The organism is Kitasatospora sp. NPDC053057 (assembly GCF_044546945.1).
Classification (GTDB): Bacteria; Actinomycetota; Actinomycetes; order Streptomycetales; family Streptomycetaceae; genus Kitasatospora.
In genome coordinates this window covers 109,692-220,878 of the sequence record NZ_JBITZP010000009.1, presented here as the reverse complement: position 1 = coordinate 220,878, position 111,187 = coordinate 109,692, and the positions used below count along the sequence as shown (strand labels likewise).

103 protein-coding genes and 1 pseudogene (2 of these 104 only partly in view) are annotated in these 111,187 nt (G+C 72.7%); 63 read left to right on the top strand and 41 right to left on the bottom strand.

The features are described from left to right. Nucleotides 1-1,353, bottom strand: partial view of an IS607 family element RNA-guided endonuclease TnpB gene (gene tnpB / locus ACIG5E_RS13320; RefSeq protein WP_396533519.1) — the 5' portion only. It extends 93 nt beyond the left edge of the window; the window shows 1,353 of its 1,446 coding nt (coding positions 1-1,353); it begins with the start codon at nucleotides 1,351-1,353; the stop codon falls past the left edge of the window. A gap of 303 nt (nucleotides 1,354-1,656) precedes the next feature. Here tnpB and ACIG5E_RS13315 point away from each other — a divergent pair, with 303 nt between their 5' ends. The 7 genes from ACIG5E_RS13315 (at nucleotide 1,657) to ACIG5E_RS13285 (ending at nucleotide 12,141) form a co-directional block, all read left to right on the top strand. After that, nucleotides 1,657-5,844, top strand: a complete 4,188-nt coding sequence (locus ACIG5E_RS13315) for a hypothetical protein (RefSeq protein ID WP_396533518.1) — start codon at nucleotides 1,657-1,659, stop codon at nucleotides 5,842-5,844. Nucleotides 5,845-5,980: 136 nt separating this feature from the next. After that, nucleotides 5,981-6,406 carry a hypothetical protein gene (locus tag ACIG5E_RS13310; protein ID WP_396533517.1) on the top strand — a complete coding sequence of 142 codons (426 nt, stop codon included), beginning with the start codon at nucleotides 5,981-5,983 and terminating at the stop codon, nucleotides 6,404-6,406. Further along, nucleotides 6,403-7,098, top strand: coding sequence for a nucleotide exchange factor GrpE (locus tag ACIG5E_RS13305; protein ID WP_396533516.1), 696 nt, complete (start codon nucleotides 6,403-6,405; stop codon nucleotides 7,096-7,098). The genes ACIG5E_RS13310 and ACIG5E_RS13305 overlap by 4 nt, the downstream gene beginning before the upstream one ends. A 41-nt stretch (nucleotides 7,099-7,139) precedes the next feature. Further along, complete coding sequence (locus ACIG5E_RS13300; RefSeq protein WP_396533515.1) at nucleotides 7,140-9,716, top strand: Hsp70 family protein; 2,577 nt, start codon at nucleotides 7,140-7,142, stop codon at nucleotides 9,714-9,716. After that, on the top strand, nucleotides 9,713-10,030 hold the full coding sequence (locus ACIG5E_RS13295) for a hypothetical protein (protein WP_396533514.1): 318 nt from the start codon (nucleotides 9,713-9,715) through the stop codon (nucleotides 10,028-10,030). The genes ACIG5E_RS13300 and ACIG5E_RS13295 overlap by 4 nt, the downstream gene beginning before the upstream one ends. Before the next feature lie 91 nt (nucleotides 10,031-10,121). Beyond that, nucleotides 10,122-10,361, top strand: a complete 240-nt coding sequence (locus ACIG5E_RS13290) for a chaplin (RefSeq protein ID WP_396533513.1) — start codon at nucleotides 10,122-10,124, stop codon at nucleotides 10,359-10,361. Between the two features lie 139 nt (nucleotides 10,362-10,500). Next, entirely contained in the window at nucleotides 10,501-12,141 is a 1,641-nt protein-coding gene (locus tag ACIG5E_RS13285; RefSeq protein WP_396533512.1) for an AMP-binding protein, read from the top strand. A 56-nt stretch (nucleotides 12,142-12,197) separates the two neighbouring features. Here the strand turns inward: ACIG5E_RS13285 and ACIG5E_RS13280 are convergent, their stop codons facing one another. From ACIG5E_RS13280 to ACIG5E_RS13270, 3 genes are all read right to left on the bottom strand, one after another. Then, nucleotides 12,198-12,602, bottom strand: a complete 405-nt coding sequence (locus ACIG5E_RS13280; protein ID WP_396533511.1) for a YccF domain-containing protein — start codon at nucleotides 12,600-12,602, stop codon at nucleotides 12,198-12,200. 179 nt (nucleotides 12,603-12,781) lie between these two features. Beyond that, nucleotides 12,782-13,390 carry a hypothetical protein gene (locus tag ACIG5E_RS13275; RefSeq protein ID WP_396533510.1) on the bottom strand — a complete coding sequence of 203 codons (609 nt, stop codon included), beginning with the start codon at nucleotides 13,388-13,390 and terminating at the stop codon, nucleotides 12,782-12,784. A 115-nt stretch (nucleotides 13,391-13,505) separates the two neighbouring features. Beyond that, entirely contained in the window at nucleotides 13,506-14,552 is a 1,047-nt protein-coding gene (locus tag ACIG5E_RS13270) for a YncE family protein (RefSeq protein ID WP_396533509.1), read from the bottom strand. 129 nt (nucleotides 14,553-14,681) lie between these two features. On the opposite strand from ACIG5E_RS13270, the gene ACIG5E_RS13265 reads away from it, so the two are divergent. Continuing rightward, nucleotides 14,682-15,569, top strand: a complete 888-nt coding sequence (locus tag ACIG5E_RS13265; RefSeq protein WP_396533508.1) for a LysR family transcriptional regulator — start codon at nucleotides 14,682-14,684, stop codon at nucleotides 15,567-15,569. A gap of 43 nt (nucleotides 15,570-15,612) precedes the next feature. Here ACIG5E_RS13265 and ACIG5E_RS13260 read toward each other — a convergent pair whose 3' ends face one another. Genes ACIG5E_RS13260 through ACIG5E_RS13250 form a run of 3 tightly spaced genes read right to left on the bottom strand, consistent with a single transcriptional unit; the run spans nucleotide 15,613 to nucleotide 18,238 of the window. After that, on the bottom strand, nucleotides 15,613-16,137 hold the full coding sequence (locus tag ACIG5E_RS13260) for a hypothetical protein (protein ID WP_396533507.1): 525 nt from the start codon (nucleotides 16,135-16,137) through the stop codon (nucleotides 15,613-15,615). 1 nt (nucleotide 16,138) lies between these two features. Then, entirely contained in the window at nucleotides 16,139-17,827 is a 1,689-nt protein-coding gene (locus tag ACIG5E_RS13255) for an alpha/beta hydrolase (protein ID WP_396533506.1), read from the bottom strand. 3 nt (nucleotides 17,828-17,830) lie between these two features. Next, complete coding sequence (locus ACIG5E_RS13250; protein ID WP_396533505.1) at nucleotides 17,831-18,238, bottom strand: hypothetical protein; 408 nt, start codon at nucleotides 18,236-18,238, stop codon at nucleotides 17,831-17,833. 330 nt (nucleotides 18,239-18,568) lie between these two features. Between ACIG5E_RS13250 and ACIG5E_RS13245 the strand changes: the two genes are divergently transcribed. The 4 genes from ACIG5E_RS13245 to ACIG5E_RS13230 all read left to right on the top strand — a co-directional run bounded on the left by ACIG5E_RS13245 (nucleotide 18,569) and on the right by ACIG5E_RS13230 (nucleotide 23,830). Next, entirely contained in the window at nucleotides 18,569-18,976 is a 408-nt protein-coding gene (locus tag ACIG5E_RS13245; RefSeq protein ID WP_396533504.1) for a DUF6153 family protein, read from the top strand. Between the two features lie 92 nt (nucleotides 18,977-19,068). Further along, a complete protein-coding gene (locus tag ACIG5E_RS13240; protein WP_396533503.1) occupies nucleotides 19,069-20,676 on the top strand; it encodes a multicopper oxidase family protein in 1,608 nt (535 codons plus the stop codon). A 317-nt stretch (nucleotides 20,677-20,993) separates the two neighbouring features. Continuing rightward, complete coding sequence (locus tag ACIG5E_RS13235; protein WP_396533502.1) at nucleotides 20,994-22,928, top strand: amino acid transporter; 1,935 nt, start codon at nucleotides 20,994-20,996, stop codon at nucleotides 22,926-22,928. A gap of 140 nt (nucleotides 22,929-23,068) precedes the next feature. Beyond that, a complete protein-coding gene (locus tag ACIG5E_RS13230; RefSeq protein ID WP_396533501.1) occupies nucleotides 23,069-23,830 on the top strand; it encodes a class I SAM-dependent methyltransferase in 762 nt (253 codons plus the stop codon). Nucleotides 23,831-23,945: 115 nt separating this feature from the next. Here ACIG5E_RS13230 and ACIG5E_RS13225 read toward each other — a convergent pair whose 3' ends face one another. Then, complete coding sequence (locus ACIG5E_RS13225; protein WP_396533500.1) at nucleotides 23,946-24,599, bottom strand: transglycosylase family protein; 654 nt, start codon at nucleotides 24,597-24,599, stop codon at nucleotides 23,946-23,948. A gap of 226 nt (nucleotides 24,600-24,825) precedes the next feature. Between ACIG5E_RS13225 and ACIG5E_RS13220 the strand changes: the two are divergent. Further along, nucleotides 24,826-25,074: pseudogene (locus tag ACIG5E_RS13220) on the top strand (5'-methylthioadenosine phosphorylase); the annotation flags it as partial. A 447-nt stretch (nucleotides 25,075-25,521) separates the two neighbouring features. Here the strand turns inward: ACIG5E_RS13220 and ACIG5E_RS13215 are convergent. Further along, on the bottom strand, nucleotides 25,522-27,174 hold the full coding sequence (locus ACIG5E_RS13215; protein WP_396533499.1) for an IS1182 family transposase: 1,653 nt from the start codon (nucleotides 27,172-27,174) through the stop codon (nucleotides 25,522-25,524). Next, the gene (locus tag ACIG5E_RS13210; protein ID WP_396533498.1) at nucleotides 27,149-27,655 is read right to left on the bottom strand and encodes a hypothetical protein; all 507 of its coding nucleotides are present in this window, start codon (nucleotides 27,653-27,655) and stop codon (nucleotides 27,149-27,151) included. The genes ACIG5E_RS13215 and ACIG5E_RS13210 overlap by 26 nt, the downstream gene beginning before the upstream one ends. 148 nt (nucleotides 27,656-27,803) lie before the next feature. On the opposite strand from ACIG5E_RS13210, the gene ACIG5E_RS13205 reads away from it, so the two are divergent. Beyond that, the gene (locus tag ACIG5E_RS13205) at nucleotides 27,804-28,655 is read left to right on the top strand and encodes a helix-turn-helix domain-containing protein (protein ID WP_396533497.1); all 852 of its coding nucleotides are present in this window, start codon (nucleotides 27,804-27,806) and stop codon (nucleotides 28,653-28,655) included. A gap of 11 nt (nucleotides 28,656-28,666) precedes the next feature. Further along, nucleotides 28,667-28,864: a DUF397 domain-containing protein gene (locus ACIG5E_RS13200; protein WP_396533496.1), complete on the top strand. Its 198-nt coding sequence runs from the start codon at nucleotides 28,667-28,669 to the stop codon at nucleotides 28,862-28,864. A gap of 109 nt (nucleotides 28,865-28,973) precedes the next feature. Here ACIG5E_RS13200 and ACIG5E_RS13195 read toward each other — a convergent pair whose 3' ends face one another. Then, the gene (locus ACIG5E_RS13195; protein WP_396533495.1) at nucleotides 28,974-29,366 is read right to left on the bottom strand and encodes a nuclear transport factor 2 family protein; all 393 of its coding nucleotides are present in this window, start codon (nucleotides 29,364-29,366) and stop codon (nucleotides 28,974-28,976) included. Between the two features lie 230 nt (nucleotides 29,367-29,596). After that, complete coding sequence (locus ACIG5E_RS13190; RefSeq protein ID WP_396533493.1) at nucleotides 29,597-30,766, bottom strand: MFS transporter; 1,170 nt, start codon at nucleotides 30,764-30,766, stop codon at nucleotides 29,597-29,599. Nucleotides 30,767-30,845: 79 nt separating this feature from the next. Here ACIG5E_RS13190 and ACIG5E_RS13185 point away from each other — a divergent pair, with 79 nt between their 5' ends. The 3 genes from ACIG5E_RS13185 (at nucleotide 30,846) to ACIG5E_RS13175 (ending at nucleotide 33,168) form a co-directional block, all read left to right on the top strand. Further along, nucleotides 30,846-31,757 carry a phosphorothioated DNA-binding restriction endonuclease gene (locus ACIG5E_RS13185; RefSeq protein ID WP_396533492.1) on the top strand — a complete coding sequence of 304 codons (912 nt, stop codon included), beginning with the start codon at nucleotides 30,846-30,848 and terminating at the stop codon, nucleotides 31,755-31,757. A 171-nt stretch (nucleotides 31,758-31,928) separates the two neighbouring features. Continuing rightward, on the top strand, nucleotides 31,929-32,564 hold the full coding sequence (locus ACIG5E_RS13180; RefSeq protein WP_396533491.1) for a ClpP family protease: 636 nt from the start codon (nucleotides 31,929-31,931) through the stop codon (nucleotides 32,562-32,564). Nucleotide 32,565: 1 nt separating this feature from the next. Continuing rightward, a complete protein-coding gene (locus ACIG5E_RS13175; protein WP_396533490.1) occupies nucleotides 32,566-33,168 on the top strand; it encodes a ClpP family protease in 603 nt (200 codons plus the stop codon). Nucleotides 33,169-33,220: 52 nt separating this feature from the next. On the opposite strand, the gene ACIG5E_RS13170 is transcribed toward ACIG5E_RS13175, so the two are convergent. Together ACIG5E_RS13170 and ACIG5E_RS13165 are read right to left on the bottom strand one after the other, a co-directional pair. Further along, nucleotides 33,221-33,652 carry a helix-turn-helix domain-containing protein gene (locus tag ACIG5E_RS13170; RefSeq protein WP_396533489.1) on the bottom strand — a complete coding sequence of 144 codons (432 nt, stop codon included), beginning with the start codon at nucleotides 33,650-33,652 and terminating at the stop codon, nucleotides 33,221-33,223. A gap of 70 nt (nucleotides 33,653-33,722) precedes the next feature. Then, complete coding sequence (locus ACIG5E_RS13165) at nucleotides 33,723-34,325, bottom strand: TetR/AcrR family transcriptional regulator (protein WP_396533487.1); 603 nt, start codon at nucleotides 34,323-34,325, stop codon at nucleotides 33,723-33,725. A gap of 56 nt (nucleotides 34,326-34,381) precedes the next feature. Between ACIG5E_RS13165 and ACIG5E_RS13160 the strand changes: the two genes are divergently transcribed. Together ACIG5E_RS13160 and ACIG5E_RS13155 are read left to right on the top strand one after the other, a co-directional pair. Next, nucleotides 34,382-35,299, top strand: a complete 918-nt coding sequence (locus ACIG5E_RS13160; protein ID WP_396533486.1) for an alpha/beta fold hydrolase — start codon at nucleotides 34,382-34,384, stop codon at nucleotides 35,297-35,299. Nucleotides 35,300-35,435: 136 nt separating this feature from the next. After that, nucleotides 35,436-37,502 (top strand): phosphocholine-specific phospholipase C, encoded by a 2,067-nt coding sequence (locus ACIG5E_RS13155; RefSeq protein ID WP_396533485.1) that lies wholly within the window; start codon nucleotides 35,436-35,438, stop codon nucleotides 37,500-37,502. 68 nt (nucleotides 37,503-37,570) lie between these two features. On the opposite strand, the gene ACIG5E_RS13150 is transcribed toward ACIG5E_RS13155, so the two are convergent. From ACIG5E_RS13150 to ACIG5E_RS13140, 3 genes are all read right to left on the bottom strand, one after another. After that, the gene (locus tag ACIG5E_RS13150; protein ID WP_396533484.1) at nucleotides 37,571-38,044 is read right to left on the bottom strand and encodes an SLATT domain-containing protein; all 474 of its coding nucleotides are present in this window, start codon (nucleotides 38,042-38,044) and stop codon (nucleotides 37,571-37,573) included. Between the two features lie 97 nt (nucleotides 38,045-38,141). Continuing rightward, the gene (locus ACIG5E_RS13145) at nucleotides 38,142-38,846 is read right to left on the bottom strand and encodes a sirohydrochlorin chelatase (protein ID WP_396533483.1); all 705 of its coding nucleotides are present in this window, start codon (nucleotides 38,844-38,846) and stop codon (nucleotides 38,142-38,144) included. Further along, nucleotides 38,846-39,970 (bottom strand): uroporphyrinogen-III synthase, encoded by a 1,125-nt coding sequence (locus tag ACIG5E_RS13140; protein WP_396533482.1) that lies wholly within the window; start codon nucleotides 39,968-39,970, stop codon nucleotides 38,846-38,848. Before ACIG5E_RS13140 ends, ACIG5E_RS13145 begins: the two co-directional genes overlap by 1 nt. A 192-nt stretch (nucleotides 39,971-40,162) precedes the next feature. Between ACIG5E_RS13140 and ACIG5E_RS13135 the strand changes: the two genes are divergently transcribed. The 7 genes from ACIG5E_RS13135 to ACIG5E_RS13105 all read left to right on the top strand — a co-directional run bounded on the left by ACIG5E_RS13135 (nucleotide 40,163) and on the right by ACIG5E_RS13105 (nucleotide 50,795). Continuing rightward, nucleotides 40,163-42,313, top strand: coding sequence for a molybdopterin oxidoreductase family protein (locus ACIG5E_RS13135; RefSeq protein WP_396533541.1), 2,151 nt, complete (start codon nucleotides 40,163-40,165; stop codon nucleotides 42,311-42,313). After that, nucleotides 42,310-43,539, top strand: coding sequence for an NAD(P)/FAD-dependent oxidoreductase (locus ACIG5E_RS13130; RefSeq protein ID WP_396533481.1), 1,230 nt, complete (start codon nucleotides 42,310-42,312; stop codon nucleotides 43,537-43,539). Before ACIG5E_RS13135 ends, ACIG5E_RS13130 begins: the two co-directional genes overlap by 4 nt. After that, nucleotides 43,536-46,145, top strand: coding sequence for a nitrite reductase large subunit NirB (gene nirB, locus ACIG5E_RS13125; RefSeq protein WP_396533480.1), 2,610 nt, complete (start codon nucleotides 43,536-43,538; stop codon nucleotides 46,143-46,145). Before ACIG5E_RS13130 ends, nirB begins: the two co-directional genes overlap by 4 nt. Next, complete coding sequence (nirD, locus tag ACIG5E_RS13120; RefSeq protein ID WP_396533478.1) at nucleotides 46,142-46,501, top strand: nitrite reductase small subunit NirD; 360 nt, start codon at nucleotides 46,142-46,144, stop codon at nucleotides 46,499-46,501. Before nirB ends, nirD begins: the two co-directional genes overlap by 4 nt. Then, a complete protein-coding gene (locus ACIG5E_RS13115; RefSeq protein ID WP_396533477.1) occupies nucleotides 46,498-47,829 on the top strand; it encodes a nitrate/nitrite transporter in 1,332 nt (443 codons plus the stop codon). The genes nirD and ACIG5E_RS13115 overlap by 4 nt, the downstream gene beginning before the upstream one ends. Before the next feature lie 132 nt (nucleotides 47,830-47,961). After that, nucleotides 47,962-48,549, top strand: a complete 588-nt coding sequence (locus ACIG5E_RS13110) for a hypothetical protein (protein ID WP_396533476.1) — start codon at nucleotides 47,962-47,964, stop codon at nucleotides 48,547-48,549. Between the two features lie 251 nt (nucleotides 48,550-48,800). Next, entirely contained in the window at nucleotides 48,801-50,795 is a 1,995-nt protein-coding gene (locus tag ACIG5E_RS13105; RefSeq protein ID WP_396533475.1) for a putative Ig domain-containing protein, read from the top strand. 71 nt (nucleotides 50,796-50,866) lie between these two features. On the opposite strand, the gene ACIG5E_RS13100 is transcribed toward ACIG5E_RS13105, so the two are convergent. Then, entirely contained in the window at nucleotides 50,867-51,340 is a 474-nt protein-coding gene (locus tag ACIG5E_RS13100; protein ID WP_396533474.1) for a hypothetical protein, read from the bottom strand. 405 nt (nucleotides 51,341-51,745) lie between these two features. Here ACIG5E_RS13100 and ACIG5E_RS13095 point away from each other — a divergent pair, with 405 nt between their 5' ends. From ACIG5E_RS13095 to ACIG5E_RS13085, 3 genes are read left to right on the top strand one after another with little or no spacing between them, the layout of a single operon-like run. Beyond that, nucleotides 51,746-52,585 carry an FAD binding domain-containing protein gene (locus tag ACIG5E_RS13095; RefSeq protein ID WP_396533473.1) on the top strand — a complete coding sequence of 280 codons (840 nt, stop codon included), beginning with the start codon at nucleotides 51,746-51,748 and terminating at the stop codon, nucleotides 52,583-52,585. Beyond that, entirely contained in the window at nucleotides 52,582-55,341 is a 2,760-nt protein-coding gene (locus tag ACIG5E_RS13090; protein ID WP_396533472.1) for a molybdopterin-dependent oxidoreductase, read from the top strand. The genes ACIG5E_RS13095 and ACIG5E_RS13090 overlap by 4 nt, the downstream gene beginning before the upstream one ends. Before the next feature lie 57 nt (nucleotides 55,342-55,398). Continuing rightward, nucleotides 55,399-56,586 (top strand): alpha/beta hydrolase, encoded by a 1,188-nt coding sequence (locus ACIG5E_RS13085; protein ID WP_396533471.1) that lies wholly within the window; start codon nucleotides 55,399-55,401, stop codon nucleotides 56,584-56,586. A gap of 7 nt (nucleotides 56,587-56,593) precedes the next feature. Here ACIG5E_RS13085 and ACIG5E_RS13080 read toward each other — a convergent pair whose 3' ends face one another. Together ACIG5E_RS13080 and kdpB are read right to left on the bottom strand one after the other, a co-directional pair. Next, nucleotides 56,594-57,091 carry a universal stress protein gene (locus ACIG5E_RS13080; RefSeq protein ID WP_396533470.1) on the bottom strand — a complete coding sequence of 166 codons (498 nt, stop codon included), beginning with the start codon at nucleotides 57,089-57,091 and terminating at the stop codon, nucleotides 56,594-56,596. Nucleotides 57,092-57,271: 180 nt separating this feature from the next. Beyond that, a complete protein-coding gene (gene kdpB, locus ACIG5E_RS13075; protein ID WP_396533469.1) occupies nucleotides 57,272-59,455 on the bottom strand; it encodes a potassium-transporting ATPase subunit KdpB in 2,184 nt (727 codons plus the stop codon). A 320-nt stretch (nucleotides 59,456-59,775) separates the two neighbouring features. Here kdpB and ACIG5E_RS13070 point away from each other — a divergent pair, with 320 nt between their 5' ends. Together ACIG5E_RS13070 and lysA are read left to right on the top strand one after the other, a co-directional pair. Then, on the top strand, nucleotides 59,776-59,943 hold the full coding sequence (locus ACIG5E_RS13070; RefSeq protein WP_396533468.1) for a hypothetical protein: 168 nt from the start codon (nucleotides 59,776-59,778) through the stop codon (nucleotides 59,941-59,943). Between the two features lie 17 nt (nucleotides 59,944-59,960). Further along, nucleotides 59,961-61,316: a diaminopimelate decarboxylase gene (lysA, locus tag ACIG5E_RS13065; protein ID WP_396533467.1), complete on the top strand. Its 1,356-nt coding sequence runs from the start codon at nucleotides 59,961-59,963 to the stop codon at nucleotides 61,314-61,316. Between the two features lie 51 nt (nucleotides 61,317-61,367). On the opposite strand, the gene ACIG5E_RS13060 is transcribed toward lysA, so the two are convergent. Both ACIG5E_RS13060 and ACIG5E_RS13055 read right to left on the bottom strand, forming a co-directional pair. After that, nucleotides 61,368-61,589, bottom strand: coding sequence for a DUF397 domain-containing protein (locus tag ACIG5E_RS13060; protein ID WP_396533466.1), 222 nt, complete (start codon nucleotides 61,587-61,589; stop codon nucleotides 61,368-61,370). Further along, the gene (locus ACIG5E_RS13055; RefSeq protein WP_396533540.1) at nucleotides 61,589-62,437 is read right to left on the bottom strand and encodes a helix-turn-helix domain-containing protein; all 849 of its coding nucleotides are present in this window, start codon (nucleotides 62,435-62,437) and stop codon (nucleotides 61,589-61,591) included. Before ACIG5E_RS13055 ends, ACIG5E_RS13060 begins: the two co-directional genes overlap by 1 nt. A 262-nt stretch (nucleotides 62,438-62,699) precedes the next feature. Between ACIG5E_RS13055 and ACIG5E_RS13050 the strand changes: the two genes are divergently transcribed. The 3 genes from ACIG5E_RS13050 to ACIG5E_RS13040 are packed head-to-tail and all read left to right on the top strand — an operon-like array spanning nucleotide 62,700 to nucleotide 63,603. Next, on the top strand, nucleotides 62,700-63,131 hold the full coding sequence (locus ACIG5E_RS13050) for an ATP-binding protein (protein WP_396533465.1): 432 nt from the start codon (nucleotides 62,700-62,702) through the stop codon (nucleotides 63,129-63,131). Next, nucleotides 63,128-63,409 (top strand): hypothetical protein, encoded by a 282-nt coding sequence (locus ACIG5E_RS13045; protein WP_396533464.1) that lies wholly within the window; start codon nucleotides 63,128-63,130, stop codon nucleotides 63,407-63,409. Before ACIG5E_RS13050 ends, ACIG5E_RS13045 begins: the two co-directional genes overlap by 4 nt. Continuing rightward, nucleotides 63,406-63,603 carry a hypothetical protein gene (locus ACIG5E_RS13040; RefSeq protein ID WP_396533463.1) on the top strand — a complete coding sequence of 66 codons (198 nt, stop codon included), beginning with the start codon at nucleotides 63,406-63,408 and terminating at the stop codon, nucleotides 63,601-63,603. Before ACIG5E_RS13045 ends, ACIG5E_RS13040 begins: the two co-directional genes overlap by 4 nt. Before the next feature lie 57 nt (nucleotides 63,604-63,660). Here the strand turns inward: ACIG5E_RS13040 and ACIG5E_RS13035 are convergent, their stop codons facing one another. After that, complete coding sequence (locus ACIG5E_RS13035) at nucleotides 63,661-63,999, bottom strand: hypothetical protein (protein WP_396533462.1); 339 nt, start codon at nucleotides 63,997-63,999, stop codon at nucleotides 63,661-63,663. A 98-nt stretch (nucleotides 64,000-64,097) separates the two neighbouring features. On the opposite strand from ACIG5E_RS13035, the gene ACIG5E_RS13030 reads away from it, so the two are divergent. Continuing rightward, nucleotides 64,098-64,733 carry a phytanoyl-CoA dioxygenase gene (locus tag ACIG5E_RS13030; protein WP_396533461.1) on the top strand — a complete coding sequence of 212 codons (636 nt, stop codon included), beginning with the start codon at nucleotides 64,098-64,100 and terminating at the stop codon, nucleotides 64,731-64,733. A gap of 16 nt (nucleotides 64,734-64,749) precedes the next feature. Here the strand turns inward: ACIG5E_RS13030 and ACIG5E_RS13025 are convergent, their stop codons facing one another. Continuing rightward, nucleotides 64,750-65,184 (bottom strand): hypothetical protein, encoded by a 435-nt coding sequence (locus tag ACIG5E_RS13025; RefSeq protein ID WP_396533460.1) that lies wholly within the window; start codon nucleotides 65,182-65,184, stop codon nucleotides 64,750-64,752. Between the two features lie 18 nt (nucleotides 65,185-65,202). Next, nucleotides 65,203-65,625 carry a winged helix-turn-helix transcriptional regulator gene (locus ACIG5E_RS13020; protein WP_396533459.1) on the bottom strand — a complete coding sequence of 141 codons (423 nt, stop codon included), beginning with the start codon at nucleotides 65,623-65,625 and terminating at the stop codon, nucleotides 65,203-65,205. A gap of 139 nt (nucleotides 65,626-65,764) precedes the next feature. On the opposite strand from ACIG5E_RS13020, the gene ACIG5E_RS13015 reads away from it, so the two are divergent. Beyond that, a complete protein-coding gene (locus ACIG5E_RS13015) occupies nucleotides 65,765-66,745 on the top strand; it encodes an NADP-dependent oxidoreductase (RefSeq protein WP_396533458.1) in 981 nt (326 codons plus the stop codon). Between the two features lie 107 nt (nucleotides 66,746-66,852). Here ACIG5E_RS13015 and ACIG5E_RS13010 read toward each other — a convergent pair whose 3' ends face one another. Then, a complete protein-coding gene (locus ACIG5E_RS13010; RefSeq protein ID WP_396533456.1) occupies nucleotides 66,853-68,352 on the bottom strand; it encodes a hypothetical protein in 1,500 nt (499 codons plus the stop codon). 208 nt (nucleotides 68,353-68,560) lie between these two features. Between ACIG5E_RS13010 and ACIG5E_RS13005 the strand changes: the two genes are divergently transcribed. Next, on the top strand, nucleotides 68,561-68,728 hold the full coding sequence (locus ACIG5E_RS13005) for a hypothetical protein (protein WP_396533455.1): 168 nt from the start codon (nucleotides 68,561-68,563) through the stop codon (nucleotides 68,726-68,728). Between the two features lie 383 nt (nucleotides 68,729-69,111). After that, complete coding sequence (locus tag ACIG5E_RS13000) at nucleotides 69,112-69,705, top strand: isochorismatase family protein (RefSeq protein WP_396533454.1); 594 nt, start codon at nucleotides 69,112-69,114, stop codon at nucleotides 69,703-69,705. Between the two features lie 61 nt (nucleotides 69,706-69,766). Here ACIG5E_RS13000 and ACIG5E_RS12995 read toward each other — a convergent pair whose 3' ends face one another. After that, a complete protein-coding gene (locus ACIG5E_RS12995; RefSeq protein ID WP_396533453.1) occupies nucleotides 69,767-70,390 on the bottom strand; it encodes a LysE family translocator in 624 nt (207 codons plus the stop codon). Between the two features lie 108 nt (nucleotides 70,391-70,498). Between ACIG5E_RS12995 and ACIG5E_RS12990 the strand changes: the two genes are divergently transcribed. The 6 genes from ACIG5E_RS12990 (at nucleotide 70,499) to ACIG5E_RS12965 (ending at nucleotide 77,612) form a co-directional block, all read left to right on the top strand. Further along, complete coding sequence (locus tag ACIG5E_RS12990) at nucleotides 70,499-71,449, top strand: LysR family transcriptional regulator (RefSeq protein WP_396533452.1); 951 nt, start codon at nucleotides 70,499-70,501, stop codon at nucleotides 71,447-71,449. A 245-nt stretch (nucleotides 71,450-71,694) separates the two neighbouring features. Next, on the top strand, nucleotides 71,695-73,038 hold the full coding sequence (locus tag ACIG5E_RS12985; RefSeq protein WP_396533451.1) for an extracellular solute-binding protein: 1,344 nt from the start codon (nucleotides 71,695-71,697) through the stop codon (nucleotides 73,036-73,038). Next, complete coding sequence (locus ACIG5E_RS12980; RefSeq protein ID WP_396533450.1) at nucleotides 73,035-73,970, top strand: carbohydrate ABC transporter permease; 936 nt, start codon at nucleotides 73,035-73,037, stop codon at nucleotides 73,968-73,970. The genes ACIG5E_RS12985 and ACIG5E_RS12980 overlap by 4 nt, the downstream gene beginning before the upstream one ends. Beyond that, a complete protein-coding gene (locus tag ACIG5E_RS12975) occupies nucleotides 73,967-74,794 on the top strand; it encodes a carbohydrate ABC transporter permease (protein WP_396533449.1) in 828 nt (275 codons plus the stop codon). The genes ACIG5E_RS12980 and ACIG5E_RS12975 overlap by 4 nt, the downstream gene beginning before the upstream one ends. A 5-nt stretch (nucleotides 74,795-74,799) precedes the next feature. After that, nucleotides 74,800-76,521, top strand: coding sequence for a glycoside hydrolase family 36 protein (locus ACIG5E_RS12970; protein ID WP_396533448.1), 1,722 nt, complete (start codon nucleotides 74,800-74,802; stop codon nucleotides 76,519-76,521). Nucleotides 76,522-76,565: 44 nt separating this feature from the next. After that, a complete protein-coding gene (locus ACIG5E_RS12965; RefSeq protein ID WP_396533447.1) occupies nucleotides 76,566-77,612 on the top strand; it encodes a LacI family DNA-binding transcriptional regulator in 1,047 nt (348 codons plus the stop codon). A gap of 54 nt (nucleotides 77,613-77,666) precedes the next feature. On the opposite strand, the gene ACIG5E_RS12960 is transcribed toward ACIG5E_RS12965, so the two are convergent. Continuing rightward, nucleotides 77,667-78,329: an NADPH-dependent F420 reductase gene (locus ACIG5E_RS12960; RefSeq protein WP_396533446.1), complete on the bottom strand. Its 663-nt coding sequence runs from the start codon at nucleotides 78,327-78,329 to the stop codon at nucleotides 77,667-77,669. A gap of 149 nt (nucleotides 78,330-78,478) precedes the next feature. Between ACIG5E_RS12960 and ACIG5E_RS12955 the strand changes: the two genes are divergently transcribed. The 4 genes from ACIG5E_RS12955 to ACIG5E_RS12940 all read left to right on the top strand — a co-directional run bounded on the left by ACIG5E_RS12955 (nucleotide 78,479) and on the right by ACIG5E_RS12940 (nucleotide 81,368). After that, nucleotides 78,479-79,297, top strand: a complete 819-nt coding sequence (locus tag ACIG5E_RS12955) for an SDR family NAD(P)-dependent oxidoreductase (protein WP_396533445.1) — start codon at nucleotides 78,479-78,481, stop codon at nucleotides 79,295-79,297. 73 nt (nucleotides 79,298-79,370) lie between these two features. After that, nucleotides 79,371-80,210: a helix-turn-helix domain-containing protein gene (locus ACIG5E_RS12950; RefSeq protein ID WP_396533444.1), complete on the top strand. Its 840-nt coding sequence runs from the start codon at nucleotides 79,371-79,373 to the stop codon at nucleotides 80,208-80,210. Nucleotides 80,211-80,415: 205 nt separating this feature from the next. Further along, nucleotides 80,416-81,114, top strand: a complete 699-nt coding sequence (locus ACIG5E_RS12945) for a hypothetical protein (RefSeq protein ID WP_396533443.1) — start codon at nucleotides 80,416-80,418, stop codon at nucleotides 81,112-81,114. Beyond that, the gene (locus tag ACIG5E_RS12940) at nucleotides 81,111-81,368 is read left to right on the top strand and encodes a hypothetical protein (protein ID WP_396533442.1); all 258 of its coding nucleotides are present in this window, start codon (nucleotides 81,111-81,113) and stop codon (nucleotides 81,366-81,368) included. Before ACIG5E_RS12945 ends, ACIG5E_RS12940 begins: the two co-directional genes overlap by 4 nt. Nucleotides 81,369-81,384: 16 nt before the next feature. On the opposite strand, the gene ACIG5E_RS12935 is transcribed toward ACIG5E_RS12940, so the two are convergent. Then, entirely contained in the window at nucleotides 81,385-82,005 is a 621-nt protein-coding gene (locus ACIG5E_RS12935; protein ID WP_396533441.1) for an L-threonylcarbamoyladenylate synthase, read from the bottom strand. Nucleotides 82,006-82,147: 142 nt separating this feature from the next. Between ACIG5E_RS12935 and ACIG5E_RS12930 the strand changes: the two genes are divergently transcribed. From ACIG5E_RS12930 to ACIG5E_RS12910, 5 genes are all read left to right on the top strand, one after another. After that, on the top strand, nucleotides 82,148-83,347 hold the full coding sequence (locus ACIG5E_RS12930; protein ID WP_396533539.1) for an RNA-guided endonuclease InsQ/TnpB family protein: 1,200 nt from the start codon (nucleotides 82,148-82,150) through the stop codon (nucleotides 83,345-83,347). A gap of 130 nt (nucleotides 83,348-83,477) precedes the next feature. Continuing rightward, nucleotides 83,478-84,779 (top strand): cytochrome P450, encoded by a 1,302-nt coding sequence (locus ACIG5E_RS12925; protein WP_396533440.1) that lies wholly within the window; start codon nucleotides 83,478-83,480, stop codon nucleotides 84,777-84,779. Between the two features lie 330 nt (nucleotides 84,780-85,109). Continuing rightward, nucleotides 85,110-85,793 (top strand): tRNA-dependent cyclodipeptide synthase, encoded by a 684-nt coding sequence (locus ACIG5E_RS12920; RefSeq protein ID WP_396533439.1) that lies wholly within the window; start codon nucleotides 85,110-85,112, stop codon nucleotides 85,791-85,793. Then, a complete protein-coding gene (locus ACIG5E_RS12915; RefSeq protein ID WP_396533438.1) occupies nucleotides 85,790-87,010 on the top strand; it encodes a cytochrome P450 in 1,221 nt (406 codons plus the stop codon). The genes ACIG5E_RS12920 and ACIG5E_RS12915 overlap by 4 nt, the downstream gene beginning before the upstream one ends. A 303-nt stretch (nucleotides 87,011-87,313) precedes the next feature. After that, complete coding sequence (locus ACIG5E_RS12910; RefSeq protein WP_396533437.1) at nucleotides 87,314-89,014, top strand: protein kinase; 1,701 nt, start codon at nucleotides 87,314-87,316, stop codon at nucleotides 89,012-89,014. A 22-nt stretch (nucleotides 89,015-89,036) separates the two neighbouring features. Here the strand turns inward: ACIG5E_RS12910 and ACIG5E_RS12905 are convergent, their stop codons facing one another. Then, entirely contained in the window at nucleotides 89,037-89,450 is a 414-nt protein-coding gene (locus ACIG5E_RS12905; RefSeq protein WP_396533436.1) for a Fur family transcriptional regulator, read from the bottom strand. Between the two features lie 211 nt (nucleotides 89,451-89,661). Here ACIG5E_RS12905 and katG point away from each other — a divergent pair, with 211 nt between their 5' ends. Continuing rightward, complete coding sequence (katG, locus tag ACIG5E_RS12900; protein WP_396533435.1) at nucleotides 89,662-91,878, top strand: catalase/peroxidase HPI; 2,217 nt, start codon at nucleotides 89,662-89,664, stop codon at nucleotides 91,876-91,878. Between the two features lie 55 nt (nucleotides 91,879-91,933). Here the strand turns inward: katG and ACIG5E_RS12895 are convergent, their stop codons facing one another. Together ACIG5E_RS12895 and ACIG5E_RS12890 are read right to left on the bottom strand one after the other, a co-directional pair. Further along, a complete protein-coding gene (locus tag ACIG5E_RS12895) occupies nucleotides 91,934-92,689 on the bottom strand; it encodes a response regulator (protein ID WP_396533434.1) in 756 nt (251 codons plus the stop codon). Beyond that, a complete protein-coding gene (locus ACIG5E_RS12890) occupies nucleotides 92,686-93,933 on the bottom strand; it encodes a sensor histidine kinase (protein WP_396533433.1) in 1,248 nt (415 codons plus the stop codon). The genes ACIG5E_RS12895 and ACIG5E_RS12890 overlap by 4 nt, the downstream gene beginning before the upstream one ends. A 207-nt stretch (nucleotides 93,934-94,140) precedes the next feature. Between ACIG5E_RS12890 and ACIG5E_RS12885 the strand changes: the two genes are divergently transcribed. From ACIG5E_RS12885 to ACIG5E_RS12875, 3 genes are all read left to right on the top strand, one after another. Next, the gene (locus ACIG5E_RS12885) at nucleotides 94,141-94,842 is read left to right on the top strand and encodes an ABC transporter ATP-binding protein (protein ID WP_396533431.1); all 702 of its coding nucleotides are present in this window, start codon (nucleotides 94,141-94,143) and stop codon (nucleotides 94,840-94,842) included. A gap of 73 nt (nucleotides 94,843-94,915) precedes the next feature. Further along, nucleotides 94,916-97,306 carry an FtsX-like permease family protein gene (locus ACIG5E_RS12880; protein WP_396533430.1) on the top strand — a complete coding sequence of 797 codons (2,391 nt, stop codon included), beginning with the start codon at nucleotides 94,916-94,918 and terminating at the stop codon, nucleotides 97,304-97,306. 73 nt (nucleotides 97,307-97,379) lie between these two features. After that, complete coding sequence (locus ACIG5E_RS12875; protein WP_396533429.1) at nucleotides 97,380-98,120, top strand: hypothetical protein; 741 nt, start codon at nucleotides 97,380-97,382, stop codon at nucleotides 98,118-98,120. Nucleotides 98,121-98,123: 3 nt separating this feature from the next. Here ACIG5E_RS12875 and ACIG5E_RS12870 read toward each other — a convergent pair whose 3' ends face one another. Continuing rightward, nucleotides 98,124-98,294 (bottom strand): hypothetical protein, encoded by a 171-nt coding sequence (locus ACIG5E_RS12870; protein WP_396533428.1) that lies wholly within the window; start codon nucleotides 98,292-98,294, stop codon nucleotides 98,124-98,126. Between the two features lie 347 nt (nucleotides 98,295-98,641). Here ACIG5E_RS12870 and ACIG5E_RS12865 point away from each other — a divergent pair, with 347 nt between their 5' ends. Beyond that, complete coding sequence (locus ACIG5E_RS12865; RefSeq protein ID WP_030279901.1) at nucleotides 98,642-98,821, top strand: hypothetical protein; 180 nt, start codon at nucleotides 98,642-98,644, stop codon at nucleotides 98,819-98,821. Nucleotides 98,822-99,001: 180 nt separating this feature from the next. Further along, a complete protein-coding gene (locus ACIG5E_RS12860) occupies nucleotides 99,002-102,223 on the top strand; it encodes a type 2 lanthipeptide synthetase LanM family protein (RefSeq protein WP_396533427.1) in 3,222 nt (1,073 codons plus the stop codon). A gap of 57 nt (nucleotides 102,224-102,280) precedes the next feature. Here ACIG5E_RS12860 and ACIG5E_RS12855 read toward each other — a convergent pair whose 3' ends face one another. From ACIG5E_RS12855 to ACIG5E_RS12845, 3 genes are all read right to left on the bottom strand, one after another. Next, nucleotides 102,281-103,270 carry a JmjC domain-containing protein gene (locus ACIG5E_RS12855; RefSeq protein WP_396533426.1) on the bottom strand — a complete coding sequence of 330 codons (990 nt, stop codon included), beginning with the start codon at nucleotides 103,268-103,270 and terminating at the stop codon, nucleotides 102,281-102,283. Nucleotides 103,271-103,352: 82 nt separating this feature from the next. Continuing rightward, entirely contained in the window at nucleotides 103,353-104,312 is a 960-nt protein-coding gene (locus ACIG5E_RS12850; protein ID WP_396533425.1) for a cytochrome P450, read from the bottom strand. A gap of 172 nt (nucleotides 104,313-104,484) precedes the next feature. Continuing rightward, nucleotides 104,485-104,664 carry a hypothetical protein gene (locus ACIG5E_RS12845; RefSeq protein WP_396533424.1) on the bottom strand — a complete coding sequence of 60 codons (180 nt, stop codon included), beginning with the start codon at nucleotides 104,662-104,664 and terminating at the stop codon, nucleotides 104,485-104,487. A gap of 194 nt (nucleotides 104,665-104,858) precedes the next feature. On the opposite strand from ACIG5E_RS12845, the gene ACIG5E_RS12840 reads away from it, so the two are divergent. After that, nucleotides 104,859-105,374 (top strand): DUF5990 family protein, encoded by a 516-nt coding sequence (locus ACIG5E_RS12840; protein WP_396533423.1) that lies wholly within the window; start codon nucleotides 104,859-104,861, stop codon nucleotides 105,372-105,374. Here ACIG5E_RS12840 and tsaD read toward each other — a convergent pair. Continuing rightward, entirely contained in the window at nucleotides 105,340-106,410 is a 1,071-nt protein-coding gene (gene tsaD, locus ACIG5E_RS12835; protein ID WP_396533422.1) for a tRNA (adenosine(37)-N6)-threonylcarbamoyltransferase complex transferase subunit TsaD, read from the bottom strand. The genes ACIG5E_RS12840 and tsaD overlap by 35 nt on opposite strands. Before the next feature lie 163 nt (nucleotides 106,411-106,573). Here tsaD and ACIG5E_RS12830 point away from each other — a divergent pair, with 163 nt between their 5' ends. Then, nucleotides 106,574-107,176 (top strand): superoxide dismutase, encoded by a 603-nt coding sequence (locus ACIG5E_RS12830; protein ID WP_396533421.1) that lies wholly within the window; start codon nucleotides 106,574-106,576, stop codon nucleotides 107,174-107,176. A gap of 277 nt (nucleotides 107,177-107,453) precedes the next feature. Beyond that, the gene (locus ACIG5E_RS12825) at nucleotides 107,454-108,503 is read left to right on the top strand and encodes a glycosyltransferase family 2 protein (RefSeq protein ID WP_396533420.1); all 1,050 of its coding nucleotides are present in this window, start codon (nucleotides 107,454-107,456) and stop codon (nucleotides 108,501-108,503) included. Between the two features lie 18 nt (nucleotides 108,504-108,521). Here ACIG5E_RS12825 and ACIG5E_RS12820 read toward each other — a convergent pair whose 3' ends face one another. The 4 genes from ACIG5E_RS12820 to ACIG5E_RS12805 form a co-directional block, all read right to left on the bottom strand. Next, the gene (locus tag ACIG5E_RS12820) at nucleotides 108,522-109,382 is read right to left on the bottom strand and encodes a biotin-dependent carboxyltransferase family protein (RefSeq protein ID WP_396533419.1); all 861 of its coding nucleotides are present in this window, start codon (nucleotides 109,380-109,382) and stop codon (nucleotides 108,522-108,524) included. Nucleotides 109,383-109,462: 80 nt separating this feature from the next. Then, nucleotides 109,463-110,086 carry an allophanate hydrolase subunit 1 gene (locus ACIG5E_RS12815; RefSeq protein WP_396533538.1) on the bottom strand — a complete coding sequence of 208 codons (624 nt, stop codon included), beginning with the start codon at nucleotides 110,084-110,086 and terminating at the stop codon, nucleotides 109,463-109,465. A gap of 73 nt (nucleotides 110,087-110,159) precedes the next feature. Next, entirely contained in the window at nucleotides 110,160-110,918 is a 759-nt protein-coding gene (locus ACIG5E_RS12810; protein ID WP_396533537.1) for a LamB/YcsF family protein, read from the bottom strand. A 98-nt stretch (nucleotides 110,919-111,016) separates the two neighbouring features. Then, nucleotides 111,017-111,187: the 3' end of a GntR family transcriptional regulator gene (locus ACIG5E_RS12805; RefSeq protein WP_396533418.1), read on the bottom strand. It continues 519 nt past the right edge of the window; only the last 171 of its 690 coding nucleotides appear in the window; its start codon lies off the right edge, out of view; the stop codon is at nucleotides 111,017-111,019.

Sequence of the window (111,187 nt, the reverse complement as noted above, 5' to 3'; positions counted from 1 at the left end):
CTTTCGGCTGTGGGTGGTGGCGCGGGTCTTCCGGTCGGCTCCACGCGGATTCGACGCTTGCGCGTCCGGGTCTCCGGCCACTCCGGTACCCGTGGTGCGGGCCGACGCGAGGTCGGCGAGGTTGCGGGCCGCATTCTCGTCCCGGTCGATGACCAGGTCGCAGGCGTCGCAGGTGAACACTCGAACGTGCAGCGGCAGCTTGGCTTTCACTGTCCTGCAGTTCGAGCAGGTCTTGGATGATGGATACCAGCGGTCCGCGACGATCACCGTGCCGCCAGCCCAGCGGGTCTTGTAGATGATCTGGCGGCGGATCTCCCCGAACCCGGCGTCCTGGATCCTTCGGGCCAGGCGGCGGTTCCTGAGCATTCCGGCTACGTTGAGGTCTTCGACCACGATCATGCCGTACTCGGTGGTGATGTCCGTGGTGAGCTTGTGCAGGGCGTCGGCGCGAAGATTCGCCACCCGGTGATGGACGCGGTTGCGTTCGGCGTTGGCGATCAGCCAGCGCTTGGACGGCTTCTGCCCCATGCGCCGGTCAGGGCCCTGGCGGCGCGAGACGCAGCGCGAGAGTCGCTTGAGCTTTTTGAGCGCGGTGTCGTAGTGCGCCGGGTTCGGCTCGTACCGGACTGCACCGGTGCTGTCGGCCATCACCGCCAGGCACTTCACACCCAGGTCCACGCCCACAGCAACATCGGGCCGCATCGCCGTCCGCTTGTTCTTCATGACCTCGACCTGGAAGGCGACGAACCAGCGGCCCCGCTCGTACCGCACGGTCGCCGACAGAATGCGAGCCGTGCCGTTGCCGATCCGCCGTTCAAGCTTGCGGGTGGACTCGTGGGTACGGATCGTCCCGAGCCGGGGAAGCGTCACGTGCCGCCGGTCCGCCACGACGCGGATGGCGCCGGTGGTGAACCGGCACGACAGTCGGGCCCTGTGCTTCGACTTTCGATGCGGCATCCCCACCAGCCTGCCCTTGCGGCGGCCACGCTTGGACTGCGCGTAGTTGTCGAACGCGGCGGCAGCGTTCGCCAGACCGGTCGAGTATGCCTCCTTCGAGTTCTCCTCCCACCAATCGGCGAACCGGGGATCGGTCTTCTTGACCTCGTTGAACACCTTCCGCAGAGCCGGCAACGACCACGGCCGCCACTCGGTCAGCTCGGCTTCGGGGATGTCGTAGGACTCCTCCGCCTTCCGCTGCCACCACGATGCCTCGACCCACGACACTGCCCAGTTGTACGCGGCGCGAGCCGCGCCGCAGTGAGATCGCAGCCGACCGTCCTGCTCGGCGTTCGGGTCCAGCGCGAAACGGTAGGCCTGGACCACGAAACCGGGACGCCCTTCGAACTTCCGCACGAAACCCCCAATCGAAGCCAGATCAGCAAGCGCCGGGACCATATCGGACAGTACTGACAAGCAGTCAAAATGTCTGAATCGCGGAGATTTTCCGAGAGAAGCAGCGGCGGTGCCCATCCTCATCGGCGCTTCCCGCCCCTGCTGATGCACTGCCCAGGATAGTCCGGGTTCCTGTTCGTCCGCCTGAGGGAGGGCCTATTCTGATGGGCACCCGAGCAACATCACGAAACAACGTCAACTCATGATCTTCCGAGGACTGTTGATCATGACGTGGGACGACTTCACAGCACAGGGGGACGGTGCATGCTGCAGCTTGCGGTGCTGCTGATCGTGGTGGCACTGGCCGGTGTGGCCGCAGTGGTGCTCGCCCGTAGGCGAACGACACTGGACGCGGCCGGAGTCGCCAAGGCCCTCGGCGCGGCCGCCGAGCAGCTCGCGGCCGGCAAGGCCCCGCAGGCCCGCCTCCGCTACGCCCGACTGGCCCGCCAACTGGCCGGCGGGCCCGAGGAATTGCGCACCCAGCGCGGCCTCGCCCTGCTCGGCCAGGCCGAGGCCACCATCCCCACCGGCGACCAGCAGGCCACCCTCGCCCTGCACCGCGAGGCCTTCCCGCTGCTCACCGACCCGGCCCGCCAACTGCCCCGGTGGAGTCTGCGCCGCCTCGCCGAGGAACGGATTCACGCCCCGGACGGCGACCTCGGACCGTTGCTCGCCCTCCTCCAGGCCACCGCCACCGGCGCCGAACCCGGCGAGGAGGCCGAGGCCGCCGCCCGCGCCCGGCAGTGGCTGCAGCAGTTGTGCCGCGACGGCAGCCCCGAGCAGCGCGACCACGCCACCGCCCGGGCCATGGCCGCCCTCCCCGGCCAGGACTGGCCGGTGCTCGCCCGCGCCGCCCTGCTGCGCGCCACCGACCGGACGGCCGAGGCCGAGCCGCTGCTCGCCGCGGCCGCCCCCGCCGGCAGCGGCGAACTCTGGTTCCGCTGGGGCGCCCAGCTGTTCACCCTGCACCGGGACGAACCCGCCGTCGCCGCCTTCGACGAGGCCCTGCGCCGCGGCCCCGGCGAGCCCTCCCCGTGGGGCCGCGGCCCGGCGCTGCGCGCCGACAGCCTGCTCTTCCGCGGCCTCGCCCGGCAGCGGCTCGGCGCCACCGACGCCGCCTGGGCCGACCTCGCCGCGGCGGCCGGGGAGAGCCCGAGCGACCCGCGCCCCCGCTACGCCCTCGGCCGGCTCGCCCTGCTGCTCGGCGCCGACGGCCAGGCGCGGGAGCAGTTCACCGCCGCGCTGACCGTCCAACCCTCCTTCGCCCCGGCCAGGTTCGGCCTCGCCCTGGTCCACGAACGGGCCCAGCGGCACGCCGAGGCCGCCGCCGACTACCGCACAGGCCTCGGCCAGGCCCCCGACTGGCGCCCCGCCCGGGTCCGGCTCGGCGCCGCCCTGACCGCCGCCGGGCAGGCCGCCGAGGCCGAACCGATCCTGCGTGCCGAGGCCGAGGACCAGCCGGACTCCCGCTGGAGCCGGATCGCCGCCTACCATCACGGCCTCGCCCTGGCCCGCACCGACGACCCGGCCGGCGCCCTCGCCCGCTGGGAGCCGCTGGACGACCCCGAACTGAACGACCGCCAGGCCCTCGCCCGCGACCGGCTCGCCCGCACCCTGCTGGCCACCGACCCGGCCGCCGCCCGCGAACTCTGGCAGCGGGCCGCCGCCGAACACCCCGCCGCCCCCGGCTACCGCCTCGCCCTGCGCGAGGCGGCCCTGCGCGAGGCCGCCCACCTGCTGATCACCGGCCGCGACCGCCCCGAGGCCCGCGAAGCGGCCGCCGCAGCGCTCGCCCTGGCCGACACCCTGCCCGGCGCGCTCACCCACCGGCAGTCCCGGCTGCGCGCAGCGCTCGCCCTCGCCGAGGGTTCCACCGACCACGTCGCCACCCTGCTCGACGCCTCCGCCGGACTCCGCGACCGCTACCACCTGGCCGCCGTCGCCCTGCTGGCGGGCCGTCCGGTCCAGACCATCGCCCTGCTCGGCCCGCTCGACCCCGACCCGGCCGGCGACCCGGCGCTCGCCCGGCTGCGCGCCCTGCTCGCCGAGCGGGCGGGCAACTGGGGTACCGCGCTGGACTGGTACCGGCACTTCCTGAGCGCCGGTACGGCGCCGGGTGGCGCGGGCGCCGCGCAGTCCCCGCAGTCCGGGCCGTCCGGGCAGTCCGGGCCGTCCGCGCAGCCTGGGCAGGCGCCGGAGGATGCCGCCGTCGCTCCCACCGGGGACTGCGCGGCCTGCGCCCGCCCCGCCACCGGCGCCTGCGGCGGCTGCGGCCGCGAGGCCTGCGCCGACCACCTGCACGCCCCCGCCGGGGCCGTCTCACCGCGCTGCATACGCTGCACCGGCCCCGCCCTGCGCGCCGTGCTGGACTGCGCCCGCCGGGCCGGCACCCCCGAGCAGGCCGAACCCGTCCTGGCGGCCTGGGCCGAGGCGTTCGGCGACAGCGCCGCCGCCGCGCCCGTACGGCTCGACCTCGCGCTGCTGCGCGCCGAACTCGGCCGCCTCGACGAAGCCCTGGCCGACCTGCCGGCGGAGGCCGGCGCCGCCCGGGCCGCCGTGCTGGTCCGCCGGGCCGGCGCCGCCCTCGCCGCCGAGCAGCCCGGCCGGGCGGCCGGCGACCTGCGCCAGGCGCTGACCCTCGCGCCCGGCCACCCGCAGGCCGCCGGGGCGCTGGTGCTGCTGGGCGAGCACGAGGCCCACCAGCACGCCGCCGAGGGCCGCCACCGCGAGGCCTACCAGGGCTACCGCGAGCTGCTGCTCAAGGACCCGGCCCACCCCCGGCTGCTGCACGCGCTCGGCTTGGCCGGCTACCGGTTCGCGGCCGCCGCCGAAGCGCCGGACGAGCAGGTCTGGGCCTGGACGGTCGGCTGCCTGGTCGCCGCCCTGCACCGCAAGGAGCTGTGGGCGGAGACCGCCCGGATCACCGGCCGCCCGGCCGAACCGCAGCGGATGGCCGCCGCCCGTACCGCGCTCTCCGACCGCCTCCGCGAGGACCTGCGCGCCCTCGACCGGGCCGCCGGGCGCAGCGGCGACGAGGTCACCGCCTGGACGCTGCGCCTGGGCATGGAGGCCCACGCCGCGGACGCCTTCGCCCAGGAGGACGTCCGGATCACCCTGCCCGGCCGCCCGGCGCGCCGCCTGGCCGTCGGCCCGGTGCTGGACGGGCTGCTGCGTACCGAGCCCGAAACCGCCGCCTGGGCCGAGGCCTTCGAGCAGGCCGTACGGGCCTGGCGGCGCCCGGCGGGCCCCGACGCGCCGGCGCTCACCCGGGCCCTCGCCCTCTTCGGTGCGCTCGGCCCGCAGCAGTACCTGCACCTCCAGGGCCGCCAGGCCGGCGCCGTGGCCGCGCTGGACACGGTGGCCGAGGGCGAGCGCGACGCGGCCTGGGAGGCGCTGCTCTGCGCGGCGCTGGTCAGCCAGGCCCGTGAGCACCACCGCAACCAGGACTGGCGCGAGGCGCTCGACTGCCTCACCCGGGCCCGGACCGTGCCCGCCGCCGTACTGCCGGCCGGCGCGGCCCGGATCGCGGCCGAGTCCGGCGTCCGCGCGGCCCGCGCCCTGCTGAAGAACACCGTGGACGACCAGGCGGGCGCGGCCGAGCTGCTGGAGAAGGCGTACGCGCTGGCCCCGGACGACCCCGAGGTGCGCGGCGACCTCGGCGCGACCTACGCCCAGTGGGCCCGGAAGATCAACAACGAGGAGAAGGACTACCCGCGCGCCCTCGACCTGCTCGCCAAGAGCCTCGAACTCGCCCCCGGCGACCCGACCGCCAAGCACTTCCTGCAGGCCGCCCTCGGCAACCGGGCCGGCCAGCTCAGCCGCGTCGACGCCTCCGACGAGGAGCTGACGGAGGCCGTCGGACTGTGGAAGCAGCTGATCGACCTCAGCGACGACCCGGAACACCGGCACGGCATGGCCTTCGTGCTGCGCCAGCTCGCCCGCTCCGCCGCCTTCGCCGACGACCGCGCCCGCGCCACCGGCAAGATGATGCAGGCGCTGCTCTGGGACCCGGAGTGGGAGGGCGACGCCGGGAGGGAGGCCGACCGCCGGATCTCGGTGATGCTCGCCAACCACGTCATCGACAACATGCGGGACGAACCGTTCACCGCCCAGACAGCCATGCTCCAGAAGGCCAAGTCCTACGACGACTCGACCGACATCCGCCGCCTGATGGTCAGCGTCTGGCGGGGCGAGGCGATCGGCTACTTCGAGAAGCGCAGCTACCCTGCCGCGGTCCGGCTGCTGCAGGAGGCGCTCGAACTGTCCGGCTCGCCGGAGGACACCGCCAAGCTGCACAGCGAACTCGCCGTCGTCCTCAGCTCCTACGCCGTATCCCAGGCCAACTCCGGCCGCCACTGGGAGGCTCGGGGGCTCGTCGACCTGGCCATCGAGCACAACCCGCGCGACCGGGAACTGCGCGCCCTCAAGGCGCGCATCGACAGGCTCCGCTGACCGGCAACCGTGCGGCGGTCGGCGTCGTCGAAGCAAGAGCGTGCGTGAGTTCCGAGTCATGAGTTCAGAACCGTGAGTCCAGTGCCCTGAGTCCCGAGCCCTGAGTCCCGAGCCGCGAGGAGAGAGACCGACCGCCATGCCACTGCACGAACCGTCGCCGTACGAGGTCCTGGGCATCCCGCTCACGGCCGGGGTGCGCGAGATCAACCTCTCGGTCGGGAAGGCGCTGAAGGCGGGCCGGTTCAGCCGCCAGCAGATCCAGGATGCAGCGGCGCTGCTGCGCAACCCGGACCGGCGCCTGGAGGTGGACCTGCAGCAGCCGCTGCCGCCCGAGCCGGTCGACCAGGCCGCCGACCTGCTGGCCCCCGCGCTCGCCGAACCGCTGCTGGTGATCGAACGCCCCGGGCTGCCCCCGGCCCCGGCACTGCTCGCCCTGCACTGGGCCGAGGCGGCCGCCGACTTCGCCGAGCCCGCCCCCGGCGGCGCCGACCCCGAACCGCCCGTCCCCGCCCGCTACGCGGCCGACCTGTCCGTGCTGCCGCAGATCGAGGTTCCGGAATGACCGACGCGCCGACCACATCCGTACTCGACGGCCATCGGCCGCTGGACGTTCCGCCGGGGGTCGAGTCCGTCGACCTGGAGGTCAAGTTCACCCAACTGCTCTTCCGGGCATCGTTGTTGGGGAACAAACTGACCGAGCAGAAGCAGCAGGCCCGAGCCGCGCAGCGGGAGCTGCTGGGCGTGCTGGTCGAGGTGGACGACGCGCTCGCCGCCCTCGGGCTGGACCGCGAGCTGGTCGCGCACGGTCGCGGCGCCGGGCTGGAGGCGACCCGTCGGCGGCTGCTCGGCCGGCTGGCCAAGGCAGGGGTGAAGCCGATGCGGCTGGAGGGGCTGGCGGCGGACCCGGCGCTGACCGAGATCGTCGGCACCGAGGTGCGGCCGGGGGTGGCGCCGGAGACGGTGGTGCAGACGGTGGTGACCGGGTTCTTCTGGGAGCAGGAGGTGCTGCGCCGGGCCCAAGTGGTCGTCGCCGCGCCGGAGTCGGTGCTCCCGCCGGTCGAGGACCCCAGGGTCGAGCTGATCGAGCCCCAGCAGCCCGAGCAGCCCGAGCAGGCGGAAGAGCCCGAGGAACCGGAAACCTCCGCGCCCGCGCCCGAGCCCGTCGAGGCCCCGGCCAGGCCGGTCCCGCCCAGGGTCCGCCGCCAGGCCAAGGCGCCGGGCCGGCCGGCCCGGCGGGCCAAGCGCAAGAAGTAGCCAGGACGTAGCAGGACCACGAGGGGCAAGAGGGGAACGACATGTACCGCACACTCGGCATCGACCTGGGCACCACCAACTCCGTGGTGGCCCACCTGCGCCGGGGCGAGCCGGAGATCATCTTCAACCGGCAGAACCAGGAGGCCACGCCGTCCGTGGTCGGCAGCGGCCGCAAGGGCGAGCTGCTGGTGGGCTCGACCGCGCGCAGCCGGACCGCCATCGACGGCGCCAACGTGATCCGCTCGGTCAAGCGCTTCATGGGCCGCAAGTTCAAGGACCCGCAGGTGCAGGCGGCCCTCAAGGAGGTCGACTACAAGGTCACCGCGGGCACCGACGGCGACGTCAACGTCTGGTTCAACGGCCGCTCCTACACCCCGATCGAGATCTCCGCGATCATCCTGCACCGGCTCAAGCAGGACGCCGAGCAGCGCCTCGGCGAGCCCTTCCACCGCGCCGTCATCACCGTCCCCGCGTACTTCGGCGAGCGGCAGGTCGCCGCCACCCAGGAGGCGGGCCGGATGGCCGGCCTGCACGTGCTGCGGATCATCAACGAGCCGACCGCCGCCGCGCTCGCGTACGGGCTCGCCAGCGAGGCCGGCGACGAGGGCCGCACCGTCCTGGTGTACGACCTCGGCGGCGGCACCTTCGACATCTCCATCCTGCTGCTGGTGCCCGGTTCAGTCTCGGTGCTCGGCATCGAGGGCGACAACCTGCTGGGCGGCGACGACTTCGACCGCGCGATCACCACCGCGCTGCTGGAGGACATCCGCGAGGAGTACGGCTCCGACTACCAGCCCGACCTGCGTGACCGCCCGAAGATCGCCTCCACCGCCGAGACGGTCAAGATCGAGCTCTCCAACCAGCAGTCCTCCGAGGTCATCCTGCCCGGCCTGGGCGCCGGACAGCTGGTGCTGGAGACGGAGTTCGAGCGGGCCCGCTTCGAGGAGCTGATCGAGGCCCAGATCGAGCGGACCATCGAGCTGACCCACAAGGCCATCATGCAGGCCAACCTGACCGTCGGGGACATCGACGAGGTGGTGCTGGTCGGCGGCTCGACCTCGATCCCGCTGGTCGAGCGCCGGCTCGGCGAGGTGTTCGGCACCCGCCGGATCAAGCGCGGCGTCAACCCGATGCAGTGCGTGGCGCTCGGCGCGGCCGTGCAGTCCGCACTGGTCGGCGAGGTGGAGTGCCCCGAGTGCCGGGCCCCCGGGGACCTGTCGGCCTCCAACTGCGCCAACTGCGCCACCTCCCTGCTCGGCGGCGACCGGGTCTCCTGCCCGACCTGCCACATCCCGGTGGACGCCGAGGCCTCGGCCTGCACCAAGTGCGGCCAGGACATGGCCGGTTCGGCCACGGCCGGGGCGGGGACGGCCATCCCGAAGCAGACCCAGGCCACCACCGTGGTGCGCGGCGACAACTGCCCGCGCTGCGGCACCCCGGCCGCCCCCGGCGTCACCGCCTGCGAACTGTGCGGCGAAGCGCTCAACTCGGCCGCCCCCGGCCACACCAAGGTGGCCTCCACCGCCGCCGAGGACGTCGGCCTGCGCTGCGCCTCCTGCTCCAGGGTCAACCCACCCGGCAGTGAAGTCTGCGCGGGCTGCGGGGAGTTGATGCAGGTCACCAACCCCTTCGACATCACCCCGAAGAACCTCGGCATCGAGCTCAACGACGGCCGACTGGCCGTCATCATCCCCAAGAACACGAGCTACCCGACCAGTTCGCCGGTCAGCCGGGAGTTCGTGGTCTCCGGCAGCGGCCGCCAGCGGCTGGAGATCGCGGTGTACGAGGGCGAGCACGAGATCGCCCAGCAGAACGAGCTGATCGGCCACCTCACCCTGCGCCTGCCGGAGGGCCTCGGCGGCCGCACCCCGGTCGAGGTCTCCTTCGGCCTCGACCGCGACCGCACCATCACCCTGTCGGTGCGGATCCAGGGCGGCGCCGAGAAGACCGTCAAGCTGGAGCGGGTCTCCCTCGACCCGGAGCTGAAGGTGCAGGTCGAGGAGCAGCAGCGGCAGGTCGAGTCCTTCACCGACCGCTGGGGCGGCGAGCTCACCGAGGCCGAGATGCGCGAGGCCCAGCGGCTGATGGACACCCTGGACGACCTGGCGGCCGGGCAGACCCGCGGCCAGTCGGTGGACGAGGCACTGGAACGGGCGCAGCGCCAGCTCAAGGCCCAGCGCTGGGTGCGCGGCTCGGAGGCGTACCTGAGCCTGTTCATCCACTACTGCGAAAAGCACCTGGACCCGAGCGACCTCGACCGGCTGCGCTCGGTGGCCGCCGAGCTGCGGCTGCGCCGGGAGGCGGCCGACTGGGAGGGCGCGATGCGCGCGGCCCAGAAGGCGGACGAGCTGTGCGACTCGCTCGGGCACACCTTCCGGATGCTCACCATGTGCAACGTCTACGTGAGCCAGAACATGATCTCGCCGGCCCTGTCCCAGCGGATCATGGCGGAGCTGCGCGGGCTGGACGACGCGGTGGAGGCGCCCAACATGGAGGCGGTCAACACCCACATGTCGAATCTGCTGGCCCTGTACGCGCAGGCGCAGCGGGAGCTCGGCAGCGAGCCGGCCGCCGAGTCGCTCGGTCCGGTCCGTCCGGAGGAGGCCGGTCCGCGATGACCACCGTGAGCCCCCTCGACGTGCAGTGCCCGCTGTGCCGGGTGCCGGCGGACCCGCAGACGCTCGGCTGCCCGTCCTGCCGGGAGGACCTGAGCGTGCTGTTCCGACTGCGTTACGCCGGTCGGATCGATTACAACCGGGCGTTGGACGCCCTGGCGGCCGGGGACGAGGTGCTCGCGCTCGGGCTGCTGCACCGCGCCGTGGCGGCCGAACCCGGATTGGAAGCGGCCCGGGAGCTGCTGGAATCAGTGAGCGTGGCCGGGGCCGCCGGGCCCGCACCGGGGGAGCGGGAGGGCGACACGCCCTCTGATTGACCAATTCGCACGCTCCCGGCCTGCGGTGAAGTTCGATCGGTGTGTGTGATGGTCACACGGATGTTTCGCCACCCTCACAAGGAGTGACGCAATGCGTATTCGCACCACCCTCGCCGCCACCGCGCTCGCCGCGGTGGCGGTCCTCGCGGGCGCCGGCACCGCCGCGGCCGGCGACGCGACCGCCAACGGCGTCGCCGCCAACTCGCCCGGTTTTCTCTCCGGCAACCTGATCCAGATTCCGATCAACACCGAGCTCAATGTCTGCGGCAACTCTTTCGGCGGAGGCGGGATCCTCAACCCGGCCTTCGGCAGCATCTGCATCAACGGGTGACCGTAGCGCTGGGGCCGTCCGTCGAACCCGACGGGCGGCCCCAGCGCCGTGTCCGTACCCCCGTTCGGGGGTGGCGGTGCGGGCCCGGGAACGGCGACCATGGTCCCCGTCCCGCACCTCCGCACCCAGGAGCCAGCCCGTGCCGACCACGCCGACCCCGCGCAGCTACGCCTCCGGCACCTCGGATGTCCCGCTGCTCGGCGACACCATCGGGGAGAACCTGGACCGCGCGGTGCGCGCCTTCTCCGACCGCGACGCCCTGGTCGACCGCCCCACCGCCCGCCGCTGGACGTACGCCCAACTCGCCGCCGACGTCGACGCGCTGGCCCTCGGCCTGCTGGAGCTCGGTCTCGCCAAGGGCGACCGGGTCGGCATCTGGGCCCCCAACTGCGCCGAGTGGACGCTCACCCAGTACGCCACCGCCAAGCTCGGCGCGATCCTGGTCACCGTCAACCCGGCCTACCGGGCGCACGAGTTGGAGTACGTGCTGAACCAGGCCGGGATCCGGCTGCTGGTCGCCGCGGAGGGCTTCAAGACCTCGGACTACGCCGGGATGATCGAGGAAGTCCGGCCGCGGTGTGCCGGGTTGGAGCGCGTGGTGCTGCTCGGCAGCCCCGCCTGGAACGGCCTGCTGGCGGCCGGCCGCAAGGCCGATCCCGCTCTCCTCGGCCTCCTCGCCGAGCGCCAGGGCGAGTTGGCGCCGGACGACCCGATCAACATCCAGTACACCTCGGGCACCACCGGCTTCCCCAAGGGCGCCACCCTCTCGCACCACAACATCCTCAACAACGGCTACTTCGTGGGGGAGTTGCTGAACTACACCGAGCAGGACCGGATCTGCATCCCGGTGCCCTTCTACCACTGCTTCGGCATGGTGATGGGCAACCTCGCCGCCACCTCCCACGGCGCCTGCATGGTCATCCCGGCCCCCTCCTTCGAACCCGGCGCCACCCTGGCCGCCGTCGCCGCCGAGCGCTGCACCTCGCTGTACGGCGTGCCGACCATGTTCATCGCCGAACTCGCCGACCCGGACTTCGCCCGCTACGACCTCGGCAGCCTGCGCACCGGCATCATGGCCGGCTCGCCCTGCCCGACCGAGGTGATGAAGGAGGTCATCGAGCGGATGGGCATGGCCGAGGTGTCGATCTGCTACGGCATGACCGAGACCTCGCCGGTCTCCACCCAGACCCGCACCGACGACCCGGTCGAGCGCCGGGTCTCCACGGTCGGCCGGGTCGGCCCGCACCTGGAGGTCAAGGTCGTCGACCCGGCCACCGGCCGCACCGTCCCGCGAGGCGAGCCCGGCGAGCTGTGCACCCGCGGCTACTCCGTCATGCTCGGCTACTGGGACGAGCCCGAGCGCACCGCCGAGGCCGTCGACACGGCGCGCTGGATGCACACCGGGGATCTCGCGGTGATGGACGCGGACGGCTACCTCGCCATAACCGGGCGGATCAAGGACATGGTGATCCGCGGCGGGGAGAACCTCTACCCGCGCGAGATCGAGGAGTTCCTCTACACCCACCCGGACGTCCTCGACGTGCAGGTGATCGGCGTCCCCGACCCGAAGTACGGGGAGGAGCTGATGGCCTGGATCCGGATGCGCGAGGGCACCGAACCGCTCACCGCCGAGGCCGTGCGCGCCTACTGCGAGGGCCGGCTCGCCCACTTCAAGGTGCCGCGCTACGTGCACGTGGTCGAGGAGTTCCCGATGACCGTCACCGGCAAGATCCGCAAGGTCGAGATGCGGGAGATGGCCGTACGGATCCTCAACGTCTGACCTGCGAAAACGCCGACGGCCCGCCCTCACCGGGGCGGGCCGTCGGCGTACCGCGGTCAGTACCGCGAGCCCCACTCCTGGTCGGTGGAGACGATCTCGCGGCCGAGCGGCATCAGGGAGATCGGGATCATCTTGAGGTTGGCCCAGCCGAACGGGATCCCGATGATCGACAGGAACAGCGGGATGCTGGTGAGCAGGTGCCCGAGGGCCAGCCACCACCCGGCGAAGACGAGCCAGATCACGTTGCCGACGCAGGACGCGGCCCCGGCGTCCCGGCGCTCGACGGTGGTCCGCCCGAACGGCCACAGTATGAATCCGGCGATCCGAAACGAGGCAATGCCAAACGGGATGGTAATTACGAGCAGGCAGCAGATAATTCCGGCGAGTACGTAGGCAAGAGCCATCCAAATGCCGCAGAAAACCAACCAGATGACATTGAGGATGAACTTCACTGCACTCATGCTTGGTACCTTCTCACGGCTGATGGCGGTGCCCTACGACCGTGCCATGCCCGCCGGTGAGCGTGTCTACGCCCTTAGGGGGTGTTCCTCAGGGACCGGTCCGGGTCGCCGGCTCAGATAGAGATGGAGGACCTCCCAGACGGCACCCGGAACGGCCGTCCACACGATCAAGGTCACCGTCAGTGGGCGTCGCGGCAGGTGCCGGACGGGGTGCAGAGGGAGATGGAGAGCGGCTTGCCGGTCGACGGGATCCGGTAGTGGTACGCGGCGAAGGTGACGAGGTCGCCGAGGCCGAGGTCGACGGTGAGGTGCCGGACGGGGCTGACGAGGTGGTCGGTGTCGCCGGAGACCTCGATGTCGTCCACCCGGCCGCGGTAGGCCGTGAAGGCGTAGGAGTCCACGCCCGCCGTGGTGTCCGCGGGCATGGGGGTGCGCGGGATGAGGTCCTTGACGGGGGTGAACCAGATGGTCGTGGGCGTCTCGCCCCGGTGGTTGATGACGGCGTAGCAGACGTCGAGGTTGTCCACCAGCCAGAACGCGATCGCCCGGTACCGGCCGTCGGTGTCGAGGACGGCCAGGGTCGGCAGGGTCGGTTCCGGGCACTGGGGTGGGGTGTTGAGCCCGGCGACGAGGTCCACGATCCACTGGGCGGACGGTGGGGCGGGTTCGGGGAGGAGGACCGGGTGGCGGAACGCGCCGGGGTCGAGGACCGGCTCGCACGCGGTGGCCGCTGTCAGCGCCGTCACCAGCACCACCGTCGAGCAGAACACACCGAAGCCGCGTCTCATCGTGCCTCCCCCGGAACGACGGGTGTGCCTCAGGATGCTCCAGGCCCCGGGCGGCGACAAGACTCCGGGCGTGGGCGGGACTCCGGGCGCGGCCCGCGCCCGGAGTCGGGTGGCGTCAGGCCGGGCGGGGGAGGTAGGCCAGGCCGTGGGCGCCCGGTTCGGCGAGCTTGGGGACGGTGAGACGGCTGACGGGGGTCAGGGTCCCGAGGTCGATGACGTCCACGGTGGAGGAGACGACGGAGGACACGTAGCCGAAGCGGCCGTCGGGGGAGGAGGTGATGGTCAGCGGGAACTGGCCCACCTCGACGGAGCCGAGCGGCCGGTGGGTGGCGGCGGAGAAGACGGACAGGCGGCCGGGGGCCTGGCGGCCGAGGGGGGAGTCGGCGCCGGGGGTGGCGCTGATCTCGCCGGCCAGCAGCCGTCCGGTCGAGGTCAGATGGACCGGGATGACGGCGGACCCGGTGGGGATGACCTCCACCACGGAGGCCGTCCGGGTGTCGATGACGTGGATGCCGGGCACGGCGTCGGGCTTGCCGGCGAAACCGAGGTAGGGCGCGGCCACGTACACCCGGCTGCCGTCCGGGGAGACGGCGAGGCCCTCGCTGCCGGGGACCTCCACCTTGGCGGTCAGCACACCGCGGCCGAGGTCCACCACGGAGACGAACGGCGCCTCCTTGTTGGTGGCGTAACCGGTGCGCCCGTCCGGGGAGATGGCGAACCAGTGCGGGCCCGGGGCGTCGGTGTCGATCCGGCCGAGCGGGCGGCGGGTCGTGGTGTCGATGACCACCACCCCGCCGGGGCGGTCCGCCGAGGCCTCGACGCTGACGTAGAGCCGGTCGCGGGCGAGGTCCAGGGCCAGGCCGTGCGGGCCGTGCTCGGGAGCCAGGTCGATCACCTCGACGATCCGGCGGGTGTCGGCGTCGATGGCGGTCAGCTTGGTGCTGTGGCCGTTGTGGGCGTTGTAGTAGCCGGAGTGGTACGCGGTGGTGCACCAGAGCAGACGCCGGGTCGGGTCGAAGCACAACTCGTGTGGCTGGGCGGCGACTTCGAGGGTGTCGAGCAGGGCGTCGGTGGCGGCGTCGAAGAACGAGACGATCGGGCCGCTCTGGCTGACGACGGCGAGGACGTCGCCGGCGAGGTGGGAATGCGGGTCGTTCGACACGTGGACTCCTGGAAACGAGGACTTGTTGCGTGGACGGTCCCACTCTCCGCGCCCGGCGGCGGCCGAACAATGCAAGGATTGGCACGGGATCATTGACTACAGCGCAAAACTGCAGTTCAGGAGCTATGAATGGACCTCAACCTGCTACGGGCCCTGGACGCCCTGCTCCAGGAGAACAGCGTGACCCGGGCCGCCGAGCGGCTCGGCACCTCACCCGCGGCGGTGAGCCGGACGCTGGCCCGGCTGCGCCGGGCCGTCGGCGACCCGCTGCTGGTCCGGGCCGGACAGGGCCTGGTGCCGACCCCACGGGCGCTCGAACTGCGCGAGGAGGTGGCCGAGTTGCTGCGGAGCTGCGAGAACGTGCTGCGCCCCGGGGCGGGCTTCGACCCGGCGCACCTGGAGCGGACCTTCACCGTGCAGGCCGGCGACGCGGTGCTGGTCCGGGTGGCCGGCCCGCTGACCGAACGGATCCGCGCCGAGGCGCCCGGGGTGGACGTGGTGTTCCTGCCCGAGGCCATGGAGGGCGGACCGGCACTGCGCCAGGGCGTGGTGGACGTCGAGGTGGGCGTGCTGGGGCAGTTGGACCCGGAGATCCGCACCCGGCCGCTGGTCACCGTGCCGGTGGCGGGCGTGGCGCGCAGCGGCCACCCGCTGTTCGAGGGCCGGATCACCGCCCGGCGCTTCGCCGCCGCCGACCACATCGGCGTCTCCCGGCGGGGCCGGCGGCACGGGCCGATCGACACCGCGCTGGCCGACCGCGGGCTGCGCCGCCGGGTCGCGGTGGTGGTGCCCAGCCACACCGGCGCGATGCTGCTGGCCCGGGACAGCGACCTGGTGACCCTCGGCCCCGCGGACTGGCTGCCGCAGACCTTCGACGCGCTGGGCCTGCGGACCTTCCCGATCCCGCTCGAACTCCCGCCGCTGGAGCTGGGGATGGCCTGGCACCCGCGCAACTCCGTTGATCCCGGCCAGCGTTGGTTCCGCACCCACCTGGCGGCCGCCGTGCGGCAGGCGTAGGGGCCGCACCTTCGCAAAGGTGCGGCCCCGAACGGGAGTCGGGCTAGGCGGGCGGGTTTCCGTTCGGCCAGAGGCAGGAGGAGACGACCTTCAGTTGGAAGGTGCGGTTCGCGTCGGTGGCGCCGTCCAGGATGGCGACGAAGTTGTCCTTCGGGTTCTTCATCTTCACCCAGCCGATCTGGACGCCTGGCTCCGAGACCGGTTGGAAGCCCTGTCCGGTGAGGTAGCCGCGGAAGGCGTCCGCGGTCTTGGCCCTTTCCGGCAGCGGGAGGTTCTCGAAGTCGGCAGAACGCCAGGTCTGCTTCCGGCCGTGCGGGCCGATGTCGTTGGCGTCGCATTCCAGGTCGTCGAACGAGGTCGGATTCGACGCGGGCTTGACCGGCAGGTTCGCCAGGATGCCCGTCTGGTAGCTGTCGATCCGCGTCTTCGCCTGGTCGAGTGTCATCGTGGGCTGCGACCGCTCGTGCAGGGTCGCCGCGCCGCAGGCACTCAGCGCCAGGGTCGTGACCGCCAGCGTGGCGGCGGCGGTCACCCGCCTGAGCAGGGGGGCGTGCTCGGTGGCGCTCATGTCAGTGCTTTCCGGCGATGACCTGGCCCATGGCGGCCAGGGTGGGCGAATCGGCGTTCCAGTAGTCGGAGTGCCCGGCGTTGGGGTCGACGGGCATGACGTTCGCGCCGAACTGGGGAGCGGTGGTCTGCCGGCCGTACATCAGGTGGTGGTCGCCGTCGCCGAAGCCGAAGTCGGTCTTGATGTTGTCCCAGAGGTTGTCCCCCGCCCCGCTGGGGTCGGTGGCGGCGGCCCAGCCGATCGCGTCGGCCGGACTCTGTGCCGCGTACACGTGGTTCGGGTCGATGCGCAGGTCCTTGGCGTTCTCGACACCGGCACCGGGGCTGGCGATGAGGACGGCGTTGTCGACCGGGAGGCCGTGGTCGCGCATGGTGTAGCCGACGGTCGTGGTGCCGTAGCTGTGGGCCAGGATCGTGTTGTTCCCGATCTTCCCGTTGTGCGTGGCGTGCAGCCCGTTCTCGAAGCTGACCAGCTTGTCCTCCGCGTTCTTCGCGTAGGTGTCGTCCGCGGCCTCCGGGATGATGTTCTGCGGCGCGTCGTAGCCGACCCAGGTGATCGACGAGGTTGTGCTCTTGTTGTTGCTGGCGTCGTTGGCCGAGGCGACCATCAGGTCCGAGCGGTTGATGTCACTGCCGATGCTGCCCAGACGTGCGCCGGTGCCGGGGACGTAGGTCGACACGTTGTCGGCGGTGTCGGGGTTGTTGACGGCGACGATGGCGTGGCCGTGGCCGTTGGTGTCGAAGCCCAGCAGGAAGGTCGGCGGGTGCTTGTCGTCGACCTTGGTGTTCAGCCGGGCCTCGATGGCGTTGATGCCGTTCATCTTGTCCGCGAGCTCGTCGTGCTTCTGCTGCCATTCCGTGAAGGCGGGGTTCGGGCGGATGAACCTGCCGGAGCCCAGGGTCGCCACCGGCGCGGGACCGAGGGTGTCCAGCTGATGCTGGATGTCCTGATGGGCGCGCTGCAGGTTGATCTGGTTCGCCTGGTTGCGGTCGACGGCGGGGATGCCGTCGAGGTTGCCGATCTGGTCGGGGTGGTTGAGGATCATCCGCTGCTGCTGCTCGTCGGTCAGTCCGTTCCACCAGGCCTTGACGCTGTTCGGGTCGGTGCCGGCGGCGGGGATCTGCTGGAGGGCGTTGGCGGCGTCGGTGTCGGCCTTGGCTGTGGTGGAGTCGAGGCCGGTGCCGTTGCTGGCGTTGGTGGCCAGGTGGCCGAGCCGGGTGTTGATGGTCTGGTCGGCGTGGTCGGCCTCGTTGAGGGCGGCGGTGATCCGGGACTGGATCTGCTTGGCCTGGTTCTCGGCGTCGTTGCCGGCGAAGTTCGGGGAGTTGGGGTCCTTGTCCCAGGTGATCCCGCCGTCGTCGGCGACGGTGAGCTTGTGGGTCTTGGCGTCGTCGAGGGCGTTGATCAGGTGTGCCTGGGCGGCGGCGAAGCCGTCGTAGGCGTCCTGCAGGGCCCGGCTGACCAGTCCGAGTTCCTGCTTGGCGGCCTGGAGTTCGTTCTGCAGGTTGGTGATCCGGGTGTTGGCGTGGCCGGCGGCCGTTCCGGTCCACTCGGAGTGGCTCAGCCGGTCGACGACGTCGTGCTGCCAGTTCTCGATGTGCTGGCCGAAGGCGGTGGCCAGGGTGTCGAAGGCGTTCTTCGCGGTGGAGATGCCGATGACGTCGGCGTCGTGGAGAGTCTTGATGTCCATCGGTTACTCGGCCGCCTTCGCGCTGCGGGGCTTCACCGGACCGGTGGTGACGGTGGTGTCGAAGGGGTCCGGCTCCGGCCCGTTCGAGGCGGGCGCGTTCGGGTTCCGCATGCTGTTGTGGGCGTTCTGTTCGGCCTGCCGGTAGTAGGTGGCCGAGGTGCCGAGCTTGGTGCCGACGTCGCTCATGTCGGTTCCGAGCTTGTCCAGCAGGGTCTTCCAGTTGGTGCCGCAGTTCTGGATGGCGCCGGCCGTGAGCCAGCCCTTCAGCCCTCCGGCGGCCTGGTTGCACGGGTCGGTGATCTTCGATGTCTCACCGGGTATCAGGCCGCCTATGTGCTGTGCGCTCTGCCCGCAGCCGTCCAGTTCGTCCGGCTTGACCTTGAACTCCAAGCCCGCGTCAGGATCTGCCATTTTGTTCGTTCCCCCGTCAGATCCGGACCGACAGGTTGCTCAGCCGGTCCGTAGTGATCGAAAACTGACGCGCATGCTAGCCGATCGCTCACGCGGCTCACGGCGAATGCGGACCAGCCGGACGCGGAGGGCCGCACCCGACGGAAGGTGCGGCCCCGAACGGGATCCGGGTCAGGCGGGCGGGGTGCCGTCCGGCCGAGGGAAACCGGTGGATGTACGGCGGGGCTGTGAGCCCGCCGTCCTCCCGGTTGGCCCCGGTTCGGTGGCCAGGTGCCGTTCGGGATACCCTGTGGGGGTAAGTGGAGGGTGGCGGCGGTCGGGAGGCGGGGCATGGCGCAGCAGCGTTCGTACGGTTCGTCGCTGTCGCGGCTGCTGCTCCTCGTGGCCCTGTTGCTCGGGATCGTGGCGATGCACACGCTCGGCCACCCGAGCGGTGGGCACGGTGGGCACGGCCCGCAGCTGACGGCCGCGCAGCAGATGCCGGAGCACCATGCGACGGCCGCCGGGCCGGCGCACGCCATGGCGGACCCCGTCGCCGACGGCATGGACCCGATGACGGTCTGCCTCGCCGTGCTGGCCGGCTGGACGCTGGTGCTCCTGGTCGCTGGTTCGCTGTCGCGCCGCAGTGGTGACGCCGCCGCAGAGGTGCGGGCCCGGCTGCTGCGGGCCGTTCGGGCGCTGCCGCCGCCCGGGGGTGGGCGGATACTCCTCAGCAGACTTTCGGTGCTGCGTCAGTAGGCGCGCGTCGCCGTCCCGTGCCCGTGTACGGGAACGGGATGGCCGACGCGACGTCCTGCACGCCCACACCACCGCACGAGGTGCACTCCGCCATGCGCACACCCACCCGTCGTACCGTCCTGGTCTCCGCGCTCGCCGCCGCCGGGACCGGCCTGCTCGCCGCCTGCTCCTCCGGCTCGGACTCGATGAAGGGCATGGACCACTCGGCCATGAGTCACGGGTCGACGAGCCCCGCCGCCGCGCCCGCCGGCTTCGTCGCCCCGAACGGCCCGGAGGTCGCCGCCGCCGAGGCCAGGCGCAAGCCCGGCCCCGAGCGCAAGGTCGCGCTCACCGCCACCGAGACCACCCTCGACCTGGGCGGACACACCGTCCGCAGCTGGGCGTACGGCGACCGCCTGCCCGGCCAGGAGGTGCGCGCCACCCTCGGCGACACGCTCGCCCTCACCCTCGCCAACCACCTGCCGCAGCCCACCTCCCTGCACTGGCACGGCCTCGCCCTGCGCAACGACATGGACGGCGTGCCAGGCGTGACCCAGGAGGCGATCAGGGCCGGCGCCGCCTTCGACTACCGCTTCGCGCTCTCCCACCCCGGCACCTACTGGCTGCACCCGCACTCCGGCGTCCAGCAGGACCGTGGCCTGTACGCGCCGCTGATCGTCGAGGACCCGAAGGAGCCGCTGCGCTACGACAAGGAGTGGGTCGTCGTCCTGGACGACTGGGTGGAGGGGGTCGACGGCAGCACTCCGGACGCCGTCCTGGCCGAACTCGCCAAGGGCATGGGCGGGATGGACCATTCGTCACACAGCATGCCCGGCATGGACATGGGAGGCGCCACCCCCACCGCAGCCGCCGCCCCCACCGCGGCCGCCGGCCCCTCCCGGATGCTGATGGGCGCCGCGAGCCCGCTGCTCGGCGGTGACGCGGGCGATGTCGCCTACCCCTTCCACCTGGTCAACGGCCGTCTGCCGAGCGCCCCCGAGACCTTCACCGCCAAGCCCGGTGACCGGATCCGGATCCGGCTGATCAACGCGGGCGGCGACACCGCCTACCGGGTCGCCCTCGGCGGCCACGAGCTGACCGTCACCCACACCGACGGCTTCCCGGTCGAACAGGCCACCACCCAGGCGCTGTTGCTCGGCATGGGCGAGCGCTACGACGTTCTGGTCACCGTCAAGGACGGCGTCTTCCCGCTGACCGCCCTCGCCGAGGGCAAGAACGCCGGCGCGCTGGCCGTGCTGCGCACCGGCGGCGGTGCCGCGCCCGAGGCCTCGGTGCGACCGGCCGAGCTGGACGGCCGGCTGCTCACCGCCGGGCAGCTGAAGGCCGACGCGAGCGTTCGGCTGCCCGCCAAGGCGCCGGACCGCACCGTCAGGCTGGAGCTCACCGGTGGCATGGCGAAGGCCGATTGGGCGTTCAACGGCCGCAGGTACGACCCGGCGCAGCGCTACCCGGTCGCGGCGGGCGAGCGGGTGCGGCTGGAGTTCCGCAACAGCACGAGCATGTGGCACCCCGTCCACCTGCACGGGCACAGCTTCGCGCTGGGCGCCGACGGCCCGCGCAAGGACACCGCGATCGTGCTGCCGGGCGCGACCCTGGCGGTCGACTTCGACGCCGACAACCCGGGATTGTGGATGGTGCACTGCCACAACGTCTACCACTCCGAGACCGGCATGATGACCGTCCTCGGTTACCAGGCGTAACCCCCGTCCAGGATCCGAGACGCCGGGGCGGCGGACGGCGACGTACCGCCTCCCCGCCCCGGCGCCGGGGCCCGTCCCGGGCCTTGCCGCACCGTGCCACCAGCGCCGACCTGCGCATCCATGACGTTTTCTTAACGCGGGCCGATGGCGTCTCCTTAACGACCGTCGCATAGCCTGGCGCACTGCCGTCGCCCGACGGCGCTTTTACGGGGTCTTTAAACAAGAGGTGCAAGGTGGTTTCGTCGGGTTCGACGGAGACGACGACGGAGGACCCGTCGTCGGCGCGAATACGGCTCCGCAGCTGGCTCCTGGAGGACATGTCCCCGGAGAAGGCCGCCAAGGACGCCGCCGCGAAGGCGCAGCAGGACGGTGCGGAGCCGGGGGACTCCGCCGACGCCGCCGATCACGCTGCGCACACGGGCCAGCAGTGGTGGCGCGTGATGTGCCTGACCGGTCTGGACTACTTCTCGACGCTCGGCTACCAGCCGGGCATCGCCGCCCTCGCGGCCGGCCTGCTGTCGCCGATCGCCACGATCGTGCTCGTGCTGGTGACCCTGCTGGGCGCGCTGCCGGTGTACCGGCGGGTCGCCCAGGAGAGCCCGCGCGGCGAGGGCTCGATCGCGATGCTGGAGCGGCTGCTGTCGTTCTGGAAGGGCAAGCTGTTCGTCCTCGCCCTGCTCGGCTTCGCGGCGACGGACTTCATCATCACGATCACGCTCTCGGCCGCCGACGCCAGCGCGCACCTGGTCGAGAACCCGCACCTGACCAGCGTCCTCGGCGGCAAGCAGATGCTGATCACGCTGATCCTGGTCGCCCTGCTCGGCGCGGTCTTCCTCAAGGGCTTCAGCGAGGCCATCGGCATGGCCGTGGCGCTCGTCGGGGTCTACCTGGCGCTCAACGTGGTGGTCGTCGTGGTCGGCCTCTGGAAGATCATCCAGGCGCCGCACGTCGTCACCGACTGGTCCAACGCGCTGACCGCCCAGCACGGCAACATCTTCGTCATGATCGGCGTCTCGCTCGTCGTCTTCCCGAAGCTCGCGCTCGGCATGTCCGGCTTCGAGACCGGCGTCGCGGTGATGCCGCACATCAAGGGCGACGCGGGCGACACCGAGGCCAACCCGGTCGGCCGGATCCGCGGCACCCGCAAGCTGCTCACCACCGCCGCCGTGATCATGAGCACCTTCCTGATCGCCACCAGCTTCATCTGCACGCTGCTCATCCCGGCCAAGGAGTTCGAGGACGGCGGCCAGGCCAACGGCCGAGCCCTCGCCTACCTGGCGCACCAGTACCTGGGCGGCGGTTTCGGCAGCGTCTACGACCTGTCGACCATCGCCATCCTCTGGTTCGCCGGCGCCTCCGCCATGGCGGGCATGCTCAACCTTCTGCCCCGCTACCTGCCGCGCTACGGCATGGCCCCGCACTGGGCCCGGGCCGTGCGCCCGATGGTGATAGTCCTGACCATGGTCGGCTTCCTGATCACCTGGCTGTTCGACGCGAACGTCGACGCCCAGGGCGGCGCCTACGCGACCGGCGTGCTGGTGCTGATCAGCTCGGCGGCCATCGCCGTCACCATCGCCGCCTACAAGAAGCGCCAGCGCGGCTGGACCATCGCCTTCGGGATCATCGCGGCGGTCTTCCTGTACACCACCGTGCTGAACACCATGGAGCGCCCGGACGGTGTCAAGATCGGTGCCTGCTTCATCGCCGGCATCATCCTGGTCTCGCTGCTCTCCCGCCTGAAGCGCGCGTTCGAGCTGCGCGTCACGGAGGTCGTGCTGGACGAGACGGCCGAGCGCTTCATCCGTGACTACGCCCACCGGCCGCTGCGCCTGATCGCCAACGAGCCGACCAACCGGGACGTCGCCGAGTACCGCGACAAGATCCGGCAGATCCGCGCCGACAACGACATCCCCGGCGAGGACGACCTGGTCTTCGTCGAGGTGACGGTCCGCGACGCGTCGGACTTCGAGTCCGAGCTGACCGTGCGCGGCGAGGTGCTGCACGGCCGGTACCGGGTGCTCACCCTGGAGAGCTCCAGCATCCCGAACGCGATCGCCGCCCTGGCGCTCACCGTCCGGGACCGCACCGGGCAGCGGCCGCACCTGTACTTCGAGTGGACCGAGGGCAACCCCTTCGCCCAGTTCCTGCGGTTCTTCCTGTTCGGCCAGGGCGAGGTCGCCCCGGTCACCCGCGAGGTGCTGCGCGAGGCGGAGCCGGACCGTACGAAGCGTCCGCGCGTCCACGTCGGCTGAGCCTCCCGCTCCGTCGCCGTCACGGCCCGTCCGGTCCTGGTTTTCCAGGACGGGGCGGGCCGTCGGCGTTCCGGTGGGTGCTCGTAGAGTGCGGTCGGATCATCAGTACGCCGGACGACGCGAGAAAGGGCCCAGCCCGCATGAGTACCGCACCCGAGCACTACGACCGTCTCCTCGCCGCCCACTACACCTGGATGCTGGGCGGCGACATCCCCGCGCTCGCCGACGCGCAGGCCGAGCTGCTGGCCTCGCTGGGGGTCACCCCCAGCGAGGCCGGCCGCGCCGCCGTCGATCTCGGCGCAGGCCCCGGCCCCCAGAGCCTGGCGCTGGCCGCGCTCGGCTTCGACCCGGTCCTCGCCGTGGACACCAGCGCCCCGCTGCTGGCCGAACTGCGCGAGTCCGCGGCCAAGGCCGGCCACGCCGGGGCCGTCCGCACCGTCGAAGCCGACCTGCGCGGCGCGCTGCCCCGGCACACCGAGCCGGGCACGGTGGCCGCGGTGCTCTGCATGGGCGACACCCTCACCCACCTGCCCTCGCGCGCCGACGTGGTGGCCCTGCTGCGCGACACCGCCGCCGCCCTCGCCCCGGGCGGCCGGCTGGTGCTCTCCTTCCGCGACCTCACCCGCCCGCTGACCGGCACTGACCGTTTCCTGCCGGTGCGCTCCACCGCGGACCGGATCATGACCTGCTTCCTGGAGTACCCGGACGAGGAGACCGCGCTGGTCCACGACCTGATCCACACCCGCGCCGGCGAGGCCTGGACCCAGCAGGTCAGCAGCTACCCGAAGCTGCGACTCGCGATCGGCTGGGTGGAGGAGCAGGTGCGCGCGGCGGGCCTGGAGACCAGCCACAGCGAGACCAACCCGCGCGGCCTGCACGTGCTGGCGGCGCTGCGCCCATAAGGCCGAGCGGCGCTGCGCCCGTAGGCCGCGGCACAGGACGCCGCCCACGCCGGATGGGGGACGGCGTGGGCGGCGGGTCGGTGTGTCCGGCGGGCGCCGGGCGGGGCAGGGGTCGTCAGGACGGCAGGCGCAGCACCAGGCCGGGCTGGATGAGGTCCGGGTCGTCGCCGACGACGGAGCGGTTGAGCGCGTAGAGCGCGGGCCAGCCGCCGGGGATGTTCAGGGCGGCGGCGAGCCCGTCCAGGGTGTCGTCCTCCCGGACGGTCCACTGGCCGTCCTCGCCCGACGCGGCGGTGGGCGGCGGCAGGACGCTGTCGCGCTCGTGGTTGCGGGTGGCCTCCCGGCCGGGGGCGGTCTCCTGGCTGCGGGCGGGCCGGCGGCTGGGGCCGCCGGCGGCACGGGAGCCGCAGACCGGCCAGGGGGAGAGGCCGCGGCGGTCGGCCAGGTGCTGGGCGACGGCCATCTGCTGCTCGCGGCTGGCGAGGTCGGGGCGCGGGGCGTAGGCGAGGCCGCCGTTCTCCCGCCAGGTGGGCTGGTCGAACTGGAGGCCGCCGTAGTAGCCGTTGCCGGAGTTGATGTGCCAGTTGCCGCTGCTCTCGCAGGCCGCCACGCGCTCCCAGTCGTACCGGCCGCCGTCCGACCTCCCGCCGGGGTCGGTCCCGCTGTCGCCGCCCGGGGGCGCGGCGTGGGCCGCGGGTGCGGCGAGGGCGACGGAGAGGGCGCAGAGCGCGGTCGGGACGAAGCGGCGGAGACGGGCGGTGGAAGGCATGGGCGGCTCTCAGGTCCGGGGACAGGGCGTGCACCGCCCGGAGGCGGCGCGTTCCAACCCATGCACGTCGAGTGGGGCGCGCAGCCGCCGACACGTCCGGGAGGTCACCCGCTCGGCCGTCCGGGACCACCCCGGCGGCCCGCGGCCATCCGGCCGTACCCCCGCTGGCGGTCGACTCCTGGAGTGGCGGCCGGGACCGCCCCTCGACGAAGGGTCCGAACGGGCGATGACGACCGATCAGGGAGCGACACGGGCCGAGCTGGGCGTGATCGGCGGCTCGGGGCTGTACGCGCTGCCGGACGAGGTGACCGAGGTGCGGGTCGACACGCCGTACGGGCCGCCGAGCGACGCGCTGTTCCTCGGCGAGGTGGCCGGCCGCCGGGTCGCCTTCCTGCCCCGGCACGGGCGCGGGCACGGGCTGCCGCCGCACCGGATCAACTACCGGGCCAACACGGGTGCCGTCGCGCGCCCGGGCCGGACGGTCGGTCGACTGGATCGTCGTCAACCTGCACCAGTTCGCGATGTCCTCCTCCGCCGCCAGCCACGGCGGCGACATGGGCATCCGCGAGAAGCTGCTGCCACTGCTCGACCGCTACCGTCGACCTCGTCCTGGCCGGCCACGACCACGACTACGAGCGCACCCACCCCGTCCGCGGCACCGAACCCGGCGGCCTCCTCACCCGGGACCCCGTACCGCGACTGCAGCGACGGCTGGAACGGCGACGACCAGGGCGAGAACTCCGACCCCCAGGGTCAGGTAGCCGCCGCCCGGCGGTAACCGACTCCCGTCGGGGCCCGCCGCGCTTGATCAGCCATGGCCGAAGCCCGCCGCTTCGGCCGTGCCGAAGCGGCGACGGCAACGACCGGACCCCTGCGCAGGAAGTCGGCCAGACGACTCTGCTGGCGAAGTATTTGATCTGGGTCAGGCCGCCGTTGCGATGCCGTGTTGGGTGCATAGTGCGTGGATGCGGGTGGGGCGGCGATCTTTCCTGGTGGTGGTGTCGCAGTGGGCGCCGAGTCGGCGGATGTTGATCGCCATGCCGATGAGGACGTTTTGGAGGTGGGTCTTGTCGAGGCCCCGGTAGCGGGAACGCCGTAGGCCGGGGCCCCGGACTGCTTGGGAGATGGTGCCTTCGATCCCGGCGCGGGCCCGGTAGGCCTCGCGCCATTCGGGGCTGTTCTGTTCGGTCTGCATCCGCATCCGGGCCGTATGGATCGGTTCGGGATGGATCTCCAGGCTCCGGCCGAGGTGCGGGGCGGCGGTGGTGCACTGGGCGCGGATCGGGCAGGGCCGGCAGTCCGCGCGGGCGAAGGCGACGCGGATCAGGCCGTTCTTCTTCGGCCGCATCGAGATGCCGGTGGCCCCGGCGGGACAGCGGGTGACGCCTGCCTGCCAGTCGACGTGGAAGTCCTTCGGAGTGAAGGTGCCGCCCCGGGCGCCCCGACCGGTCTGAACCGTGACGGGCGCGACGAGGGTGATGCCACGCTCCAGGGACGCGCCGATGTTCTCCCCGCTGGGGTAACCGGAGTCCGTCAGATGCTCACCGGGTGCCAGGTCCCGGCCGATGAGTTTGTCCTGGATGGGGGTGGTGGCGCTGACGTCGGGTTCGGTGGCGCAGGTGGTGTGGACGTCGGTGACCAAGCTCGGTAAGTCCTCGTCGCAGGACTCGGTCAGGTGGCCCTTGGAACCGGTCCACTCCACACTGCCGGCGCCGGGAGCGCCCTTGGTGCTGTAGCGGGCTTCGGGGTCGTGGGGTGAACGCACGCGCTGTGCCGAGGGCGCAAGCTCTTTGGTGTCCCGGTAGCGCAGTCGGCCGGTGGCGGTGCGCTCGTAGTGCTGGTCCCACAGCTCCCGCATGATCTTGACCTGCGGGAGGTCGTTCATCCACGCGGCCGTGGGGTCCGCGTCGATGGCGGCGATCACGCTCTGCCCGTCGGCGCCGATCTGCTCGGCGAGCTTGAGCGCGGAGGCGTTCTTGCGGCGCAGGAGCCTGCTGGTCTCGACCTTGCGCCCGTAGCGCTCGTCCCAGCCGGGAGCGAGTAGCGGCACGACGAAGCCCGGGCTGGTCCGGGCGATCTCCTCCAGCGCCATACGCAGGGCCTCGCCCAGGCACTCGATCCGGTTCAACCGGCGCACACAGGCCAGAACATGCGTGGAATCGGTGCGCTGGCGCCCGCCCGAGCGCACCAGACCGGCCGCCTTCAAACGCTCCAGCATCAGCGACAGCAGGGCATCCGCCCGGTCGCCGGCCACCAGACGGGCACGGAACTCGCACAGCACACTGGCATCGAAACCGGTGTACTCCAACTCCAGTCCCAGCGCGTACTTCCAGGAGATCCGATCGGCCACCGCCACCGCAGCGTCCCGGTCGGAGAGATTGTGCAGGAACTGCAGGACCGTGACCATCACCAACAGCGCCGGCGAGATCCCGGGCCGCCCCAGATCCGCGTACATCTCCTCGAACTCACCCACGGTGAAGTCCTCATCGCTGAACAACGGACCCAGCGCATCCCGCACCCGCATCTCATCCGTCCCACCCGGATGAACCCTACAAGCCAACGCCACGGTCTCCACCGGAATCCCCGACACACCACCAGGACGCAGCACGACCCACCCCCACAGACAGCCAACCCATCCCAACCGGCAGCCACTTACTGTCCCACACCCGCCCCAACCGACTTCGCCAGCAGAGTCGCCCGGCCGACTTCCTGCGCAGGGAGGACGGGAGGTAGGCGGCTGCGGGCCGGTCGATCGCGGCGGTGTCCGGCTGGTCGAGCCAGACCAGGCGCGCGGTGATCCCGGGCTGACCGGTGAAGTGGCGCAAGGCCCGCTCGGGCGACGCGAGGGTCATACGGGCCTGCCCGTAGAGGCAGATCACGTGCGTCGGCCCGTCGTTGTCGACGAGCCCCCAGGCCGCCACCCACCCGTCGGCGTCCGGCTGGCCCTCGTCGCACACCTGGACGACGGCGAAGAGTCGGGGAGCGGTGTCGAGGACGAGCCCGCACAGCTCCTGGTCGAACGGAATGCGGGGGTTTGGCGAGGGCGCAGCAGTCATGGAAGTCTCCTGCCTCAAGGCGTGGTTGAGCCGACAAGCACCGTCGGTAGCTGATCCATGTCATACGGTAGTGGTGACATGGCATAATTTCCATGAAGTCCGTTGAATACTTGCTAGTTCACCCTGGGTAGTGAATGAGAGGATCACGATGACATCGAGCGGCAACCCGTCCCTGAGGCAGCAGCGCCTTGGGCTTGAGCTGCGCAAACTCCGCGAGAGTGCAGGACTTACCTCAACTGCCGCTGCTGCTCGCGTCGGAGTGAATCAAGCTCACATGAGCCGTATCGAAGCGGGCCGCTATCCGGTGAGCGCAGAGCGCGTCCGGGCCTTCGCCCGCGCGTACACGTGTACAGACCAGGGCTTGATCGATGCGCTCGCAGGCATGACCGGACGGCGGGCTCGGGGATGGTGGGAGGAGTACCGTGACATCCTGCCGCCGAACATGCTCGATCTTGCCGAAACGGAACACCACTCCACAGCGATGCGCATCGCTTCGGTGATTCACATCCCCGGCCTGCTCCAGACCGCCGACCAGGCACGTGTGCTCGCCAGCAGTGTGGTGCCGCTTCTGGCGCCACACGAGGTGGAACATCGGGTGTCGTACCGGATCAAACGGCAGGTCGTCCTTTATGGCCAACGGGCGATCCCGCTCACGGCGATCGTCCATGAGGCGGCCTTGCGGATGGGATTCGGTGGGTCAGCCGTGGCTCGCGCACAGCTCAGGCACCTCATCGAGGCGAGTACGCGCGAGAACATCTCGGTTCTCGTGATCCCCTTCGGGGCTGGCACGATTCCGGGGTCCGGGCAGTCGATCGTCTACTGTTCTGCAGCTGTGCCCCAGCTCGACACCGTGCAGCTCGATACGTATCACGGCTCCGAGTTCCTGGACGCCCATGCACAACTGGTGAAGTATCAGAAGGTTCTGGATCTGATGGACGCCTGCGCCCTCAGCCCTGCGAAGTCTCGTGATCTCATTGCCCGTATCGAGAAGGACATCTGAGGGGAAGCGTCATGTCAGCTCTCAACTGGCAGAAGTCCAGTTATAGTTCCGAGTCGGCCAACTGCATCTACCTCGCCACAGCGTCCGACCGCAGCGTCAAGCTCCGCGAGAGCGATGACCCCGGGGTCGTCATCAGCACGACGCCCGGCATGCTCCGCGCCCTCCTACTCGGTGTCAAGGCGGGGGAATTCGACCACCTGACGACCTAAGGGACGCCATGCTCGGCATCGCCCGCCCGCCCAATGTCGTCCTCACCGGTTAGGCCCAGGCGAGACGCGCCTGGGCCACCGACCGTGCGGTCAGCCGCGCCCCGCCCGGTCAGCAAGGCTTTGTCATCCCACCCAAGGGAGTTCGGCGTGGCGAGACCCTGCGATAGCTGATCCGCCAGCCGTCAGCGGTGCGCACGACGGTGTCGTCGTAGGAGACGGAACCGCAGGAGCCGTCCGCCTTGACACCTAGCCCCTTGGAACGGACCTGCACCCGGCCGTCCGCCCCTGCGGTTACGACGACGTTGGTGACGTGATGCGCGACAGGGTTGGCCGCTCCCAGCGCCCATGCCGCTTCCCGGATGGCCGCCACCCCGGACAGCGGATCCTGGCCGAAGTCGGTGAGGTCATAGATCACATCGACGGTGAACAACTCGTCCAACCGGTCAAGGCTTCCGTCGTCAACGAGGTGACCGTGCAACGAGACCAGTTCGATGATGGCCAAGCGATCTTCAAGAGCGAGTGACACACGCGTCCTTTCCGGCCCGGCGTGGAAGGCGCCAAGCCGAGCATCGATCCGAGGTCAGCACGGCATCACACCGTTCGACGCGTCCGGGCAAGTCCGGGCACGTCCGGCAAGAGCAGGACCGTGCACGTCGTGATCCTCCCTCACCGGCGGTCAGCCTGCCACCGACTTCTCCACCCGCGCCCTGCCACCGTCAGCTGAAGCACGGCTTACGGGACAGCCCTTGGGCGGGCCCGCTCCGCCCACGCGGCCACCGGCGGCCCCGCTGCGCCCAGGGCGGCGAAGAGGGCGCCGAGGAGGAGCCAGCCGGTGTGTCCCAGTGTGAGGACTGCTCCGGTGAGAATCAGTGGGGCGAGGGCTTGGCCTGCGTCGAAGCCGATGCCGAAGAGGCCCTGGTACTGCCCCTGGGCGTGATCGGGTGCCAGACCGAAGCCCAGTGCGTAGCCGCCCGAGGACTCCCACACCTCTCCGACGCTGTGGATGCACACCGCGAGCACCGTGAGCACCGGTGCGACCCACGCGGGGACATCGGCCGTCAGCGCCATCAGCGGACAGCTGAGCAGGAACAGGAACCCCGCGAGGCGGAAGGCGCGGCCGCCCTCGCGCGGGGTCTCCACCTTCGATCCGAGCCTGCTCTGCAGCAGCACGCACACGCCGCTGTTGATCGCGTACACCGCCGCCACCGTCCAGCGCGGTGCGTCGGTGTGGGCGGTGAGCCAGATCGGGAGCAGGAGCGAAATCACCTGGTACTGCAGGCCCATCGCGCTGTAGAGCGCGACGAAGGACACGTACGGTCGGTCGGCCAGGACGGACCACTGGCGGTGTTCCTCGGGCCGGGGCAGGGGTCGGTAGTTCGGCACACCCAGGAGGGCGATCAGTGCGGCGGCGGCGAAGCTGGCGGCGTTGGCGAGGATCAGCCCGGTGTAGGCGGGGCGGGTGTTGATCTGGAGGGCGACGGCCGCGCCCAGGGTGCCCACGACCACGCCGAGGTTGACGAAGGTGCGGAGTCTGGCCCGGAAGGCGGCCGGGCGTTCGCCGCCGACCCTGGCGATGAGTGCGCCGCCAGCGGCGCCGCCGGCCGTCGCGGCCAGCCGGTCCAGCGTGGCGACGAGGGCGAACGCGAGCCAGCTGTCGATGAGGACGAAGGCCGCCATGGTGGCGGCCTGCAGCGCGAGCGCCAACAGCCAGACCGTGCGCGGCCCGTACCGGTCCGCCAGGTTCCCCGCCGGTATGCCGGCCGCCAGGCCGCAGAGGCCGGCGATCGTCAGACCCGCGCCCACCTGGGTGGCGGGCAGGTGCACGACCAGCGTGAAGTAGAGGATCGCCGCGGTGTTGAAGAGACCGTTGCCGACCCTGCTGACGAAACTGGCGGTGATCAACGCTCGTTGGGGACGGGAATCCGGACTTCTCCTCAACATGTCGATCAGGCTAACAAGGCCCCCCACTACCCTGACGGGCATGGATTGGCTGGATCGGGTGGCAGGACTGAGGCGTTGGGCACGTAATGAGGTCCGCGCGCCGCACAAGCCGTTGTTGCTGCTCTACGCGCTCGGCAGCTACCAGCGGGACGCGGAGGGGGAGTTGCGCTACAGCGCCGTCGAGGAGGAGCTGAAGCGGCTGCTCGTCGAGTACGGGCCGTCGCACGCGACGACGCCCGCGTACCCGTTCCACCACCTGGTCAGTGACGGCGTGTGGGAGGTCCGCACTGACCGGGGACCGGGGAGCCCGGGTACCGGGATCGGGGTGCTGCGGTCGAGCGGCGCGACCGGCCGGCTCGCCTCCGAGCTGCGGGCGGCACTCGGCGAGGAACCGGCGCTGCTGGGCAGGATGGCCCGGGTGCTGCTGGACGCCCACTTCCCGTCGTCCCTGCACGACGACCTCTGTGAAGCCGTCGGGCTCGACCTGGAGGAGGCCGGGACCGGGATCGTGGGAGGTGCGGCCCGGCGGCAACGGGACCGGCGGATGCGTGAACTGATACTCACCGCCTACGAGTTCCAGTGCGCGTTCTGCGGCTACGACGGCACCCTCGGCGCCAGCACCGTCGGCCTGGAGGCCGCGCACGTGCGGTGGTGGTCGCACGACGGGCCGGACGAGGTCGACAACGGGCTGTGCCTGTGCTCGCTGCACCACAAGCTCTTCGACAAGGGCGTCCTGGGGGTGGGGGAGGGGCACCGGATCCTGGTCTCGCAGCGGTTCGTCGGCCGCAGCGAGGCCAGCCGGCAGCACGTGCTGGCGTTGGCCGGACGGCCCGTGCTCGGGCCGCAGCCGGGCAGTCCGCCGGTCGCGGACCGGCACCGGGAGTGGCATGCGCGGCAGGTGTTCCACGGCGCCCCGCGTCAATCCGTGGAGTGCGGGGCGACGGCCGGTTAGCGCTGCGCCTGCGATGACCCGGGGAGAGACCGTCGACCGTCCGGGTCATGAATCGGAGCCGGACGGCTCTGCCCTCGGCGAATCTGCGGCGGGCAGAGAAACGGGGGCCGGTCGGCAGCCAGGGGTGAGAGTGGGGACGACGGCATCTTCGGCCCATGAAGGAGAGACCAGATGACTCCACTCACCGCGCTCGCGCCCCGCGCGGAGGGCGACACTGCGCCCAGCCCCTTCGACGACCACCTCGCGGCGCAGTTGCTCGCGCAGCGGATCGTGCTGCTCGGCACGCAGGTCGACGACGTGTCGGCGAACCGGGTGTGCGCGCAGCTGTTGCTGCTGTCGGCGGAGGACCCGCGCAGCGACATCAGCCTGTACATCAACAGCCCCGGCGGGTCGGTCACGGCCGGGCTCGCGATCTACGACACCATGCGGCTGATCCCGAACGACGTGTCGACGCTGGCGATGGGGTTCGCGGCCAGCATGGGGCAGTTCCTGCTCACGGTGGGGGCGCGCGGCAAGCGGTTCGCGCTGCCGAACGCGCGGATCATGATGCACCAGCCCTCGGCGGGCATCGGCGGGACGGCCGCGGACATCGAGATCCAGGCGGAGAACCTGGAGTTCACCAAGCGGTCCATCGAGCGGATCACCGCCGAGCACACCGGGCAGAGCGAGGAGACGATCGCCCGGGACGGTGACCGGGACCGCTGGTTCACGGCGGAGCAGGCCAGGGAGTACGGGATCGTGGACCGGGTGGTGGAGTCGGTGGCCGACATCCGCCCGGCCTCGTCGCGTCGACGGATGGGGCTGTGACATGGGGTCGTACACGGTTCCGTACGTCATCGAGCGGACCGCACAGGGTGAGCGGTCCTACGACGTCTTCAGCCGGCTGCTGAACGAGCGGATCATCTTCCTCGGCACCGAGATCGACGACGGGGTCGCCAACGTGGTCATCGCGCAGCTGCTGCACCTGGAGTCGGAGAACCCGGAGCGCGAGATCTCGATCTATCTCAACTCGCCCGGGGGATCGTTCACTTCGCTGATGGCGATCTACGACACGATGACCTTCGTGCAGGCGCCGATCTCCACCTTCTGCGTCGGCCAGGCGGCGTCGACGGCGGCGGTGCTGCTCGCGGGCGGCGATCCCGGGCGGCGGTTCGTGCTCCAGCACGCGCGGGTGCTGCTCGGGCAGCCGGCCAGCGGCGGGCGGCAGGGGATGGTCTCCGACCTGAGCCTCGCGGCCAAGGAGATGGTCCGGATCCGCTCCCAGGTGGAGGAGGTGCTGTCCCGGCACACCGGGCACGACGTGGCGACGCTGCGCGCGGACATGGACCGGGAGAAGGTGCTCACCGCCGAGGAGGCGGTCGCGTACGGGCTGGCGGACGAGGTGCTGAGCCGGCGGCTCGCCTTCGCCTGATCCGGGCAAGGTGGGCCGGTACGACGGGGGTGTACCGGCCCGCCGGTCCCGGTCAGGCGGCCAGGCAGAGGCCGTTGGTCCGCGCCGACGGCGCCGAACGGCGGTGGGCCGGCTGGCTGCGGGTGTGCCGGACCAGCTCGTCCTGGGCGAGCGATAGCAGGTCGCCGAGGCCGAGCCCGAGGGCCTTGGCGGCGGCCGCGAGCACCTCGGAGGAGGCCTCCTTGCGTCCGCGCTCCAGCTCCGAGAGGTACGGCATCGAGATCCGGGCCTGCTCCGCGACGTCCTTCAACGTGCGCTCCTGGGCGAGCCGTTCGCGCCGCAGCGCATCGCCGACGAGATCACGCCACAGGGGTTCCTTCGGCGCGGGCGCCTCGGGGGTCGCGGACGGTCGCTGCGGAGTGCGGTTCGCCCCACCGGGGGCGGGCGGCGAGGTCTGCGGGCGCAGCGGGATGACGCGGGCTTCGTTCGGCGCTTGAGTGCTCACCCCATCAGCGTAGGGAATGGCGGCGCCGGGGGAAGGGTGCGGCGTTCTGCCCTGGGTGAAGTGGGGTCCGCTAGCTCGGGAACACGCGCCCGAGGTGGTAGTGGAGGACGGCGGTCGCGTCATCTGCCGTCCGCTGGCCGAGCAGGACGCTGAGGCCGAGGCCGGCGGAGACGGCGAGGAGGACGACGGCTTCCTGACGGGCGTCCAGGCCCGGGTCGGCGGTGCCGGCCCGCTGGGCGGCCGTCAGCTGGGCGACCAGGAAGGCCTCCATCTCGTCGGGGGCGGCGAGGAACGGCTGGCCGGCGAGCGCCGGGTCGGTGACGGAGAGCACGGCGTACTCGGTGTAGATGAGGTGGAAGGCCCGGCTCTCCTCGTCGGTGGGGACGGCTTCGAGCAGGACGGCCTCGATGATGCCGCGCGGGTCGGTGCCGGCGCCGGTGGCGCGCACGCGGCGCTGGACCCGCTCGCCCATGCGGGTGGCGAGGCGGGTCATGGCGGCGAGGAGCAGCTGTTCCTTGGTGTCGAAGTAGTACTGGACCAGCCGCACCGAGACGCCCGCCTCGATGGCCACGGAGCGCATGGTGACGGAGTGCAGGCCGCTGCTCGCCGCCGAGCGGAGCAGGGCGTCGATGATGTGGGCCCGGCGTTCCTCGTGATCCACCAGCTTCGGCATCGGGTTCCTTCCGGATGTTTTTGTGGTACAACCATACTATCAAACCGGGAGGGATCATGACCAGGACCAGCGTCGGACATTTCACCAGCGAGGCCGCACGGGCGAAGTTCCTCGATGCGTACGACCGCGCGATGGAGTTGTGGCCCGGCCCGCGCCGGGAACTCGACGTCGAGACCGGCTACGGCACCGTCCACGTCCACCACTACGGGCCGACCGACGGCGAGCCGATCGTGCTGCTGCACGGCCACGCCGGGCACCCGTCCAACTGGTACCCGCAGATCGCCGCGCTCGGCGCGCACCACCCCGTGTACGCGATCGACACCCTCGACGACCCCGGACGCAGCGTGCAGAGGGCCGTCGCGGCGGGGTCGGCGGAGAACGCGGAGTGGCTCGGGGAGGTCCTCACCGGCCTCGGGCTGGACCGGATCCACCTGGTCGGTGTCTCGTACGGCGGCTGGCTGGCCCTCAACCAGGCCGTCCACGCACCCGACCGGCTCGGCTCCGTCACCGCGCTGGACCCGGGCGGGATCGAGAAGGTGCCCGCGCGGTTCTACGTCCACATGGTCGGCGGCCTGTTCGGCATGCTCGCCCCGCCGCCGCTGCGCCCGGCGGTCGGCCGGCTGCTGGCCAATCCGGCGCTCAGCGCGCCGCGAGAGATGATCGCGCCGCTGATGCTCGCCATGCGCAGCTACAAGCCGGGCAGCCGCCCGCCGGCCCGGCCGTTCACGGACGAGGAGTTGGCGTCCGTCCGGCTGCCCGTGCTGATGCTGGTCGGCAAGCGCAGCGCGCTGCTGCGCCCGCGCCAAGTGGTGGCGCGGGTGACGGCGCTGATCCCGGGCGTGCGGGCCGAGATCGTGGAACGGGCCGGGCACGGGCTGAACCTGGAGCGGCCCGAGGTGGTGAACGAGCGGCTGCTGGAGTTCATCGGCGCCGTCGGGCGGGAGCAGCAGGCGGCGCGGCCCGGCGGTCGGTGACCGGGCCGGGGGCGCGGACTTTCGGCAACTGCCCGTCAGGTGTAATGGCTCCGCCACCCGGCTGCCGGCCGGTAGCCGTCCGGCTGCCGAACGGTCGCCGGGCGTCGGAGTTGTCCATACGTCTCGGAGGCCTCACGTGTCACCCGTCACCCGTCGTACCTTCCTCGGTTCGGCCGCCGCCCTCGGCGCGGCCATCGGGCTGGACACAGCCCTGCCCGGAGCGCTGTCGAGCGCGTCCGCCACCACGACGGGGACGATCCGCGACGTCAAGCACGTCGTGGTGCTCATGCAGGAGAACCGCAGCTTCGACCACTACTTCGGCACGCTGAAGGGTGTGCGCGGCTTCGGCGACCGCACCGCCCTCCAGATCGCGGGCGGCACCAGCGTGTTCAACCAGCCGAACGGCAGCGGGCGGCAGTACCCGTGGCAGCTCAGCAAGACCAAGACCTGGTGGTGGGGCGTCAGTGCCGAGCAGCTGGCGCAGTGCGACGGCTCGCTCGACCACTCGTGGTCCACCCAGCACAAGGCGTGGAACAACGGGAAGCTGGACTCCTGGATCGCCGCCAAGGGTTCGGACCGGACCATGGGCTTCATGGCCCGCGAGGACATACCGTTCCACTACGCGCTGGCCGACGCCTACACCATCTGCGACGCGTACCACTGCTCGATCCTCTCGGCCACCGGCCCCAACCGCACCTACCTGTGGTCCGGCACGATCGACCCGGGCGCCACCGCGGGCGGTCCGGCCTACGACGGCGGCTCCGAGTCGGGCCTGCACTGGCAGACCTACGCCGAGACCCTGCAGAACGCGGGCGTCAGCTGGAAGGTCTACCAGAACGCCCACGACAACTTCGGTGACAACGGCCTCGCCTACTTCAACCAGTTCACCGGCGCGCCGAGTTCGAGCCCGCTCGCCCAGCGTGGCATGGGCTCGGTGCCCAGCACCGGTTCGACCCCGGACGACATCGCCGCCGCGATCAAGGCCGACGCGCTCGCGGGCACGCTGCCCCAGGTCTCCTGGGTGGTGGCCAGCCAGCTGTTCTCCGAACACCCGGACGGCCCGCCGGAGAACGGCGCCCACTTCGTCAACCTGGTGCTGCAGGCCCTGGCGGCGGACCCGGACGTCTTCAACTCCACCGCCCTGTTCCTCAACTACGACGAGAACGACGGCTTCTTCGACCACGTGCCCCCGCCGGTGGCGCCGGCCGGCACCGCCGACGAGTTCCACAACGGCACCAACATCGGCCTCGGCTTCCGCGTCCCGATGATCGTGGTCTCGCCGTGGACCCGCGGTGGCTGGGTCGACTCCCAGGTCTACGACCACACCAGCGTCATCCGCTTCCTGGAGACCTGGACGGCCGCCCTGGGCACCCCCGCCGTCTGCCCCAACATCAGCGCCTGGCGCCGTCAGGTCTGCGGCGACCTCACGGGCGCCTTCGACTTCACCAACCCGGTCTACGGCCTGCCCGCGCTGCCCGACACCAGCGCCACCCTCAGCCAGGCCGCCGCCAACGTGCAGATCAACCCGAGCCCCGGCACCAACTCCATGCCCACCCAGGAGCCCGGCACCAAGCCCGCCCGCCCGCTGCCCTACCAGCCCAACGCCTGGGTCGACCGGATCGAGAACGGCGCCGACGGCCGGATCCGGCTCTGGATCGACCTGGCCAACCAGGGGCCGCAGGCCACCGCCTGGGCGCACTACTCGGTCCACGCCAACGCCTACCGCAGCGGCGGGCCCTGGCAGTACACCGTCGCCCCGTACGACGCCGCCCGCGGCACCGACGGCAGCGCCCGCGACTCCTTCGACATCGGCGCCGGGTACGGCAACGGGCAGTACGACCTCACCGTGCTCGGCCCCAACCGCACCCTGCGCCGCTTCGCCGGGAACGCGACCACCGCGGGCGGGACCGTGGAGGCCACCACCTCCTACGCGGCGGCGCCGGACACCGGCGACCCGGCGGTCTGGTTCACCATGACCAACACCGGGACCAGCGCCGTCACCTTCACCATCACCGCCGGCAACTACCGCACCGGCACCTGGACCTACCAGGTCGCCCCGGGCGCCACCGTCAAGGACTTCTTCAACGCCGTCACCGTCGCCCAGGGCTGGTACGACTTCACCGTCACCGTCAGCAGCGACCCCGCCTGGATCCGCCGGGCCGTCGGCCACATCGAGACCGGCTCCGCCAGCGTCACCGGCTGACCGGCACCCACTCGGCTTGCCGAGCACGCGGCCCCCAGCCCACCGGGCCGGGGGCCGGGGCGGGCCGATCAGGCGCCCGACGACGATGCGGCCTCGCGACGCTGCTCCAGCCACGTGCGACTCAGGTCCTCCCACACCGCCTGGTACCGGTCGAAGACGCCGTCGAGCCGGTGACGTGCCAGGTCCTCGGCGGCCGTCGACGCCACGAGGTACTCCAGGTCATCGGCGAGCCGCCGGAAGCGGTACTGCGCCTCCTCCATCAGCACCCACCGGGAGCGCCAGTTGAAGAACGGCTCGGCGGCTGCCAGTGCCGTCACCAGGGCCACCAGCGCGAAGGCCAGGTCCGTCCACCTGTGCAGGCCCAGCAGGATGGTGGACGCCGCGGACAGCGCCAGCGTCAGCATCTTGATCACGGACGCGCGCCGACGGAACTTCTCCTTCTTCCCGCGGGCGTAGTCGTGCCCCTGACGGATCTTGCCCAGCAGGAGAACAGCCGTCTCCGTCGGGGTGAGCCCCACGCCCGGTCCGTTGTTGGGATCCACCTTGCCCCCTCGTCTCCTCCCCGTGGCGCGGCCCGAGCCGCGTGCGGGATCAGCCAGACGGTAGCCGAGGTCCGGCTTCAGCGGTTCGGTGGACCGGTCAGGCGGCCGCGGGGAGTTCGGTGGCCGATCGGGCCTGGTCGTAGCGGTGGAGGACCAGGCGGGCGACGGCGGGGTGGGCGGCCAGCGGGGCGCTGGTCCACGCCGCGGCGGTGCCGGCGGCGCGTTGGGCGAAGAAGCCGGGGGAGAGGAGGTAGGTGGCCAGGGCGACGGCGGGGTGGCCGGCGGCCTGGAGGGCGGCCACCGCCTGGTGGGGGGTGGGGGTGGCGGCCGAGAGGTGGGCGGGGGTGACGGGGCGGCCGAGGCGGGTCGCGAGGAGTTCGGCCATCCGGTCGGTGTCGGCGAGCGCGGTGGGGTCGGAGGAGCCGGCGCCGGTCAGGACCACGGGTGCGTCGGCGGGGGCCCCGGCCTCGGTGAGGCGGTCGGCGAGGGCCTCCGCGAGCAGGGGGTGGGGGCCGAGCGCGGGGGCGAGGTGGGTGAGCGGGAGGCCGGCGGCGGTGAGTGCGGCGGGCAGGTCGACCCGCAGGTGGTAGCCGGCGCCGAGGAGGAGGGGGACCAGGATCGGCCGCCGGCCCGCGAGTTGGGCGATGGCCTGGGTGAGCGATGGCTGGGCGAGGTCCAGGAAGCAGCAGCGGACGGTGAGTTCGGGGCGCGTCGCACGAACCTCCCGCAACAGGCGGCGAATTGAGGACGCTGCCGCCGGGTCGCGGCTGCCGTGGGCGACGGCGAGCAGCACCGGCGCCATCAGCCCGCCGCCAGTCGGTAGCCGCGCTTGGGGACGGTGCGGATCAGCGTCGCGTGCGGTCCGAGGGCCGCGCGGAGCCGGCCGACCGCCGCTTCGACCGCGTGTTCGTCGGCCGTCGCGTCCGGCCAGGCGGCGCGCAGCAGGTCGGCGCGGCTGAGCACCCGGCCGGGGCGTTCGGCGAGGGCCCGCAGCACCGCCGCGCCGCGCGGGCTGAGCCAGTGGCTCTCGCCGTCGACCAGGGCGGCGTTCCCCTGGATGGTCAACACCTGTCCGGCGAGGTCGACTTCGCGGCGGGCCCGGCCGGGCAGGGTGTCCGCGAGCAACCGGACCAGTGCGCCGAGGCGGCCGCGTTCGGGGTGGACGGCGGGCAGGCCGAGGTCGGTGAGCGGCCGGGCGCACAGGGCGCCGACGCAGACCGGCAGCACGTCCTTGCGCAGCGCGTCGAGCAGCGCCTCGTACAGGCCCTCGGCCTCCGCCATGGCGAGCAGGGCGGTGATCGCGGGCGCGCTGGTGAAGGTGAGCGCGTGCACCTGGCGGCGGACGGTCAGGTCGAGGAGCTTGCGCACCGCGCCCGGGTCCTCCGGCGGCGCCCAGCGGTAGACGGGGACGGAGATCACCTCGGCGCCGCGTTCGCGCAGCGCTGCCGCGAAGGCGTCCAGGCGGACGCCGTGTTCCTGGACGGCGATCCGGCAGCCGGCCAGCGGGCGGGCGAGCATCCAGGTGAGCAGTTCGTCGGTGGCCTCGGTGGCGGGGGAGTAGCCTTCGTCCAGTCCGCTGGCCCGCACCGCCCCGGTGGCCTTGGGGCCGCGGCTGAGCACCACCGCGCCGCGGCAGGCCTCGGCGAGGGCGGCGCCCCTGCCCCAGCCCTCGGCGGCGCTCATCCAGCCGCGCCAGCCGACGCCGGTGGTGGCGACCACGTAGTCGAGCGGGGCGGTCAGGCAGCGTTCGGTGGCCTCGCGCAGCGCGAGGTCGTCGGCCAGCGGCAGGATGCGCAGCACCGGTGCCTCGACCACCTGGGCGCCGCGCCGGGCGAGCAGGGCGGTGAGCTCCTCGCGGCGGCGTGCGGCCGTGACGCCGACGGTGAAGCCGGTGAGCGGTCCTGGCGGGGTGCGGGTCGGTGCCATGCGGGCCAGCCTCCGCCGCGCGTGTTACGGGGGCATTGCCCGGCCGTCACCTGCCGGTAAGCGAAAGTGCCGCTGTGGTTACGGCAGATGTCCGGGCGCGCACCCTGGCGGCCGGGCGGTGTGAGCGAGGTGTACCGCGGCCGCAACATGGGCGACGCGGTCGCGAAACAGCGGGCCGCGACCTTTCTCGGCATGACGCTGACCAGCCCCGCCGCCCTCGCCGCGGCCACCGACACGCACTGCCCGTACTGCTCGCTGCAGTGCGGCATGCGGCTGTCGCCGGGCCAGGGCGAGGCGGGCCCGGAGGGCGCCGCGGGCGCCGGGCTGCCGGTCGAGGTGCTGGAGCGCCCGGACTTCCCGGTGAACCGGGGCGCGCTGTGCGGGAAGGGCCGGACGGCGCCCGCGCTGCTGGCCCGGGGCGCCCGGCTGACCGGTCCGCTGCTGCGCGACCGGCCCGGCGGCCCGCTGCGCTCGGCGAGCTGGCCGGAGGCGCTGGACCGGGTGGCCGCCGGGCTGGCCCGGACCCGGGCCGAGCACGGTGCGGACGCGGTGGGAGTGTTCGGCGGCGGCGGGCTGACCAACGAGAAGGCGTACCTGCTGGGCAAGTTCGCCCGGGTCGTGCTGGGCACCGCCAACATCGACTACAACGGCCGGTTCTGCATGTCCTCGGCCGCCGCCGCGCACCGCCGGGCCTTCGGCCTGGACCGCGGCCTGCCGTTCCCGCTGGCCGACATCCCGCACACCGGCTGCCTGATCCTGGTCGGCGGCAACCCGGCCGAGACGATGCCCCCGGCCGTCCGCTACTTCCGCGAACTGCGGGAGAACGGCGGAAAGTTGATCGTGGTCGACCCGCGCCGCACCCGTACCGCCGAGCTGGCCGACCTGCACCTCCAGCCCCGCCCCGGCGGGGACCTGGCGCTCGCCCTGGGCCTGCTCCACCTGGTGATCGCGGACGGCCTGGTGGACCGCGAGTTCATCGACCGGCGAACCACCGGTTTCGACAAGGCCCGCGAGTCGGCGATGGCCCACTGGCCGGACCGGGTGGAGCGGATCACCGGCGTGCCCGCCCACCAACTCCGCGAAGCGGCACGGATGTTCGGCGAGGCGGCCACCGGCATGGTGCTCACCGCGCGCGGCCCGGAGCAGCAGAGCAAGGGCACCGACACCGTCGGCGCCTGGATCAACCTGTGCCTGGCCACCGGCAACGCGGGCCGCCCGTACGCCGGTTACGGCTGCCTGACCGGCCAGGGCAACGGCCAGGGCGGGCGCGAGCACGGGCAGAAGGCCGACCAGCTGCCCGGCTACCGCTCGATCGAGGACCCGGCGGCGCGCGAACACGTCGCCGCCGTCTGGGGAGTCCCGGCTGAGCGAATCCCCGGCCCGGGCCAGTCCGCGTACGAGCTGCTGGACGGCCTCGGGCGGCCCGGCGGCGTCCGGGCGCTGCTGCTGGCCGGCTCCAACCCGGCGGTCTCCGCACCCAACGCCGGGCACGTCACCGAACGGCTGCGCGCGCTGGACCTGTTGGTGGTCGCCGACCTCGTCCTCTCCGAGACCGCCCGGCTCGCCGACGTCGTGCTGCCGGTCACCCAGTGGGCCGAGGAGGACGGCACCACCACCAACCTGGAGGGCCGGGTGATCCTGCGCCGCCGCGCCCTCGACCCGCCGGAGGGCGTGCGCAGCGAGCTGTGGCTGCTGCGCGAACTGGCCGCCCGGCTGGGCGTGCCGGAGGGCTTCCCGGTCGAGGCCGAGCAGGCCTTCGCCGAGCTGCGCCGCGCCTCGGCCGGCGGCGACGCCGACTACGCGGGCATCAGCTACCAGCGGATCGCCGCCGAGGACGGGGTGTTCTGGCCCTGCCCCGCCGAGGACCACCCCGGCACCCCGCGGCTGTTCCTGGACCGCTTCGCCACCCCGGACGGCCGGGCCCGGTTCGCCGAGGTCACCCACCGCCCGGCCGCCGAGGAGCCGGACGAGGCGTACCCGCTGTACCTGACCACCGGCCGGGTGCTCGCCCAGTACCAGAGCGGCGCGCAGACCCGCCGGGTCGCCGAGCTCAACGCGGCCGCGCCCGGCCCGTACGTCGAGCTGCACCCGCGGCTGGCCGAGCGGCTCGGGGTCGCGGACGGCGAGCCGGTCGCGGTCACCAGCCGGCGCGGGCGGGCCGTCGCCCCGGCGCGGGTCAGCGACGCCATCCGGCCGGACACCGTTTTCATGCCCTTCCACTGGGCGGGCGCGGGCCGCGCCAACAGCCTCACCAATCCGGCGCTCGACCCGGTCTCCCGGATGCCGGAGTTCAAGCTCTGCGCCGTCCGGGTGGAGCGCGCCCACCTGGAGGTGACGACATGAGGATCGCCGTGGTCGGCGGGGGCATGGCGGCCGCCCGCTTCGCCGAACGGTACGCCGCCCTCGGCGGCGCCGGCGCCGTCACCGTGTACGGCGCCGAGCCGCGCGCCCCGTACAACCGGGTGCTGCTCGCCGAGGTGCTGACCGGCCGCTACGACGCCGAGTCGATCGCGCTGCCGCTCGGCGCGGCCTCGGCCCGGCCCGGCTGCGAGGTCGTCGCCCTCGACCTGGAGGCCCGCACCCTGGGGCTGGCCGACGGCACCGTGGAGCCCTGGGACGAACTGGTGCTCGCCACCGGCGCCAACCCGGTGCTCCCGCCGGTGCGCGGGCTGCGCCGGCCCGACGGGTACGGGCTGGCCGAGGGCGTGCACACGCTGCGCACCCTGGAGGACTGCGCCCGGCTCGCCGAGGAGGCCGTCGGGGCGAAGCGGGCGGTGGTGATCGGCGGCGGGGTGCTCGGCGTGAGCGCCGCCCGGGCGCTGGCCGCGCTCGGCGTCCGCACCGAAATCGTGCACCAGGCACCACACTTGATCGAGCGTCAGCTCGATCCGGAGGCGGCCGCCGTGCTGCGCGAACGCCTCCGGGCGCTCGGCGTCGACTGCTACACCGGCAACCGCGCCCGGGCCGTACACGGCGGCATGGGGGTCCCCCCGGCCGGAGGCTGGGGGAGGGTGGGCGCGGTGGAGCTGGCCAGCGGCTACCGGCTGGACTGCGACCTGGTCGTGCTCGCCTGCGGCACCCGCCCGCGCACCGCGCTCGCCCACGCCGCCGGACTGCCGGTCGCCACCGGCGTCCTGGTGGACGACCGGCTGGCCGCCGCTCCGCACGTGTTCGCGATCGGCGACTGCGCCGAGCACCGCGGCACCGTCCACGGCCTGGCCGGCCCCGCCTGGGAACAGGCCGACGTACTCGCCCGCCGTCTCTCCGGCGCCGAGTCCGACGCCCGCTACCCCGGCACCAGCCCGCGCGCCCGGCTCAGCACCGGCGACCTGGAGTACGCGGCCTTCGGAGCCGTCGACGAGACCCTCGACCCCGAACTCGACGTGCTGCGGCTCACCGATGCCACCCGCGGCAGCTACAAGAAGCTCGTCCTGCGCGGCGACCAGCTGGTCGGCGCGATCCTGCTCGGCGACCTGGCCACCGTGGACGCGCTGGCCGGTGCCTTCGCCGACGGCAGCGCCCTCGCCGGCCACCCCCTGCACCTGCTCACCCAAGGAGTCCCTCGATGACGGCAGACGACCGTACTGTCCGCGACCTCGTCCTGGTCGGCCACGGCATGGTCGGCCAGCGCTTCCTGGAGGCCTGGAGCGAGCAGCCGGCCGCGCGCGGCTGGCGGGTCACCGTGCTCGCCGAGGAGCCCCGGCCCGCCTACGACCGGGTCCACCTCAGCTCGCTGTTCTCCGGCAGCACGCCGGAGGACCTCGCGCTCTGCCCGTCCGGCTTCCTCACCGAGCACGGCATCGACCTGCGCCTCGGCGACCCGGTGAGCGCGATCGACCGGGCGGCGCAGCTCGTCCGCACCCGCTCGGGAGCCGAAGTCCGGTACGACGTACTGGTGCTGGCCACCGGCTCGGTGCCCTTCGTGCCGCCCGTGCCCGGGACGGACGCGCCCGGCTGCCACGTCTACCGCACCATCGAGGACGTCGACGCCATCCGTGCCGAGGCCGCCACCGCCGGCACCGGCGTGGTGGTCGGCGGCGGACTGCTCGGCCTGGAGGCGGCCGGCGCCCTGCGGGCCGGGGGCCTGGCCACCCACGTGGTCGAGTTCGCGCCCCGGCTGATGGCCGTCCAGGTGGACGACGGCGGCGGCGCCGCGCTGCGCCGCAAGATCGAGGCGCTGGGCGTCACCGTCCACACCAGCGCCGGTGCCAGTGGCGTGCTCACCGGGCCGGACGGGCGGGTCCGCGGCCTCGCCCTGTCCGACGGCCGGGAGCTGCCCGCCGACCTGGTGGTCTTCTCCGCCGGGGTGCGGGCCCGCGACCAGCTAGCCCGGGACTGCGGACTGCCGGTCGGCCAGCGCGGCGGCATCGTGGTCGACGCCCACTGCCGCACCGAGGACCCGGCGGTGCTGGCCATCGGCGAGTGCGCCCAGGCCGTCGACGGGCGGGTCTACGGGCTGGTCGCCCCCGGCTACCAGATGGCCGAGACGGCGGCCCGCACCATCGCGGAGCAGCAGGGCCGGGGTGCTTCCCCCACCGGCCAGGGCTTCACCGGTGCCGACATGTCCACCAAGCTCAAGCTGCTCGGCGTCGACGTCGCCAGCTTCGGCGACCCGCACGGCAGCGCCGAGGGCGCGCTCGACGTGCTGTACAGCGACAGCCGCAGCGGCGTCTACCGCAAGCTGGTGATCGGTGCCGACGGCGCGCTGCTCGGCGGCGTCCTGGTCGGCGACACCGAGGGCTACGGCGCGCTGCGCCCGCTGGCCGTCGCGGGCAAGCCGCTGACCGTCGCGCCCGAACAGCTGGTGCTGCCGGCCGGGTTCGCCTCCGCCGGACCGGTCGCACTGCCCGATGAGGCGGTGCTCTGCTCCTGCCACAACGTCACCCAGGGCGCCGTCCGGGCCGCCGTCCGCGAGCAGGGCGCCGACAGCGTCGCCGCCGTCAAGAAGTGCACCCGGGCCGGCACCGGCTGCGGCAGTTGCCTCAAGCAGCTCGGCACCGTCGTCACCGAGGAGCTGGAGGCCGCCGGGGTCTCCACCGTCCAGGGCCTGTGCGAGCACTTCGCCCACAGCCGCGCCGAGTTGTACGAGATCGTCCGGGTGACGGGGCTGGTGAGCTTCTCCGAGCTGCTGGCCAAGTACGGCACCGGCGGCGAGGGCTGCGAGATCTGCAAGCCGACCGTCGCCTCCATCCTGGCCAGCCTCGGCAACGGCCACATCCTGGACGGCGAGCAGGGCGCCCTGCAGGACTCCAACGACCACTTCCTCGCCAACCTCCAGCGCAACGGCTCCTACTCGGTGGTACCCCGGGTGCCCGGCGGCGAGATCACCCCCGAGGGGCTGATCACCATCGGCGAGATCGCCCGCGACCACGGCCTCTACACCAAGATCACCGGCGGCCAGCGGATCGACATGTTCGGCGCCACCGTCGACCAACTCCCGGTGATCTGGCGCAAGCTGGTCGACGCCGGGTTCGAGTCCGGGCACGCCTACGGCAAGTCGCTGCGCACCGTGAAGTCCTGCGTCGGCGAGACCTGGTGCCGCTTCGGCGTCCAGGACTCCACCACCCTCGCCATCGAACTCGAACTGCGCTACCGGGGGTTGCGCTCCCCGCACAAGCTCAAGGCCGCCGTCTCCGGCTGCGCCCGCGAATGCGCCGAGGCGCAGAGCAAGGACTTCGGCATCATCGCCACCTCGGCCGGCTGGAACCTCTACGTCGGCGGCAACGGCGGCATGACCCCCCGGCACGCCGACCTGCTCGCCGCCGACCTCGACCGCGACACGCTCATCCGCACCATCGACCGCTACCTGATGTTCTACATCCGCACCGCCGACCGGCTGGAACGCACCTCGGTCTGGCTGGAGCGGCTGGAGGGCGGGCTCGACCACCTGCGGGCCGTGGTCCTCGACGACTCGCTCGGCATCGCCGCCGAACTGGACGAGCTGATGGAGCGTCACATCAGCGGCTACCAGGACGAATGGGCCGAGACCCTGGCCGACCCCGACCGGATGCGCCGCTTCGCCTCCTTCGTCAACGCCCCCGGCACCCCCGACCCCGCCGTGACCTTCGTCCCCGAACGCGGCCAGATCCGCCCCGCCCGCCCCGGCGAGGCCGGCCACACCCTCAACGCCCCGGTGCTGGTCGCCGGGGCCCGACTGGAGGTGCTCACCCCGTGACCGTACAGATCCACGACGGCAACCGCTGGCAGACCGTCTGCGCCCTCACCGACCTCCAACCCGGCCGCGGCGTCGCGGTGTTGCTCGCCGAAGCCGAGCAGGTCGCGCTGTTCCGCGACAGCTCCGGCGAGCTGTACGCCGTCGACAACCTCGACCCCTTCAGCGGCGCCCCCGTCCTCTCCCGCGGCCTGCTCGGCAGCCGCGGCGACCGGCCGACCCTCATCTCGCCGATGTACAAGCAGGTGTACGACCTCACCGACGGGCGCTGCCTGGACGAGGACACCGCCCCCGACGGCGCCCCCGCCGTGCTGCGCCGCTGGCCCGTCCGCGCCCTCGACGCGGAGGTGGCCGCATGACCGTCGCCATCGAGGCCAGATCGCCAGCCCCGCTGGCGGGTTGGGATCCGGAGGACGAGGAGTTCTGGGCCCGCGACGGCGCCCGGATCGCCCGGCGCAACCTGGTCTTCTCCGTCCTCTCCGAGCACATCGGCTTCTCGGTGTGGAGCCTGTGGTCGGTGCTGGTGCTCTTCCTCGGGCCCGAGTACCACATCGACACCGCGGGCAAGTTCACCCTCACCGCCCTGCCGACCGCGCTCGGCGCCCTGCTGCGGCTGCCGTACACCTTCGCCGTGGCCCGCTTCGGCGGCCGCACCTGGACGGTGATCAGCGCCCTGCTGCTGCTCGTGCCCACGGCGCTCGCGGCGGTGGTGCTGGAGCCCGGTGTCCCGTACGGGACGCTGCTCGCGGTGGCCTGCGTGGCCGGGGTCGGCGGCGGCAACTTCGCCTCTTCCATGGCCAACATCAACGCCTTCTACCCGCACCGGCTCAAGGGCTGGGCGCTGGGCGTCAACGCGGGCGGCGGCAACCTCGGCGTCCCCGCCGTCCAACTCCTCGGCCTGCTGGTCCTGGCCACCGCCGGCGCCGCCCACCCCCGGCTGCTGCCGCTGATCTACCTGCCGCTGATCGTGCTCGCCGCGGCCGGGGCCTGGTGGCGGATGGACGACCTTCCGGTGGCCCCCAGCGGCGAGGGCCGGGCGCTGCGCGAGGTCGCCCGCGACCCGTACGGCTGGGCCGTCTCCACCCTCTACATCGGCACCTTCGGCTCCTTCATCGGCTTCGGTTTCGCCTTCGGACAGGTGCTGCAGGTGCAGTTCCACGACCGCTTCGACACCCCGGTCAAGGCCGCCGCCCTCACCTTCCTCGGCCCGCTGCTCGGCTCCCTGCTGCGCCCGGTCGGCGGCCGGCTCGCCGACCGGTACGGCGGCGCGCGGGTGACGCTGGCGACCTTCGCCGCCATGGGCGCGGGCACGGCGGTGGTGCTGGCCGCCTCCCGGGCGGGCTCACTGCCGCTGTTCCTCGGCGGGTTCATCGCCCTGTTCGTCCTCAGCGGCCTCGGCAACGGCTCGACGTACAAGATGATCCCGGCCCACTACCAGGCCCTCGCCCACACCGCGATCGCGGCCGGAGCCGACCCGGCGGCCGCCGAGGCCGACTCCCGACGCCGGGCGTCGGCACTGATCGGCCTGGCGGGCGCGATCGGCGCCTTCGGCGGCGTCCTGGTGAACCTGGCCTTCCGTCAGTCCTTCCAGGCGAGCCACAACGGCGACACCGCCTACCTGGGCTTCCTGGTGGCCTACCTGCTGTGCTCGGCACTGACCTGGACGGTCTGGCTCCGACGGCGGTGAAGCGAGCGGCCCGGCCACCCGGCCGGGCCGCCGCGTTCCTCCTCGATTCCACAGGTGAACAGGGCTGTTTCCCTCCGGTTCCGTGTTCTACAGTTCTGTAGAACTACGTGGACGGCAAGACGGGGGAACAGCATGGACAGGCCGCTTCGACTGCCGCAGCAGGATCGGGCCGACTTCGAGACGGAGCTCGGCAAGGCGCTCGCCGCGCCGCAGGTGCGGGCGGCGTTGCGGGAGGGCGGGGACGAGGCGCGGGCGGTGGAGCGGTTGCGGCGGACGGCGCGGGAGAACGCCGAATACGTGCTGGCCGCGGCGGCGCCGGAGTACGAGCGGTACGCGCTGTTGCGGGCGGATGCCGATGCGGAGGCGCGGCTGCCGGTGGACGCGCCGGCACGGGAGCGGGTGTCGGGGTGGTGGGGGGTGCTGGCGGTGATCGTGCCGATCGTCGCGGTGGCGGCTGCGGTGGTGTTCCTGCTGCTGGGGTACGTCCTGGGGAACGCGCTGGTGGTGGCCGGCTGGGTGGCGGCCGGGGTGGGTGCGGTGTCGCTGCTGGTGGGCGGGGTGGGTCTGTTGGGCGCGGCGGCCCGGGGGAAGGGGCCGGCCGAGGGGGAGGCGGACGGGCCGGGGGAGTTGGTGCGTGCCCGGGACGCCTGGCGGTCGGCGCTGGCGGAGCGGGGGTTGCTGCCGTTCCTGGTGGCGCAGGCGAACGTGCGGCAGGTGTGACGGGGGCGTTCGAGGGCAGAAGGCCAAGGTGAGGTCGGGTCGGGTAAGGGGCAGTTAAAATCCGCGCCCGTCCGCAGGGTTGGGACTTGTGTGCACCCGTCAGTGAAATATCATATGGCGCATTGCACAGCGGTCCCGGGCGAGATCCGGTTCCCATCCCCCGCCGCATCCGGTTGACGAGCTGTCAGCTCCGTACGCGTACCGCAAACCGTGCACCCTTCCCCCATGTCACGAGAGACGGAACCCGACCCGTGTTCAGATTCCGATCCCGCACCTCCCAACGCGCCCGACGCGCCCCGCGCACCGCCCTGGTGGCGCTCGCGGCGGCCCTGGCCGGCGCCGCGCTCAGCAGCCCGCTGTCCGCGATGGCCGACTCCCACGCGCCGCAGGCCGCCACCGTCGCGGTCCAGCCGGGCACCCCGAAGACCGCCGCGGCCCCGCAGAAGTCCGGCCCGCGCCGGGCCAAGGCGGCCAGGACCGGCCCGGTCGCCGCCGCGAACACGGGCGGCAAGAAGACGCCCCAGCTGGTGGACGGCGCCGACCCGGGCACCGGCGGCAAGGACGGCGACGGCAACGTCGCGAACCAGTACGACCTCCAGGTCACCTACAAGGGCGGCCAGGAGTCGACCGGTGTGGTGATCGGCGCGCCCAAGGTCTACCTGGTGCTCTGGGGCTCCCAGTGGGGGACGTCCTCCACCAACTCGTCCGGCGACACCGTGACGACCGGTGACCCGGACCAGGCCGCCCCGTACCAGCAGGACTTCTTCAAGGGCCTCGGCAGCTCCGGCGACGGCTGGAGCGCCGTCCTGACCCAGTACTGCGAGGGGATCGCCGCCGGTTCCGTCCAGTGCCCGGCCGGGTCCGCGCACATCCCGTACCCCCAGCAGGGGAGCGTCCTCGCGGGCGTCTGGGTGGACAACAGCGCCCCCGCGCCGCAGGCCGCGACCGAGCCGCAGCTCGGTGCCGAGGCGCTGGCCGCCGCCAAGCACTTCGGCAACCTGACCGAGGCGCAGAACCGCAACGTCCAGTACATCATCGACTCGCCGCAGGGCACCGACCCGGACAAGTGGAAGGAGCTGGGCTACTGCGCCTGGCACGACTTCCAGCGCTCGCCGTACGGCCAGCTCGCCTACACCAACATGCCGTACCTGACGGACGTGGCCGGCTGCGGCACCAACTGGTTCGGTGAGAACACCCCGAGGGGCCGGCTGGACGGTTACGGGATCATCGGCGGCCACGAGTACGCGGAGACGGTGAGCGACCCGAACACCCCGGGCGGCTGGACGGACGCCACCGGCCAGGAGATCGGCGACAAGTGCGCCTGGATCCCCAAGGGTTCCAACGGCGGGCTGTTCTTCGAGGACCTGTCGACGGGCAGCTTCCCGCTGCAGACCCTGTGGTCCAACACCGACCACCTGTGCATGGCCTCGGATCCGGTGGTGACAAGCCCGCCGGTGTCGGTGAGCACCATGTGCGACCGGACCGACAAGGCCGGGCAGCCGTTGTCGATCCCGGCGGTGGGCGTCTCCAGCAGCGGTTCGGCCCTCACCTACAGCGCCACCGGGCTGCCGAAGGGGCTGGCGATCGACGCGCACAGCGGGGTCATCTCCGGCACCGCGGCCGCGACCGACGGCTACCAGCGGATCAACGTGACGGCGACGGACGCGGCGGGCAAGGCGGCGTCCACCGGCTTCTGGGAGAGCGTCAGCGCGGGCGGCGGGGAGGGCTGCGGCGGGATCGAGCAGCTCATCGACCCCGGCTTCGAGAACGGCTCGGCGGACGTCAACCACACGGTGATGACGGACTCCTGGGGCCCGTCGGGCTACAACATCATCACCCCGTCCAGCCTGCACGCGCCGCACTCGGGCTCCTGGTACGCCTGGCTCGGCCAGAACACCGGGACGGACGACTCCATCACCACCTACCTGAACACCTACCCGGGCTACGGGCGGGCGACCTTCTCCTTCTGGCTCGACACCGAGTCGACCAACACCTCGGCCGCCGCGCCGGACACGCTGTCGCTGGTGGCGATCGACCAGTACACCGGGCAGCCGCTCGGCACGGTGAAGACCTGGACCAGCCAGAACGCGACCGGCGGTTACCAGTACCAGGCGGTGGACCTCTCCCCGTTCATCGGGCAGGTCGGCTGGGGGACCACCATCGGCCTCAAGCTGGTCTCCCACGAGACCGGGACGACTCCGGGCACCGCGTTCCTGATCGACGACGCCTCGGCCCGCGAGAGCTGATCGGGGAAAGCATCCCGAACCCGAACTCCGGCCCCGGAACCGCGCATTGCGGTTCCGGGGCCGGCTCGGTGCTACCAGTGCCCGGGCGGCGGGGTGTCGGCGCGGCCCCGGGCGGCGTCGACCAGCAGCTGGACGGCGTCGAGCGGGAGGTCCAGCCGGCGGGCGATCCAGGGGGCCGGGCGGCCGCTCCTGGCGAGCATCCAGGCCGAGTACAACTGGCCGAGCTGGGGCGCGTGTTCGGTGAGCAGCAGGGGGCGGACGGCCTCCATCGGGAAGCCCTCCAGGGCGCGGGCGCTGTACTCGCGCCCGTTGGGGCCGGGCGGGGGGAGCGGGAGCGGGCGGCGGGCGTCGAGCCAGCGGCTGAACAGGACCGCTCCGACGACCAGCAGGCCGGAACAGGAGACGCCGATCAGGGCGCCGCCGATGACCGGGCGGTCCTCCTCCTCGGCCAGGCCGAGGGCGACCTCCTCCAGGACGAGCAGACCGAGGACGGCGAGCAGTACCGCCGCCTGGCGGGGGCGGGGGAAGAGCCGGGACGTCGTCATGGGAAACCTCTTCCTCGGCGGGGGTACCGGGGGGCGTGGGCGGGCGCGGCGACTCACCTTCCGTACAACGGCGGCAGACGGTCCGGGGCACGCTCGGACGGGCCGGACGGTGAAGGGGCGCGCAACGAGTTGACGCTTCGTCAGACTCTCAACCAAGTGCGGGAGTTCTGTCGACGGGGGCAAGAATTCACCTTCGGGCCTGTCGACAGCATAGCCCGGACATGCCAACTTCGACACCCTTGTCGAAGTTGGTGTGCGGAGTGCACGGCTCCCCTGAAGCCCCTGGATGATCCACCAGCACCGAGCGGGTGCGAATGGTGCCCGGACCCACTCGTGACGCCCACCCGCCGAGAGCTTCAATCGCCCTACCGAACGAACGAGACCGGCCGGGGACGGTGGGGCGACATGGATCTGAACACGGTGGCCGAGATACGGGACGCCCGCCTCGGCGGCTCCTGGCGGCCCGGCGACGCCTGGCTCGGCGGCGGAACGTATCTCTTCTCCGAACCGCAGCCGCACATCCGCCGGCTGATCGACCTCGGCCGGATGGGCTGGGAGCCGCTCACCCCCACCCCGGACGGCGGCCTGGAGATCGCCGCGACCTGCACTGTCGCCCAGCTCTCCCGGTACGCGCGGACCGCGGACTGGACGGCCGCGCCGCTGGTCGAGCAGTGCTGCCGGGCGTTCCTGGCCTCCTGGAAGATCTGGAACGCGGCCACCGTCGGCGGCAACCTGTGCAACGCCCTGCCCGCCGGCCCGATGATCTCGCTCACCGCGGCCCTGGACGGCGTCTGCCTGCTGCGCGCCCCCTCCGGTGAGCAACGCCGCGCCCCGGCGGCGCAGTTCGTCACCGGCGCCGGGCGCAAGGACCTGGAGCCCGGCGAACTGCTGCGCTCGATCACCCTGCCGGCCCGCGCCCTGGCCGGCCGTACCGCCTTCCGCCAGGCCTCGCTGTACGGACTGGGCCGCTCCGCCGCCCTGCTCATCGGCACCCTGGACCGGGCGGACGGCTCGCTCACCCTCACCGTCACCGCCTCGACCGTCCGCCCGTTCCGGTTCTGGTTCCCGCCCGCCCCGAACGCGGCGGCCGTCGAGGAGGCGATCCTGGACGGCATCCGGCCGGAGGAGTACTTCGACGACATCCACGGCCTGCCCGCCTGGCGGCGGCACCTCACCCTCCGCTTCGCCGAGCAGATCCGCCGCGAGCTGACCGAACCCGATCCCACCGAGGAGGCAGCGCGATGAGCTTCGCGACGCACGTCAACGGCAGGCCCACCGACGCCGAGCCCCGCCCCGGCCAGTGCCTGCGCACCTACCTGCGCGAACGCGGCTGGTTCGGCGTGAAGAAGGGCTGCGACGCGGGCGACTGCGGCGCCTGCACCGTCCAGGTCGACGGCAACCCGGTGCACAGCTGCCTCTACCCGGCGGCCCGCGCCGACGGCCGGTCCGTCACCACCGTGGAGGGCCTGGCCGGCCCGGACGGCGAACTGCACCCGATGCAGCAGCGCTTCCTGGACGCCCAGGGCTTCCAGTGCGGCTTCTGCACGGCCGGCTTCCTGATGACCACCACCGCCCTGGACGAGGACCAACTCACCGACCTGCCGCGCGCCTTGAAGGGCAACCTGTGCCGCTGCACCGGCTACCGGGCGATCGAGGACGCGGTCAACGGCGTCCGCCACACCGAGGAGCCCGACCCCGGCCACGCCGTCGGCCGCAACCTCGGCGCCCCGGCCGGCCCGCAGGTGGTCACCGGCACGGCCCGCTACACCTTCGACCTGGACGTGCCCGGCCTGCTGCACATGAAGCTGCTCCGCTCCCCGCACCCGCACGCCCGGATCCTCGCCATCGACACCGCGGCCGCCCTGCGCGTCCCCGGTGTGCACGCCGTCCTCACCCACCGCGACGCGCCCGAGCGGCTCTACTCCTCCGCCCGGCACGAGCACCCCACCGAGGACCCGGACGACACCCGGGTGCTGGACGACGTGGTCCGCTTCGTCGGCCAGCGGGTCGCCGCCGTGGTCGCCGACAGCGAGGCCGCCGCCGAGGAGGGGTGCCGGCGGATCGTCGTCGAGTACGAGCAACTCCCGTACGTGCTCGATCCGGAGGAGGCGATGGCCCCCGGCGCGCCCGTGCTGCACCCCAAGGGCGCGGAGTCGCGGATCGCCCGTCCGCAGGACAACGTCTGCGGCGAGGTGCACGGTGAACTCGGCAGCGTGGAGCAGGGGTTCGCCGAGGCCGACGTGGTGTACGAGGAGACCTTCCGCACCCAGCGGGTCCAGCACGCCAGCCTGGAGACCCACGGCTGCCTGGTGTACTTCGAGGAATCCGAGGAATCCGAGGAATCCGAGGGCGCCGTGGACCGGCTCGTGGTCCGCTCCAGCACCCAGGTGCCCTTCCTCACCCGGCGCGCCCTGTGCGCCCTGTACGACCTGCCCGAGGAGCGGGTCCGGGTGGTGGCCGGCCGGGTCGGCGGCGGCTTCGGCGGCAAGCAGGAGATGCTCACCGAGGACATCGCGGTGCTCGCCGCGCTGCGCCTGCGCCGCCCGGTGAAACTGGAGTTCACCCGGGCCGAGCAGTTCCACGGCGCCACCACCCGGCACCCGTTCACCATCACCGTCAAGGCGGGCGCGAAGGCCGACGGCACGCTGACCGCGCTGCAGTTCCGGGTGGTGGCGAACACCGGGGCGTACGGCAACCACGGCCCGGCGGTGATGTTCCACAGCGTCGGCGAGTCGATGGGCGTCTACCGGGTGCCGCACAAGAAGGTCGACGCGTACTCGGTGTACACCAACGCCGTGCCGGCCGGCGCCTTCCGCGGCTACGGCCTCGGGCAGGTGACCTTCGCCGTCGAGTCCGCGATGGACGAGCTCGCCCGCCGGCTCGGCGTCGACCCGCTGGAGTTCCGGGAGCGGAACGTGATCGGCCCCGGCGAGTCGATGCACAGCCCCGGCGGCGAGGAGGAGGACCTGCACATCGCCAGCTACGGCCTGGACCAGTGCCTCCAGGTGGTGCGCGACGCCCTCGCCGACGACCGCAGCGCCGCCGACGCCCCCGAGGGCTGGCTGGTCGGCCAGGGCTTCGCGATGGCGATGATCGCCACCGGCCCGCCCGGCGGGCACTTCGCCGACGCCACCGTCAGCCTGCTCGCCGACGGCGGCTACGACCTGGCCGTGGGCACCGCCGAGTTCGGCAACGGCACCACCACCGTGCACCGGCAGATCGCGGCCGGGGCGCTCGGCACGACCGTTGACCGGATCGCCGTCCGGCAGTCCGACACCGACGTGGTCCGGCACGACACCGGCGCCTTCGGCTCGGCGGGCACGGTGGTCGCCGGAAAGGCGGTGCTGCGGGCCGCCGACGCGCTGGCCGAGGGGCTGACCGCCTTCGCCGCCGAGTACGCCCGCAGCCCGCGCGCCCTGGTGCGGCTCGGCGCGGAGACGGTGGAGTGCGAGGGGCGGAGCATCCCGCTGAAGGAGCTGCACGAGGCCGCGCGCGACCGCGGGGTGGAACTCTCCGCCGCCGGGCACTGGGGCGGCTCGCCGCGCTCGGTGGCCTTCAACTCGCAGTGGTTCCGGATCGCCGTCGACCCCGACACCGGGGAGATCCGCATCCTGCGCAGCGTCCACGGCGCCGACGCCGGGCGGGTGCTGAACCCGATGCAGTGCCGCGGCCAGGTCGAGGGCGGGGTCGCCCAGGCACTCGGCGCGACGCTGTTCGAACGCGTGCTGCTGGACGAGCACGGCGAGGTCACCACCGCCGCCTTCCGCCGCTACCGGCTCCCGGCGTACGCCGACGTGCCGCGCACCGAGGTGCACTTCAGCACCACCTCGGACGCGATCGGGCCGCTCGGCGCCAAGTCGATGAGCGAGAGCCCGTTCAACCCGGTCGCCCCCGCCTTCGCCAACGCGCTGCGCGACGCCACCGGCATCCGCTTCACCGACCCGCCGTTCCTGCGCGACCAGGTGTGGCAGGCGCTGGCCGGAAAGCCACGGCTACGGTGAGTGAGGTGAGCCGGTTCCCCGGCCGGTGGTCCACAGTGGTAGGGGAGGCCGGGACCGATGGGACTCACCAGTCACAAGCTGCTGGCGCTGGCGGCGCTGCTCGCGGTGTTCACCGTGCTCGGCACGCTCTGGGTCTGGCCGAAGCTCGCCGTCCGCAGCTGGCCCGCGATGTTCCTGCGGCTCGGCACCATCGCCGTCACCCAGCTGGCGCTGCTCGCCGCGCTCGGGCTCGCCGTCAACGACTACTTCGTCTTCTACAGCAGCTGGTCCGACCTGCTCGGGCGCGAGCACAGCGCCGGCGTCATCCACGGCGCCGGCGGGACTCCGGGCAGTGGCGGGAGCCCGAGCAGCGGCGGGCCCCCGGGTAGTGGCGGGACCCCGAACAGCGGGCCGGCCGGGGTGCAGGTGCTCGGCACGGCCAAGATCACCGGCGCCGGCTCGGTCAGCCGGGACCCGTCCCGGATCGGCCGGCTGGACAGGGTGCGGCTGCCCGGCGGCACCACGGGCCTGAGCACCGACGGGTACGTCTACCTGCCGCCGCAGTACTTCCAGCCCGGCTACGAGGGCAGGCACTTCCCCGCCGTGCTGGTGATGACCGGCTTCCCCGGCGACGCCACCAACCTGGTCACCAAGCTGCGCTACCCGGCCACCGAACTCGACCTGCTGGGCAAGGGCGCGATGAAACCGACCGTCCTGGTCCTGATGCGGCCCTCGCCCAGCATGCCCCGGGACAGCGAGTGCGAGGACGTCCCGCACGGCCCGCAGGCGCAGAGCTACTTCACCACGGACGTGCCCGCCGACCTGCGGGCCGGCTACCGGGTGCTCGGCGGCGCGGGCAGCCTCGGCGTCATGGGCGACTCCACCGGCGGCTACTGCGCCGTCAAGCTCGGGATGGTGCACCCGGGCACGTTCCCGGTCGCGGTCTCGCTCTCCGGTTACTTCAAGGCGGCGGAGGACGTGACCACCGGAGACCTCTTCGGCGGCAGCGCGCAGCGCCGGAACGAGGCCGACCTGAACTGGCGCCTGGCCCACCTGCCGGTGCCCGCGCTCGCCGTGCTGCTCGCCGACAGCAAGCAGGACGGCGGCACGTACGCCGACTCCACCGCCTTCGCGGCGAAGGCCCGGCCACCGCTGGTGGTGGCCCAGGCGACGGTGGACACCGGCGGCCACAACTTCACCACCTGGGACCGGCTGATCCCGGCCTCGCTCGGCTGGCTCAGCGCACACCTGCCGGACCCGGCGTGACCCTCGGCTACCAGGCGAGCAGCGGCAGCGGTGCCCCCGTACGGGCGGGCAGCTCCAGCCGGGTCAGCAGCGCCGACGGCGAGACCTCGACCACCCGGCAGCCCGCCCGGTGCCGGCAGTACCGGGCCACCGACGTGCCGCGCAGCCGGTCGAAGCGGCGCCGGGCGGCGGCGCCGAGGACGAGCAGGTCGTCCGCCCCGGTGACGGCGGCGACCAGGGCGGGCCCCGGATCGGCGTTCACCACCATCGGGCGGATGACCAGGCCGGACGGGTAGCCGCCGTAGGCCTGCTCGAAAGCGACGTCCAGGCGCCGCCGGGCGGCGTGCTCCAGCTCGGACAGCGGGCGCAGCCCGTCCTTGTCGCCCACCGTCCAGGCGGCGACGGGCACCAGCACGGCCGCGTGCCGGGCCGCCTCGCCGACGGAGTGGTAGAGGGCGGCCAGGCTGCTCAGTGATCCGCTCAGACCGACGATCACCCGGGTGGTCCCGCTCGTGGTTCCGGTCATGGCCGTTCGCCTCCGTCTCTCCGGTAGCTCACTCCGGCCGAGTTCCGCCGGTTGGGTGCTCCTTGCTTCGGATGGCTCCAGTGAACCCCGGAACCACCTCGTCCGTACCGGCGCTGACACGACCATGACGCCGGTCACACGCTTTCTTGACGGCCTGCTGACAGGCGCCCCCGATCGGAGTCACCCGAGGCCCGGCACGAACTCGATCAGCAGGTCGATCGCCTTGATGCCGAGGAACGGCAGGACCAGCCCGCCCAGCCCGTACACCCGCAGATTGCGCCGCAGCAGCTCGGTCGCGGAGGCGGGCTGGTAACGCACGCCGCGTAGCGCCAGCGGGATCAGGGCGATGATGATCAGCGCGTTGAAGATGATCGCGGAGGCGATCGCCGAGGTGGGGCTGTGCAGGCCCATGATGTTGAGGTGGTGCAGCCCGGGGTAGGCGTTCGCGAACATCGCGGGGATGATCGCGAAGAACTTGGCCACGTCGTTGGTGATCGAGAAGGTGGTCAACGCGCCCCGGGTGATGAGGAGTTGCTTGCCGACCCGGACGATGTCGATCAGCTTCGCCGGGTTGGAGTCGAGGTCGACCATGTTGCCGGCCTCCTTGGCGGCCGGGGTGCCGGAGTTCATCGCCACGCCGACGTCGGCCTGGGCGAGGGCGGGCGCGTCGTTGGTGCCGTCGCCCGTCATCGCGACCATGTTCCCGGCGGCCTGTTCGCGCCGCAGGTGGGCGAGCTTGTCCTCGGGGGTGGCCTCCGCGAGGAAGTCGTCCACCCCGGCCTCGTCGGCGATCGCCCTGGCGGTCAGCGCGTTGTCGCCGGTGACCATCACGGTGCGGATGCCCATTCGCCGCAGCTCGGCGAAGCGTTCGGCGATGCCCTCCTTGACCACGTCCTTGAGCTCGACCACGCCCAGCGCGCGGGCGCCGTGCCGGTCGTGCACGGCGACCAGCAGCGGGGTGCCGCCGGCCTCGGCGATCCCGTCGACCAGCGGCTTGGCCTCCATGGGGATCCGTCCGCCGGAGTCCACCACCCAGCGGGCGACGGCCGCCGCCGCGCCCTTGCGGATCAGGCAGCCGCTGCCGTCGGACCAGGTGAGGTCCACGCCGCTCATCCGGCTGTGCGCGCTGAACGGGACGGGCCGCTGCTCGCCCAGTTCGCCGGGAGAGCGTGGCGATATCCAATACTGGCGGTCCGTCAGTTCGACGATCGAGCGCCCCTCCGGGGTCTCGTCCGCGACCGACGCCAACCGGGCTGCCTCGGCGAGCTGTTCGGTGCTCGCGCCGGGCAGCGGGTGCAGCGCGACGGCCCGGCGGTTGCCGTGGGTGATGGTGCCGGTCTTGTCCAGCAGTAGCACGTCCACGTCGCCCGCAGCCTCAACTGCCCGGCCGGACAGGGCGATCACATTGCGCTGGACCAGCCGGTCCATCCCGGCGATGCCGATCGCCGACAGCAGGGCACCGATGGTGGTCGGGATCAGCGCGACCATCAACGCCACCAGCACGATGGTGGTCTGCGGGGCGTGGGCGTAGATCGCCATCGGCTGGAGCGAGACGACGGACAGCAGGAAGACGATGGTGAGGGAGGCGAGCAGGATGTTCAGCGCGATCTCGTTCGGCGTCTTCTGCCGGTCGGCGCCCTCGACCAGCGCGATCATCCGGTCCACGAAACTCTGCCCGGGGCGCGAGGTCACCCGGACGACCAGGTGGTCGGAGAGCACCTTCGTCCCGCCGGTGACGGCCGTACGGTCGCCGCCGGACTCGCGGATCACGGGCGCGGACTCGCCGGTGATCGGCGACTCGTCGACGCTCGCCACGCCCTCGACCACCTCGCCGTCCTGCGGGATGACTTCCCCGGCCGGGACGAGCACGATGTCGTGCAGCATCAACTCCTCGGCGGGGAGCACCTCGTGGCGGTGGTCGCGGGTGCCGACCCGCCAGTGCAGCAGCCGCCGGGCCGTCGTCCCGGCCTGGGCGCGGCGCAGCGAGTCGGCCTGCGCCTTGCCGCGCGCCTCGGCGACGGCCTCGGCGAGGTTGGCGAACAGCACGGTCAGCCAGAGCCAGAAGGAGATCACCCAGGCGAAGACGCCCGGGTGGATGACGGCGCTGATCGTGGTCAGCGCCGAGCCGGTCTCGACCACGAGCATCACCGGGTTGCGCATCATCGTGCGCGGGTGCAGCTTGCGGACGGCGGCGGGCAGCGCCTCGGCGAGCTGCTGCCGGTTGATCAGCGTGCGGCGGCCCCGGGGCGCGGACGGCCGGTGGCTCGGGTGTTCCGGTGGCGGCTCGGGCGTACGGTCCGGGCGGCGGAACCAGTTCTGCCGGTCGCTGGTGGTGTCCGGTGGAGTGAGGGCCGAACGGTGCATCGTCTCGGGGACCTTCCGGGCCGCCCGGTCGAAGGGCGGCGGGCTCGGTGGCGACGGGGGAACGGCGCACAGCCCACCACCGGATTCCTCGGCGCATGCGGCCGTTGACGCGGGCTTGGCGGGGAAGCGGCCGTTCTTGACAGCTCCCTGACACCGTGCGCGATCGACTCGAACGTCCGTTCCGGGCGTGTGTCAGGAGGGCGTCAAGGTCGGCGGCCGGGGCGTACGGCCTGTGTCAAGGGCGGGTGCGATCGGTGTGCGGAGGGTTTCCACTGGAGGTGTCCGGGCCGAGCGGCCCACCGTCCGAAGGGACCCCAGCCATGAACGACACCGCCCTCGCCGTCGAACCTCCGCTACGCCGGGTGGTCCGGCTCGTCGACCGTCCGGCCGAGCAGCCGGAACCCACGGTACGGACCCCGGAGCCGGCCACCGCCCACGACCGCAGCCGCCCGGCGCACTGCCGCATCGCGATGCAGTTCGAAGACTGACCCGGAGGAGTGCCACCATGACCCAGCTCGCTGCCCCTGCTGTTTCTTCCGTCCCCGCCCCCGACCCCGCCGATGCGCTCGGCGGCCCCTGGCCGGCCTCGGCGCGGCCGGGCCCGGGAGCCGATCTGCTGGTCGGCGGGGTCGGGCTGGTGGAGGCGGCCGAGCGGTTCGGCACGCCGCTGTACGTGCTGGACGAGGGCGAGGTGCGCAGTCGTGCGCGGGCCTACCGGCGGGCGCTGCCGCACGCCGAGGTGCTGTACGCGGCCAAGGCCTTCCTGTGCAGCGCGATGGCCGACTGGGTGGGGGAGGAGGGGCTCGGCCTGGACGTATGCTCCTCCGGCGAACTGTGGCTCGCGGTCTCGGCCGGCTTCCCGGCGCAGCGGATCCTGCTGCACGGCAACGCCAAGTCCCCGGAGGAGCTGCGGCTGGCGCGGCGGCTGCGGGTCGGGCGGATCGTGATCGACGGCCCGGCGGAGATCGCCAGGCTGGCCGCGTTGGTGGCTGCGGACACCCCGCAGAAGGTGCTGGTGCGGGTGGTGCCCGGGATCGCGGCGGGGCATCACGCGGCGGTGCGGACCGGCATGGGTGGGCAGAAGTTCGGCTTCCCGATCGAGGGCGGCGACGCGGCCGATGCGATCGCCCGGGTGCTCGACCAGCCAGGCCTGGAACTGGCGGGGCTGCATTGCCACTTGGGCTCGCAGATCACGGAGGTGGAACCGTACCTGCGGGCGGTGGACGCGCTGGTGCGGCTGCTGGCCGAGGTGCGGGAGCGGCACGGCGTGGAGCTGCCCGAACTCGACCTCGGTGGCGGGCACGGAATCAAGTACCTACCTGGGGATGAGGGGTTCGACCTCCCCGAGTTCGCGGTCCGGGTGACGGATCGGCTGGCCGTGCGCTGCGCGGAGGCCGGGTTGGAAGTGCCGCGACTGATCGTCGAGCCGGGCCGGGCCGTCGCCGGGCCGGCGGGAGTGGCGGTCTACCGGGTGCTGTCGGTGAAGCACGGCGCCGACGGCCACTGCTTCGCGGCGGTGGACGGCGGGATGAGCGACAACCCGCGCCCGGCGCTGTACGGATCGGAGTACAGCGTCCGGCTGGTGGGCCGGCGGTCCGACGCGGGCACGGCCCGGGTGGACGTGGTCGGCCGCCACTGCGAGGCGGGCGACGTGCTGGTACGCGACGCCGTGCTGCCCGCCGACCTTCGCCCGGGCGATCTGCTCGCGGTACCAGCGGCCGGCGCGTACCAGCTCTCGATGGCGTCCGGCTACAACCTGGTAGGCCGCCCGGCGGTGGCGGCGGTTCGCGATGGTCGCGCCCGCCTGCTGATCCGAAGGGAGACGGTGGAGGACTTCCGCCTACGCGAAGTCGGCCGCTGAACGATGGACTGCGCGAGAAGTCGACCCGGCCGACTTCTCGCGCAGCCCTGTTCAGATGTTGGGGATGTCCCGGTCCTTGATAGCGGCGATGAATGCCCTCCACGCGTCAGCCGGGAAGGCGAGCGCAGGGCCGTTGGGGTCCTTGGAGTCTCGAACTGGGACGATTCCGGGGAAGTCGTCGGAGACCTCGACGCAGTTTCCTTGGTTGGCACTGAACCTGCTCTTGCGCCAGGTAGCACGACTCAGGTCCAAGCCGCTATGAGGGGTGATCATCACTCAAGTTCCTTTGCGATCTGCGCGATAAGCCGTCGTGACGGCGCAACGTCGAGAGCTGCTGCCCGCAGTCGATCAAACGCCTGGTCGTAGGCTGCGACGTCGTTATCTCGTTCGAGGTAGAGGCTACTCGTCAGCGCCTCGGTGTACACCACGTCGAGATCTCCTCGGACAGGAAACTCCAGAACTGCGAACGATCCATGAATGCCTGCGTGAGCGCCAGCCGAGAACGGCACCACCTGCAAGGTCACGTGTGGTTCCTTGGAGACGGCAGCGAGCTGCTGCAACTGCTTTGCCATGATGGCCTGGCTGCCGATCAGGCGGCGAAGCGCGGCCTCGTCCACGATCGCCCAGAGTTTCAACGGATCCTCGCGCCGCAGCGTCGCGTTCTGGCGAGCCAAGCGCACGTCGACCAGCGCGTTGACCTCATCAGATGTGGCCTCTGACTCGAGCTGCCGGATCAGGGCACGTGCGTAGTCGGCAGTCTGGAGCAGGCCCGGCACGAGCGACGACTCGAAGTTCCGGATCGACACCGCCTCCGCCTCGAAGCTGATGAACGAAGCGTAGTGCTGTGTGATCACATCGGAGTATGGCTGCCACCAGACTCGACGCTTGCCTTCGCGCGCCAGCGTTGCGAGTGCCTCGCGGGTTTCCGGGTCGGTGACCTGGTAGACGTCGAGCAGTATCCCGACCTCGTTCGCACGTACACCATAGCGGCCGTTCTCCAGCCGGCTGACCTTGGACTGGTGCCAGCCGAGCCGGGCCGCGACCTCGTCAACCGTGAGGCGCAGGCCATCCCGGATCTTCCGGAGCTCCGCACCCAGCATCCGGCGGCGCACCGTTGGCATTGCGGTCACGCACCGACCTCCCCTCATCGCGCTCTGTTGTTGCACGACAGTCTGACGTGATGGATGGGGCTTCGTCACATCAGTTCCAAAAGAGCATATGCGAATTGATGTCCAGTGTTGCGACGAAGCGTCCGCAGGAGGCATGCTACTTGGCGTAGTGCATTGCACCACACAGCGTGATCGCGATGGATCACTGCTCGGGCATCTCTTTGCCTGGGCTCGGATCGCGATCTTTCCCATCACTCCCGGAGGAGGCCCTGCCATGCCCGGAACGTTGGAGAAGCCGCCCGGCCCCGCCAGCGAGTACTCCTGCTGGCTGCCCCGGCACCACCAGTCCGTCGGCTTCGCCCGACGTCAGCTCCGCACCTTCCTCGCCGGCCACCGGCGCGGCGAATCACTCCGCGACTCCGGTGAGTTGATCCTCAGCGAGTTCCTCACCAACGCCGTCCTGCACGCCAAGACCCCGTCCGGGCGGCTCATCTACCTCCAGCTCGAACTCCTGCCCGCCTCCCTCCGCATCGAAGTCCACGACGCGGACCCGCGTCGGCCCGCCGTGCACCCCGCCCCCGAGGATGCCGAGGCGGGCCGTGGCCTCTGGCTCGTCTCCCAGCTCGCCGCGAGCTGGGGCTGCCACCCCCGCCCCGGCGGCATCGGCAAGGTGATGTGGGCGCTGCTCGAAGGAGGCGCGCGGTGAACGTCGAACTCCCCTTCCCCGTCTCGGTGGAGATCAAGGGCATCACCAGGGCCGCCACCTTCGCCAAGCTCTCCGATGCCCTCGACGCCATCCGCGTCAGCCTCGCCCGGCTCCCGCTCGACGACGACCAGGCCGGCTACCTCGCCGACCTGTTCAGCGAGGCCTCCGCCGCCCGGATCGCCCACCAGCTGGTCGAGTTCGGCGCGGTGCGGGCGATCGCGTACATCGGGATCGAGTCCACCCACCCGATCTACCTCTGCGTCACGGACCCCGAGTGAGCACCCGCCGCGCCTGGGCCCGGCTCTCCCGCTGGTGGTGCCTGAACGCCCAGTTCTCCCGCCCGGTCCGCGCCATCAGCCCCCGCCGCCACGCCGCCCATGTCGAGATGCGGCGATGGCTCGCCACGCCCGGCCATGCGGACGCCCTGCTGCGCGCCGTGCTCCGGCAAGCCGCCCAGGACCCGTCCGGCTGACCGCCCCCCAAAGCGCCGCCCGCACGAGAAGTCGGCCCAGCTGACTTCTCGCGCGTCTCAGCGTGCGAGCTCCTCGCGGACCGTCGAGACGAGTTCGGGGTCCAGGTCTTCTACACCCTGGTCGAGGAGCCAGCGTTCCAACGCTCGCCCAGGGTCCCGCAGGCGGCGCAGTGAGCCGTCCGGGGTGCGGAGGGTCACCAGCCCGCCGGAGACCACGATCCCGGCGGCGGTGTCGTCCCGGCCGGTCAGGACCCGCAGTCCTCGGTAGCCGAGCCCGTCGTACAGTCGCCCGCCTTCGGCCGCCGGTGTGAGCGCCGAGATCCGACGCCTCAACTCGTCGACGGCGGCGGGCCGCAGTGGAAACCGCGGGTTGGGCCGCCCGCTGTAAAGGTCCACCTCGACCAGGCGTTCGACAGTGCCACGGCGGCCGCCTGTCGGGAGGACCTGTGGGCCGCGCTGGCCGACCGGGGCGTGCTTCGCGGGGACCGTGGAACGTGGACGGCGCCGATCGTGCGACTGTCCTGCCCGACACCGAGCCGTTCGCCGTGGCCGCCGCCTCGCCGAAGCTCGGCGCGGCCCATGACCGGCTCATCGGTGAGGGGCGGTGGACCAGGAGGCCGACGGTGGGCGGCGAGGTCCCGGTGCGGTTCCCGTCCGAGGACTGGCCCGGTACCGGTTACCACGTCGAGGGCAACTGGTGGGGCGGCGAGGACTATTGGACGGACGTCCGCTCCCGTGGCCGCGGACTGACCGCGTTCTTCCTGTTCTCCGACGTCGGCCCCGAGGACGCGCCGACGCGGCTGCTGGTGGGATCGCACCTGTTCGTCCCACCAGTGCTGGCCCGGGCCGGGGAGGCGGGGATGTCCGGGTGCGCCGTCGTCGAGGCCTTGCGGCCCTCGGTCCTGCACCGGCAGGTCGTCCACGTCACCGGCCGGGCCGGCGACGTGTACCTGTGCCACCCCTTCATGGTGCACACCGCGACCTGGCCCCACCGCGGGGTCACACCCCGGATGATGGCCCAGCCCGGAGTCGAGGTCGTCGACGGCTTCGCCGTGGACGGATCAGACCCGTCTCCCGTCGCACAGGCGATCGTCGAAGGCCTGGAAGCACACCGCCGGTCGAAGCAGTAGAAGGGCTGCCGCAGGCTCAGTAGAACCAGCAGTAGAGGCTGCCTCCGGTGGTCACGGCGCTGGTTGCCAGCTGCGCGACTGATCGCACGATGGCGAGGAGGTCGTCGTCGGTCATGTCGTCGCCGTCCTCGCGGCGGAGTCTTTCGCTCCAGCGGTCGGCGAGCTCCTCCAGTTCCTCCGCGTCGGCGCTGGCCAGCGCGGAGGTCAGCCTGGCCGGAAGGGCGAACATGCCGCTGCCGTCGTTGGTCACGGGCACGATCCAGTTGGTGCGCTGCCAGAAGGTCCGGTCCGGCGACGGGCTCGCAAAGTAGGTGTCCCACTCGTTCACCGCGTCGTCGGCGTAGAAGTGGCGGCCGGTCACCGATGTGAACCGGCTCTTCGGGCCTCCCAGGTGCGTGCCGGCGGCGCTACGGTCATCGGGCGCGAGGAAGAACGCTATGTCGGTGCTCACCACGTCATGGTCGCAGTCCTAGCGAGGGCTGAGCGTCTCGGCGCGGGCGTCGAAGGCGGCGCGGGCGGCGTGGACGCGGGCGGCGTGGTCGATGGCCCAGTCGGCGACGGCGGTGGTGAGTTCGCCGGCGGCGTGGCCGAGGTCGGTGAGGGAGTATTCGACGCGCGGGGGGACGGTGGGGTAGACGGTGCGGGCGACGAGGCCGTCGCGTTCGAGGGATCGCAGGGTCTGGGTGAGCATCTTCTGTGTGACGCCGTCGAGTTGGCGGCGCAGTCGGCTGAACCGCAGGGGTTCGGCGGAGCGGCGCAGGGCGGCGAGGACGTAGAGGGACCACTTGTTGGCGAGGACCTCGACGACGGTGCGGGAGGGGCAGTCACGGCGGTAGGTCGCGAGGAGGTCGGCAGGGAGGTCGGCGGGGTCGCGGCGCGGGTTGGTATCCATGAGGTACCTGAATATCATTCAGGTACCTACTTCACAAACGATACCTGTGCCTACCAGGATGATCGTCACGGCGAGGCGATCGGGAGCGGCCCGTTTCCCGTCGGCGGTGGTCACCGAGGGGGATCCCATGGGCAGCGGTATGCGTGCGATTGTCGTCCGCGAATACGGTGGGCCGGACATGCTGGAGGAGGCCTGGTTGCCGGTGCCGGTGCCGGTGCCGGAGCCGGGCCCGGGCGAGGTGCTGGTCAGGATCGCGTACGCCGGGGTCAATCCCGCCGACTGGCGCATCCGCTCCGGCCAGGTGCGCCGGTTCGGAACCCCGCCGTTCCCGATCGGCCTCGACCTGGCCGGGACGGTCGAGGCGAACGGCCCGGGCGCCACCCGGTTCGAGCCGGGCCAGCGCGTCTACGGGGTGACGATCCCGCCGCGCGGCTCCTACGCCGAGTACGCGGCCGTCCCCGAGTCCCAGCTGGCCGCCGCGCCCCGGCGCACGGGGCTGTGCGAGGCGGCGGCCCTGCCGGTGACCGCGCTGACGGCATGGCAGGCGCTGGAGCGGGCGAGCGCGGTGGGGGAAGGAGGCCGGGTGCTGGTCCACGCGGCGGCGGGCGGCGTCGGCCACCTCGCGGTCCAGCTCGCCAAAGCGCGCGGTGCCCACGTCATCGGCACGGCTCGCGAGGCCAACCACGCCTTCGTGCGCGGGTTGGGCGCGGACGAGGTGCTCGACTACACGGCGACGGACTTCGCCGCCGAGCTGGCCGCCGACGGCCGCCGGGTTGACGCGGTGATCGACCCGATCAGCGGCGACTACGGTCTGCGGTCGCTCGACGTCCTCAGGCCCGGCGGAGTCCTGGTCGACGTGCGCGGCACCGGCCCGGACCGCACCGCCCTGCGGGCCCGCGCCGACGCGCTCGGTCTCGGGCTGGTCGAGCTGTCCTTCACCCCGTCCGGTGCGGACCTGGCCGCCCTGGCGAACCTCGTCGACCGGGGCCTGCTGCGGGCGTCCGTGGCGCACACGTACCCGCTGGAGCGCGCCGCCGAAGCCCACGCCGTCAGCGAGTCGGGGCGCACTCGCGGCAAGATCGTCCTCTCGGTCCAGCCTGACACCGACACCGACACATGATGGCAGCCGCACCAGCGTGGGCCGGCCGCCTTCTCGCGCTGCGCCTTTGCCCCGCCGATCAACGGCTCGACGGGGCAAAGGTGTTGTGGGGCCTCCGCCCCGGTGTATCAGCCCGAGTGGGAGGCGCTGACCAGGTCGGGCAGCAGCTTCGCCGCGTTGGGCGTGCCCAGGCCCGTGACCGGGTCCCAGCCGGTGGTGGCGGAGTAGCCCGGCACTGTGGGGTCGGTGGTGTTGTTGCCGAGGGTCACGTCGTTGAAGTCGGCCGCGTAGGTGGCCGGGGCGGCGGCCAGCTTGTACAGGGCCGGGTTGATCTGGCCGAGGCCGCCGCCGTTGATCTGGTCCGCGATCGAGACCAGGCCGGCCCACTGCGGGCAGGACAGCGAGGTGCCGCCGATGTCGTACCAGCCCGTGCTGCACGGCGTGGCGCCGCACTTGAGGCCGGAGGAGCCGTCCGGCGGCAGCGACAGGTAGACCAGCGCGCCAGTGCCGGGGGCGGCCTGCAGGGCCACGTCCGGCGTGGCGCGCTTGGTGCCGATCGCGGTGGAGCCGGCGGGCAGTGCCGACTGGTAGGCGGGCTTGTCGAAGACCTGGCTGAACCCGCCGCCCGAGCCGCTCCAACCCACCTCGGACGCACCGGCGTTGGCCTGGCAGGCGGCCGGGTTGTCGGTGCTGTCCACGGTTCGGCCGCCGGTCGCGCCGGGGTCGGTGCACAGGAACGTGCCGCCGACGGCGGTCACCAGCGGGTCGGAGGCCGGCCATTCCACGGACGGGTACGGGAGGGTGGAGCCGCCCGACTTCACCGGGGTCTTCTCGGAGCCGGCCGTGCCGTTGTCGCCGGTGGAGCCGAGCACCGTGACGCCGTTCAGGGCCGCCGACTTGAAGGCGTGCCGCAGCGGCTCGATCGACTGGCTGCTCGCGAACGCGCCCTCGGCGGAGGCGAAGGACTGTGAGATGACGTTCGCCAGGTGGTGGTCGACCACGTACTGCTCGGCGTCCATCAGGGTGGGCAGGCCCTGGACGCCGAGCGTCTCGGCGGTGGGGGTGCTGACCAGCAGGATGTTGGCGCCGGGGGCCATCGCGTGCGCGGTCTCGACGTCGAGCGCGACCTCCAGCGCCCAGGCGGCCTTGCTCTCCTGGCCGGTGCCCTGGCTGGTGCCCGGCGGCGCTGTGGTGCCCGGCGCGCCCTGGACGTGCAGCTCGCTGAAGGTCGGCATGCCCGGCTGGCAGGTCACGCCCTCCTCGCCGCACATCGCGTTGACGCCGAAGGCCTGGTCGAAGACGTGCAGGTCGTGCGCCATGGTGTCGCTGCCGTACGAGTCGAGGATCGCGATCGTCTGGCCGCGGCCGTCGAAGCCGTTGGCGTACAGCGGGCCCAGGTTGTAGGCGGCCCGGATGCCCTGCGGACTGAAGCAGCGGCGGCCCGCCGACGAGCACTGCGCCGGGGTGGGGGGAGTGGTGCCGGTCGACACCTGGCTGTAGTCGGCCACCGCGGGGTGCACCGCCGGGTAGCCGACGGCGGCCACGGCACTGGTGACCGTCGGCACGGCGAGCGCGCCGGAGGCCGCGAGGGCCAGGCTGCTCACCCCTGCCAGGAGTATTCGGCGCATGCTTGGAGCCTTCAAGTGGTCCTCCACGAGGGTGGGTTGGGGGACAAAGGCCGGTACCAGGATCGGATCGTGCGACACCGGGTACGCGAGGGAGCTCCGGGACACGAGGTCACGGCCGGGCGAGTGTAGGCGCGGGAACAGCCCGCCCTCAATGGCTCGGCGGAAATCCGGACCGAGATCTACGGGTTCGCATACGTGTCAGAAGCCGATGAAGGGCTGGGGGGTTAACCCGACCCGCTACCGGGTGGTCAGCGGGATCACCCTGGACGCCACCGAGGGCGGTCGTGCGGCGTACGTCGCGGTGACCCGCAGTCCGTCCGACGAGGCGGGCGTGCGGAAGGTGCAGGCCGTCGTGGACGCGGCCCTGTGCCGCTGAGGGACAAGGAGACGACTGCGCGAGAAGTCGGCCCGGCCGACTTCTCGCGCAGCCCGTTCAGTCGGTGAGGACGCTCACGCCGGACAGCCCGAGTCGGCGATCACGTAGTAGCCGGGCGAGGTCTCCTCCAGAGACCGAGTCGGCCGTGCTGCCGGTCTGTCCATGGCTGGGCTCCAAGGGGCGGGATCGTGACGTGAAGCATGGGGGGCGCGGCACGGCCGGGGCATGGACCGGGGGCCCGCCCTTGCCCTCCGCGTCATGTGCCGTACCGCCATCCGAAACCCGTTCGGGTGAACGGCCGCCCGGTCGCTTCGTCCACGGCCCGTCAAGCCGCCAAGCTGGGCCGCGAGTCCGTGGGATCCCTGCTGAGGAAAGGCCGTTCGATGACGCGTGCGCTGATCGTGGTGGATGTGCAGAAGGACTTCTGCGAGGGCGGAAGCGTCCCGGTCGGCGGCGGCGCCGACCGGGCACGGGCGATCGCCGAGCTGGTCCAGGGCCCCGGGCGGGAGGGCTGGTCCCGGGTGGTCGCCACCCGGGACCACCACGTCGATCCGGGCAGCCACTTCTCCGAGCGCCCGGACTTCCGCGACTCCTTCCCGGTGCACTGCGTGGTCGGCACCGAGGGCGGCGAGTTCCACCCCGCCTTCACCCCCGCCGTCGAGGCCGGCGCGGTGGACGAGGTCTTCTACAAGGGCGCCCACTCCGCCTCCAAGAGCGGCTTCGAAGGCTTCACCGCCGACGGCACCCTGCTCGCCGACTGGCTGCACGACCAGGGCGTGGACGCCGTCGACGTGGTCGGCATCGCCACCGACCACTGCGTCAAGGCCACCGCCCTGGACGCCGTGAAGGCCGGCTTCGACACCCGCGTCCTGCTGGACTACACGGCCGGCGTCGCCCCGGACACCACTGACGCCGCCCTCATCGACCTGCGCCGCGCAGGCGTGGACTTGACGGGCGCCCCGGTCGTGCTCGCCTGAGCCGACCACGACGGCTGCCACCTGTCGCCCGCGCGCCTCCTCGGGAAGAGCACGTCGACCGTCACAGGCCGCCGGCCACCGCCGCGCCCAGGGCCAGCAGGACCACGCCGGTCACCGTGCTCAGGCCGCGGCGGACGGCTGGGCTCGACACCAGGGCGCGGCCCCGGCTGACGGCCCAGGTGAACAGCAGGTACCAGCAGGCGGTGACCAGGGCCCAGAGGGCCCCCATGGCGATGGTCGACAGCAGGACCGGGCCGTGGGCCGTGACGAACTGGGGCAGCACCGAGATCGCGAACACTCCGGCCTTCGGGTTGCCGAGGTTCGTCCCGAGGCCCGCCGTGTACGCGCCCCACCAGCTCCGTTGCCCGGGCTCGGCGCTCGGCGCGGGCGTGTCCGGCGCTCGCCGGGCGGACCGCAGGGTGGTGATTCCGAGCACGATCAGGACCAGTCCGCCCACCACCCGCACGACGGCGTACGCGCCCGGGTCGGCCAGCAGGGCGGCCGACAGCCCGGCCGCGGCCGCGGTGGACCAGAACACCAGCCCGGTGGCGTTGCCCGCGATGGTGGCGCGGGCCAGGTGTGCGCCGCCGGTCAGGGTCTGCCGCAGCATGAGGGCCTGTCCAGCGCCCGGGAGCATGGCCAGCAGCCAGGTGGTGGTCACGAAGAGGAGCAGGTGGGTGGGCACGGCGGACGGGCCTTTCGGCAGGCAGCGGAGGGGCGTTCCCGGCCAGACTCGTACGGCCCGAGCATTCAGAGAAGTCGCCGATGCGCGGCACAGTCTTAAGATTCCTGAATGCCAAGCTCCCCGGCCAGGCCGGACCCCGACCAGCTCCGGCTGCTCGCGCTGATCGACCGCTTCGGCTCCCTCGCTCGCGCCGCGCAGGCCCTCGGGCTCACCCCGGCGGCGGTGACCCAGCAGGTCGCCCGGGCAGAGCGGGACTGGGGGGTCCCGCTGGTGCGGCGCGGGCCGCGCGGGGCGAGCCTCACCGTGGCCGGGGCGCTGCTCGCCGAGCACGGGCGCCGGATCGAGCAGGAGGCGGACGAGGCCGCTGAACGGCTCGCCGCCCTGCTCGGGCACCTCGCGCTGCGGCTGCGGGTGGGCGCCTTCCAGGCCGCCGCCCTCCACCTGCTGCCGCCCGCGCTGACCGCGCTGCGCCACCGGCACCCGGAGGCGGACGTCTCGGTGGAGGACGTGGCCTCGGCGCGCGGGATGGCCGAGATCGCCGAGGGCCGGCTCGACCTGGCCGTCATCGCCACCTGGGCCGCGCCGCCCGAGCCGCTCCCGGGCGTGGCTGTCCACCCGCTGCTGCACGACCCGATGGTGGTGGTGCTCCCCGACGACCACCCCGCGGCCATCGGGTCGGATCCGGACACCCCGCTGCGCCTGGACGAGCTACGGGACGAGGCGTGGGTGGCCATCGTCGCCGGCCACGCCGCCCGCGAGCAGTTCGACCTGGCCGCCGCCGGGGCGGGTTTCACGCCCCGGATCCGGTTCCAGACCGCCTCCTACGACGTGGCCCAGGCCCTGGTCGGCACCGGCATCGGGGTGGCCCTGGTCTCCCGCCTCGCTCTGACCCATGTGCCCGGCACCACCCACCGCGCACTCGCCCACCCGCAGCTGCACCGCCGCCTCTACGCGACCACCGCCGCCGAGACCTCGCTCACCCCGCTGGTCGACGTGTTCCTGACGCTCATTCAGGACGTCGCCGCCGAGATCGCCGGTGCCTGGACGGCCGCCGACTGACGGGCGGTGCACGCCGCTGCCTGGGCGGGTCGGGCGGGCCGGTGATAACGGAACGGTTGCGGAGCCCGCCCTCGGGTGCGCAGGGGTTGACGGCGCGGGGAGGGCGGGCGTTTGCTGTCTCCCGCTCGTGTGAACCTGTTGGGTTGTGGTTTGTTTTGTGGGTTTGAACGTTCAAATCGACGCCCTTCGAGCGCACTGCCCCTCGTTTCCTCTCCGCCCGGCGCCACCCCATCAGGAGGAATGCAATGTCACACCTTTCTCGGCGCGACCTGCTCCGCGCCTCGGGAGCCGGCCTGCTCGCCCTGGCCGCCGGTGGCGCCCTCGCGGCCTGCGGCGGGTCCGATCCGGGCGGGGGCTCGGGTGGGGACGCCGACACCGGGACCGTCACCGTCTGGTCCTGGGCCACGGCCGCCGCCGCGCTGCGCGGAGTCGTCCCGGCGTTCGAGCAGGACAACCCCGGCATCAAGGTCGACGTCCAGGACATCGGCAACCCGGCCATCTGGGACAAGATCACCGTCGGTCTCGCGGCCGGCGGGCAGGGTCTCGGCGACGTGCTGCACATCGGCTGCGACTACCTGCCCGGCTACCTGGACAAGTTCCCCGGCGGCCTCGCCGACCTCTCGCAGTTCGGTGCGACCGCCCACAAGGACGCGTTCGCCAAGGGCCTGTGGCCCGTCGTCACCGGCAAGGACGGCCACGTCCACGCGCTGCCCTGGGAGGTCAACCCGCTCGGCTTCTTCTACCGCCAGGACTGCTTCGACAAGGCGGGCATCGACCCGACCACCCTCGCCACCTGGGACGACCTGATCGCCGTCGCCGACCGCTTCAAGGCCGCCAACCCCGGCATCTCCCTCATCGGCATCAACAAGGCCGCCAACCCCGACCCCGACCTCGACTTCCTGCAGTCCCTGATGCAACTCCAGGGCGCGTTCTACTTCGACCTCCAGGGGAAGATCACCCTCGGTTCCGAGCCGGACGTCCGCGCCCTCGCCATCATCAAGCGCCTGGACGCGGCCGGGCTGGTCGCCGACGCCCCCGGCGACCAGGGCTGGGCCGCCCTGATGAAGGCGGGCAAGCTCGCCGTCGCCCCGATGCCCGCCTGGGCCGCGCACTACCTGGAGTCCAAGTTCCCCGACCAGAGCGGCAGCTGGCGCCTCGCCAAGCCCCCGGCCGTCATACCGGGCGGCAAGCGCACGGCCCTGGTGAACTCCACCCACCTGGCCGTCGCGGCCTCCAGTCCGCGCCGCCGCGCCGCCTGGAAGTTCGTCGAGTACGCGCTCACCCGCCCGGCCTCCGTCAACGCCATGTTCGCCGCCGGCGGTGTCTTCCCGGCGCTCACCGCGGCCTACGCCGACCCGATGTACGCCGCGCCGCACCCGTACTTCGGCGGCCAGCCCGTCCTGAAGACCTTCGCGGACCTGGCCGTCGACGGCGGCGACCCGACCGACTACTCCGGCGACTACGCCCGCGCCCTCAAGCTCGCCGGCGACGCCCAGACGAAGGTCTTCCTCAAGTCCGGCGACCCGGCCACCGTCCTGCAGGACGCCGCCAGGCAGCTCGCCCAGCAGACCGGCCGAACGATCGCATGACCGCCGCCACTTCGCCCGCCGCCCCTTCCGTCGCCCTGGCCAACGGGACCGTACGGACCCGCCGCGGCGCCCGCCGGCGCCGCGCCGCCCTGCCGTACCTGCTGCTCGCCCCGGCCCTGGTCACCTTCGGCGTGTTCAAGGCCTACCCGATCGTCGACTCCCTGCTGCTCTCCTTCACCACCGGCGCCGGCGCCGCCACCCGCGCCGCCGGACTCGCCAACTACCGGCGCCTGCTGGGCGATCCGCTGTTCTGGACGGCCCTGCGCAACACCGCCGAGATCCTCGTCGTCCAGGTCCCGATGATGCTGGCGCTCGCCCTGCTGATGGCCGTCGGCATCAACTCCGCCGTGGTGCGCTGGCGCGCGGTGTGGCGGCTCGGCGTCTTCATGCCCGCCGTCACCGGCCTGGTCGCCACCGGGGTGATGTTCGCCTTCCTGCTCAGGACCGACGACGGCGCGGTGAACCGGCTGCTGGAGACCGTCGGCCTGCCCGCCGTCGACTGGCTCGGCCAGCCGTTCTGGGCCCGGATGGCGGTCGTCCTGGTGCTCACCTGGCACTACACCGGCTACAACGCCGTCATCTACCTGGCTGGCCTCCAGGGCATCCCGAAGGAGCTGTACGAGGCCGCGATGGTCGACGGCGCCGGACCGGTCCGCCGCTTCACCGCGATCACCGTGCCGGCGCTGCGCCCCGTCCTGCTGTTCACGGTCGTGCTGTCCACCATCGGCACGCTCCAACTCTTCGACGAGCCGTACGTGTTGACCGGCGGCGGCCCGGACAACGCGAGCCTGACCGTCTCCATGTACCTGTACCAGAACGGCTTCCGGTACTTCGACTTCGGCTACGCCTCCGCCATCGCCTACGCGCTCACGCTGCTGGTCTCGGTGCTCGGCGCGGCCCAGATGCGCCTGATGGGGGACAAGGACCGATGATCCCGACGAAACTGCGGGGCTGGCCGGTGACCCTCCTCCTCGCGGGCCTCACCGGCCTCTCCGTCGCCCCCTTCTACTGGCTGCTGATCTCCACCACCCGCAAGGACACCGAGATCTTCGACTGGCCGCCGCACCTGCTGCCCGGCGGGGGCCTCGGCGACAACCTGCACCGGCTCGACCGGAGGATCGGCCTGCTCCGGGTGATCGGCAACTCACTGCTGGTGGCCGGGATCCAGACCGTCGGCGCGCTGTTCGTCGCCCTGCTGGCCGGCTACGCCTTCGCCAAGTTCCGCTTCCGCGGCCGCACCCTGCTGTTCGCGCTGCTGCTCTCCACCCTCGTGGTGCCCGAACAGGTCATGCTGGTACCGCTGTTCAAGATGATGACGAGCTTCGGCCTGCTCGACTCCTACCAGGCGGTCATCCTGCCCGGGCTGTGCGTGCCCTTCGCCATCTTCCTCATGCGCCAGTCACTGACCAGCCTGCCGGACGAACTCCTGGACGCCGCAAGGGTCGACGGCGCCGGCGAGTTCCGGGTGCTGTGGAGCGTCGTCGTCCCGGTCATGCGGCCGGTGCTGGCGGCGCTCTCGATCTTCCTGTTCCTGGGCTCCTGGAACCAGTTCGTCTGGCCGCTGATCGCACTGCGCAGCCCCGACATGCACACCCTGCCGGTGGCCCTCGCGACCCTCTACGGCAACAAGGCCACCACTGACTACGGCGCGATCCTCTCCGGCACCGCGCTGTCCACCCTGCCGATGATGGTCCTCTTCCTGGTCCTCCAGCGGCAGTTCGTCTCCGGCCTGCTGGCCGGCGCCACGAAAGGCTGAGCAGCATGACCGACATCTGGGAGCCGTACGCCCCCGCCGCCCGCGGCGGCCTGCGCCCGCTCCACGCCGAGGGCCTGGACCTCACGGCGAGCGGAGCGGCCACCGCCCGGGCGGTCGCGGACGGAGTGGTCGAGGTGACCGCGCGCGACGAGGGGCCCGTACGGATCGAGTGGCGGGTGCCCTGCGTGGACGCCACCGCCCTCTGGACGCCCGAGCCGCGCGGCACCGGCTGGCTGCCCGCCGCCTGGAGCGCGCCGCGCCGCACCGGCCTCACGGCCGGCGCCCCGATCGCCGCGCTGGTCGGCACCGGGGACGTCGCGCTGTGCGCCTTCGCCGCCGAGCGCCCCGACGTGCTGGCCGGGGCCGGAGTGGTCGAGGAGACCGGCGAGTTCCGGTGCTGGGCCCAGGCCGAAGGCGAGCTCACCGTACGGATCGACACCTCGGGGCGGCACTTCGCCCGCTGCCTCGCCGACCTCGCCGCCTGGTGGGGGAACGGCCGCACCGCCGACATCCCCGACGCCGCCCGCCGGCCCGCCTACTCGACCTGGTACTCGATGCACCAGGACGTCACGCCCGAGGGCGTCGAGGCCCAGGCCGCGCTCGGCAAGGAGCTCGGCCTGGACGTGATCATCGTGGACGACGGCTGGATGACCGCCGACCGCACCCGCGGCTACGCCCACTGCGGCGACTGGGAGCCGGTGTCGCTGCCCGACACCGCCGCACACGTCGAGCGGGTACACGGGCTCGGCGTGCGCTACCTGCTCTGGTACGCCCTGCCGTTCATCGGCAAGGACAGCGCCGCTTTCGGGAAACTCGGCCGCCACGCCCTCGCCGACGCCGCCCACCTGGGCGCGATCGTGGCCGACCCGCGCCACCCCGAGGTCCGCGAGTTCCTCACCGACCGGCTCGCCCGTGCCGTCGAGGAGTGGGGCATGGACGGGCTCAAGGTCGACTTCGTCGACTGGTTCTCCCGCGGCCCGGCCTCGGCCCCGGCCCCGGCCGGCCCCGGGGCGGACTGCGCGAGCGTGGACGAGGGGGTGGAGCGGCTGCTCGCCGCCATCCGCCGACGGATCACCGCAGCGAACCCGGAGGCGATGGTCGAGTACCGCCAGCCGTACGTCAGCCCGGCCCTGTGGCCGTACGTCACCATGATCCGCGCCACCGACTGCCCGCTCAGCCCGCAGGAGAACCGGCAGCGCACCGTCGACCTGCGGCTCGCCGCAGGGCCCGTCCCGGTCCACTCCGACATGCTGATGTGGCACCGGGCCGAGCCGCCGGAGCAGATCGCCTGCCACCTGATCAACGTGCTGTTCTCGGTGCCGCAGGTCTCCGTCGACCTGGCCGCGCAGAGCCCGGCCCAGCGCGAGGCGCTCGCCTTCTGGCTCGGCGTCTTCCGTACGCACCGGGACACCCTGCAGCTCGGCGAGCTGCGCCCGTCCCGGCCGGACCTCGGGTACCCGCTGGTGACGGCGCTGGGCGGGGAGACCGTCGCGGTGGCCCGCTACGCAGCCCTGCCGGTGGACGCCTCCGGCGACGGCTGGCGGACCCTGCTGGTGGCCAATGCCGACGCCGACCCGGACGTCCGGCTGACCGGCGGCAGCGGGGCGGCCGTGGCGACCGTGCGGGACGCCCGGGGGCGTATCGTCCGCCAGGGTGAGGTCGAGCTCGGCCTCGCCACCCCGATCCCCGTACCGCGCGGCGGGCTGCTGACCCTGTGCCGGGCCTGACTGTGCCGTACGCCTGACCGTGCCCGTACCGCCTGGAGGACCGCATGCCCGAGGCAGCACACCGGCCGCGCCGCGGCGCCACCACCATCGAGGAGGTCGCCCGAGCGGCCGGGGTCTCCCGGCAGACCGTGTCCAACGCGCTCAACGCCCCGCACCGGGTCCGTCCGCAGACGCTGGAGCGGGTGAGCGCGACGATCCGCGAACTCGGCTACCAGCCCGACCAGTCGGCCCGCTCGCTGCGCAGCGGCGCCCGGCGCACCATCGGCTACCTCGCCCCGGTGGACGACCCCTACGACCCCAACCCGCTGATGGCCGGCTTCCTGGAGGCCCTGGTGGACGCGGCGGGGGAACAGGGCTGGCGGGTGCTGCTGTTCCGCCCGGCCCGGGGCGCAGCCGACCACCCGACGGCCGCCATCGACGAGCTGGTGGCGGCCCGCCAGGTGGATGGGCTGGTGCTGGCGGACGTGCTCGCCGAGGACCCCCGGATCGACCACGTCGCCCGGCTCGGCGTCCCGTTCGTCACCTTCGGCCGGACCGGGCCGGCGCAGCCCCAGCACTGGGTGGACATCGCCAACGACGCGGCGATGGCCGCCGTGGTGCGCCACCTCGCGGCGCTCGGCCACCGGCGGATCGGGTACCTCGGGGCCTCCGAGCACCTGCCGTGGATGGCGGCGCGCCGGGCGGGTTTCCTGGCCGAGGCGCGCCGGCTGGGACTGTCCGCCGTCACCGCCGCCCGCCCGGAGGCGGCGGCCGTACGGGAGTTGCTGCAGGGGCCGGAGCGGCCGACGGCCGTCGCGGCGGGCAGCGACCTGCTGGCGCTGGCCGTTTACGAGGCGGTGCGGTCGGAGGGGCTGGCGGTCGGGCCGCGCGGGGTCGCGGTCACCGGCTTCCACGACACGCCGCTCTGCCGCCATCTGCATCCGGCGCTGACCTCGGTGCGGCTGCCGCTGGGGGCGATCGCCGCCGCGCTGGTCGGGCGGCTGCTCGACCAGGTGCGCGGAGCCGCCCCGCCCCCGGCGGGGGTGGAGCAGGCTACCGAGCTGGTGGTGCGGGGGAGCTCCGGGGCGGACCCCAGGCCGCGGCCGGTGTGATGACCGGATCGCGGGGTCAGCCGGGCGGCCGAGGGGCGCGCCGGCTCCGCTGACTCAGGCCCGGTGGGCCTGCGGGCGCTCCGGGGACGCCTCCGCAAGCGCCCGCTCCACGGCCGCGACCCCGGCGCGCAGCCCGTACACCGGGGTGGCCGGCTGCTGACGCCAGGAATCGTCGATGCCGCCCGCGTCCACGGTGTCGAAGCCCAACTCGTCGACCAGCGCCCGCACGACCTGCTTCGCCGCCTCGTCGTCCGAGGCGACCGGCACGGCGAGGCGCTCCGGGTCACCCGCCGGGCGGGGCCGGTCCAACAGGTCCTGTGCGTAGGTGCCGTTGAACACCTTCACCACCCGGTGGCCGAGGTGCTGCTCCGTCCAGCGGCTCTCCGTCAGCCCGCCGTCCTCGATCGCGTCGATCCGGCCGTCGCGCTCCTTGGGGTAGTAGTTGCCGGTGTCGATCACCGCCACGCCCTCGGCGGCGCCGTCCAGCAGCCCCGCGGGCAGGTCCGGCACGTTCTTCAGTGGCACCGTCACCACCACGACCTGCGCGCCCTTCGCCGCCTCGGCGGCCGTCACCGCCTTGGCGCCCGTCTCCTCGACCAGTGCCTTCAGCGACTCCGGACCACGCGAGTTCGCCACCGAGACCTCGTGCCCGAGCGCGGTCAGACGCCGCGTCAGGTTGCCGCCGATGTTGCCCGCACCGATGATGCCGATCTTCATGGGAAAGCCCTCGCTGTTCGGGTGTGCCACAAGGCTGTCGTCCTGCCCCAACCCGGCGGTGACCGGATCTGTTCCCGAGGATGGTCCTGGCGCACCCAGGGTCGAAACGGGCCTGGTAACGCCCCGTGCCCGCCGTGAGGGTGGGTGCCATGAACCCCACCATGAACCCCACCTCCCCCCACCCCACCGTCCTCGTCACCGGAGGCACCAGCGGCATGGGCCTCGCCACCGCCCGCCTCCTCCTCGCCTCCGGCGCCCAGGTCGTGATCACCGGCCGTGACGAAACCCGCCTCGCCCGCGCCGCCGAGGAACTCGACGGCGCCGAACACCTCGACGGCTGCGAACACCTCGACGGCGGCGAGCGCCTGCTCACCGTCCGGGCCGACGCCACGGTGCCCGCCGACCTCGCCCGCCTCGCCGACACCGTCCGGGAGCGGTACGGAAAGCTCGACGGCGTCTTCGCCAACGCGGGCGTCGCCGGGTTCCAGCCGGTGCAGGAGGTCGGCGAGGCCGACTTCGCCCGGATCGTCGACACCAACCTCAAGGGCGTGTTCTTCACCGTCCAGCACGCCCTGCCCCTGCTGGACGCGGCGGGCGGCGGCTCCGTCGTCCTCAACGCCTCCTGGACCCCGCACCGCGGCCTCCCCGGGGCGGCCGCCTACGCGGCGAGCAAGGCGGGCGTGCTCAGCCTCGCCCGCACCCTCGGCAGCGAACTGGCCAGGCGCGGCATCCGGGTCAACTCCGTCAGCCCCGGCTACATCGTGACCGAGATGTTCCACGCCGCCGTCCCCGACCCGGCCGACCACGAGCCGTTCCGCGCCCAGGTCCCGCTGGGCCGGCTCGGGCGAGCCGAGGACGTCGCGGAGACCGTCGCCTTCCTGCTCTCCGGGCGGTCCTCGTACATCACCGGGCAGGACATCGTGATCGACGGCGGCCTCGTCCCGGCCTTCCCGTCCCCCACCGGCTGAGAGCGCCATGCCCGGGTGCCTGGTCCTGGGAGGGCCAGGCACCCGGGCGCTGCGCCGGGCCAGAATCGTTTCCGTGAACCCGACCACCGCCCTCAGCGACTTCCTCCGCACCCGCCGCGCCTGCCTTCAGCCCGAGGACGTCGACCTCCCCGACTACGGCGGCCGACGCCGGGTCGCCGGCCTGCGCCGCGAGGAACTCGCCCACCTGGCCGGAGTCAGCGTCGACTACTACACCCGCCTCGAACAGGGCCGCGTCGGCAACCCCTCCGAAGCCGTCCTCGACGCCGTGGCCCGAGCCCTGCGCCTGGCCCCCGACGAGTCCGGCCACCTCCACCGCCTCGCCCGCCCCGCCGACCGCACCCGCCGCCGCCCCACCGCTCGCCAGCAGCCCCGCCCCTCCCTGCTGCGCCTGCTCGACCAACTCGACCACATCCCGGCCATGGTGATGGGCCACCGGATGGACATCCTGGCCTGGAACCGGGCCGCGACAGCCGTCTTCGGCGACTACGGCGCCCTCCCGCCCGAACACCGCAACATCGCCCGCATCACCTTCCTCGACCCGGCCTCCCGCGACCTCTTCGCCGACTGGTCCACCTGCGCCAGGGAGAACGTCGCCTTCCTCCACCTGGAAGCCGGCCGCCGCCCGGACGACCCCCGCCTCGCCGAACTCGTCGGCCAACTCTGCCTCGGAAGCAAGGAGTTCAACACCTACTGGGCCGAACACCCGGTGGCCGACAAGACCTCCGGCCGCAAACGCTTCCACCACCCCGTCGCGGGCCTCCTCGACCTCGCCTACGACACCCTCCGCCCCGCCGACGACCCCGACCAGGCCCTCATCACCTACACCGCCGACCCGGGCACCCCGTCCGACGACGCGCTGCGGCTGCTGCTGTCGTGGGCGGCCAGCCGCTGAGGGCAGGTCCATCCACCTCGACGGGCGCGCCGCGGGATCCGCCCGATCACCATCGGCCACCGCACCGCCGACCGGTCGGTCCGGTGCACGGTCAGGTGCTGCGCCTGGTAGACGTCGCCCTGGACGGTGCTGTTGCCGACGGTGTTCCTGACCTGCTCGTCCACCTGCTGGCCCCCACCGCCCGGCGTGTTGAATGGCGTCCATTATGAACGGCACCGCACTGCAGAACCTCATCCACGGGCTCCCCGAAGCGTTCGCAACGGCCCCGCGCCCCACCGGCATCGACGCCTGCCCGTGCTGCCACGCGCCGGCCGAGATCGAGACCCTCCTGCGCACCCCGCGCGAGCGGCTCGGGCCGGACGAGCTGATGCGCTACGCCACCTCGGCGCTGAACACCGTCGGCTCGCCCGGCGACTTCCGCTACTTCACCCCCCGCATCCTCCAACTCGTCCTGACCGGCGAACTCACCGTCCCCGACCTGGAGCTGGTCGGCCTCAAGCTCGCCCAGGCCGGCTGGTACGACTGGCCGGAGGCCCCGTACCTGCGCCGGCTCCTGGACGCGTTCTGGTCGGACGCCCTCCACAACTCGGAGGAGTGGTGGGACGCCGAGTCCGTCCTCTGCACCCTCGCCGCCGCCGACCCGGACGGCACCGGCGCCCGGCTAGCAGAATGGGCCCGCCTGGCGACCCCGACGGCCGTGGAGCGGCTGCACGAGCTCGCCCTCTCCGGGGGCCTCAAACCCTCGAACGCCTTCTGGGACATAGAGAGCGCCCCGTACCGGACCTTCGCCGAATGGCTGCACGGCCCTGAGCTCCAACTCGCCGTCGAGACGGCCGTGTTCCGGACCGACGACCCCACCCAACTCGAACAACTCTTCACCATCCATGACATCCTGGCGCCATGACCCACGACACGGTGCCGCCGCTGCTCGCGGTCGCAGTACTCCTGCTCGTCATCAAACTGGCCCGAGAGCAGCGAAACGGCAAGCCCTTACGGCTACTTCCGCGATCGGTAGCGGCACGGGCGACGGCCGTGGCCCTCGTCGCCCTGGTGGTGATCTCGGGAGTAGTGGCAGGTCAGCCCTGGGATGCCTGGGTCGTCCCCGCCGTCGCGCTCGGCGGTCTGGCGGGCGCCTTCGCGGACCTGCGCCACCGCTGATCCGGCCGCCGACCCCTCACTCGAAGCGCGAGGGGTCCCCGGCCCCGCGCCGGACGATCTCCGCCTCGCCGCCGGAGAAGTCGATGACCGTGGTCGGTTCGGTGCCGCAGTCGCCCGAGTCCACCACCGCGTCCAGCACGTGGTCCAGCCGCTCCTTGATCTCCCACCCCTGGGTCATCGGCTCGTCCTCGTCGGGGAGGATCAGGGTGCTGGACACCAGTGGCTCGCCGAGTTCGGCCAGCAGCGCCCGGGTGACGGCGTGCTCGGGGATCCTGACGCCCACCGTCTTCTTCTTCGGGTGCAGCAGCCGGCGCGGCACCTCCTTGGTGGCGGGGAGGATGAAGGTGTAGCTGCCCGGTGTCGCCGCCTTGACGGCGCGGAAGACGTAGTTGTCGAGCTGGACGAACTGCCCCAGCTGGGCGAAGTCCTCGCACATCAGGGTGAAGTGGTGGCGCTCGCCGAGGCGCCGGATCGAGCGGATCCGCTCCAGGCCGTCGTGGTTGTCCAGTCGGCAGCCGAGGGCGAAACAGGAGTCGGTCGGGTACGCGATGAGCGCCCCGGACCGGATGCTGTCGGCCACGGTGCTGATGGTGCGCGGCTGGGGGGACTCTGGGTGCACGTCGAAGTACTTCGCCATCTCTCTCCTTGCGTGGGTATGCCCGGATTCAGTGGGGGAGGGAATACGCATCCTTGGCCCGGAGGCGTGAGGTGCCGTGGTTCGCTGCGTTGTCAGTGGGCCGCATTATGGTGATCGCGTCGACCGAAAGGCGGTGGGCCGGGTGATCCGTGCGTACAAGTTCCTCATCAGGTCCACCGTGGGCCAGCAGCAGGCGCTCACTGAGATGCTGCGGGATCACTGCTCACTGTACAACGGGGCGTTGCAGGAGCGCCGTGACGCCTACCGGCATGTCTCCCAGGTCATGGTCCGGTACGGGGAGCAGTCCGCGCAGCTCAAGGAGATCCGCGCGTTCGACCCGGAGTGTCAGGGCCGCTGGTCGTTCTCCTCCCAGCAGGCCACGCTTCGCCGGTTGGACAGGGCGTTCGCCGCGTCCTTCCGCCGCGTCAAGTCCGGTGAGAAGCCCGGATACCCGCGCTTCCGGGGTGTGAACCGGTTCGACACGGTGGACTTCCCGAAGGACGGTGACGGCTGCCGCTGGGACTCCACCCCGCACGACCCGGTGACCCGTGTCCGTTTCCAGGGCGTCGGGCACGTCAGGGTCAACCGGCACCGGCCGGTGATCGGCAGGGTCAAGACCGTCAGCGTCAAGCGCGAGGGCAGGCGCTGGTATGTCGTGCTGACCGCCGAGCAGGGTGAGCCCGAGCCGCTGCCCGCGACCGGTTCCGTGGTCGGCATCGACTTGGGCATAGCCAACTTCCTGGCCGACTCCAACGGCGAGTTCGTGTCCAATCCCCGCCACGGCCGGAAGGCGGCCGCGAAGCTCGAAGCCGCCCAGAAGGCCCTTGCCCGCTGCGAGCGGCGCGGCAACCGCCGCCGCAAGGCCGTCCAGCGGGTCGCTGACCTGCACCGCAAGGTCCGCCGCCAAAGGCTCGACCACGCCCACAAGACCGCTCTCCAACTGGTCCGCAGGCATGACTTCATCGCGCACGAAGACCTCCGGATCCACAGCATGGTCAAGGCTCCCGCGCCCAGGCCGGATCCGGACCGGCCGGGAACCTTCCTGCCCAACGGCGCGTCGGCGAAGGCCGGACTCAACCGCTCGATATCGGATGCCGGTTGGGGGGTGTTCCTCGCGATCCTGCACGCCAAGGCTGAAAGCGCCGGACGGGAAGTCATCGCCGTGGACCCCCGCAACACCTCCCGCACCTGCCCCGAATGCGGGCACGTCACGGCGGAGAACCGGCCCAGCCAAGAAACCTTCCACTGCGTGGTCTGCGGCCACCGGGCGCACGCCGACACCGTGGGAGCCGTCAACGTTCTACGGGCCGGGCTGGCCCGTCGCGACGCCCGGAAGGGTTAACGAGAAGCCCCCGGCCTCAGCCGGGGGAGGAGTCACTGGCTGACCCTACGGGATGCCGGGCACCGATCGGTGCAACTACGGCATCCTGCCTTCTGGCGGGCCGCCGACTCGCGGCGTACGGTCGGTCGCCATGGGCATCGACCAGGCGCGGGTGAACCGGATCTTCCGGCCCGAGACGTACGCGGAGGGCGTGCCATACGGGCTGTTCCGCGAGCTGCGGGCGCAGGCGCCGGTCTGCTGGGTGGAGGAACCGGCGGTGGGGGACTGGCCGCCCGGGCCCGGCTACTGGGCGGTGCTGCGGCACGCGGACGTGAAGCAGGTGCTGCGCAGCCCGGAGGACTTCTCCTCGCACCTCGGTGCGACCCAGATCCGGGACCCTGACACGCCGGCCGATCTGGCCTTCGCCCGCGCCATGATGCTCAACCAGGATCCGCCCGACCACTCCCGGTTGCGCAGGGCCGTCGCCGCCGCCTTCACCCCGCGTGCGCTGCACGAGCTGACCGCCGCCATTGAGCGGCGCGCGGCCGAACTGGTCGCCGGTATCCGCCCGTTGGGTGAGGCGGACTTCGTACCGGTCGCCGCCGATCTGCCGGTCTGGACGCTGGCGCGCATCCTGGGCGTGCCCGACCAGGACCGGCAGTTGCTGGTCGACTGGTCGAACCGTGTGATCGGCTACCAGGACCCGGACTACGCCCGGTCCAGCACCGCCGACCCGGCCCGGCTCACCGAGCTGGGCCGCGCCGCGCTCGCCCGGCGCCCCGGAGCCCTCACCACCGCCGACGGCCGCCCGCTCAACCCGCGCTCTCGCGCCGCCCTTGCCGACATGTTCGACTACGCCCACGCGCTCGCCGAACAGCCCCCGCCGGGCAGCATGGTCGCCCGCATGCTGGAAGCCGGCCTGAGCACCGGCGAGTTCGAGACGATGTTCTTCCTGTTCGGGGTCGCCGGGAACGAGACGCTGCGCAACGGCCTGCCCGGCGGTTTGTACTCCCTGCTCACCCACCCCGACCAGTACGTCCAGTTGTCGCGACAGCCGGATCTGGTCGCTTCGGCGGTCGAGGAGATCCTTCGGTTCTGGCCGCCGGTGCTGGAGTTCCGGCGCACGGCCACCCGGGACGTGGTGCTGGCCGGGCAACCGATCCGCGCCGGCGACAAGGTCGTCGTCTACCATGCCTCCGCCAACCGAGACGAATCCGTCTTTCCCGACGCGGACCGCTTCGACATCACCCGCACGCCGAACGACCACGTCAGCTTCGGGTTCGGCCCTCACTTCTGCGTGGGCGCGCGGCTGGCCAGGATCCAGATGGCGGCCCTGCTCCGTCGGATCGTCGCCGAGCTGCCCGGCCTGGCGCTCGCTTCGGGCCCGCCGCCGAAGCGACTCGTCTCCAACTTCCAGAACGGGCTGAAGGACCTGCGCATCTGTTGGCGATAGCAGACGCACTGCTGGCGGCAGTTCGGTGGGCCGATGTCCACCTCATAGCTCCGGCAGGGCCGAGTCGGCTGTCAGTTTCTGCAGAGGCCGGACCAGGGAGGCCGGAGGTCGTCGCGTGTCATGCGTGAGCCTCGTCCCGTCTGCTTCGGGCCGGTGGCCGAGCCCGGGGCGGTGGTTTGACATCGTTTCGGACAAAGTCCGGCAGTGACTGTCCGTGCTTGATTGGCGTGGATAGAGTGATGAGGCCGCGACGTCGCACCAGGGGCATGGGGCCCTGCCGGCAGTAGCGTGCGGTGGAGGACCACGCGTTTGATCACAGCATCCCCGTTGATGGCCGACGTGTTCCAGGTGAAGCCCTACACGCGCCACTGCGAAGTCATCCATGACGAGGGCGCGCACGCCGTCATCGGGGTCTCGCCGGGCAACAGCTACTTCTCCGCCCGGCGCCTGCACGACCTCGCCGGTTGGGGCCTGGACCACTACGGCCAGGTCGACTTCGTCTACACCGACCTCTACGTGGCCGAGATGTACGAGGCGTGCGGATACAACCCCGACGACGCCCGCAGAAAGGCGGCGAAGAACCTGAGGGGCCTGCGCGCGAAGGTCCGCGACGCCGTGTCGACGGTGGATCCAGGACAGACACGGCTGCGCTGGCGGCCCATGTCCGACTTCCGGGCGAACCCGGCCTACCAGGAGATCCACCGGCAGCTGAAGCGCCGCCTGGAGAGCGACGCCGACCTCCGCACGGTCTGCGACGACCTGGTGGGCCGGTTCCTGACCGCACGAGGGCAGGAGGCCACCGAGCGGCAGCGCGCCGTGTGCCTGGAGTACGTGTGTGCCGAGGCGCCGCTGTTCCTCGACACCCCCGCGATCATCGACGTGCCGTCCTCGCTCAACTGCTACCACCAACTCCTGCCGCTGGCGGAACTCCTGTACGCCCGGGGCGCCGGCCTGCGCGCCTCCCGCAACCAGGGCCACGCCATCGTCACCCCCGCCGAAGGAGCCCGTGCATGAGCACGACCACCAATGCCGAGCCCCTGGCCGCCGGCGGCCACGACCTGCTCGACTTCCCGTTCTCCCGGGACGGCACCCGACTCCCCGTCGAGGTGGCACAGTTGCGCGCGGCCACCCCGGTGCGGCGGGTGCGCACGATCGCCGGGGACGAGGCCTGGCTGGTGTCGTCGTACCGGCTCTGCAAGCAGGTCCTGACGGACGACCGGTTCTCGCTGAAGGACACCTCGGCGCCGGGAGTGCCCCGCCAGTACGCCCTGACGATCCCGCCCGAGGTCGTCAACAACATGGGCAACATCACCGGCGCCGGGCTGCGCAGGGCCTTGATGAAGGCACTGAACCCCAAGGCGCCGGGGCTGGTGCGGTGGCTGCGGCGGGAGGCGGACCGGCTCGTCGACCGGCTCGTCGAGGACGGTCCCACGGCCGACCTGCGCGGCGCGTTCTGTGAGCCGTACTCGGCGGGCATGCACTGCCGCATCCTCGGCATCGCGCAGAGCGAGGCGCCCGCGTTCCTGCGCAGCCTGGACATCGCGTTCATGAACTCGGCCTGCCCGGTCACCGGCGCGGAGATCAACTGGGACCGCGACATCGCCCGAATGACCGTTCTGCTGAACGACCCCTCGACCTCCGGCCTGATGGGGGAACTCGCCGCTCTGCGCGCGCACCCCGACTACGCCCACCTGACCGATGAGACGCTGGCCACCGTCGGCGTCACCATGTTCGGCGCCGGCACCGTTTCCACCTCGGGCTTCCTCGCCATGGCGCTGGTCTACCTCCTCACCCACCGCACCACCTGGAGCCTGTTGCGAGACCGCCGCGACCTGATCGACGCGGGCGTGGAGGAACTGCTGCGGGTGAACCTGTCCATCGGTGACGCCCTGCCCCGGCTCGCACTCGCCGACGTACGGCTCGGAGATGTCGACGTCAAACAGGGTGAGTTGGTCCTGGTGCTGGTCGAGGGCGCGAACTTCGACCCCGAAGCCTTCCCCGACCCCTATCGCTTCGACGTGGACCGCGCCAACGCCGCTGACCACCTCTCCTTCGGCGGAGGCTCCCACTACTGCCCCGCCACGGCGCTCGGACGCATCCACGCCCGGATCGCCCTAGAGGCCTTGCTGGATCGAATGCCTGACCTTGAACTCGCTGTGCCTGTAGAGCAGTTGGTCTGGCGCACCGGCTTCATGAAGCGGATTCCCGAGCGGCTTCCGGTGATGTGGTAGCTGATGTCGGCAGGCCCGGGCGGCTCTGCTCCGCCGGATGGTCGCGGAACTCCCCGGCCTGGAGCCCGCCCCGGGCCCGCCGCCCCGGCGCCTGGTCTCCAACTTCCAGAACGGGCTGAAGGACCTGCGCATCCGCTGGCGCCAGGCGAGGAGCCCTGCCGGTCGCGTTCTTGATCCGATGGACCGTCACAACACCGCGACAGCGGGGGCATCGGGGACTCCTGGCCCGGTGCGGACGGGTGTACGGTCTTCCCCGGGCCGGCCGGGGAGAGGGACCGGCGGGGGCGGGGAGGGAAGCAGGAGATGGAGCCACTGGAGCCGGACGACCCGCGGCAGGTCGGTGAGTACCGGGTGCTGCGGCGGCTGGGCGCGGGCGGCATGGGCCGGGTGTACCTGGGGCGTACGGCCGGGGGCCGGACGGTCGCCCTCAAGGTGATCCGAAGCGAGCTGGCCGAGGACGGCGAGTTCCGGGCCCGGTTCCGGCAGGAGGTCCAGGCGGCCCGGCTGGTCGGCGGCCGCTGGACCGTACCGGTGCTGGACGCGGACACCGAGGGCCGCCACCCGTGGGTCGCCACCGGCTACGTCCCCGGTCCGGCGCTCGGCGTGGCCGTGCAGGAGTTCGGGCCGCTTCCGGCCGACTCGGTGCGCCTGCTGGGCGTCGGGCTGGCCGAGGCGCTCGCGGCGGTGCACGCGCTCGGCCTGGTGCACCGGGACGTCAAGCCGTCCAACGTGCTGCTCACCCCGGACGGCCCGCTGCTGATCGACTTCGGCATCACCAGGGCCCTGGACGCCACCAGCGCGCTCACCCGCTCCGGCGCCGTGATCGGCTCGCCGGGGTACATGTCGCCGGAGCAGGCCCGGGGGACGGCCGTCGGGCCGCCGTCGGACGTCTTCTCGCTGGGCGCCGTGCTGGCGTACGCGGCGACCGGTGCGGCGCCCTTCGGGGAGGGCCTCGGCGTGCAGGCGCTGCTCTACCGGGTGGCCCACGAGGAACCGGAGCTGACGGGCCTGGACCCGCAGCTGCGCGCTGTCGTGGCGGCCTGCCTGGCCAAGGACCCGGCGCGTCGGCCGGGGCCGAGGGAGCTCGCCGAGCGGCTCGACGGGGCCGGGGCCGGCATGGCACGGCTGCGCGGCGGGGCCTGGCTGCCCGGGGGCCTGTCGGCGGCGGTGAGCCGACGCGCGATGGAGGTGATCGACCTGGACCACGTGCCCGAGCCGCCCGGCTCCATGCCGCCGCCGCCCACCGCGGTGGGGATCGCCGTGGGCGCGCCGACGGGGACCTTCGGCGCCCCGACCGCCTCGTACGCCCCTCCGCCGACCCCGCCCCCGGGCAGCCAGGCTCCGCCCTTCTCCGCGCCGTTCTCGCCGCCGTCCGCCCCGCCGGACACACAGCCGGCCGTCCCGCGACCGCGACGCCGCTGGCCCGCCGCGCTCGGCGCCTTGGTGCTGGTGGCCGCCGTCGCCGTCGGGGCCACCCTGTGGCTGTCGAAGTCCGACACCACCTTGACGAACGGCCAGTCGCCCCCTGCCGGGCAGCCGACGCAGGCGGGCGGCGGATCGGCCGCACCCAGCGCGACGGCCCAGCCGACCGCCGCCCCGTCCACCGCCGCCCCGTCCACCAGCGTCCCGGTGAGTGCCGCCCCGGTGACCGCCCCGCCGTCCCCGGCGGGAGCGATTCCGGAGGGGTACCTCGGTTCGTGGTCTGGCGTTCTTACCGAGCCGGGCGTCTACGGCTCGGTCACCTACCGGGTCGTCCTGAAGCAGGGGCAGGTGGACCAGGTCGTCGCCACCGCCGAGTCGGTCTGGCCCGGCGGCACGACCTGCACCGGCACGGACTACCTGGAGTCGGCGAGCAACAGCCAGGTCGTGCTCAAGGTCTCGGCCCTGACGGGCGGCCTCGCGTGCACCCCGGACTCGGCGCCGCGGGTGTACTCGCTGAAGCCTGACGGCACGCTCCACCTGGAGGTCCGCGGCGGCTCCGGCACCCTCACCCGCACCCACTGAGCCGGAGGGGCGGGGCCCGCCGTCAGCCCGCGCAGGCCGGGCAGAGCCCCCGGTAGGTGACCTCGGCCCCCGAGAGGGCGAAGCCGAAGCGCTGCTCGGTCGGGAGGTCGGCGAGCGGGTTGCCGACGGGGTGGACGTCGCGGATGGCGCCGCAGCCGGTGCAGACCAGGTGCTGGTGCGGGTGGTGCGCGTTGGGGTCGTAGCGCTTGGCGCGCCCGTCCGTGGACACCTCGATGACCTCGCCGAGGGTGACCAGCTCGCCGAGGGTGTTGTAGACCGTCGCGCGGGAGATCTCCGGGAGGCGCTCGGCCGCGCGGGCGTGCACCTCGTCGGCGGTCAGGTGCACGTGCTCGCCGTCCAGGACCTCGGCCACGACACGCCGCTGGGAGGTGAGGCGCCAGCCGCGCTCGCGCAGCCGCTCCAGCAGGTCACTCATAACGGTTCACCTATTCAGGTCACGGGGAAGACCGGAGTTTACCAATCGACATCCGCTGCGGTCCGTTTCCCGATCGGATATGGGTTTGGTGTCTTTCTTGACTTGGATTCCGTCCATCGTAGGATCGGCTCCGGCGCTAGCCTGGGCAATAGCAGTTGGTGCCGTAGGTAGCAGAAAGACACCGTGATCCGCCTTGTAGGGAAGGATTCCCATGTCTGAGAACCACGATGCAACCGGCGTAGAGGCGAGCGCGGGCGGCTGCCCGGTCAACCACGGGCGCGCGCTCCACCCCACCCAGGGCGGCGGGAACCGCCAGTGGTGGCCGGAGCGGCTGAACCTGAAGATCCTCGCGAAGAACCCCGCCGTGGCCAACCCCCTCGGCGCGGATTTCGACTACGCCGAGGCGTTCAACGCCCTCGACCTCCCGACCGTCAAGCGGGACATCCAGGAGGTGCTCACCACCTCGCAGGACTGGTGGCCGGCCGACTTCGGCTACTACGGCCCGTTCATGATCCGCATGGCCTGGCACAGCGCCGGCACCTACCGGATCCGCGACGGCCGCGGCGGCGCCGGCGGCGGCCAGCAGCGCTTCGCCCCGCTCAACAGCTGGCCCGACAACGCCAGCCTGGACAAGGCCCGCCGACTGCTCTGGCCGGTGAAGAAGAAGTACGGGCGCAGCCTGTCCTGGGCCGACCTGATCGTCCTGGCCGGCAACGTCGCCCTGGAGGGCATGGGCTTCGACACCTTCGGCTTCGGCGGCGGCCGGGTCGACGAGTGGGAGCCGGACGAGGACGTCTACTGGGGCCCGGAGACCACCTGGCTGGGCGACGAGCGCTACACCGGCGACCGCGAGCTGGAGAGCCCGCTGGCCGCCGTCCAGATGGGCCTGATCTACGTCAACCCCGAGGGTCCCAACGGCAACCCGGACCCGATCGCCGCCGCCCGCGACATCCGCGAGACCTTCTACCGGATGGCGATGAACGACGAGGAGACCGTCGCGCTGATCGCCGGCGGCCACACCTTCGGCAAGACCCACGGCGCCGGCCCGGCGGACCACGTCGGCCCGGACCCGGAGGACGCGCCGATGGAGCAGATGGGCCTCGGCTGGAAGAGCGGCTACGGCACCGGCGTCGGCGGCGACGCGATCACCAGCGGCCTTGAGGGCATCTGGACCGCCACCCCGATCACCTGGGACAACAGCTTCTTCGAGACGCTGTTCGGCTACGAGTGGGAGCTCACCAAGAGCCCGGCCGGCGCCCACCAGTGGAAGCCGAAGGACGGCGCCGGCGAGGGCACCGTGCCGGACGCCCACGACCCGAGCAAGCGGCACGTCCCGATCATGCTCACCACCGACCTGTCGCTGCGCTTCGACCCGGTGTACGGGCCGATCTCCCGGCGCTTCCTGGAGAACCCGGCGGAGTTCGCCGACGCCTTCGCCCGCGCCTGGTTCAAGCTGACCCACCGCGACATGGGCCCGGTGGTGCGCTACCTCGGCCCCGAGGTCCCGAGCGAGCAGCTGCTCTGGCAGGACCCGCTGCCCACCGTCTCGTACCAGCAGATCGGCGCGGCGGACGTCGCCGACCTCAAGCGGCGGATCGCCGCCACCGGCCTCTCGGTCTCCGATCTGGTCTCCACCGCCTGGTCCGCGGCCTCCTCCTACCGCAACAGCGACAAGCGCGGCGGTGCCAACGGCGGCCGGATCCGGCTGCAGCCGCAGGCCGGCTGGGAGCTCAACGAGCCGGACCGGCTGGCCGGCGTGCTGCGGGCCCTGGAGGGCGTGCAGCGGGACTTCAACGCGCAGGCCGGCGACAAGCAGGTCTCGCTGGCCGACCTGGTGGTGCTGGCCGGCGGCGTCGGCATCGAGCAGGCGGCCAAGGCGGCCGGCCTGGCCGTCGAGGTGCCGTTCGCGCCCGGCCGGGTGGACGCCTCGCAGGAGCTGACCGACACCGAGTCCTTCGCCGCGCTGGAGCCCAAGGCGGACGGCTTCCGCAACTGGGTCGGCAAGGGCAACCGGCTGCCGGCCGAGTTCCTGCTGCTCGACAAGGCCAACCTGCTGGGCCTCAGCGCGCCCGAAATGACCGTGCTGGTCGGCGGGTTGCGCGTGCTGGGCGCCAACCACCAGCAGTCCGCGCACGGCGTGTTCACCGAGACCCCGGGCGTGTTGACGAACGACTTCTTCGTCAACCTGCTGGACCTGGGCACCAGTTGGAAGTCCACCTCGGAGGACGCCCACACCTTCGAGGGCCGGGACGCCTCGGGCCAGGTCAAGTGGACCGGCACCCGGGCCGACCTGGTCTTCGGTTCCAACTCCGAACTGCGCGCCGTCGCCGAGGTGTACGCGGCCGACGACGCCAAGGAGAAGTTCGTGGAGGACTTCGTGGCGGCCTGGGTCAAGGTCATGAACGCGGACCGCTTCGACCTGGTGTGACGCGGTAGGCGCAAGCGGGAGCCCGGGGGTGCGAACCCCCGGGCTCCCGTGCGTCCTACGGCGTTCCGGGCGTTCCGGGCGTTCCCGCGCTGACCAGCCCGGTCTCGTACGCCGCGACGACTACCTGGGCCCGGTCCCGCAGCCCCAACTTGCCCAGGATCCGGGCCACATGGGTCTTCACCGTCGCCTCGGACAGCTGCAGCCGGGCGGCCAGCTCGGCGTTGCTGAGGCCGCGGGCGAGCAGCGACATCACCTCCAGCTCGCGCGGGGTGAGGGTGGCCAGCTCCCGGTGCGGGGCGGGCGCGTCCGGGGAGGCCGGGCGGGCGAAGCGCTCGACCAGCCGCCGGGTGATCGCGGGGGCGAGCAGCGCGTCGCCGGTGCGGACCAGCCGGACGGCGGCGGCCAGGTGCTCCGGGGTGACGTCCTTGAGCAGGAAGCCGCTGGCCCCGGCGGCCATCGCGGCGTAGACGTAGTGGTCCAGGTCGAAGGTGGTCAGCATGATGATCCGGGGCGCGCCGCCTGCGCGGTCGCCGTCGGTACGGTCTCCGCCTGCGCGGTCGCCGTCGGTACGGTCGCCGTCGGTGCGGTTCGCGAGGATCCGTCGGGTGGCCTCCAGTCCGTCCAGGCCGGGCATCCGGATGTCCATCAGCACCACGTCCGGTCTGCTCCGGCGGACGGCGGCGACGGCCTGTTCGCCGTCCTCGGCCTCGGCGACCACCTCGATCCCCTCGGACTCCAGGATCAGCCGGAACCCGATCCGGACCAGCGCCTGGTCGTCGGCGACCACCACGCGCAGGGGCTGCTCGTTCATCGACTCTCCAGTGGTATCGAGGCCGTCACGCGGTAGCCGCCGCGCGGCCGGGGGCCGGTGTGCAGGGTGCCGCCGTAGACGGCGAGGCGTTCGCGCAGCCCGAGCAGGCCGCGTCCGTTGCCGGTGGCGGCGGCGCCGGTGGGGCGGCCGCCGGTGTCGGTGACCTCCACCCGCAGGTGGTCGGGGGCGTAGTCGACGGTCACCTCGGCGTCGGCACCGCCCGCGTGCTTGACGGTGTTGGTGAGAGCCTCCTGGACGACCCGGTAGGCGGCGAGCTCGACCCCGGGCGGGACGGCCCGGCGCTCCCCGTGCACGGTCAGCTCCACCGGCAGTCCGGCCCGGCGGACGCCCTCGACCAGGGCGTCCAGCCGGCCGAGACCGGGCTGCGGACTGAGGTCGGCGCTCGCCGCCGGATCGTCCCCGGTGTCCGAGTCGATGGTCAACAGGCCCATCACGTGCCGCAGTTCGGTCATCGCCGCCCGCCCGCCGGACTCCACCGCGGCCATCGCCTCCCGGGCCTTGTCCGGGGCGGTGTCCAGGATCTTGCGGGCGGCCCCGGCCTGGATCGTCATCATGCTCACGTTGTGGGTCACGACGTCGTGCAACTCCCGGGCGATGCGGGCCCGTTCGAGTTCCACCGCGCGCTGCAGCGCGGCCAGCTGCTCGCGCTCCAGGGCGGTCAGCCGCTCCCGGCCCTCCTCCACCCGGCGGCGCCACATCCGCAGTTCGTAGGCGACCGCGAACACCGGCACCAGGACGAGCAGGGCGACCACCCCGTTGGGGAACTTCGGCAGCAGGGCGTCGTCGAAGAGCACCACCAGCGCGCCGGTGGCGGCCGACAGGCTCAGCAGGAGGGCCTTCCGGCGGCGCCCGTAAGCGGCCGCACTGTAGGCGGCGACGATCACCACCACGCCCTCCCAGAACGCGATGTCCCGGTGCTGCGACCGCACCAGCAGCGCGGCCGGCAGCACCGTCCACAGCACCGCCAGCGGGTAGCGCCGGCGCAGCACCAGCGGCAGCGGGACGAGCGGCGCCAGGAGGAGCAGGCCGGGCCAGGTGGTGGGGTCCGGACCGCCGGGGAGGGTGGCGTAGGAGCCGAGCCCGTAGGCGAGGAACAGGGCCAGGGTCAGGTCGAAGGCCAGGGTGCGCCGGGTCGGCCGGGGCGGGGGAGCCGCGCCGCCCGGGCCGCTGCCCAGCCTGGTCGCTGCCGTGCGCAGCCGCTGCACCGTCGGATGGTTGATCACCGGGACATTGTGGCGGTCGGCCGCCCCTCGGCACAGCCCCGCGGCCGACGGTGGGCCCGTACACCGGGCGACTACGTCGGAAGGATGACGCCGCGCCGGGTCCGCCGGAGGCGGTACGGAAGATGCCGTCGTCGGCGGACGCGGGGGTGCGCCGCCCGTCCGTACCTTCGTCCTCGTGACCAGGCGGGAAGCGATGAGGAGCGGGGAATGAGCAGCGATCCGGTGATCGAGCTGAGCGGTGTGAGCCGCCACTACGAGGGCGCGCGTGCGGCGTTGGACGGGGTGACGCTGGGCGTGCGGGCGGGGGAGGCGGTGGCCGTGCTCGGCCCGTCCGGCAGCGGGAAGTCCACCCTGCTGAACCTGGTCGCCGGGCTGGACCGGCCGAGCGCCGGGACGGTCACCGTCGCCGGGGTCCGGGTCGACCGGCTGAACGAGTCGGGCTCGGCCAGGTACCGGCGCGGCACGATCGGCATGGTGTTCCAGTTCTTCAACCTGCTGGACGACCTCACGGTGGCCGACAACGTGGTGCTGGCCGGAGAGCTGGCCGGCGTCCCGCGCGCCGAGGCCCGGCGGCGGGCAGCCGAGCTGCTGGAGGCGCTCGGCATCGACCGGCACGCCCGCGCCCACCCGGGCCGGCTCTCCGGCGGCGAGCGCCAACGCGTCGCGGTGGCACGGGCGTTGATGAACCGGCCGACCGTGCTGCTGGCCGACGAGCCGACCGGCGCACTGGACTCGGCCTCCGGCGAGGACGTCAAGGAGCTGTTCCGGGAGCTGCACGACGACGGCCAGACCATCCTGATCGTCACCCACGACCTGGCCCTCGCCGAGGACTGCGCCACCCGCACGGTCCGGATGCGGGACGGCCGGGTCGAGTCGGACACGGCGGACTCCTCGGAGGCGGCGGCATGAACGAGCGAAGCGAGAGAATCATCGAGAGGTCCGCGGTGCGCGAAGTGCCCGCCGGGCGAAGCGAGGTGGGCGCATGAGTGCGCTCGGAAGGGTCGTCCGCGCCGGGGTGCGCAGGCGCCGGACCCAGTCGATCGCCGTCGGGCTGTCCGCCTTGGTGGCCACCAGCTGCTCCGTCCTCGGCGGTTCGCTGCTGGTCGCCTCCGAGGCGCCCTTCGACCAGGCCTTCGACGGCCAGCACGGCGCCCACCTCACCGCGCGCTTCGACGGCACCCGGGCGAACGCCGACCAGCTCGCCGCCACCGGGCACGCCGCCGGGGTGACGGCCACCGCCGGCCCCTTCCGCACCGTCACCGTCGACCCCGAGCCGGGCCCCGGCTCGACCGTCATGCCGGGCCTGACGCTGATGCCGATGACGGTAGCCGGCCGCGCCTCGGCCACCGATGGTGTCGACAACGTCTCGCTGCTGAAAGGCAGTTGGCCGACCAAGTCGGGCGAGGTGGTGCTCGATGCCGGGTACGGGAACCCGGGCGTGCCGATCGGCGGAACCCTCCGCCTGCCCGCCCTGCCGGGCTCGCCCTCGCTGACGCTCGTCGGCCTCGCCCGGTCCGTCAGCCGTACCGCCGACGCCTGGGTCACACCCGACGCCATCCCCGCCCTCACCGCGCCCGGCACCACCCCCGGCTACGAGATGCTCTACCGCTTCGCCCAGGCCGGCACCACCGACGCGATGACCGCCGACCGGGCCGCCGTCGCCTCCGCCGCGCCCGCCGGGGCGCTCACCGGCGCCCAGTCCTGGCTCACCGCCAAGCAGGGCTCGGACCGCAACACCGCGCTGTTCCTGCCCTTCATGGTCGCCTTCGGCCTGCTCGGCATGGCGATGTCGGTGCTGGTGGCGGGCAACGTGGTGGCCGGCGCCGTCGGCACCGCGACCCGGCGGATCGGCGTGCTCAAGGCGATCGGCTGCACCCCCGCCCAGGTGGTGCGCGCCTACGTCGCCCAGGCGCTGCTCCCGGCCACCGTCGGCACCCTGCTCGGGGTGGTGGCCGGCAACGCGCTGACCGTCCCGGTGCTCGCCACCGCCGGGAACCTCTACGGCACCAAGGCCTCCGGCGTCGCACCCTGGGTGGACGCCGCGGTGGCCGGCGGCACGCTCGCCGCCGTCGCCCTGGTCGCCTGGGCGGCCGCAGCCCGCGCCGGACGGCTGCGCACGGTGGACGCGCTGGCCGTCGGCCGTACGGCGGGCGGCACCCGGCGCGACGCGGTCGCCCGGTCCGCCGCCTCGCTCGCCGCCCGGCTGCCGCTGCCCCGGCCGCTCGGCCTCGGGCTCGCCCAGCCCTTCGCGCGTCCGGCCCGGGCCGCCGGGATGCTCGCGGCGGTGCTGTTCGGCACGGTGGCGGTGGTCTTCGCGGTCGGCATCGGTGGGTCGCTGAACTGGGTGGAGGCGGCGAAGAACCACGACAACTCGGACGTCCTCGTGCACCCGGCACGGTCCGACGTCCCGACCGAGACCTGGTCGATCGCGGGGCGCACGCCGGGCGCCGGAGCCGACCCGGCAGCCGTCACCGCCGCCCTCACCGCCCAGCCGGGCACCGCCGCCTACTACGGCGTCGGCACCGAGAGCGTCACCGTCCCCGGAGTCGCCGGGGAAACCCAGGTGACCGCCTTCGCCGGCGACTCCTCCTGGGCCCCCTACCGGATGGTCTCCGGCCGCTGGTACCAGGGACCGGGCGAGGCCGTCGCCCCCAACACCTTCCTGACCGAGGCCTCGGCCAAGCTCGGCGACCAGGTGACCTTCACCAGCCACGGCCGGGCGGTCACCGTCCGGATCGTCGGCGAGGTCTTCGACCCGCACGTGCAGACCAACGAGCTGTTCACCGACGCCGCCAGCTACCCGGCCGGCACGGCCCCGAAGCCCGCCAGCTGGTTCGTCAAGCTCAAGAGCGGTACCGACCGCGCCGCCTACACCACCACCCTCGGCAGCGCGCTCGCCCCGCTGCACATGGCCACCGACACCGACGTGGCGCACAGCTCCTCCGACTCGGGCGCCGTCATGAACTCGCTCGCCGCCACCCTGACCGTGCTGCTGGTCGCGGTCGCCGGGCTCGGGGTGTTCAACACCGTCGTCCTGGAGATCCGCGAGCGCACCCGGGACATGGGCGTCACCAAGGCGCTCGGCATGACCCCGGCGCAGACCGTGGGCGTCGTGCTCGCCTCGGTGCTGCTGGTCGGGGTGGTCGGCGGGGCGATCGGCCTGCCCGCCGGGCTGCTGCTGCACGGCGTGACGGTGCCCGCGATGGGCCACAGCGCCGGGCTGGACATCCCGGACGCGGCGCTGGACGTCTTCGGCGCGCCGATGCTCGTCCTGCTCGGTCTCGGCGGGGTGCTGATCGCCCTGCTCAGCGCCCTGCTCCCGGCCATCCGGGCGGCGCGGGCGCGGACGGTGGACGCGCTGCGGGCGGAGTGACGGGTGTGTCCCGGACGGGTCCGGGTAAGCGGTCGAAGGGGGCCGCCTACCCGGACCCGTCCGTGGAGCGATCATGCAGTTCGAACTCCTCAATCCCAGCCCCAAGTACCCCCGGGCCCGTCTGGTCGACCCGCCGCCGTACGGCTACCTGCACCTCGCCGCCGCCGTGGCGCCGCCCGGCGGGCCGCCGCTCGTCCGAGCCGACCCCGCGCGCAGCGCCCTGCTCGACCGGCTGAAGCCGCTGGCCGCCGCCCTCAGGACGCAGCCGGCCGTCCGGCGGGCCACCGTGTACCGCGCACTGATGGTGCCCCCGCCCGGCGGCTACGCCGCCCAAACGCGCTTCCACCCGGCCCGCTTCGACGTCGCGGTACTGGTCGAGACCGAGACCCCGGACGACCTCGATCCGGTCATCGACGGTGAGGCCTACCAGTCCCTCGCCGCCACCCTCACCGAGGCGGCCACCGACACCCACGTTCTGCGGGCCCGCTGCACCCGCTCGCTCGGGGACGTCGACAAGAGCCGCCCCGGGCTGTTCCTCTTCAACCACTTCGTCGCCGAGGACCGCGACGTGGCACTCGAACTCTGGGACCACCTCGCGGGCTGGTACGCCAGGGTGACCGGGTTGGACAACTCCACCCTGCTCGACCCGATGGGGCCGTCGGACTACGTGTTCGTCAACCACGCCCGCTGGGACACCGGCGCGCTGCGGCTGCTGCTGCGCCAGCTCACCAGGCCCAGCTTCCGCAGCTACGTGCTGCAGAACATGCTGGCCAACCGGACGGGCGCGATGCCGGTGCTCTACCGGATGGCCTGAGCCTCAGGACTGCCCGTCCTGCTGGTGCTCCTCGGCCTTCGTCCATTCAGCCTTCTTCCCCTCGGCCTTCGTCCCTTCGGCCTTCTTCTCGGCCGCCCGGACCTGCTCGGTGAAGGCGTGCTCGTCGATCCGCTCGACCGCCGCCCCGTGCTTGGGGTTGCGCTGCTCGGTCATCGCACTCCGATCGGGCTGGGGGCGGCCGGGGACTCCATCGTGACCCTGGGTGCGGGCCGTTGCCACAGGAGCCACCGGTTCAAACCACCCGCGCGGTTCACCTCCGATGCACCGCCCGTATTCCGGCCACGTGTGGGGTCGCCCGAACGATCGGACGGTGGGCCGGAGTGGGCCGGGACGTGGCGTGGCCTGGGAGAACGGGGGCGGGGTGGCCGGGCGGGCACTATTTCGATCCTGGCCGAAACAAGGACCGGTGGTGCGCATGCCTATGGTGCGCCGCCGGGAGGCGCTGCCAAGATCCGGAACCGGCACACCCGTGCCAGACCCGAACGCTTGCAGGAGGCAGCATGCAGCCCACGGCTGAGCAGGTTCGCGCACTCAAGGACGAGGACTTCCGGCTCACCCTCGGCCAGGGCCACCAGGTCCACCCGGCCGGCGAGCTCGCGGACGAGCTCTACGTCACCGCCGCGGTGCTGAACAGCACCTGTGACGGCTGGTCCAGCTGCGGTCGCGTCTGCAGCTACTGAGCCCGGGTTCGGCGCTGACCCCGGCCCGGCCCTACGGCGGGCCGGGGTCCGTGCCGGACGGGGCGCCCGACGCCTTCGGTGCGACAGCGCCGAGCAGACGGCGACATGAGTGCAACCAGTGCAACCAGAGCGACCAGTGCAACCAGTGCGACCGTGCATCCAGAGAGGCAGCACCGCCCCGTGGCCGACGCGTCCGAATTCCTGCGGGCTGCCGCCCGAGCCGTCCCGCTGAACGCCCGCGGCCGGGCGCCGGAAGGGCTCGATCCGGAGGGCACCGGTGACGTGGACCGGACCGAGCACGCCGACCGTGCCGACCGCGCCGCCCGGAAGCTGGAGCGCTGGCGGAACCAGGCGCCGTTCGACCGGGCTGACTGGTTCGCCCGCCGCCTCGCGTCCGACGCCCTCGACCCGGACGCCGTGCGCGCCCTCCTGGCCGAGCACCCCGACGCGCTCGCCGCCCGCCTGGGCACCCACCCGTGGGCCGAGCGGCTCGCCGCCGCGTTCGACGGGCCGGCCACCCTGGACGTCCCCGAGGAGCACGAGTTCGCCCGGCTCGTCGCCCCGCTGCTCGCCGCCGCCCGCGACCGCCTGTGCGCCGGACTCGCCGCCCTGGACGCCCCGTCCCTCGGCACCCCAGAGGAGCTGGCCGCGCACGCCCTGCCCGCGCTCACCGCCACCGCCCACGGGATGGCCACCCGGACCGTCATCACCGAACTCCATGTCGCCCGGCTCACCGGCGAGTTGACCGGCGACACCCCCGAGCGGCGCTACCGCGGCTTCCTCGACCGGCTCACCCGGCCCGAGCAGGCGCTCCGACTCCTCGCCGAGTACCCGGTCCTGGCCCTGCGCCTCACCACCCTCGCCGAACAATGGACGAGCACCACCCTCACCCTGTTCCGCCGCCTCGCCGCCGACCTGCCCGCCCTCGCCCGCACCTTCGCCGACGGCCGCCCGCTCGGCCGGCTCGCCGAACTCGTCACCGGCCTCGGCGACCCGCACCGCGGCGGTGCCACGGTCAGCTCGCTGCGCTTCGAGCGCGGCGTCCGACTCGTCTACAAGCCCCGGCCGCTCGGCGCCGAGACCCACTTCCAGCAGATCCTGCACTGGCTCAACCCGCAGCTGCGCCTGCCCCTGCGCGACCTCGCCCACCTGGCCGGCGACGGCTACGGCTGGGTCGCCCACGTCACCGCCGAACCAGCGGCGGACGAAGGCGAGTTGAGCGCCTTCTACCATCGGGCCGGCGCCCTCGCCGCGCTGATGTACGTCCTCGACGCAGTCGACTGCCACGCCCAGAACCTGCTCGCCGTCCGGGACCAGCCCGTCCTCATCGACCTGGAGGCCGTCCTCCACCCCGACCTCCACGAGCCCGCCAAGGACCTGTCCGAATCCGAGCGGCTCGCCCGCCACCAGGCCCGGCACTCGGTGCTGCGCTCCGGCCTGCTCCCCGAACGCATGTGGGACGAGGGCAACGGCGGCGCCGACATCTCCGCCCTCGGCTGGGACCCGGCCGACCTCCCGCCCCGCCCCGTGCCCGTCCTGGTCAACCAGGGAACGGACGAACTCCGGCTGGAATACCGGCGGATGCCCGTCGAAGCCCCCGGCAGCCGACCCGTCCCGCCCGGGCAGCCGCTGCGACCGGCCGACCACCTGGCGGAGCTGGAAGCCGGCTTCACCGAGACCTACCGGCTGCTCGCCGCCGACAAGCCTCAACTCCGCTCGCTGATCGGCGCGTTCGCGGCCGACGAGACCAGGCTGCTGCGCCGCGACACCTTCGAGTACCGCACCCTGCTCAACACCGCCTGCCACCCCGACCTGCTCCGCGACGCCCTCGACCAGGACCGCCACCTCGACCGGCTCTGGGCGCTGGTCGGCTGGGAGGAGCAGACGCTCGCCTTCGTCGAACACGAGCGAGCCGACCTGTGGCGCGGCGACGTGCCCGTCTTCACCATCCGCCCCGACAGTGTCGACGCCCGCTCGTCCACCGGCGCACTGATCCCGGGCGTCACCGACCGGCCCGCCCTCGAACTCGCGCTCGCCAAGGCGGACGCCCTCGGCGAGGAGGACCTCGCTCGCCAACTCCAGCTGCTGCGCCTCTCGGTGACCACGGCGGACGGGGCACGCGAACCGGGCAGGGCCGTCGCCACCGCCCGGCCCGACGCACCCGCCGAGCCGGCGGAGGGCACCGGTCCCGCCCCGGCGGCCCGTGCCCTCGCCAGGGCCGCCCTCGCCAAGGCTGTCGAAGCCGGTGAACAGCTGCTCCGCGAGGCCTACCGGGGCAGTGCCGACCTGGCGTGGGCCGGCCCCAACTGGGCGCCGCCCGGCCGCTGGGCCTCCGCCGAGCTCGGCCCGGACCTGTACAGCGGCACCGCGGGCATCACCCTCTTCCTCCACCAGCTCGCCCTGGCCACCGGCGACCCCTCGCACCGCGAGGCGGCCCAGGCCGCGGAATCGACGCTACGTCACCAGATCCGGCGGCGCGCCGACCGGCTCGGCGGCGGCCTGTCCGGCACCGGCGGGGTGTTGTACGCGCTCGCCCAGTGCGCCGCCCACCACCCGGACCCCGAACTCGACTCGCTCGGTGCCCTCGTGCTCGACCGCGTCACCGCGACCGCTGCCGAGGACACCCAGTACGACCTGCTCGCCGGAAGCGCCGGCACCATCGGCGGCCTGCTCGCCTGGGAGGCCGTCCGCCCCGGTCCCGCCGTCACCGACGCGCTGGCGGCCTGCGCCGAACGGCTCGTCCAGGCCGCCGCCCCACACCCCGAAGGCGGCACCGGCTGGCTGCCCGCCTCCCTCGCCGAGACCGCCCGCCGCCCCCTGGCCGGCTTCGCCCACGGCGGCGCCGGCATCGCCTGGGCCCTGGCCCGCGCCGGACACCGCCTCGGCGATCCCCGGCTGCCCCAACTCGCCCTCGCCGCCGTCGAGTACGAACGCACCCTGTTCGACGCCACCGCCGCCAACTGGCGCGACGTCCGCGAGGACGACGACGCTCCCTCCTACCCCGCGTTGTGGTGCCACGGCGCCTCGGGAATCGCCCTGGCCCGCACCATGCTCGCCGAACTCCTCCCAGAGGAGCGCGAGTTGCTCATCGCCGAACGCGACACCGCCCTCGGCGCCGTCCTCCGGGAGGGCTTCGGCCACAACTCCTCACTCTGCCACGGCGATCTCGGCAACCTGGAGGCGCTCCAACGGGCCGGCGGCCGGTGGCAGGCCGCCGCCCAGCGCCAGGCCCATGCCGTCCTGGACACCTTGGACGCCCAGGGCTGGACCTGCGGTCTGCCACACGGGGTCCACAGCCCATCCCTGATGGTCGGCCTGGCCGGCATCGGCCACGGCCTGCTCCGCCTCGCCAGCCCCGAGACCACCCCCGCCGTCCTCACCCTCGAACCGCCGACGCGCTGATCCCGCGGCCCGACGGTATGACGTGGTCTTCCCGCCGGGCGACTGACCGCCCGGCGGTCAGTTCCCGGTACGGGCCGCCGCCCGCAGCCTGCGCCAGGTGCGGCCGACGGAGCCCAGTCCGGGGGCGTCGTCCGTCCAGTTCCGGGCCGTCCCGGCGAAGGTGTCCGGGTTCGCCGTGGCCGGTGGCGTCGGCCGGGCGGCCCGGGCGGCGCGCAGCAGGTCCTCGGGTGCGAGGGTGCCGAGCCTCACCCGGGCGTGTTCGAGCAGCGTGGCGCAGGCGTCGGCGATCGCGGGTTCGCCCAGCGGGCGGGTCGGGAGGTCCAGCCCCTCGGCGAGCAGCTGCGCCAGGGCGGTCCGCAGGTCCGGCAGCGAGAGGTCGCGGACCGTCAGCGACAGGTGGCCGGACAGTCCGCCGGCGCCCACCGCGCGGTGGGCGAAGCCGCGCGGCACGTAGAGCACGTCGCCGGGGTCCAGGACCCGGTGCAGGCGCTGCGGGGAGTGTTCGTCGTCGGGGAGTTCGCCGAGCGACCACTCCGCCGCGGCCGGCGCGTCGTGGACGTACCAGGTCTTGCGGCCGGCCACCTGGAGGACGAACACGTCGGCGTCGTCGCGGTGCACCGCGAGGCCCTGGGCGCCGGCGGGGGTGAGGAAGAAGAACGCCTCGACCCGCCGGTCGAGCTCCTCGGAGAGCCGCGCCACCAGCTCGCCCGTCGGGGCGTGCCACTGGTCGACGCAGCGCAGCAGCAGCGTCGCGCCCGTGCGCAGCAGGGCGAGGACCTTCGCGCGGTCGGCGAAGCCGTGGTGCGGGGTGCCGTTGACCGTGCGGGAGGTGGTGAAGGCCTCGGCCGGGATGACCACCTTGTCGGAGCGGACCATCTCCAGGTAGGGGGCGCGCAGCAGCCCTCCGTCGAAGGCGGCGTCCAGCGCGTCGAGGTCGAACGGGGAGGCGGGCCGCCCCGGGGTGAAGACCGCGGGCTCGCGCTGCCACTGGCGGCCGGCGAAGCTGTGGAGGTCGCCGACCCAGCCGGCGAGCGTTGGCGATTCCATGGTGTGTCCCGTGGTGTCAGGATGTTCGGTTGCGCACGGCGCACGGCGCACAGCAGGGCCGTGCGCCTCGCCGCCGCGCCGCTCACGCGCCGACGGAGGCCTCGAACCGCACCGAGAGCAGCGAGCGCAGCGGCACGGGCGCGTCCTGCTGCGGACTGCGGACGGTGAGTCCGTGGTCGAGGGCGACGGTCAGCAGGCGCTCGGCCAGCGGTACGACCAGGTGCTTGGCCCAGCAGCGGGCACCGTCGAACCCGAACGGCATGAACCCGGCCGTCTTTTCCGGGTCGGCGACGCCCGTCCACCGTTCGGGCCGGAAGTCCAGCGGGTCGGACCAGTAGTCCGGGTGCCGGTGCATCAGGAGCGGGAGGAGCGCGACGTTGTCCTCGGGGCGGATCTCCGGGTGCAGTCCGGCGTACGCGTCCCCGCCGTTGCGGTAGAGCATCCACGCGGGCGGGAGCAGCCGCAGGGTCTCCCACAGGGCGGCGGTGAGGTCCGCCTGCCGTGCCCCGGTCGCCCGCATGAGCCACAGGGCGTTGCCCGCCAGGGCCGCCACGCCGTCGCACAGGGTGGCGGAGGCCCGCCGGTACATGGCGATGGCCTGCTTGCGGTCCAGGGGGTCGGCGGCCCCGCGGATCAGCCCGGCCAGTGCGGTGGACCCGCCTCCGGTCTCGGTGCCCGGCCAGACGGTGACGGCGCGGTCGACGAGCCGGGAGAGCGTATCGGAGCGGGTGATGCCGCGCTTCGCCAGCAGCGAGACCGGCAGCGGGTCGGTGCCGAAGAGCCACCGACGCAGGTAGGAGGTGGGCGCGTACGGCCAGGAGCCGGACAGTCCGCGTGCCGGGGGCGGCGGCGTCCGGATGCCCGACATGACGTCCTGTCCGAGGGCGCGGATCGTCCGGGTGGCGCTGTCATGCGGGATGTCGGCCCCGGCGGCGGGCTTGTAGACCGAGCGTTCCGTCGAGAGGACCGGGCGGGCCGCGACGATTTCGGCCATCAGCCGGGCGTCGGACACGCCGACCGTGGTGGCGTCGACCCGGAACACCTTCGTGTCCCGGGCCAGCAGGTCCTGAATTCGCGGGGCAAAGACGACGGAATGTCCGCGCGTCGTTTCCGGAGCGATTTCTTGCACGAGGATCCCGCCTCCGTGGGAATAACGATGAAACGCGGCGCCGGCGGGGTGGCGGCACGGCCGCCACCCCGCCGATCGTGGTGCGTCAGATGACGTGCAGGACCCACGCGTGGTTGGCGAGGTCCTCGTCACGCTTGAACTTCTTCACGATCGCCTTGATCATCTTCATGGCTGTCCCCTTTCCGGGATTTCGGGTGCGGCGAATAGGGGTGGCCGCACCTCGGGTGAATTCGGCTTTCCGGTCCGAAAGGCCGAACGGCTTCATCTGACTCAGGACCTTAACCGAAGGTCGGCGTTCCTGATACCCCTTCGCCACCTGGAGTTCGATTTCTACGCGGTGTTGACGGCCAATTCGAACGGCAATCGTTATAACCTTTTCCCGGGTGCCTTTAACGGCGGGCTTTCCCGCCGGTCGGCCCGTGGTGACCCTTTCGGCCGCGGTGGGGAACGATGGACGGCATGGAGCTGATGATCGAGGCCACCGACCTGCCCGGGCTCGAGTGCGGGGGCGGTCCGGGATTCCCCGGGTACCGGGACATCCACGTCGCCGTCCAGCGCCGGGGCCGCCCGGCCGAGTTGCTCGACCCGCAGCCCGGCGACGCGCCGCGGGCGTGCTGGTCGCTGGAGTGCGTGGCGAAGCGGCTGCCGGACGGCCGGGTGGACGTCACCGGGCGGTACGTCCAGGGCGGGCCGGGCGGACGGTTCGTCTACCTGAACTGGGTGACGCGGGACGGCGAGGTCTGGCGGCTGTTCCGCCGGGCGAAGCTGCTGCTGGCGGCGGTGGACGACGACATCCTCGAATCGGCCGTCGACACCGGCCTGTTGGTCGCCCGGCTCGGCCTCACCGACGCCAAGGGTCACCCGCTGTGCGCCGCCGTCCGTCCGCCCCTGGTCACCTGGACGGCGACGGCAACGGAGACGGCATCGGCATCGGAAACGGCTACGACGCCGACACCGACGACGGCAACGGACTGAGCGCCGCGAACTCCAGCGGCGCCGACGGGTCCACCGACAGCCCGGCAGGCGCCGGCTCGGCCCCCGCCCGGACCAGCAGGTCGCCGATCGCCGCGACCATCGCGCCGTTGTCGGTGCACAGCCGCAGCGGCGGCACCCGCAGGGTGATCCCGGCCGCGGCGCAGCGCTGTTCCGCGAGCGTCCGCACCCGGGAGTTGGCCGCGACCCCGCCGACCACTACCAGGGTGCCGATCCCGTGGTCCGTGCAGGACCGCACCGCCTTGCGGGTCAGCACGTCCGCGATCGCCTCCTGCAGTGCGGCCGCCGCGTCCGGGACGTGCGGCTCGGGCTGGGCCTCGACCCAGCGGGCGGCGGCGGTCTTGAGGCCGGAGAAGGAGAAGGCGTACGGGTCGTCGCGCGGCCCGGTGAGCGGGCGCGGCAGCCGTACCGCCGTCGGGTCGCCGGTGCGCGCGGCGCGGTCGACGGCCGGCCCGCCGGGGTAGGGGAGGCCCAGGATACGGGCGACCTTGTCGAAGCACTCGCCGGCCGCGTCGTCCAGGGTGTCGCCGAGGTGGACGATCGGGTCCCGGGCGAGGTCGCGGACCAGGAGCAGCGAGGTGTGCCCGCCGGAGACGATCAGCACGACGCACGGGTCGGGCAGCGGCCCGCCGTCGAGGGTCGCGGCGGCGACGTGCCCGGCGAGGTGGTGCACCCCGTACAGCGGGACGCCGAGCGAGAAGGCGTAGGCCTTGGCGGCGGCGAGCCCGACCTGCAGGGCGCCGGCCAGTCCCGGACCGGTCGTCACCGCGACGGCCCCGACGTCCTCCAGGGCCAGCCCGGCCCGGTCCAGGGCCTCCCGGACCACCGGCGCCATCGAGTGGACGTGCGCCCGGGCGGCGATCTCCGGCACCACCCCGCCGTAGCGGGCGTGCTCGTCCATCGAGGACGCCACCGCCTGCCCGAGCAGCACGCCGTCCCGGACCAGGCCCGCGCCGGTCTCGTCGCAGGAGGACTCGATGCCCAGCACGACCACCGGTGCCCTCGTCACCCCTGTCACAGCCACTCACCCTCATCAGCCATTACACGTTCGGGTGACCATTGTGCCCGACGGGAGGTGAGGAATACGCAGGAGCCCATGCTTCGTTCCTGCAAGTGATACGCAATAGTGTTGTCCCGGCACGATCGTCATCGCTCAACCCGCCGAAAGGGGCCGTGTCCTGATGGGCACCTACCAGCTTCCCGACCTGCCGTACGACTACTCCGCGCTCGAGCGCGCCATGTCCGCCGAGATCCTTGAGCTGCACCACTCCAAGCACCACGCCGCGTACGTGAAGGGCGCGAACGACACCCTGGAGCAGCTCGCCGAGGCGCGCGACAAGGAGCAGTTCGGCGGCCTGGTCGGCCTGCAGAAGACCTTCGCCTTCCACCTGTCCGGCCACGTGCTGCACTCGCTGTTCTGGCAGAACCTCTCCCCGGAGGGCGGCGAGCGCCCCGAGGGCGAGCTGGCCGACGCCATCACCGAGCACTTCGGCAGCTTCGAAGCCTTCAAGAAGCAGCTCACCAACGCCACCACCGGTGTCCAGGGCTCCGGTTGGGGCATCCTCTCCTGGGAGCCGCTCGGGCAGCGCCTGATCGTCGAGCAGGTCTACGACCACCACGGCAACGTGGGCCAGAACACCACTCCGCTGCTGGCCTTCGACGCCTGGGAGCACGCGTACTACCTGCAGTACCGCAACGTCCGCCCCGACTACGTCACCCGTCTGTGGGATGTCGTCAACTGGCAGGACGTCTCGACCCGGTTTGCCGCCGTCAAGAGCGCCTGAGCGTCGATCGAGCAGGAAGGCTCCGGGTCGGTCGGGCGGTCCGGGGCCTTCCCCCTGCGATCTCCACCGCGATTGCCCGTCACGGCCGTTGACACCGTTGATACCGTTGACGCCGTTGACATCGAGCACGGCAGTCACACCGAACCGAAGACTCGCCGCCACCTGCCGTTCGCCCGGGACGGCCCCGCTGTCGCTACGCTCAGAGCACCGCCGGTCACCGGCGGTCGGCGGCCGACCGGCCGACCGGCCCGCCCGCTCCTGAGCGAAAGGTCGTTCGATGGCTCCGCGCCTGTCCGTCGTGGTCCCGATCTACAACGTCGAGCGCTACCTCGGCGAGTGCCTGGACTCGATCGCGGCACAGACCTTCGAGGACTTCGAGTGCGTCATGGTCGACGACGGCTCGACCGACGACGGCCCCGTCCTCGCCAAGGCGTACGCCGCCCGGGACCGGCGCTTCCGGCTCGTCCAGCAGGAGAACAAGGGCCTCGGCGCCGCCCGCAACACCGGCTGGCGCCACCTCACCCCCGGCACCGAGTACCTGGCCTTCGTCGACAGTGACGACACCCTGCCGCCGCACGCCTACCAGCTGATGATCAGCACGCTCGACGAGACCGGCTCCGACTTCGTCGCCGGCAACGCGATGCGCCTGCGCACCACCGGCCTCAGCCCCTCGCACGCCCACCGCCGCCCGTTCCGCGAGACCCGGCTGCGCACCCACGTCAGCGAACTGCCGGCGCTGGTCACCGATCGCACCGCGTGGAACAAGGTGTACCGGCGCTCCTTCTTCGACGCGGCGGGCATCCTCTACCCCGAGGGCATCCTGTACGAGGACGCCCCGGTCAGCGTCCCCCACCACTTCCTCGCCGAGCGCGTCGACGTCCTCGCCGAGCCGATCTACCACTGGCGGGTCCGCGAGGACGGCGCCCTCTCCATCACCCAGAAGAAGACCGACCCGCGCGGCCTGATCGACCGGGTCCGCTCGATGGAACTCGTCCGGGAGTGGCTCCTCGCCCGCCCCGAGCCGGCGTTCGCCTCGTACCTGATCGCCTATGACCGCAACTGCCTGGTCGAGGAGATCCCGATGTTCTTCTGGTCCATCCCGGACGGCGACCGCAACTACTGGGAGGTCTACCAGCGGCACGTCAGCCGCCTCCTGCACGCCATCGGCCCCGACCGGGTGGCCGACCTCAACGCCCAACTCCGGCTCAAGTACCGCCTCACCCTGACCGACGCGATGAACCGCTTCATCGCCGTCCAGCGCCTCCACCGCGCCGTCCGCCGCACCCGCCAGGCCGCCGTCCGCCGCGCCGCCGCCGTCCGCCGCTGAGCCCCCGGCGGCCCCTCGCTACCTCGGTCGCATCGGGGTGAAGCGGACCGGCGTGCCCGGGGCGGCCTGGGCGACGGCGGGAAGGGCAGAGGCGGGGATGACGCCGATGACGGGGTAGCCGCCCGTGGTGGGGTGGTCGGCGAGGAAGACCACCGGGCGGCCGTCGGGCGGGACCTGCACCGCGCCCAGGACCATGCCCTCACTGGGGAGTTCGCCCTCGCGGGCGCGCTCCAGCGGCGGCCCGTCCAGGCGCAGGCCGATCCGGTTGCTGGTGGGGGAGACGCGGTAGCCGGAGCCGGTCAGGACGGCGAGCGAACGGGCGGTGAACCAGTCCTCGCGCGGGCCGAACAGTACGGGCAGGAGCAGCGGATCGGGCGGCGCGGGCACCGGCACCACGTCCGCCCCGGCGGACGGGCCGGCCGGCTCACCGAGCGGCAGCGCGTCCCCGGGGGCCAGGGGAGCCGGCCCCAGCCCCGAGAGCAGGTCGGTCGAGCGGCTGCCGAGGACCGGCGCGGCGGCGATCCCGCCCGCGAAGGCGACGTAGCTGCGCACGCCCCGGCTCGCCGGCCCCACCTCCAGCAACGCCCCGGCGGGCAGCCGCACCGGGGCGGCCCAGGCGGCGGGCCGGCCGTCGACCCGCACGGCGCACGGCGCGCCGGCCACGGCGACCGTCACCGCGCGGTCCACCCGCACCGCGCAGCCGAGCACGGTGGTCTCCAGGGTGGCCGCGGTCGCGGGATTGCCGACCAGGCGGTTGGCGAGCCGGTGGGCGGGCTGGTCGAGCGCGCCGGAGCGCGGTACGCCCAGGTGTGCGTGCCCGGGCCGGCCGAGGTCCTGGACGGTCGTCAGCAGGCCTGCGTTCATCACGGTGACGGTCATGCGCTCTCGATCACGCTTCCTCGAACAGGCTTTCTCGAACGGGCTTCCTCGATCAGGCTTTCCCGAACGGGCTTCCTCGATCAGGCTTCCTCGATCACGAACCGGACCCGGGTCCCCGGGCTGAACAGGGCGGCGGGTTCGCGGGACGGGTCCCACAGCACGGCGTCGGTGTGCCCGATCAGCTGCCAGCCACCGGGGGAGGAGCGCGGGTAGGCGCCGGTGTACGGGCCGGCGATGGCGATCGCCCCGGCCGGGACGGCGGGGCGCGGGACGGCCCGCCGGGGCACCCGGTAGCGCTCGGGCAGGCCGGTCAGGTAGCCGAAGCCGGGCGCGAAGCCGCTGAAGGCGACGCGGAACTCGGTCGCCGAGTGGATGCGCGCGACCTCCTCCTCGGCGACGCCCCACAGCGCGGCGACCTCCGCGACGTCGGCGCCGTCGTAGCGCACCGGGACGGTCACGCTCTCGTCGGTGCTCGCCCGCAGCGCCGGGACGTGCCAGCCGGCCAGTTCGACGGCCAGGGCCTCGGGGTCGGCCACGCCGTCGAGCAGGACGGTCCGTTCGGCGGGCACGACCTCGGTGACGGGCGGGAGTTGGCACGCCGCGCGTCGGCGCTGGAGTTCGGCGTGGAAGGCGATCGTCTCGTCGGCGCCGTCGAGCTCGACCAGGAGCGCGTCGAGGCCGACCCGCAGGACCCGGATGTTCATCCCGTCCATCCCGTTCGTCCCGTCCACCTCGTCCACCCCGTCAATCCCGTCCGTCTCCTGCTCTGTTGGGTGCTCACGCGAACGCCTCGACCCGGACTCCGGCCGTTTGCAAGGCCGTTCGGACCCGGCGGGCGAGGTCTGCGGCCCCGGGGGTGTCGCCGTGCACGCACAGCGAGCGGGCCCGCAGCCGGATCCGGTCGCCGCTGCGCGCGGTGACCTCGCCGTCCCGGGCGATGGCGACCGAGCGGCGGACGACGGCCTCGGGGTCGTGGACGACGGCGTCGGGTTCGCGGCGGGGGACGAGCGTGCCGTGCGGGGTGTAGGCGCGGTCGGCGAACGCCTCGGCCACCACCGGCAGTTCGGCCCGCCTGGCGGCCTCGTGCAGCCGCGAACCGGGCAGTCCGAGGACGGGAAGGCCCGGTGCGGCCACCCGGACGCCGCGGACCACCGCCTCCGCCTGCTCCTCGTCGTGCACCGTCCGGTTGTACAGCGCGCCGTGCGGTTTGACGTATGCCACATGCGCTCCGGCCGCCCGCGCGAACACCTGCAACGCCCCTATCTGGTAGGCGACTTCGTCCGCGAGTTCGTCGGGCGGGACGTCCATCGCCCGGCGCCCGAACCCGGCGAGGTCCCGGTAGGAGACCTGCGCGCCGATCCGCACGCCCCGCTCCGCGGCCAGCTCGCAGACCCGCCGCATGGTGCTCGGGTCCCCGGCGTGGAAGCCGCAGGCGACGTTGGCGCTGGTGACCACCGACAGCAGGGCGTCGTCGTCGGTGAGCGTCCAGCGGCCGAAGCCCTCGCCAAGGTCGGCGTTGAGGTCGACGACCGTCACGGGAGTGCCCTCGGCGTGGAGGTCGACGGCCGTCACGGGAGTGCCGCCGGCGTCGAGGTCGACGGCCGTCACGGCAGGACGCTCGGCCGGTCTCAGTCTCATCTCGCGCCGCCCGTCATCGCGCGGACGATCACCGCGCGGGCGTCGTTCAGATAGCTGGTCAGCTCCACCTCGGCGTCGTCGATCTCGCCCGCCTCCAGCAGCCCGGTGAGCGTCTGGTTGCGGCGCAGGAACGGCGCGTGGAGCCCGCGGGCCGACGGGACGGCGGC

Bases quoted from the DNA above. Each gene is read 5' to 3' on its own strand.
- ACIG5E_RS12885 (WP_396533431.1), top strand. From the start codon at position 94,141: ATGAGCAGCGATCCGGTGATCGAGCTGAGCGGTGTGAGCCGCCACTAC.
- ACIG5E_RS13130 (WP_396533481.1), top strand. From the start codon at position 42,310: ATGAGGATCGCCGTGGTCGGCGGGGGCATGGCGGCCGCCCGCTTCGCC.
- ACIG5E_RS12940 (WP_396533442.1), top strand. From the start codon at position 81,111: ATGACCCACGACACGGTGCCGCCGCTGCTCGCGGTCGCAGTACTCCTG.
- ACIG5E_RS13160 (WP_396533486.1), top strand. From the start codon at position 34,382: ATGACCAGGACCAGCGTCGGACATTTCACCAGCGAGGCCGCACGGGCG.
- ACIG5E_RS13070 (WP_396533468.1), top strand. From the start codon at position 59,776: ATGAACGACACCGCCCTCGCCGTCGAACCTCCGCTACGCCGGGTGGTC.
- ACIG5E_RS13245 (WP_396533504.1), top strand. From the start codon at position 18,569: ATGGCGCAGCAGCGTTCGTACGGTTCGTCGCTGTCGCGGCTGCTGCTC.
- ACIG5E_RS13250 (WP_396533505.1), bottom strand. From the start codon at position 18,238: ATGGCAGATCCTGACGCGGGCTTGGAGTTCAAGGTCAAGCCGGACGAA.
- ACIG5E_RS13185 (WP_396533492.1), top strand. From the start codon at position 30,846: ATGGATTGGCTGGATCGGGTGGCAGGACTGAGGCGTTGGGCACGTAAT.
- ACIG5E_RS13090 (WP_396533472.1), top strand. From the start codon at position 52,582: ATGAGCTTCGCGACGCACGTCAACGGCAGGCCCACCGACGCCGAGCCC.
- ACIG5E_RS13085 (WP_396533471.1), top strand. From the start codon at position 55,399: ATGGGACTCACCAGTCACAAGCTGCTGGCGCTGGCGGCGCTGCTCGCG.
- ACIG5E_RS13305 (WP_396533516.1), top strand. From the start codon at position 6,403: ATGACCGACGCGCCGACCACATCCGTACTCGACGGCCATCGGCCGCTG.
- ACIG5E_RS13020 (WP_396533459.1), bottom strand. From the start codon at position 65,625: ATGGATACCAACCCGCGCCGCGACCCCGCCGACCTCCCTGCCGACCTC.
- ACIG5E_RS12895 (WP_396533434.1), bottom strand. From the start codon at position 92,689: ATGAACGAGCAGCCCCTGCGCGTGGTGGTCGCCGACGACCAGGCGCTG.
- ACIG5E_RS12960 (WP_396533446.1), bottom strand. From the start codon at position 78,329: ATGAAGATCGGCATCATCGGTGCGGGCAACATCGGCGGCAACCTGACG.
- ACIG5E_RS12920 (WP_396533439.1), top strand. From the start codon at position 85,110: ATGGCCGACGTGTTCCAGGTGAAGCCCTACACGCGCCACTGCGAAGTC.
- ACIG5E_RS13230 (WP_396533501.1), top strand. From the start codon at position 23,069: ATGAGTACCGCACCCGAGCACTACGACCGTCTCCTCGCCGCCCACTAC.
- ACIG5E_RS13210 (WP_396533498.1), bottom strand. From the start codon at position 27,655: ATGACTGCTGCGCCCTCGCCAAACCCCCGCATTCCGTTCGACCAGGAG.
- ACIG5E_RS13225 (WP_396533500.1), bottom strand. From the start codon at position 24,599: ATGCCTTCCACCGCCCGTCTCCGCCGCTTCGTCCCGACCGCGCTCTGC.
- ACIG5E_RS13265 (WP_396533508.1), top strand. From the start codon at position 14,682: ATGGACCTCAACCTGCTACGGGCCCTGGACGCCCTGCTCCAGGAGAAC.
- ACIG5E_RS13200 (WP_396533496.1), top strand. From the start codon at position 28,667: ATGTCAGCTCTCAACTGGCAGAAGTCCAGTTATAGTTCCGAGTCGGCC.
- ACIG5E_RS13280 (WP_396533511.1), bottom strand. From the start codon at position 12,602: ATGAGTGCAGTGAAGTTCATCCTCAATGTCATCTGGTTGGTTTTCTGC.
- ACIG5E_RS13145 (WP_396533483.1), bottom strand. From the start codon at position 38,846: ATGGCGCCGGTGCTGCTCGCCGTCGCCCACGGCAGCCGCGACCCGGCG.
- ACIG5E_RS13260 (WP_396533507.1), bottom strand. From the start codon at position 16,137: ATGAGCGCCACCGAGCACGCCCCCCTGCTCAGGCGGGTGACCGCCGCC.
- ACIG5E_RS12855 (WP_396533426.1), bottom strand. From the start codon at position 103,270: ATGGAATCGCCAACGCTCGCCGGCTGGGTCGGCGACCTCCACAGCTTC.
- ACIG5E_RS13010 (WP_396533456.1), bottom strand. From the start codon at position 68,352: ATGCGCCGAATACTCCTGGCAGGGGTGAGCAGCCTGGCCCTCGCGGCC.
- ACIG5E_RS12875 (WP_396533429.1), top strand. From the start codon at position 97,380: ATGCAGTTCGAACTCCTCAATCCCAGCCCCAAGTACCCCCGGGCCCGT.
- ACIG5E_RS13140 (WP_396533482.1), bottom strand. From the start codon at position 39,970: ATGGCACCGACCCGCACCCCGCCAGGACCGCTCACCGGCTTCACCGTC.
- ACIG5E_RS13015 (WP_396533458.1), top strand. From the start codon at position 65,765: ATGCGTGCGATTGTCGTCCGCGAATACGGTGGGCCGGACATGCTGGAG.
- ACIG5E_RS12845 (WP_396533424.1), bottom strand. From the start codon at position 104,664: ATGAAGCCGTTCGGCCTTTCGGACCGGAAAGCCGAATTCACCCGAGGT.
- ACIG5E_RS13255 (WP_396533506.1), bottom strand. From the start codon at position 17,827: ATGGACATCAAGACTCTCCACGACGCCGACGTCATCGGCATCTCCACC.
- ACIG5E_RS13115 (WP_396533477.1), top strand. From the start codon at position 46,498: ATGACCGTCGCCATCGAGGCCAGATCGCCAGCCCCGCTGGCGGGTTGG.
- ACIG5E_RS12965 (WP_396533447.1), top strand. From the start codon at position 76,566: ATGCCCGAGGCAGCACACCGGCCGCGCCGCGGCGCCACCACCATCGAG.
- ACIG5E_RS13080 (WP_396533470.1), bottom strand. From the start codon at position 57,091: ATGACCGGAACCACGAGCGGGACCACCCGGGTGATCGTCGGTCTGAGC.
- ACIG5E_RS13060 (WP_396533466.1), bottom strand. From the start codon at position 61,589: ATGATCACCCCTCATAGCGGCTTGGACCTGAGTCGTGCTACCTGGCGC.
- ACIG5E_RS13240 (WP_396533503.1), top strand. From the start codon at position 19,069: ATGCGCACACCCACCCGTCGTACCGTCCTGGTCTCCGCGCTCGCCGCC.
- ACIG5E_RS12980 (WP_396533450.1), top strand. From the start codon at position 73,035: ATGACCGCCGCCACTTCGCCCGCCGCCCCTTCCGTCGCCCTGGCCAAC.
- ACIG5E_RS13235 (WP_396533502.1), top strand. From the start codon at position 20,994: ATGTCCCCGGAGAAGGCCGCCAAGGACGCCGCCGCGAAGGCGCAGCAG.
- ACIG5E_RS12840 (WP_396533423.1), top strand. From the start codon at position 104,859: ATGGAGCTGATGATCGAGGCCACCGACCTGCCCGGGCTCGAGTGCGGG.
- ACIG5E_RS13000 (WP_396533454.1), top strand. From the start codon at position 69,112: ATGACGCGTGCGCTGATCGTGGTGGATGTGCAGAAGGACTTCTGCGAG.
- ACIG5E_RS12830 (WP_396533421.1), top strand. From the start codon at position 106,574: ATGGGCACCTACCAGCTTCCCGACCTGCCGTACGACTACTCCGCGCTC.
- ACIG5E_RS12865 (WP_030279901.1), top strand. From the start codon at position 98,642: ATGCAGCCCACGGCTGAGCAGGTTCGCGCACTCAAGGACGAGGACTTC.
- ACIG5E_RS12870 (WP_396533428.1), bottom strand. From the start codon at position 98,294: ATGACCGAGCAGCGCAACCCCAAGCACGGGGCGGCGGTCGAGCGGATC.
- ACIG5E_RS12935 (WP_396533441.1), bottom strand. From the start codon at position 82,005: ATGGCGAAGTACTTCGACGTGCACCCAGAGTCCCCCCAGCCGCGCACC.
- kdpB (WP_396533469.1), bottom strand. From the start codon at position 59,455: ATGCACCGTTCGGCCCTCACTCCACCGGACACCACCAGCGACCGGCAG.
- ACIG5E_RS13110 (WP_396533476.1), top strand. From the start codon at position 47,962: ATGGACAGGCCGCTTCGACTGCCGCAGCAGGATCGGGCCGACTTCGAG.
- ACIG5E_RS12925 (WP_396533440.1), top strand. From the start codon at position 83,478: ATGGGCATCGACCAGGCGCGGGTGAACCGGATCTTCCGGCCCGAGACG.
- nirB (WP_396533480.1), top strand. From the start codon at position 43,536: ATGACGGCAGACGACCGTACTGTCCGCGACCTCGTCCTGGTCGGCCAC.
- ACIG5E_RS13275 (WP_396533510.1), bottom strand. From the start codon at position 13,390: ATGAGACGCGGCTTCGGTGTGTTCTGCTCGACGGTGGTGCTGGTGACG.
- ACIG5E_RS12915 (WP_396533438.1), top strand. From the start codon at position 85,790: ATGAGCACGACCACCAATGCCGAGCCCCTGGCCGCCGGCGGCCACGAC.
- ACIG5E_RS13300 (WP_396533515.1), top strand. From the start codon at position 7,140: ATGTACCGCACACTCGGCATCGACCTGGGCACCACCAACTCCGTGGTG.
- ACIG5E_RS12975 (WP_396533449.1), top strand. From the start codon at position 73,967: ATGATCCCGACGAAACTGCGGGGCTGGCCGGTGACCCTCCTCCTCGCG.
- ACIG5E_RS13310 (WP_396533517.1), top strand. From the start codon at position 5,981: ATGCCACTGCACGAACCGTCGCCGTACGAGGTCCTGGGCATCCCGCTC.
- ACIG5E_RS13205 (WP_396533497.1), top strand. From the start codon at position 27,804: ATGACATCGAGCGGCAACCCGTCCCTGAGGCAGCAGCGCCTTGGGCTT.
- ACIG5E_RS13055 (WP_396533540.1), bottom strand. From the start codon at position 62,437: ATGCCAACGGTGCGCCGCCGGATGCTGGGTGCGGAGCTCCGGAAGATC.
- ACIG5E_RS12985 (WP_396533451.1), top strand. From the start codon at position 71,695: ATGTCACACCTTTCTCGGCGCGACCTGCTCCGCGCCTCGGGAGCCGGC.
- ACIG5E_RS13175 (WP_396533490.1), top strand. From the start codon at position 32,566: ATGGGGTCGTACACGGTTCCGTACGTCATCGAGCGGACCGCACAGGGT.
- lysA (WP_396533467.1), top strand. From the start codon at position 59,961: ATGACCCAGCTCGCTGCCCCTGCTGTTTCTTCCGTCCCCGCCCCCGAC.
- katG (WP_396533435.1), top strand. From the start codon at position 89,662: ATGTCTGAGAACCACGATGCAACCGGCGTAGAGGCGAGCGCGGGCGGC.
- ACIG5E_RS12955 (WP_396533445.1), top strand. From the start codon at position 78,479: ATGAACCCCACCATGAACCCCACCTCCCCCCACCCCACCGTCCTCGTC.
- ACIG5E_RS13050 (WP_396533465.1), top strand. From the start codon at position 62,700: ATGCCCGGAACGTTGGAGAAGCCGCCCGGCCCCGCCAGCGAGTACTCC.
- ACIG5E_RS13135 (WP_396533541.1), top strand. From the start codon at position 40,163: ATGACGCTGACCAGCCCCGCCGCCCTCGCCGCGGCCACCGACACGCAC.
- ACIG5E_RS12815 (WP_396533538.1), bottom strand. From the start codon at position 110,086: ATGAACATCCGGGTCCTGCGGGTCGGCCTCGACGCGCTCCTGGTCGAG.
- ACIG5E_RS13095 (WP_396533473.1), top strand. From the start codon at position 51,746: ATGGATCTGAACACGGTGGCCGAGATACGGGACGCCCGCCTCGGCGGC.
- ACIG5E_RS13315 (WP_396533518.1), top strand. From the start codon at position 1,657: ATGCTGCAGCTTGCGGTGCTGCTGATCGTGGTGGCACTGGCCGGTGTG.
- ACIG5E_RS12880 (WP_396533430.1), top strand. From the start codon at position 94,916: ATGAGTGCGCTCGGAAGGGTCGTCCGCGCCGGGGTGCGCAGGCGCCGG.
- ACIG5E_RS13100 (WP_396533474.1), bottom strand. From the start codon at position 51,340: ATGACGACGTCCCGGCTCTTCCCCCGCCCCCGCCAGGCGGCGGTACTG.
- ACIG5E_RS13005 (WP_396533455.1), top strand. From the start codon at position 68,561: ATGAAGGGCTGGGGGGTTAACCCGACCCGCTACCGGGTGGTCAGCGGG.
- ACIG5E_RS12970 (WP_396533448.1), top strand. From the start codon at position 74,800: ATGACCGACATCTGGGAGCCGTACGCCCCCGCCGCCCGCGGCGGCCTG.
- ACIG5E_RS13290 (WP_396533513.1), top strand. From the start codon at position 10,122: ATGCGTATTCGCACCACCCTCGCCGCCACCGCGCTCGCCGCGGTGGCG.
- ACIG5E_RS13295 (WP_396533514.1), top strand. From the start codon at position 9,713: ATGACCACCGTGAGCCCCCTCGACGTGCAGTGCCCGCTGTGCCGGGTG.
- ACIG5E_RS13180 (WP_396533491.1), top strand. From the start codon at position 31,929: ATGACTCCACTCACCGCGCTCGCGCCCCGCGCGGAGGGCGACACTGCG.
- ACIG5E_RS12945 (WP_396533443.1), top strand. From the start codon at position 80,416: ATGAACGGCACCGCACTGCAGAACCTCATCCACGGGCTCCCCGAAGCG.
- ACIG5E_RS12825 (WP_396533420.1), top strand. From the start codon at position 107,454: ATGGCTCCGCGCCTGTCCGTCGTGGTCCCGATCTACAACGTCGAGCGC.
- ACIG5E_RS12820 (WP_396533419.1), bottom strand. From the start codon at position 109,382: ATGACCGTCACCGTGATGAACGCAGGCCTGCTGACGACCGTCCAGGAC.
- ACIG5E_RS12990 (WP_396533452.1), top strand. From the start codon at position 70,499: ATGCCAAGCTCCCCGGCCAGGCCGGACCCCGACCAGCTCCGGCTGCTC.
- ACIG5E_RS13165 (WP_396533487.1), bottom strand. From the start codon at position 34,325: ATGCCGAAGCTGGTGGATCACGAGGAACGCCGGGCCCACATCATCGAC.
- ACIG5E_RS12905 (WP_396533436.1), bottom strand. From the start codon at position 89,450: ATGAGTGACCTGCTGGAGCGGCTGCGCGAGCGCGGCTGGCGCCTCACC.
- ACIG5E_RS12910 (WP_396533437.1), top strand. From the start codon at position 87,314: ATGGAGCCACTGGAGCCGGACGACCCGCGGCAGGTCGGTGAGTACCGG.